The following is a 107,220-nucleotide window of genomic DNA, read 5'->3' as shown; positions in this document are numbered from 1 at the left end:
TACCTGCCTGGCGGATTTCATCATGGTTCGGGATAAAGAAATCCCATCAGAAACCGGATATATGGCTGCACCTACCCGTTTTATTACTGAACTGAAGAAAGCATTGCATTCCGGGAGCGTCCATATACGCTGCCTCAGCCCGACCCGAAGCCTGCAGGGATAAGTCGAAGGTACCACGCAGTGGCGATGTTGCTGGCCGGAGCCCGGGGGTACAGGGGGCGGCGGCGACTGGCCGCCCCCTGTGCGCTCCCTGCGCCATGCCAGGCATAACGCAGAAGACATATCGGGAGCGCAATCTGCCCGGAAATAACAGAGAACACAGGTTTTTCCAGGGTCGACACTGTTGCAAACCGATCACAGTATCTACCCCATTGCGCCGTTATTTTGTCGGGTGGCGCTTCACTTACCCGACCAGGCTGACGCCCCGACAGTAAAAAGGGACAGCCGCTGGCTGTCCCTATTATTATCCCGATTACCGCGATTATAGCAGTTCAGGGTATTTGGTCATTTTCAGCGCCAGCTCGACGCCACGCACTTCCGCCATCCCCTTGAGACGGCCAATCGCCGAATAGCCTGGGTTGGTTTTCTTGCGCAGATCGTCGAGCATCTGATGACCATGATCCGGACGGAACGGGATCGGACGCAGATCGCCAGCCTGTTTACGCCGCTGCTCTTCACGCAGAATCGCATCCACCACCGCCACCATATTGACGTCGCCGCTAAGGTGCGCCGCCTCGTGGAAGGTTTTCGGGTTCGCTTCACGGCAGGTGGAGCGCAGATGGGTGAAATGGATGCGATCGCCAAAGGTTTCCACCATCTTCACCAGATCGTTATCAGCGCGGACGCCATACGACCCGGTACACATGGTGAAGCCATTATTGATGCTGTCCACCGTCTCTTTCAGCCACTGCATATCTTCGATGGTCGACACGATACGCGGCAGGCCGAGGATCGGCCGCGGCGGATCGTCCGGATGCACTGCCAGACGGATCCCCACCTCTTCGCATACCGGCACGATGGCGCGCAGGAAATAGGCCATATTGTCGCGCAGCTGCACTTTATCGATGTGGTCATATTCCGCCAGACGCGCGCGGAACTGGTCGAGGGTGTAACCCTCTTCCGCCCCCGGCAGGCCGGCGATGATATTGCGGGTCAGTTTCTCAATATCCGCTTCGCTCATCGCCTTGAACCAGGCTTCGGCCTGGCGCTGCTCTTCTTCGCTGTAATCCGCTTCCGCGCCCGGGCGTTTAAGGATATGTAGTTCAAAGGCGGCGAAGGCTATTTGATCGAAACGCAGCGCCCGGGAGCCGTCCGGCAGCTCATATTCCAGATCGGTGCGCGTCCAGTCGAGGATCGGCATAAAGTTGTAGCACACGGTATCGATGCCGCAGGCCGCGAGGTTGCGGATGCTCTGCTGATAGTTGGCAATCCAGGTCGCATACTGCCCGCTATGGGTTTTAATATCCTCGTGGACCGGAATGCTTTCGACGACCGACCAGGTCAGCCCTTTTGCCGCTAACAGCGCCTGACGCGCTTTAATCTCGTCTACCGGCCAGACCTGACCGTTTGCAATATGGTGCAGCGCAGTCACGACGCCGGTCGCCCCTGCCTGCCGTACATCATCAAGCGATACCGGATCGTTCGGCCCATACCACCGCCAGGTTTGTTCCATCGCTATGCCCTCACAAAAGTTGTTATACCAATAATGGCGACACTCATGACGACTACCATACATGTTTCTGCTCAGGCTGCAAACAGTGCCGGCGCATTGATTGATCCAGCTCACAGTCAGCGGATAATTTCGGCTTACCAATTTAATTTCCTGTCATATAACTTTAGACTGACATTGTTAATAAGCAGTTAAACAGGTGTGTGAAGAATGACAACAATTGCAACCGCTACGCTACCGGAAAGCGTGCAACGTCCTCAGTACGATCGCAGCCAGCTCCGCTCGCGTATTGTCCATTTCGGCTTTGGCGCGTTTCATCGCGCGCACCAGGCGCTGCTGACCGATCGCGTGCTGAATAACGTCGGTGGCGACTGGGGGATCTGTGAAATCAGTCTGTTCAGTGGCGATACGCTGATGAGCCAGCTTCGCGAACAGGACCACCTGTTTACCGTGCTGGAAAAAGGCGCCGACGGTAATCAGCCCATTATTATCGGCGCGGTGCACGAATGTCTGAACGCCAGGCTCGATTCACTGGCGGCAATTATCGAAAAATTTTGCGAGCCGCAGGTGGCAATTGTCTCGCTGACCATCACGGAAAAAGGTTATTGCATCGATCCGGCGACCGGCAAGCTGGATCCAACGCATCCGCGCATCATTCACGATCTGGAGAATCCGACGCTGCCGCAGTCGGCTCCCGGTATATTAGTTGAAGCGCTGGCCCGCCGCCGGGAACGGGGCCTGCCGCCCTTTACCGTGCTCTCCTGCGATAACATTCCCGACAACGGCCACGTGGTGAAAAATGCCGTCCTCGGCATGGCGGAAAAACGCAGCCCGGCGCTGGCGAACTGGATCGCCGATAACGTCAGCTTCCCGGGCACCATGGTGGATCGCATTGTTCCTGCGGCCACCGCCGAGTCGCTGGCGGAAATCGCCGCCGTGCTGGGGGTCGACGATCCCTGCGCCATCAGCTGCGAACCCTTCATTCAGTGGGTGGTCGAAGACCACTTCGTCGCCGGACGACCGGCCTGGGAGACGGCAGGCGTGCAGATGACCGACGACGTGCTGCCCTGGGAACAAATGAAGCTGCGGATGCTCAACGGCAGTCACTCTTTCCTCGCCTGGCTTGGCTATCTGGCAGGTCATGCGCACGTCAGCGACTGCATGCAGGATGACGTCTTCCGCCGGGCAGCTCGCCAGCTGATGCTTGACGAACAGGCCCCGACGCTGACCATTACCGGCGTCGATCTGGAGGCTTATGCCGACAGCCTGATCGCCCGTTTCAGCAATCCGGCGCTCAAACACCGCACCTGGCAGATCGCCATGGACGGCAGCCAGAAGCTGCCCCAGCGTATGCTCGACGGCATCCGCGTGCATCTTGAGCGCGGTAGCCGCTGGCCGCTGCTGGCCCTCGGCGTTGCCGGCTGGATGCGCTACGTCAGCGGTACTGACGATGCGGGTCAGACGATCGACGTGCGCGATCCGCTGGTCGACAAGATCCAGCAGCGGGTGGCGCAGAGCGATGAGCAACAGCGCGTCGATGCGCTGCTCGGGCTGGAGGAAATATTTGGCCGCGACCTGCCGCACAACGCGCAGTTTGTCGCCGGGATCCGCACCGCCTGGCAGCAGCTGACGACGCACGGTGCCCGCGAGGCCGTGGCCCGCGCGCTGAATTCTTAACAATATTTGCGCTTATGCGGACAGAATCCGCTTCTGTCCGCCTCAGGTCTTCTCTTTTCTCCCTTTTTTCGTCAGGATAGGCGTAACTGTTACAACATTACATTTATCCTGGAGAAAAGAGTGACCAGAACCAATTTGATCACCGGCTTTCTCGGTAGCGGTAAGACGACCTCTATTCTTCATCTGCTGGCACAGAAACCTGCGGATGAAAAATGGGCCGTACTAGTGAATGAGTTTGGTGAAGTCGGGATAGACGGCGCGCTGCTGGCCGACAGCGGCGCCCTGCTCAAAGAGATCCCCGGCGGCTGCATGTGCTGCGTCAACGGCCTGCCGATGCAGGTTGGACTGAATACCCTGCTGCGCCAGGGTAAACCCGATCGTCTGTTGATCGAACCCACCGGCCTTGGCCACCCGAAGCAGATCCTCGATATCCTCACCGCAGCAGTGTATGAACCCTGGATCGATCTGCGCGCCACAGTGTGCATCCTCGATCCCCGCCAGTTGCTGGATGAGAAAGTCGTCAACAATGACAATTTCCGCGATCAGCTGGCGGCGGCGGACATCATTGTGGCCAACAAAAACGATCGGGAAACGCCCGCAAGCGCCCAGGCGTTGGCCGACTGGTGGCTGCGCTGGGGCGGCGATCGTCGTCAGGTGTCGGCGACCCAGGGCAATATCGACCTCGCCCTGCTCGATGAACCGCGCCGCAACACCGCCCCATTGCCGGCGAGTGCGGAGCATGTTCACCACTCTCGCCCGACCAGCGGTCTCGCCGCACTCAGCCTGCCTGAGCACCAGCGCTGGCGCCGCCATCTCAACAGCGGCCAGGGCTATCAGGCCTGCGGCTGGATTTTCGACGCGGAAACGGTCTTCGAGACCATCGGCCTGCTCGAATGGGCACGGCTGGCACCTGTGGCACGCGTCAAAGGTGTGATGCGCATTGCCGAAGGGGCTGTGAGGATCAACCGCCAGGGCGAGGATCTGCATATCGAGACCCTGAGCGTCGCCCCACCCGATAGCCGGATCGAGCTTATCTCGGCGAACGAAGCCGACTGGAACGCGCTCCAGACCTCACTGTTGAGGCTTCGTTTAAGTTACGACGGCTAAGGTTGCCGCCGACTGTTACAGAATCGCAATGGCTATGATGAAAAACCGAATTCCTTTAATCCTGCTGCTTAACATCGCGGGTGTGGCACTATTTTGTTCCTGGTATTTACCAGCCAACCACGGCGCGTGGTCGCCGCTCGACTCTGCGATCTTCCATTTCTTTAACCATGGCGTCAGCGTCAGCCACGCCTATGCCTGGCTGCTGGCGATCATCAACAATCGCGCCTTCGACGCCTGCTCGCTGCTGGCGATGGGTTGCCTGATGCTCAGTTACTGGCTTAAAGCGTCGGCGGCGGGCCGTCGTCAGATTGCCATCATGGGCCTGGTGATGCTGCTGGCGGCGGTGATCATTAACCAGCTGGCGCAGCACCTGATGCCGGTTCAGCGCGCCAGTCCATCGCTGTTTTTCGACGATATCACCCGCGTCAGCGATGTCGTCAATTTCCCCACCAAGGATGCCTCAAAGGACAGCTTCCCTGGCGATCATGGGATGATGTTGCTGATCTTCGCGAGCTTTATGTGGCGCTATTTCGGCCGTCGTGCGCTGGCCGTGGCGCTGGTGATATTTGTGGTCTTTGCTTTCCCGCGCGTCATGATTGGCGCTCACTGGTTCAGCGATATTGCCGTGGGCTCCCTGACCGCCGTCCTGATTGGCGCGCCGTGGGTATTGATGACACCGCTGAGCGATAAATTGATCGCCCTTTTCGATCGCTCCCTGCCCGGCGGAATATCGACCAAATAATGCCGTGCTCGCCGCCTGGCGTCATTATCTATAAGGGGACCTTTTGGGTCCCCTTTTTCAATTGTGCTTTTTTTCAACATGATGTTCATCTTCTTGTCACATTAATCCCGTGACAAATGAAGGAATTGTCTGTTTTTTACCCGATACTGGCGCTATTTTGTCCTTTCCCGATGATTCACTTTTTGTCACCAAAATACTTATAAGAAATCGCGCAAAACCGCTCGCCATGCGGCGTTTGATAGGGTAATCTCGTTCACGTTTTGCCTTTTCCGCAACATTAATTCAGAGCATGAATAAATTTGTGCGTGACTGCACAAATTTAAGCTTAAGGAATTGTCTCATTGCGGATGGGTATTTAGGCTCTAACACGTTTGGCATTTTTTATAACGACATTGTCGTTAAGGACAACAAGGGAAAATAAACAGCATGGTCAAATCTCAGCCGATTTTGAGATACATCTTGCGGGTAGCCCCCGCGATTGCAGTAGCGGTTCTGCTTTCCGCGTGTAGTTCAACAAGTACCGCCAGAAATATGCATTCTGAGACGCATGCTGTGGGTAGTGGCGATTTATCATCACTGCAAGCCTCTCAGGATGAATTTGAAACGATGGTCCGTAACCTGGACGTGAAGTCCCGTTTGATGGATCAGTATGCCAGCTGGAAAGGCGTGCGTTACCGCCTCGGTGGCAGCACTCGCAAAGGTATCGACTGCTCGGCGTTCGTGCAGCGCACCTTCCGCGAACAATTTGGTCTGGAACTGCCGCGTTCAACCTCTGAACAGCAGGAAACCGGAAAATCGATTTCCCGTACCCAGCTGCGTACTGGCGATCTGGTTCTGTTCCGCGCCGGCTCTACGGGCCGCCACGTCGGGATCTATCTCGGCAACAACCAGTTCGTTCACGCCTCCACCAGCAGCGGGGTGACCATCTCCAGCATGGATGAACCGTACTGGAAAAAGCGCTACAACGAAGCGCGTCGAGTTCTGAGCCGCTCGTAAACTGTCCTCTACCGCCGCCGGTTATCCCTTGGCTGGAGGCGGGATAAAAAAACACTGCCCCGGCAGTGTTTTTTTTTGCCACCTGATTCTGAACGACGCAAAATAAGCTATGTCTTTTAAGTGGGAATGAGAAAAACGACGACTGACAACCCGTTGATGCGATTCAATAACACGGAAAGACTATAGCTATGCTTACTCGCTACTTTTCGCCCCAGCGTAAAATCTGGTTAACCAGCCTCTGCGTGGGGGTTATCGTCGCGCTGCTGGCCGGCTGCATTCAGTTCATGGTGATCTACCATAACCGGGCAGAGCGTTTCGACGCCATTATCAACAACGTTAACACTTACCTGAAAAGCTATTTTTACGATCTCCGTCAGACCATTGACGGCCTGCAGCCGCTGGTGGATCAGCCCTGCGAAAACATCGACTCCGGGCTCACCTCCCATGCCGCCTTCAGCCCTAACGTTCGCGCGTTTCTGCTGGTCAAAAACGGCGTCGTCTTTTGCTCCTCGGCGACAGGGGCCATGAATACGCCCCTCAGTCAGCTTATCCCGGCGATCGATATTCACAAACCCGTTGATATGGCGATTTTGCCGGGCACGCCGATGATGCCGAAAAGCGCAGCGCTGGCGTTATGGGTCAGCAAACCCGATGATGCAAACAGCGGCATTTTCGTATCGATTAACGCTAACCTCACGCCCTATATCCTCTATTCCGCACGACAAAATGATTTCAGCGGTATAGCGCTGGCCATCGGCCATACCGCCATCTCCACCTTCAGTAACCGGCTGGTGGATCCGCAAACGCTGGACAACGCACCGATCCGCCAGGTACAGATCGACGGTTTACCGCTGAAGGTCTACCTGTATGCCAACAGCTGGCTGGCGGAAAATACACAGTTTGCCCTGTTGCTCGGGGTAGTGTGCGGCCTGCTGGCGGGGTTGCTCTGTTATTACGTGCTGACGATCAAATCCGATCCGCGAAAATCGATACTGCTGGGGATCAAAAATAACCAGTTCTACGTCGTCTATCAGCCGGTCGTGAATGCCCAGACCCTGCGCATCAGCGGCGTGGAAGTGCTCATGCGCTGGCGCCATCCGGTGGTGGGTGAAATCCCGCCCGACGTCTTTATTAACCTGGCGGAAACCCAGCAGATGATCGTGCCGCTGACCCATCACCTGCTGGCGCTGATCGCCAGCGACGGTCAAGTGCTTAAACGGATCCTGCCCCGCGGCGTCAAGCTGGGGCTCAATATTTCCCCTGCCCATCTGCAGGCTGACAGCTTCCGCGACGATATGCTGCGCTTTGCCGCCGCGCTGCCCGCCGACCATTTTCACGTGGTGCTGGAGGTGACTGAGCGGGCCATGATTGATAAAGAAAAATCGATCGCTAACTTCGCCTGGCTCCACCAGCAGGGTTTTGAAATCGCAATTGATGACTTTGGTACCGGGCATAGCGCGCTGATTTATCTCGAACGCTATAACTTCGATTATCTGAAGATCGATCGCGGCTTTGTGCAGGCGATTGGCACCGAAACTGTGACCTCGCCGGTGCTGGATGCGGTACTGACCCTCAGCCGCCGGCTGAAATTAATGACCGTCGCTGAAGGAGTGGAGACCCAGGAACAGGCGGAATGGCTTCGTGCCCAGGGCGTCAATTTCCTGCAGGGGTACTGGATAAGCCGTCCGCTATCGCTGGAGGCGCTGGTCGCCGCGCATGATGAACCTGCGAATTATTTCACAACGCGCTAAGTCTCACATATGATGCGGGAACAGAGGTCGGCTATGGGGGCCGACCATGACAAGGTATTCTGCCGCCTATGTATGCGCGCCTCTTTTTAATTCTGCTTGCTCTGTTTAGCCTTAGCGCTAAGGCGCAAACTATAAAAGAAAGCGTCGCCTTTGCGATTATCGGTGAACCCAAATACGCCGCCAGCTTCAGCCATTTTGATTATGCCAATCCAGAGGCGCCAAAAGGCGGCACCCTCACCCTGGCGGCGATCGGCACCTTTGACAACTTCAACCGCTACGCACTGCGCGGCAATCCCGCCGTGCGCACTGAGGCGCTCTACGATACCCTGTTCACTACCTCGGATGATGAGCCCGGCAGCTACTACCCGCTGATTGCCGAGCGGGCGCGCTATGCTGAGGATTATTCATGGATGGAGATCGCTCTCAACCCGCGCGCCCGCTTCCATGACGGCACGCCAATCACCGCCCGGGACGTCGCGTTTACCTTCAACAAGTTTATGACTGAAGGGGTGCCGCAGTTCCGCCTGTTTTATAAAGGCACCACCGTTAAGGCCATCGCCCCGTTGACCGTACGAATCGACCTCGGGCAGCCCGGCAAAGAGAACATGCTGAGCCTGCTGAGCCTGCCGGTGATGCCTGAGGCATTCTGGCGCCAGCACAAACTCAGCGACCCGCTGTCAAAGCCGCCGCTGGCCAGCGGGCCATACCGCATCAGCGCCTGGCGAATGGGGCAATACATCACCTATTCACGGGTCGCCGACTACTGGGCAGCCGATCTGCCGGTCAACCGGGGTCGCTGGAATTTCGATACGCTGCGCTATGACTATTATCTCGACGACAATGTCGCTTTCGAAGCCTTTAAAGCGGGAGCCGTCGATCGCCGGGAAGAGACGGTCGCCAAAAACTGGGCCACCCGCTACGTCGGTCGCAACTTCAGCCGCGGCTACATTATTAAAGATGAGCATACTAATACCTCGGCGCAGGATACCCAGTGGTTGGCTTTCAATATTCAGCGTCCGGTATTCGCCGATCGCCGGGTACGGGAAGCGATTACTCTGGCGTTCGATTTTGAATGGATGAACAAGGCGCTGTTTTATAGCGCCTATCAGCGCGCCAACAGCTATTTCCAGAACACCGAATATGCCGCCCGCAGCCTGCCCGACGCGGCCGAGCTGGCCCTGCTGACGCCGATGAAAAACGAACTGCCCCACGAGGTCTTCAGCCAGGTTTACCAGCCGCCGGTCTCCCGCGGCGATGGCTTCGACCGCGACAACTTACTCAAAGCCGACGCCCTGCTCAATGCGGCGGGTTGGACGGTAAAAAATCAGCGCCGGATCAACGCCGCCACCGGCAAGCCGCTGCGCTTTGAGCTGCTGATGCCAGCCGGAGGCAATGACCGCTGGGTGCTGCCGTTTCAGCACAACCTGCAGCGCCTGGGGATCGTCATGGATATTCGTCAGGTTGATAACTCGCAGTACAGCAACCGCCGCCGTAGCCGCGATTACGACATGATGCCGAGCCTGTGGCGTGCCATGCCCTGGCCCGGCACCGACCTGCAAATCTCCTGGGCGTCAGACTATATTCACTCCAGCTATAACGCGCCGGGGGTGCAAAGCCCGGTGGTGGATAAGCTGATTGCACAGATCCTGCAGTGGCAGGGCAATAAGCAGAAACTGATCCCCCTCGGTCGGGCGCTGGACCGTGTGCTCACCTGGAATAACTACATGCTGCCGATGTGGTATATGGCGCAGGACCGCACCGCGTGGTGGAATAAATTCTCATTCCCCGAGACCCGCCCCATTTATTCGTCAGGCCTCGATACCTGGTGGTACGACGTGAACAAAGCGGCCACCCTCCCCGCGGACAGACGTTAAGGACATCCCATGGGCAGCTACCTGATCCGCCGTTTGCTGTTAGTGATCCCCACCCTGTGGGCCATCATCACCATTAACTTTTTTATAGTGCAAATCGCGCCCGGCGGCCCGGTCGACCAGGCCATCGCCGCCATCGAATTTGGTCAGCACGGCGGGATGCCGGGTGCCGGCGACGGCGGGATGGGCGCCAGCCATGCCCGCACCGGCGCAGGGAACATCAGCGAGGGGCACTATCGCGGGGGGCGGGGCCTTGATCCGGAAGTCATCGCCGAGATCACCCACCGCTACGGCTTTGACAAGCCGCTGCACGAGCGTTACCTGAAGATGCTGGGCGATTATCTGCGCTTTGATTTTGGCGACAGCCTGTTTCGCAGCGCCTCAGTACTGCAGCTGATTAAAGACAGCCTGCCGGTCTCGGTGAGCCTCGGACTGTGGAGTACGCTGATTATCTACCTGGTTTCCATTCCGCTGGGTATTCGCAAAGCGGTCAGCAACGGCAGCCGCTTTGATATCTGGAGCAGTACGCTGATTATTATTGGCTATGCGATCCCCGCCTTTCTGTTCGCCATCCTGCTGATCGTGATTTTTGCCGGCGGCAGCTATTTCGACCTCTTCCCGCTGCGCGGTTTGGTCTCACCGAACTTCGACACCCTTCCCTGGTATCAGAAAATCCTCGACTACCTGTGGCACATCACCCTGCCGGTGCTGGCGACGGTGATCGGCGGCTTTGCCGCCCTGACCATGCTGACCAAAAACAGCTTCCTCGACGAGATCCGCAAACAGTATGTGGTCACCGCCCGCGCCAAAGGCGTCGGTGAGAAACAGATCCTCTGGGGACATGTGTTCCGCAACGCCATGCTGCTGGTGATCGCCGGCTTCCCGGCCACCTTTATCAGTATGTTCTTTACCGGTTCGCTGCTGATCGAAGTGATGTTCTCGCTGAACGGCCTGGGTCTGCTGGGCTATGAAGCGACGGTCTCCCGCGACTATCCGGTGATGTTCGGCACGCTCTATATTTTCACTCTGATTGGCCTGCTGCTGAATATCGTCAGCGATATCAGCTATACGCTGGTCGACCCGCGCATTGATTTTGAGGGCCGCTAATGTCTTTCTTCAGTCCCGTTAATCAGGCCCGCTGGGCGCGCTTTCGTCACAACCGTCGCGGCTACTGGTCGCTGTGGCTGTTTTTAATTCTCTTCTTCTGCAGCCTCGGCGCCGAGCTGCTGGCCAACGATCGCCCGCTGCTGGTGCAGTACCGGGGCCAGCTGTATGTTCCGGTGTTAAAAAACTACACCGAGCAAACCTTTGGCGGCGCATTTGCCACCGCCGCCGACTATCAGGATCCCTGGCTGCAGCACCAGCTGTCCACCCACGGCTGGGCGCTATGGCCGCCGGTGCGCTTCGGCGCCACGACGATTAATTTTGCCAGCACCGTCCCCTTTCCGTCACCGCCCTCGGCCAGCAACTGGCTTGGCACCGACGCCAACGGCGGCGATGTGCTGGCGCGGATCCTCTATGGGACGCGCATCTCTGTGCTCTTTGGCCTGCTACTGACGTTGTTCTCCAGCGTGCTGGGGGTGCTGGCCGGGGCGATACAGGGTTACTATGGCGGCAAAATCGACCTCTGGGGCCAGCGCTTTATCGAGGTCTGGTCAGGGATGCCGACCCTGTTTCTGATCATCCTGCTCTCCAGCGTCGTGCAGCCTGGCTTCTGGTGGCTGCTGGCAATCACCGTCCTTTTTGGCTGGATGACGCTGGTGGGCGTGGTGCGCGCTGAATTTCTTCGCACCCGCAACTACGACTACATCCGGGCAGCGCAGGCGCTAGGGGTCAGCGACCGGCAGATCATCCTGCGGCATATGTTGCCTAACGCAATGGTGGCGACCCTCACCTTCCTGCCTTTTATCCTGTGCAGCTCCATTACCACCCTGACGTCGCTGGATTTTCTCGGCTTCGGTCTGCCGCTCGGCTCCCCCTCTCTCGGGGAGCTGCTGCTGCAGGGAAAAAACAACCTGCAGGCGCCCTGGCTGGGCATTGCCGCGTTTCTCTCCGTCGCCGTACTGCTGACGCTGCTGATTTTTATTGGTGAAGCGGTTCGCGACGCCTTTGACCCAAGTAAGGCGGTGTAATATGACCCACCCGCTGTTAGCTATCGACAATCTCTCTATTGCCTTTCGCCAGCAGGGCGAGACGCAGACCGTGGTACATAATCTGTCGCTCGAGGTGGCGGTCGGTGAGACGCTGGCGCTGGTGGGAGAATCCGGTTCCGGAAAAAGCATCTCCGCGCTGTCAGTGCTGCGGCTGCTCCCCACCCCGCCGGCCAGCTACCCCAGCGGCGATATCCGCTTTCATGGTCAGTCGCTGCTGCATGCGAATGAGGCCACGCTGCGCGGTGTGCGCGGCAACCGAATCGCGATGATCTTTCAGGAGCCGATGGTGTCGCTCAACCCCCTGCATACCCTGGAAAAACAGCTCTATGAGGTGCTGTCGTTACACCGGGGAATGCGCAAAGAGGCGGCGCGCGGGGAGATCCTCGACTGCCTGGAGCGCGTTGGGATCCGTCAGGCACCGCGGCGGCTGGCGGACTATCCGCATCAGCTCTCCGGCGGCGAGCGCCAGCGGGTGATGATCGCCATGGCGCTGCTGACGCGCCCGGAGTTGCTGATCGCCGATGAGCCGACCACCGCCCTCGACGTGTCAGTGCAGGCACAAATCCTGCAGCTGCTGCGCGAACTGAAGCGGGAGCTGAACATGGGGTTGCTGTTTATCACCCATAACCTGAGCATTGTCCGTCAGCTGGCTGACCGGGTGGCGGTGATGCAGAACGGCCGCTGTGTGGAACAAAATCACTGTCGGGCGCTGTTCAGCGCACCAGCGCATCCGTACACCCAACGTCTGTTGGATAGCGAACCAGACGGTGAGCCGGTGCCGCTGGCCGTCGATGCCCCGGTGCTGCTGCAGGCGGACGATTTAAACGTGGCGTTTCCTGTTCGCAAAGGGATCCTGCGCCGGGTGGTCGATCACCATCGGGTGGTCAACAGCCTCAGTTTTCGGCTGCGCGCCGGCGAGACGCTGGGGCTGGTGGGCGAATCGGGATCGGGAAAAAGCACCACCGGTCTGGCGCTGCTGCGCCTGATCTCATCCGAGGGCAGGATAACCTTTGCCGGCCAGCCGATTCAGGGGCGTAACCGTCGACAGCTGCTGCCGTTGCGCCGACAAATGCAGGTGGTTTTTCAGGATCCGAACTCGTCGCTCAATCCGCGCCTGACGGCGCAGCAGATTATTGAAGAAGGATTGCGCGTCCACCAGCCGACGCTGACGGCAGCGGAACGCGAACAGGCGGTGATCCTCGCCATGCAGGAGGTCGGCCTCGATCCGGCCAGCCGCCAGCGCTACCCGGCGGCGTTCTCCGGTGGCCAGCGGCAGCGTATCGCCATCGCCAGAGCGTTGATCGTCAAGCCGCAGCTGATCGTCCTCGACGAGCCGACCTCATCGCTGGACAAAACCGTTCAGGCGCAGATCCTGAATCTGCTGAAAGCATTACAGCAAAAGCATCAGCTGGCCTATATTTTTATCAGTCATGATTTACGCGTGGTGCGGGCGCTGTGTCATCAGGTGATGGTGCTGCGTCAGGGAGAGGTGGTTGAACAGGGCGAGTGCAAGTCCGTCTTCAGCGCACCCCGACACGAGTATACCCGCCAGCTGCTGGCGCTGAGCTGACGGTCAGAAGGGGTTGTTGCCGGAGAAGGGCTCGGCGATGGCCACGCCAAAATTTTTCAGACGACAGGTGGCGGCGAATTCATCCTGCAGGTTAACGAACAGGCACGGTTCGCCTTCGCACTCAAGGACTGAACAGTCGACTTCGATGTCGCTTAACGCCTGGCTGAGCTTATGCATAACCGGCCAGGCTTTCTCACCGTCCGGACTCAGCAACTTCAGGGCAACGAGACTGTTCTCGTTCTGCGCGCCGTTTTGCGGAATCGGTTCAACTCTGGAACCCGCAAAACCGGCCAGCCAGCGATAGCTCTGCGGCAGACGGTGTACGATAGAGAGTTGTTGTGTATTCACGTGGTTTCCCCGGAAGCAAAAAGCTTCACAATAAATTTACATCAATATTAACACACTGTTGACAAATAGTCCTGCCTTGACGCAGAAAACGTTTACAGCCGCGGCGGGACAGGGTTAAGCACTTATAATCCAGCGCTTTATTTTTTTACCCGGCGAGCCGATTGGCGCTATATGTACCCGTTTCTGTGATCCAAAACAACTTTTTTATCGCAACAATGCGACTTTTTACACTAATTGATTTTACATAAAGGAAACAAATCGCAGAACCCTGAAGCTCATTCTGGTTGACATGTATCAAGAAAGGGGCGATTTCGCCCCTGAAAATGTGACCTAGTGTGCGATTTTTCGCCGACGGGAAGCGTAAAGCGAGAAGAAAATAGAACAGGTTGCGCAGAAGGCAATAGAGATCAGCATCGGCCAGGCGGTGGTAAACGTTGCCATAGACAGCAGCGCGCCGATGATCGCCCCAATACCAAAACGAAACGTTCCGGCCAGCGACGAAGCAGTGCCCGCCATATGCGGAAACTCATCGAGGATCACCGCCATAGCGTTAGACGACACCATCGATACGCAGCCGACAAAGGCCGCCACGCCGATCACCAGTGACCAGAAGCCAACATCGAGCAGCGCGCAAACCACCATCCAGACCGCCATGGCAAACTGGATCCACAGCCCGGCACGGAACATCCGCAACGCCCCCACCCGCCGCACAAACCGGCTGTTGAACATGGTCATCAGGAACAGAAAAACAATGTTCAGCGCAAAATAGTAGCCAAAGTGCTGAGGCGCGACGTGGTTAATATTGATATAGACGAATGGCCCGGCGCTGAGGAAAGAGAACATGCCCGCGAAGCTAAAACCGCTCGCCAGCATATAACTCAGCACCCGCTTGTGGCGAAACAGGGTGGCAAAATTACCCAGCGTAGTGCGCAGATGGAACGGCAGACGCCTGTCAGCTGGTAGCGTCTCGCGGATAAACAGGCCAATCATCAGCGAGGCCAGCAGGGCCACCAGCGCGAGGATCCAGAAGATGGCATGCCAGCTAAACCAGACCAGCACCGCCCCGCCGACCATCGGCGCCACCAGCGGCGCAATGGTCGTCACCAGCATGACAAACGACATCATCCGTGAAAACTCATCTTTCGGATAGATATCGCGCATCAGGGCGTTGATCACCACGCTGGCCGCCGCGGCCGCCAGACCGTGGAAGAAACGCATGACAATGAGCATATCGATGGTCTGCGACAGGGCGCAGGCCACCGCCGCCGCGGCGAACACCAGCGTCCCGCCGAGGATCACCGGTTTGCGACCAAGGCTGTCTGCCATCGGCCCGTACAGCAACTGACCCAGCGCAAAGCCCAGGATATAGGTGCTGAGCGTCATCTGCGCGCTGCCGTCCGGGACGTTGTACTGGGCGGCGATCACCGGCAGCGCCGGAAGATACATATCGATCGACAGCGGCATCAACATGGCCAGCAGGCCGAGAATAAACACAATTCCCACAGAAGAATTCTGCTTCACCGTCACGTTTTACTCCGTGCTTGCGGGGCGCCCACGCTGGCGATTTCCGCTTCCGTCAGCGGACGATATTCACCCGGCGCCAGCGCGTCATCCAGCAGGATGTCGCCGATGCGTTCCCGATGCAGGCCAACCACATGGTTGCCCACGGCGGCGAACATACGTTTCACCTGATGGTAGCGCCCTTCGCTAATGGTCAGACGCACTTCGGTCGGGGTGATGACTTCAAGCACCGCCGGTTTAGTGAGATCTTTTTCGTTATGTAACTGGACGCCTTTGGCAAACAGCTCTGCGGTCCCTTCCGCCAGCGGGCTTTCCAGCTCCACCAGATAGGTTTTTTCACAGTGGTGGCGTGGCGAGGTAATGCGGTGCGACCACTGGCCGTCATCGGTCATCAGCACCAGTCCGGTGGTGTCGATATCCAGGCGCCCGGCGGCGTGCAGCTTGTGCGCCACCGGCTCATCGAGGAAATAAAGGATCGTCGGATGATCGGGATCGTCGGTGGAACAGACGTAACCCTGCGGCTTGTTGAGCATGAAGTAACGTGGGCCGTGCTGCTGGGTCAGCGTGTTACCGTCATACTCCACCTCGTGCTCCGGCTGGAGCTTAAAAGAGGTATCTTTCACAATGTCGCCGTCCACGGTAACGCGGCTACCGCGGATTTCACGCCCGGCAATAGCCCGGCTGACGCCAAGCTGCTGAGCGATAAACTTATCAAGTCGCATGAGTTTTTTTTAGCCTGTAATAATGCTGGAGCGGGCAACTCGCCCGAAAAAGAAGAATTTCACTGGCTAGTATAACGGGCTCTTAACACCACTCAAGGGAAAAGATTCGTGGCATACTATTCGCGAGTTAATTAGCCCCGTGAATTCATGACTTTTACATTACGCCCCTATCAACAAGAAGCTGTCGACGCCACCCTCGCCTGGTTTCGTCGCCATACCGAGCCGGCGGCCATTGTCCTGCCCACCGGCGCGGGCAAAAGCCTGGTGATCGCCGAGCTCGCCCGGCTGGCCCGCGGCCGCGTGCTGGTGCTGGCCCACGTCAAAGAGCTGGTGGCGCAGAACCATGCGAAATACTGCGCCCTTGGCCTCGAGGCGGATATCTTTGCCGCCGGTCTGCAGCGTAAAGAGAGCCATGGCAAAGTGGTGTTCGGCAGCGTGCAGTCGGTGGCGCGTAATCTCGACCAGTTTCACAGTGAATTCTCGCTGCTCATCGTCGATGAATGCCACCGCATCAGCGATGACGACGACAGCCAGTATCAGCAAATCATTAGTCACCTGCGGCAGGTGAATCCTCAGCTCCGGCTGCTCGGCCTGACGGCCACCCCGTTCCGCCTCGGCAAGGGCTGGATCTATCAGTTTCACTATCACGGCATGGTTCGCGGCGACGAGAAAGCGCTGTTTCGCGACTGCATCTATGAGCTGCCGCTGCGCTATATGATTAAGCACGGCTACCTGACGCCACCGGAACGCCTTGATATGCCGGTGGTGCAGTACGATTTCAGCCGTCTGCAGGCGCAAAGCAACGGCCTGTTCAGCGAAGCCGATCTTAACCACGAGCTGAAAAAACAGCAGCGCATTACGCCGCATATCGTCAGCCAGATCGTGGAGTTCGCCGAAAGCCGTAAAGGGGTGATGATCTTTGCCGCCACCGTGGAACACGCCCGGGAAGTGACTGGCCTGCTGCCGGTGGCGCAAGCGGCGCTGATCACCGGGGAAACGCCTGGACCAGAGCGGGATCGCATCATCGAGGCGTTTAAAGCGCAGGAGTATCGCTATCTGGTGAACGTCGCGGTGCTGACCACCGGCTTCGACGCCCCGCACGTTGACCTGATCGCCATCCTCCGCCCCACCGAGTCGGTGAGTCTTTACCAACAGATCGTTGGCCGCGGCCTGCGCCTGGCGCCGGGCAAAACCGACTGCCTGATCCTCGACTACGCCGGCAACCCGCATGATCTGTACGCCCCGGAAGTGGGGACGCCGAAGGGGAAAAGCGACAACGTTCCGGTGCAGGTCTTCTGCCCGGCCTGCGGCTTCGCCAACACCTTCTGGGGCAAAACCACCGCCGACGGCACCTTGATTGAACACTTTGGCCGCCGCTGCCAGGGCTGGTTTGAAGATGATGACGGCCACCGCGAACAGTGCGACTTCCGCTTTCGCTTCAAAAACTGCCCGCAGTGCAACGCGGAAAACGATATCGCTGCCCGCCGCTGCCGCGAGTGCGACACGATTTTGGTCGACCCGGACGATATGCTGAAGGCGGCGCTAAAGCTAAAGGACGCGCTGGTGCTGCGCTGCAGCGGCATGGCTATGCAGCACGGTAGCGACGAGAAAGGCCCGTGGCTGAAAATCACCTACTATGATGAGGACGGCGCCGACGTGAGTGAGCGCTTCCGTCTGCAAACGCCCGCCCAGCGTACCGCCTTTGAGCAGTTGTTTATCCGCCCGCATACCCGTACGCCGGGCGTGCCGTTACGCTGGATAACCCCGGCGGATATCATTGCCCAGCAGGCGCTGCTGCGCCATCCTGACTTTGTCGTCGCCCGAATGAAGGGGCAATACTGGCAGGTGCGGGAAAAAGTGTTCGATTATCAGGGCCGTTTCCGTCGCGCCAATGAGCTGCGTTAATCCGCCAAAAACTGAGGTTTTGATTGCCGCTGTGCCGATTGGCGGCTATAATGCCGCCCGCTTTTGCATTCGCAAAGCAGATAATCTGCCTGCAGCTGGGTCGCCTGTTGCAGGCTTTATATATAGAGAGACATCAATGTTTACTATCAACGCAGAAGTACGTAAAGAGCAGGGTAAGGGTGCGAGCCGCCGCCTGCGCGCAGCTAACAAGTTCCCGGCAATCATCTACGGTGGCGAAGCTGCTCCGGTTGCTATCGAACTGGATCACGACAAACTGTGGAACATGCAGGATAAAGCTGAATTTTACGGCGAAGTTGTGACCCTCGTTATCGATGGCAAAGAAGAGAAAGTGAAAGTTCAGGCTGTTCAGCGTCACGCGTTCAAGCCGAAACTGACCCACATCGACTTCGTTCGCGCGTAATCGCCGATAGCAAGTTGTATGGCAAACGCCCCGGAGTCTTTGGCTCCGGGGCGTTTTGTTATCTGCACCGCCCACGGCCTTAGCCGGCGAGGAGCGTGTCAGCATTTAGTGCCAGATGCTGCAACAGCATTATCGTTTTAGCATCCATGATCTCGCCATCGCGAATAGCCTGCAGCGCCCGCGCCAGCGGCCACTCCAGCACTTCAATATCCTCACCTTCTGCCGCCAGCCCGCCGCCGTCGCCCCGACGATCATCAGCCTGATATTCCGCGATAAAAAAGTAGAGCTTCTCAGTAACAGAGCCTGGGCTCATAAAGACAGTGAAGACGGGTTCGATACGCGTCACGCGAAAGCCGGTCTCCTCTTCCGCTTCGGCAACGATCCGCGCTTCCGGCGAGGCGTTATCCAGCAGCCCGGCGGCAGCCTCAATCAGATACCCATCGTGGCCGTGGGTAAACACCGGAAAACGGAACTGACGGGTCAGGACCACCGTCCGCTTCTCACGGTTATAGAGTAAAATGACCGCGCCGTTGCCGCGGTCATAGGCTTCCCGGCTCTGCTCCTGCCAGCGGCCGTCCCGGCGCAGCAGTTCAAAAGTATATTTTTTCAGGATGTACCAGTTGTCAGAGAGCAGCGTCTCGCGAACGTGGCGGACGTGCGGTGCGTGAGTTTGCATGTTATTTCCCCTTTGAGGTGACAGACGGCACCATAACATGCATAATCGTGCACAAACAAGATCAGCCGTGAAGGAAAATCGATGCTCGCCAGTCAGAGAAAACAACAGATCCTCCAGATCCTCACTGAGGAAAAACAGGTCATGTCCGGGGAACTGAGTCAGCGATTTAACGTCTCCGAGGACTCCATTCGCCGCGATCTGCGCGAGCTGGCGGCGGACGGGAAACTACAGCGGGTCCATGGCGGCGCACTGCCGGTTTCTGCCGCCATTGCGCCTATTGAAACGCGCAAAAGCGTGCAGATCGCCTCCAAGCAGGCGGTAGCGCGCGCCGCTGCCGCGCTGATCCAACCAGGACAGGTGGTGATTGTCGATGGTGGCACCACCACCGCAGCGATGATCGGCTTTTTACCTGCGGAGCTGAGCTGTACGGTGGTCACCCACAGCCCCGGTATTGCCGTGGCGCTAGTCGACCACCCGCGAATCGAGGTGATCCTGCTCGGGGGCAAAGTGTTTAAACATTCAGTCGTCGCTGTGGGCGCCGAGACGCTGGCGGGTATGGCGCGGATCAATGCCGATCTGTTCTTTATGGGGGTGACCGGCATCCACCCGCGGGCAGGTTTCACTACCGGTGATTATGAAGAAGCGGGCATCAAACGCGCACTGGCGGCCAGAGCGGCGGAAACCGTGGTGATGGCGTCCCGGGAGAAGCTCAACGCCGCGTCAGCCTTTGCCATCGGCGAACTGAGCCTCGCCAGTATGCTTATCGTCGATGGTGAACCCGACGCCGCACTGCGCCAGCAGCTGGTGCAGTGCGGCGTGGAGATCATCCCCGTTCAGCGATAGCGCGTGGGACTTAATTACCGCCGGACGTCCGGCGCTGCAGCTGGTCGCGCAGATTCGGCGGGGTACCCTTAATGGTCAGGGTATCGGTGGCGGGATCCCAGAACACGCGCTCGCCTAACAGCATGGCGTCGAAGTTAATGGTCAATCCGCCGCCGCTGCCGGCAAACTTGGTCAGCTGGCGTAAGGTGCTGCGATCCGCCGGGAAGCTCTCTTCCAGCTCATAGCCCTGCTCGGCAGTGAACTCCTGGAAGCTCCTCTCACTGACGCCGGCGAGCTCTTTGGACAGCGACTCCAGCTCAATCTCTTCCCCGGCCTGCAGCTGTTCATTGCAGTAAGCGTAGACCTGCTGACGCACATTCTGTCGCTCGGATTTATCAAGCTGGGCATCGGCGGCAAAGTCGTCCACCGCCTGCAGCAGGCCGCGATTCTGCGCTTTGGCGTTAAGCCCTTCGCTGGCGCCGAGGAAATCCATAAAGAAGTCGGCCACTTTGCGCCCTACCCGCCCTTTCAGGAAGGTCAGATAGCGGGTCGATTCCGGGTTGGTTTCCCACTCGGTCAAATCGATGCGCGCGACGATATCAGCATGGTTAATATCCAGATAATGGGTCGAGCGGATATCCAGCTCTTCGTTGACGCGCATACTGCTCAGGTTATTGAGCACCGCCACCAGCAGATACTCGACCGCCAGGTAACGATACTGGCAGAACAGGACAATGCCCCCTTCTGCGAACGGGTATTTCGCCAGTTCATCGCGCAGACGACCGGTCGCCGCGCGGCTGAACGCCAGAAACTCTTCTTCCCCCTGACGCTGCAGACGCAGCGCCTGCGCCAGTTCACTCTCTTCATTGAACAGGCCATAGGCTTTGCTTTTGGCGCTATAGACCCGGTGCAGTTCAGCCATCATCTCGACGACCGTCGCGTTCGGCTCCAGCAGTGACTCGCGCAGCACCAGCTCCAGATTTTGTTCATCACGTTTGATTAACTGATGCAGGGCAATCTGGTCGATATCCAGACTCATGTTAAACTCTCCTTTTAGACCGGGCGGTATTCAACCACCGCCGGGTTGCCGACGCAACTGGCGCCACACATTTCGACGTTGTTACCGACGATCGGTGCGCTTTTGCGCCGCGGCGAAAAAATGCGGAAAAAAAGCTGCTGCTACGGTAATATGTTGCCCTTTCACGAACAAACAGATTTTGAGTTTATGCCGCAAATTTCCCGCTATAGCGATCAACAGGTCGAACAGTTGCTCAGTGAGCTGACGAACGTCCTGGAATCACACAAAGCCCCGGTTGACCTTTCACTGATGGTGTTAGGCAATATGGTGACCAACCTGATCAACAGTAGCGTCGCGCCGGCGCAGCGTCAGGCCATCGCCCGTTCTTTCGCGCAGGCTTTGCAGTCTTCCATTAACGACGATCCGGCGCATTAAGGATAACAGCAACAGTATATGGTGACTCTACGTCAGCCCTACCGAGAAAAAGTCTCCCAGATGGTTAGCTGGGGGCACTGGTTCGCCCTGTTCAACATGTTGTTGGCCATGGTGCTCGGCAGCCGCTATCTTTTTGTCGCCGACTGGCCGACGACGCTTGCCGGACGACTTTTTTCGTACGTCAGTCTCGTCGGACACTTCAGCTTCCTGGTGTTTACCAGCTATGTGCTGATCCTCTTCCCGTTGACCTTTATCGTGGTCTCGCAGCGCCTGATGCGCTTCCTGTCGGTGATCCTTGCCACCGCCGGGATGACGTTGCTGCTGATAGATAGCGAGGTTTTCACCCGCTTCCATCTTCACTTAAACCCGGTCGTCTGGGAGCTGGTCATTAACCCTGACCAGAATGAGATGGCGCGCGACTGGCAGCTGATGTTTATCAGCGTCCCGGTCATCTTTTTGATTGAAATGCTCTTCGCCACCTGGAGCTGGCAGAAACTGCGCAGCCTGACGCGTCGCCGCCATTACGCCCGCCCGGTCGCCTGGTTCTTCTTTCTGTCGTTCGTCAGCAGCCACCTGGTCTATATCTGGGCGGATGCCAATTTCTATCGCCCGATCACAATGCAGCGGGCGAATCTGCCGCTCTCCTATCCGATGACCGCCCGCCGTTTCCTCGAGAAACATGGCCTGCTCGACGCCCAGGATTATCAGCGTCGCCTGGTGGAACAAGGGGCGCCGGAGGCGGTATCGGTCCAGTATCCGCTCAGCAACCTGCGTTACCGTGACCTCGGCGCGGGTTACAACGTGCTGCTGATCACCGTCGACAATCTGAACTACTCGCGGTTTGAAAAGACCATGCCGGCGCTGGCGGCGTTCGCCAAAGAGAACGTCAATTTTACCCAGCATATGAGCTCGGGTAATACCGCCGACAGCGGCCTGTTTGGCCTGTTCTACGGTATTTCACCAGGCTATATGGACGGTGTCCTCTCGGCGCGTATTCCCGCCGCGTTGATCACCGCCCTCAACCAGCAGGGCTACCAGCTGGGCCTGTTCTCCTCCGATGGGTTTAGCAGCCCGCTCTATCGTCAGGCGCTGCTCTCCGACTTCTCGCTACCGAGCGCGAAGACCCAGAGCGACGAGCAGACGGCCAATCAATGGATCGGCTGGCTGGACCGTTACGCGCAGGATGAGAATCGCTGGTTCTCGTGGATCTCGCTCAACGGTACGACCCTCGACGACACGCAGCAACAGGGCTTTGTCCGCCGTTACAGCAAGGCGGCAGGTGACGTCGACGCCCAGATTGATCGGGTGCTGACCGCGCTACGCGCAGCCGGCAAGCTCGACAACACGGTGGTGATTATCACCGCTGGCCACGGCAAGCCGCTTAACGTCAAACACGACCCGTTCGACTGGTCGCGCGAGCAGCTGCAGGTACCGCTGGTTATTCACTGGCCAGGCACGCCGGCCCAGGAAATTGCCACGCTGACCGATAACAAAGATGTGATGACCACGCTGATGCAGCGTCTGCTCCACGTTTCGACGCCAGCCAATGAGTACTCGCAGGGTGAAGATCTGTTCAGCGCCGTACGGCGTCGTAACTGGGTCACCGCGGCCAACGGCGATACGCTGGCCATTACCACCCCGACTATCACCGTGGTCCTCAACCATAACGGCACCTATACCACCTGGAGCCGCGACGGCGAGAAAATTAAAGATCAGAAACCGCAGCTCAGCCTGTTGCTGCAGGTCCTGACTGACGAAAAACGCTTTATCGCTAACTGATTGATTAATTATGAATCAATCGCGCGCGACCCGCTTGCATTCGCTCGGGGAACGGGTAATATTGTTCCCCACGCGTCGGCACGTAGCGCAGCCTGGTAGCGCACCGTCATGGGGTGTCGGGGGTCGGAGGTTCAAATCCTCTCGTGCCGACCAAATCATTCACCGGTAAGTGTTGTTAACGACCGGTAACCCTACAGAAACCCGCATTCTCTCTGAGTTTGCGGGTTTTTTGTTGCCTGTTTTCCGTCGATTTGATTGAAGCCAGTGGCAAACTGGAAGCATTAAAGCGGGTTATTCAGCTTATCAACGAGGTGATGGATTACGCGGTAAATGATGGTCTGATACTTTCTAACCCCGCTGCTAAGATCCGTAAAGTATTCCAGGCACCTGTCAAAAAGAATATGCCTACCATCAGGCCTGAAGCACTTCCCGATCTGATGAAAACTCTTTCTGTTGCCAGCATCGAGTTACAGACCCGGCTACTGAATGAATGGCAATTGCTGACCGTAACTCGCCCAGCAGAGTCCGCGTCTGCCCGTTGGTCTGAAATAGACCCTAACACAAGCACATGGACAATACCTGCTGGTCGAATGAAGATGCGTCGCGAGCATACCATCCCCCCTCCCCTCGCAAGTGTTAGCGATTTTGGATGCTATGCGACTATCAGCGACCACCGCGAATACATTTTTCCATCCGCCAATGACCACAAACAGTCGATGAACAGCCAGACTGCCAATGCAACCTTACGCTGTATGAGCTACAAAGGCATTCTTGTTTCTCATGGCTTGCAAGCCATATTCAGTACAGCAGCAACTGAAGCCGTGTTTACGCCAGATGTAATCGAGGCAGCCCTCGCGCATATAGACACGAACGAAGTACGTCTGGACTGACCCAATCCCGGAATAACTGCCCTTACAATTACAACCGCACGAGCGATAGTGCACTCATTTACACTCGGCACGCAACATGTCAGGACGTATATAGCCTGTTAGCCATCTTCCCAAATAATGCCGCAACATGGACAAGGATAAGGACAATGGAATAATAAATGACATTGCCAAATACGCGGAAGCCTTCCAGAAACTAACAAACCCGTAGTTATCAGCAGTTCCATGCCCTTATCAGACGCAGCGTGAATCCATTACGATAACTTTCATATTTTTTAAGCACTTACTTTAACTTTTTCACGTATACATAAATACACGATGAATAAGGGTACAGACAGCGGCATGCAAAACAACCACACAATAATGAACATACCAAACACACCACTGTTCACGCCAATGTGACGTTCCCAAAAGTGTTTGGTCATTATCTTAAGGGCTAGTTTCTCCGAAGAATAATATGAGAATGGGTACAGGAAGGTGCTTAAAACAAGATATGCAACCACAAATGGCATATAAGGAGCATAGGGAGGAAAAATATGCCCGTTATTCATATCGCGCACTATAAAATAGATCAGATAGCCATAACCACACCATCCCCATAAGCAGTGCCTTAAATAATATTTCAAGGTCATCATCTATGATTCCTTCATAGCTATACCATTAAATCTATCATATCATGACCAGTGAGTATCCGTTCCTTCTACGTTTTACAACACTGACCTGCTCCCCGTGGATTAATACACGACGATATTAGCGATCCGGCTGGGCTACCGCTCTCATGCGGCCTTAAGCCGCACCTCTAAGTGCATCACCGGAAAAGCGCCGGGGTGCTGCACGGCCTGTCGCGGGAAGAAGGGTTTTAGCGCTGTCCCAGTTCACGGGTACGCCTGACCGCCGCCAGTACGCTGCGCTGAAGGCCTGCGGCAAAATCACTGTTGTTCAGCTCATACAGAGCGTGGATCCCGACTCCCGTCGGTGAATTATTGATATCCAGAAGCTGACGCGGATGCTTCTGGCTTTGGCGCAGCATCTCGACCGCGCCGAGCAGGTTCTCCAGCACCACCTCCGTCGCCTGAGGCCGCGACAGCCCCGCCAGTACGCCGGCATCAGTAAGCGACTCAATAAAGTAGTAAATATAGTTCGGCCCCGCGACGCCAAAACCGGTAAAAACATCGATCAACCGCTCTGGCAAATACAGCACTTTGCCAAAACCGCGCAGAAACGGCTCAATCTCAGCCGCGCTGGCGTGGGCGTTTAAGCTCACGCCGCTATAGCCAAATCCGGTATCGGTCAGAGTATTGGGGATCGTCCTGGCAATCGGCGTTGCCTCACCAAACAGGGAGGCCAGCGTTTCCAGGGTCACTCCCGCGATCAGAGAAACCACCGTCGTCGAGCCGTTTAGCTGGGCGCGCACGCGGCTCGCCACCGCCGCCAGATCGTCCTGCGGACGGATCCCCAGCACCAGTAAAGAGGCCTCGCTTAAGCCACCGTCGCCCGACAACCGATAGCGGGAGTGCAGAGCCTCGATTCGCGCGCTGTCGATATCCTCCAGCGAGATCGCGTCCGCCCGCAGCGTACCGTTGCTTAATGACGCGCGAATAATCGCCTCCGTCATCTGTCCGGCACCAATAAAATGGACCTTTGCCATAAATCTTACTCCTTACTCAAAACGATATTCGCCGTTACCAACACCGAAGCGCCGGCTTTGTCGCGCGGGGGCGGCAACGCGAATCCCCGTTCCGTCAGTGGGATAAACCCGTCCGTCAACGTCGCCGTCAACCGTGGTGAGCTTTTGCCTGCTCAGTGCCTGAATCGCCGCTTCTGGCTGATTAATAAACTGGTTGCGTGGCCCCCACTTAAGGTTGCCATTCCGCCTCATGCGACTCTGACTGATAAAAACGCAGCCGACAGGCGGCATCACCGCGAGCCAGCGCGGTCTGCACCTCTAAACGCAGCCCCGGAAACGCGTCGGTTAACGCATGATCCCCTTCCATGCAGATATCGCATAGCGTCTCAATTTCGCTGGCGCCCCGCCCCTGCTGCCGCCAGCAGTTAACGTAAGGACAGTAGTGAAACAGGACGATAAATTCAGCCCGGCTGGCGCTAACGGGCTCCATCTCATAAACCTGAGATTCCAGCCCGCGGGTAAACAGCCCGGCAAACTCCTGCAAATCCTGGCGATCGCGCATTTGCGCGCGCAGCTTATGCCCGATATCGCGGCCATAGTGGCGTATGGCTTCACGCGCAAAATCATCCTCGATATGACGTTGTCGGCTTTCGTCCAACAGGTAACCGATGGTAGCCGCGCGTTTTTCAGTAATGGCGCGCAGCGCCAGGGTCACCTCATCGTTTAAGGTGGCGGCGTTATGCGCCGGTTCCGAGCTTATTTGCGTCATGCGTTTATTCCCAGTCGGTATTCACTTTGACGTCGCTGGCGCCCGGCAGGGCATACACATCTTCGGCGTACCATTTCCGTGAGAGCTCAGCGAGCGTGCCGTCCTTTTTCAGGGCAACCAACTGCGCATCAATCGCTTTGATCAACTGCGGGTCGGTATTTTTTTTATACAAATAGACGTTAGGAAACAGGCCGACGGAATCCGAAGCTTTCAGATTGAGATTTAGCGCCTTATTTAATGCCAGCAGCGCGCCAATGGGATAAATCGCCGCATCGTATTCCCCGGAAGCGACCGCTTTAAAGATATCGGCGGCGGACTGCTCGCCGTTGGGCTGCAGGTTAATTTGTTGGCCTGGATGTTTTTTGTTGTAGTTTTCAATCACCGTATAACGGGCGTCGGAGGTGTGAATCGGCACCAGCTTTTTCTTACCGCTGGCGAGATCGCCGAGTTGATGAATATCGTTCTCATCGTTACGTACAATCAGGCGTAAATCGCTGATCCCGGTCGGCTCGCCGGAGTGGTCATATTTTTCCGCTCGCTCTTTGGTGAGATAAAAGTGATCCGCCGCAAGGGTATACGCGCCGGTCGACAGGCCGACGATCATCGCGTCGCGCGAGACCGCATTAAAATGAAACGTATAGTCGGTTAACCGCTGGTCCAGCACCTTTAACAGATCGCCATCGTAGCCGGTAATATTGTTGTTATCGTCCACAAAGCTAAAGGGAAAACCGTTAGCGTTAACGACAACCTCAACCGTCTTCGCGTGCGGACTTTTTTCAACCGCCTGCGCGGCGTTAACTCCCATTGCCAACGCCAGCGCACTCACCAGTAAAATTTTATTTTTCAAAATACCTTCCCCAAAATGATAACCGTGGAACACTCTTTTTTACGTTTCCTTGCCAGCGGGCGCGCAGAAACCGTTCTACACTGCGCAATGCTCTGGCAATTGCCAGGCACAGCACGATATAAATCACCAACACGACGCAATAGGCTTCGACAAAATGAAACCCGCGCGCGGCGGCGATATTGGCTTTCGCCATCAGATCAATAACGGTGATGGTGTAAACCAGCGAGGTGTCTTTAATCAGATCGATCAGCACGCTGGTGAAGTTCGGCAGTGCGGATACTGCCGCCTGCGGAAAAATAATGCGTCGGAACTGCGTGAACCCGCTTAGCCCAATTGACCATGCGGCCTCACGCTGCCCCTTATCAACCGCGTTCCAGCCTGCGCGAAAGGTTTCGGCGAAATACGCGCTGAAAATCAGCGATAGCGCGGTGACCGCCGCTACCAGTGGCGAGAGTTTATAGTGGTACATATTGTCCTGCGGGCCGCCAAACAGCCCGGCGGCTATCCACGGCCAGACGTAAAAAAAGAAATACAGCATCACCAGTACCGGGACCGAACGGCTAAAGGAGAGAAATACCTTCGCCCCCCATTGAACCCCGGGAACCTGACGAATAATCACCCACGCCAGCGCTGCGCCCAGCAGAGTGGAAAAGAGTAAGGACAATAACGTTATCACCAGGGTGACCGGCAGCGCGCTTAAAATAAACGTAAAATTGTCCCGAATGAACGCCAGGCTAAACATGTTAATCTATCACTCCAGCAGGAACTGATACTTCTTTTCAATACGAGTGGTAAAATAGAGAATAATACTATTCAGCACCCAGTAAACGATAATAACACTAATAAATGCCGCAACCTGTTTAGACCCATAGCTATTTTGCGAAATCTTTTGTGCCCGGCCAAAAATATCTACAATACCAATAATATTGACCAGTGAGGTCATCTTCACGAGGTTAATTAAAAGATTACCAAAAACGGGAATAGCAATAATGAGCCCCTGGGGAAAAATAATCCGCAGCATTCCCTTATGCCAGGGAATATTCAAGCTGATAATGGCCTCTTTCTGGCCAATATCCACCGCACGCCACGCCGAGCGCATCATTTCGGCAAAATAGGGGCTGATGCTGACCGAAATAGACAACACCGCAAAGGTGGTATCGCTAATCCATAGCGGCGGCAGCGCCAGCGCAGTCAAAATTAATTTTCCGCCGAAGAAAAACAGCAGGATCAGCAGCGCCAGGGGGGCGCCACGCAGAATGTCGGTATACCCGTTTGCCACCGCGCTGAGCGGCTTAAAGCGACTAAACTGCAGCAGCACAATCAGCAGCGCGATCGTCAAACCAAGCAGCAGCGAGGCCAGCGTTATCCCGAGGGTCACGGGTAAGTTTTCCAGCAGTTTCGGCAATATTCCGGCGATATCCTGCCAGTTAAAGAGCGGGTTATTGTTCATCATGAGCCTCAGGCATGATAGTGCAGTTGCGCCAGAAACGCCCGGGTTCGCCCCTGCTGTGCTGCGCCAAATATCTGTTCCGCCGGGCCCTGCTCAACGATTTCGCCGTTTTCCATAAATACCACCCGGGAAGCGACCTGGCGGGCGAACGCCATTTCATGGGTCACGATAATCATCGTCTGACCCGCAGCGGCAATCGTCTGAATAAGCTCCAGCACTTCACCAACTTTTTCCGGATCCAGCGCGGAAGTCGGCTCATCCAGCAGCAGAACGGCGGGGTTAATTGCCAGCGCCCGCGCAATCCCGATACGCTGCTTTTGGCCGCCGGAGAGACTGTGCGGATAGCTGTCTTTTTTATGCAATAACCCCACCTGCTTTAAGAGTTGTTCAGCAATATCCTGCGCCTCCTGACGCGGGCGCTTTTGAGCGTAAATCAGGCCTTCGGTAATATTCTGCAGTGCGGTCAGATTATGAAAGAGATTCCACGATTGAAAAACCATGGCGGTTTTTGCCCGTAGCTTTTCAATCTCCTTTTTGCCCGCTTTTGCGCAATCCAGCGCCACATCATCTATTCTTATTTGCCCGCTATCGGCAGGCTCCAGGAAATTAAGCGTACGTAATAGCGTAGTTTTCCCTGAGCCGCTGGGGCCAATAATGCAAATAATCTCGCCGGAATGAATACTGAGCGAGACCTCTTTTAGCACTCTTTCACCGGAGAAGCTTTTACTGATCTTATTAATAGTTATCATAATGAAATATTCGTGGATAATTTTTATTTGCCGCACGCCGGCGCTTATTGCTGCCTAAAAACTATATTGCTGCAGTTCAGATGATAGCAAACAAGAAAATCATCTATCGAAAGTTAAAAAATAACTTTTTATATATTTGTTATGACAATGAGGCTGAATTGTAATTTAACTTTCTTAACAAAACTGGATGGCGATACTTGACAATAATTATTCAAATTTACTGAACAATGAGAGCAAATTGTTTCGATTTTAATCATCCGACCGTCAGCCTATCATTTATCACATCGGGGCAACAACGCTCCAACACTGACAAAACACTTCAGGAATACGACCATGAAATCCATCAAAACTTTCGTTGCAGTTGCCGCACTCTCTATGATCTCTTTCGGTACTTTTGCTCAGAGCATCAGCGCCAGCGCTTCCACCCTGGACCGTGCAGAAGCCAAAATTGCCGCGCAGGCCGCAGAGCAAGGCGCGTCTTACAAAATCACCAGCGCTCAATTCAATAACCGCGTACATATGACCGCTGAGCTGACGAAATAAAATCGCCATATTGCCGGGCCGCCGGAAGAAACAGGCGACAGCGACAACACGATGAAATAAGGAACAGAACATGAAAAATATCGGCGTAGTCACCGCACTGCTGTTGGCCGCTACACTTTCGTCCGGCGTGATAGCCGCAGAGAAGAGCCAGACGCATCCGGAGGCGGGTTCAAATATCGATACATCGATGCATCAGAATCATATTGATGTCAGCCATGCCTTTGATAAAGAGAGCCTGACCGCAGGCAATCTTCAGTAAGTCACAGCACAAGGCGCGCGTGGAAATATCCGCTGCGCGCTTTTTTTCTGCCCGTTTACCCACGGATTATCCGCCATAACCTCCGCTTTTGCCGTATCGCTATACTGCGCTTCTACACCTCGTCGCTTCCTGAATGAACGTTTTGCAGATGATACTGCTTTCATCATGCGTACCGGACAGGCATTGAAAGCAGCCGTAGTAACTTTTACTGAACAGCTTCAGCAGGGCCTTTAGCAACTTTTCCGCCTCAGATATAGAGTACGACTATCCTGATGGTAAATTACGTCGTAGCATCTATCATTCGACTGTATGACTCATAAGCAGGAGCGGATGACATGAGAGTTAATGGACTTACCAAAGGATTTTTCATCCTTATCGTCTTTATTGTAACCCTGGCCTTTTTTGATGTTCTCTCACCCTATTATTCCGCCATCCTCTGGGCCGCGATCCTTGCGGTGATTTTTAATCCGGTCAAAAACAAGATTCGTACCCGCCTCGGCGAGCGCAATGGCCTCGCGGCGCTGCTGACCATCGTCATTATCTGCCTTATCGTTTTTACGCCGCTGGCGATCATCCTCTCGTCGCTGGCCTACGAGCTGAACGTGGTGTACAGCAAACTTCAGCATAACGACACTCAGTTCCCGACGGTGGTCGCCAGTCTGTTTGCTCACCTCCCCGACTGGGCCAGAAGTTTCCTTGCCGAGCACAACCTCGATAGCGCGCAGCAGATCCAGCAGCAGCTCTCCGATGTTGCGCTGAAAAGCGGCCAGTATCTGGCCGGCAGCGCGTTTCTGATTGGTAAAGGCACCTTTGGCTTTACCGTCAGCTTCGGCATTATGCTGTACCTGCTGTTTTTCCTGCTGAAGGATGGGCCTTACCTGGTGCTGTTGACCCTCGAATCCCTGCCGTTATCGAGCTACGTGAAGCAGCACCTGTTCGCTAAATTCGCCGCGGTCGCCCGCGCCACGGTAAAAGGCACTGTGGCTGTTGCGCTGGCGCAGGGGGCGCTGGGCGGCTTTGCCTTCTGGGTTGCCGGTCTGGACGGCAGTATTCTGTGGGGAGCGCTGATGGCGTTCCTGTCGCTTATCCCGGCGGTAGGCTCGGCCATTATCTGGGTGCCGGCGGCGATTTACCTCTTCGCCACCGGGCAGCTGTGGCAGGGCGCCTTTATCGTCGGCTTCTTTGTGATTGTGATTGGCCTGGTGGATAACATTCTGCGTCCGCTGCTGGTGGGCAAGGATACCAAAATGCCGGACTACCTGATCCTTATCGCCACTCTGGGCGGCATGGAGATCTACGGTATCAACGGATTCGTTATCGGGCCGCTGATTGCCGCCTTGTTTATCGCTTGCTGGAACCTGCTGTCGGGACGAGAGCATGCCGGCAACACTGATGAATTAGATGAAGAATTCATTGAGGAAGCGAAAAATAGCCGCAACGAATAGCTTCATCGGCCGACGTCGGGCGCAAGGTGCGCGATGGAATCACGCCAGTACATAACACCATTCATTTTGAAAAAATTAGTAAATAAAACTTAACATTCAGCAAAGCAATGATAGGCTGTATCAGTCAGGAACGAAAATAAAGGATGATCAACCGTGAAAAAAATCACTACGCTAGCTGTTTCTCTGCTGACCGCCGCCTGCATGTCCGCTGGCGCCCTGGCCGCAGACCAGCCGCTGGAAAAAGTCGCGCCGTTCCCGAAAGCGGAAAAAGGCATGAAGCGTCAGGTTATTCAGCTGCCGCAGCAGCAGGATGAGTCAGCGCTGAAGGTTGAGCTGATAATCGGCCAGACGCTGGAAGTTGACTGCAACCACCATCGTTTAGGCGGGAAGCTGGAAAGCAAAACCCTGGAAGGCTGGGGCTATGACTACTATGTCTTTGATAAGCTGAGCGGCCCGGTCTCCACCATGATGGCCTGCCCGGACGGCAAGAAAGAGAAGAAATTTGTCACTGCCGGCCTCGGCGATGATGCCATGCTGCGCTACAACAGCAAATTGCCGATCGTCGTGTACGCGCCGACCAATGTCGATGTGAAATATCGCATCTGGCGCGCCGACGAAACCATCGGTAACGCCGTCGTCCGCTAAGGCGAATCGTCAAACCGACAAAAAAAACGGCAGCCCGCAGGCTGCCGTTTTTGTCAGCGCGTTTGTCAGAGCGCGATATCCGCCATCGGCTTACCACCGCTCAGCGGCTTCAGCTCCGCCTGCGGGGCTTCATCCGCCGCCGCGGCCGGCTCATATTTCAGCTCCAGCACTTCACTGGTCCACGCCAGCGCTTTCTCAATCTCCGCCGGGTTGCCATCAAGGCGAATACCGTAGGTCGGGATGATGGCCTTCAGCCTGGCCTGCCATTCCGGCGAATTGACTTTATCTTTAAACACTTTTTCCATCAGCTGCAGCATGATAGGCGCCGCCGTGGAGGCCCCAGGCGACGCGCCGAGCAGCGCCGCGACGGTGCCTTCGTCATCGCTGACCACTTCGGTGCCGAGGCGCAGTACCCCGCCCTTCTTCGCATCGCGCTTGATAATCTGCACGCGCTGACCGGCCTGCCACAACCGCCAGTCCTCTTTCCGCGCTTCCGGATAGTATTCGCACAGCGCGGCCAGACGATCTTTATCTTTCTGCATCACCTGGCTAATCAGATATTTCACCAGATCGAAGTTGTCCAGACCGACATTGAGCATCGGCAGAATATTCGAGGTATTCGTCGAGGCCAGCAGATCCCACAATGAACCGTTCTTCAGGAAGCGGGTCGAGAAGGTGGCGAACGGCCCGAACAGCACCACGCGTTTACCGTCGATAATACGGGTATCGATGTGCGGCACCGACATCGGCGGCGCGCCCACTTCGGCCTGGCCGTAAACCTTCGCCAGATGGTGGTTCACCACCTCCGGATTTTCGCAGACCAGGAACTGGCCGCCGACCGGGAAGCCCGCATACTCTTTGGCCTGTGGAATGCCGGTTTCCTGCAGCAGCGTCAGCGCCGCGCCGCCGGCGCCGATAAAGATGAATTTCGCTTTAATGACCCGCTTCTGACGACGGTTGTCGGCATCCGCGAGAGTGACCGTCCAGCTCTTGTCGGCGTTGCGTTTGAAACGACGTACCACGGTACCCAGCTGCAGGGAGAAATTATCATGCTTTTGCAGGCCGGCGATCAGCTGGCGGGTAATTTCGCCATAGTTGACGTCAGTTCCCACTTCAGTACGGGTGGCGGCCACCTTTTGCTGCGGATCGCGGCCTTCCATCACCAGCGGTGCCCAGGCTTTGATCTGCTGATGGTCTTCAGAATAGCGAATACCGCGGAACAGTTCGCTCTGCTGCAGCGCCGCATAGCGCGCGCGCAGGAAGTTGACGTTATCTTCGCCCCACACAAAGCTCATGTGCGGCACGCTGTTAATGAAAGATTTTGGTTTGTTCAGGACGCCGCGCGTCACCTGATGCGCCCAGAACTGACGCGAGATATGGAAGGCTTCGTTGATGTCGACCGCTTTGTCGATATTAATGCCGTTGGCGGTCTGCGGCGTGTAGTTCAGCTCCATCAGCGCCGCGTGGCCGGTACCCGCATTGTTCCACCCGTTTGAGCTCTCTTCTGCCACGCTGGACATTTGCTCAACCATGGTAATAGACCAGTCTGGCTCAAGCTCCTGCAGCCAGGTTCCCAGTGTGGCGCTCATAATGCCGCCGCCAATCAACAATACATCCGTCTCTTGCTCATGGCGGGTGTTGGTCCGAGTGCTGTTGGGACCAACCGCCTGTGAGCGTGGTACGGCCATCTTTTTATTCATCGGATTTGAGCCTTACTTTACTCGCTGTTTTTATTTAGCGCAGGTGATACGATTCTCACCACTCACGTTACCACCTAAGCTAAAAAATTTAAATATTGTTTAAATTTTAAGTTCTGTTTTGAGATCCGTTATAAAAATGTTTAATAAATGTATACATAAAATCACTTTTCATACTGGTAGCCTTGCGGATTCCGCGCTATCATCCTCGGTTTTGTGACAGACCGCACGGAAGCCGGGCCTGACACCGCTCCTCCTTTTTTTATAACCTGCGAACTTTTTTTATGCCGCCTGTTCCTGACTCCTCCGCTTCCGGCACTTTGCGTCCGATCCTCCGCTCCCCGTCGCTGCTGACGCGCGAAGTGCTGGCCGGCGTGCTTACCGCCCTGGCGTTAATCCCTGAAGTTATTTCGTTTTCGGTCATTGCCGGCGTTGACCCACAGGTCAGCCTGGTTGCCTCGGTGGTGCTTTGTCTGGCGATGTCGGTGCTCGGCGGGCGCCCGGCAATGGTGACGGCTGCTGCCGGGTCGGTGGCGCTGGTCATTGGCCCGATGGTGCATCAGTACGGCGTGGGCTACATTCTGCCGGCTGTCATTCTGGCGGGTATGATTCAAATTTTGTTTGGTCTGTGCGGCATGGCGCGCCTGATGCGTTTTATTCCCCCGGCGGTGATGACCGGATTCGTCAATGCCCTCGGGATCCTGATTTTCTTTGCTCAGGTACCGCACTTCTGGAGTCGCCAGCCGCTGATCGTCGGCCTGTTCGTCCTGACGCTGCTTATCGTCCTGTGGGCGCCGCGCTTCATTAAGGCCATCCCGGCGCCACTGATCGCCATTGTCGCGCTCACTCTCTATACCGTCACCACCGGCCAGCAGTTGCCCACCGTCGGCGATGAAGGCTCGATGAGCGGCGGCCTGCCGGGATTCACTGCCCTGATCGTCCCCCTGAACCTGGCGACACTGCAGATTATCTGGCCGTGCGCCCTCAGTATCGCCTTTGTCGGTCTGATGGAGTCCCTGCTGACGGCTAAGCTGGTGGACGATCTCACCCATACTCCGTCGAACAAATCGCGGGAAAGCGCCGGGCTGGGTATCGCCAATATCCTTGCCGGTTGTTATGGCGGTATCGCCGGCTGCGCGATGATCGGCCAGACCATCGTTAACGTGGAGATGGGCAAAGCCCGCAGCCGCCTCTCAACGGTAATCGCCGGTCTGGTGCTGCTCCTGCTGGTAACGGCGCTCAGCCAAGTGATGGCGCAGATCCCGATGGCGGTGCTGGCTGGGGTGATGGTGATTGTGGCGGTGAAAACCTTTAGCTGGCACAGCATTCGCCCGAGCGAACTGGCGCGTAATCCGTGGCCGGAAACGCTGGTGATGCTGGTGACCGTCGCCGCAACGGTGGGAACCAGCAATCTGGCGATCGGCGTGCTGGCGGGGATCGTCGCCATGGCGCTCATCCCCCGCCGCCTGCGCACAACGGCGCACGCTACATCAGAAACAGCGTCGCCAGACCAAGGAAAATAAAGAAGCCGCCGGTGTCGGTGATAGCAGTGATCATCACGCTGGAGCCGACCGCCGGGTCGCGCCCCAGCTTCACCATAACCATCGGGATTATCACGCCCATCATCGCCGCCATCAGCAGGTTGAGCATCATGGCCAGCGTCATCACCCCACCGAGCTGCGGATCGTCATACAGCCACCAGGTAATAGCCCCCATAATCCCGCCCCATACCAGGCCGTTAATCAGGGCGACCCCCATTTCACGCAGGATCAGGAAGGTAAAGCTGCCGGGCTGGATCTGCTGCAGCGCCATCGCCCGGACGATCATGGTGATCGTCTGATTGCCGGTATTGCCGCCGATCCCGGCGACGATCGGCATCAGCGAGGCCAGCGCCACCAGCTGTGAAATGGTGTGTTCGAAGCCATCGATGACCCTGGACGCGATAAATGCCGTACACAGGTTGACCGCCAGCCACGCCCAGCGGGTTTTAACCGCTTTACTGACCGGGGCGAAGACATCCTCTTCATCGCTCAGGCCCCCCATCCGGCGCAGATCGTTATCGGTTTCTTCATAAACCACATCGACGATCTCATCGATGGTCAGTCGCCCGATCAGCTTGCCGTCGGCATCAATGACGGCGGCGCTGAGTAAGTCATCACGTTCGAAGGTGCGCGCCACCTTCTCGGCCTCTTCGTGCGGCTGAAAGGTGACCGGATCGCCCTCCATCACCTCCCCTACCCGCTTCTGCGCATCGTTGAGCAGAATGGTCTGCAGCTCCAGCTCGCCGAGCAGCAGCTTGTTACGGGTGGTGACGAACAGCTTATCGGTGTTTTCCGGCATTTTACCCAGACGCCGCAGATAGCGCTGCACCGCCGCCAGCGTGGCCTCCGGTCGCACCGTAATGACCTCAAACTCCATGATCGCCCCGACGCTGTTGTCGGCGTAGCGCATAATCTGGCGAATACGGGCGCGCTTCTCGGCCGGCAGGGTCGCCAGCAGCCGTCCGGTCAGGTTGCGCGGCAGATGCTGCAGCAGGTAAACCTGTTCATCGATATCCAGCGGCTGCATCGCCTGCAGCAGCTCGGGGTCGCTCATCTTGTCGATGAGGTCGCCCCAGACGTTTTCTGAGGCTTCCAGCAGCACTTCGCCACGTTTATCGTCAGGCACCAGGCACCACAGCGCGGTGCGAGCGTCATAGGGGAGCGCTTCCAGCGCATCGGCGAGATCCGGCGGCGGCAGATGCGAGACCAGGATCTCGACTTCCGCCAGGTCATCGGCCAGCGTGCCTTCATCGTAACGTTCGGCCAGCGTCAGTTTGCCCAGCAGCGCGGAGGTCACCGCTTTATCGGTGCTCAAGAGCCAAATCAGACGGGCGCGCTCTTCGTCACGCAAGCGGGCGCTTTTTTTATGCAAAACGGACATCGATCGGGCAATCCTTTTGAGAATAGTGAGCCGGCCTGTGGGCCGGAAGCCTTAAGCATAGCGCGGGGAGGGGGAAATAATAACTGTCAGCAATGTAGTCGCTGAAAATTTCAGCGGCGCGGCGCCCGGGGTTTCCCCCGGGCTCGCGGCGAGCATCAGGCCGTACGGGCCACCGCATCGCGGGAAGCCTGCGCCCGCTCCTCCCCGGTGAGTTCGGACAGCTGGCCGGCACGCATCTCCAGCAGGCGGTCGGCGTGCTGGAAGTAGTGATCGTCATGGCTGATGGCGAACACAGTTTTCCCCATCTGCTGCATCAGCGGCAGCAACACCTGGTAGAACTCACGGCGGAAATGCGGGTCCTGATCCGCCGCCCATTCATCCAGCAGAATGATGTCCCGGGACTCGGCCAGCGCCAGCAGGAGCGCCACGCGCTTCTTCTGCCCTTTCGACAGCCGGAGGTCGGCGATTTTCCCGTTCTCCAGCTGCAGCTTGTGGGCCATTTGCAAACGCTCCAGCCACGTTGCCACCAGCGCCGGATCGGCCTCCTCGCCCTGCGGCCCGAGCAGACGGTCAAACAGCCAGACATCGGTAAACACCGCGGAGAACAGTTTGCGGTACTCCTCAGGCCTCTCCGCCGCCAGCGGCTGGCCGTCCACGAGGATCTGACCGGAAACCGGCTGATACAGGCCGGTCAGGAGCATCGCCAAAGTTGACTTGCCGCTGCCGTTGCCGCCGATCAGAAACACCAGCTCGCCGCGTTTCAGCGTCAGGTTAAGCGGCCCTACCGCAAAGCGCTGGTCCGGATAATGGAAAGTGACATCGCGCAATTCCAGCGTCTGCCAGTCAGGATGCGCCTGCGGCCGGGGAAATTCGGCTTGATATGGGGCGAGAGAGAACTGGCGCAGCTTGTTAAACGCTACCTGGGCGCTGAGCAAGGTGGGCAGCGCGCCGACGGCGGAGAGCAGCGGCGTGCGCAGAAACAGCAGCGTCAGGGAATAGGTCGCTGCCACGGCGGTATCGGCCCAGCCGAGGCTGTTGGCCATCCAGAACACCAGCCCGATGGCGCCAAGCATCATAATATTCGACCAGTTAACCGCGCTGAGATGGAAGGTATCGGCGCGAACGATATGGTGACGATACTCCCGGGCGTCCGGGAGGTAGAGCTGATTAAACACATACTCCGCGCGCTCGCGGTTGAGGGTCAGCTCTTTGCGCCCCTCCAGCACCGTCTGGTAGTCGTGATACAGTTTATCTTCCGTTTCGCGCAGGCTGGCCATATGTTTGTACACCCTCGACACCAGCACAAAACCGCCCCAGATGCTGAGCGCCATCCACAACGCCGTCACCAGCATCATTTTTCCTGACAGCCAGGCCAGATAGCCGGCAGAGCCGAAGGTCAGAATGATCCCCTGCACCAGCTCCGGCAGGCGCACAAAGGCGATGGTGATGTTACGGATATCGCTGGTCAGCCCGGCAAGCAGCGACGCGCTGCCGATCTTCTCCACCTGTTCAATCTGAGTATCGAGGATGCGTTTAACAAATTCGCCGCGCAGACGATAAACAAAATGGTGGCCGAGGGTGGTCAGCGCCAGCTGGGAGCCCAGCGTCACCGCCATCAGCAGCCCCAGCAGGCCAAGAAACTCCGGCAGGACCCGCAGCGAGGTATCGACAGCGGTAATCAGGCGCAGGTTAATGAAGGCGATTAAGCCGATACCCAGCGCGGCGCTGAGCAGACTGAGGGCAATCACGCCGAGAAACGGCCAGCGATACTGACGCCAGACGAGAGAGAGAAGTTCCATAACAGGCTATCCGGAAAAGCAAAACAGCCAGCAGTTTAAACGGCTCGCCGATGACATCAAGAATAATTCTTATTTTAATACTGGCGACTGCCCGCCTGCCGAAAAGTGAGGTTGTAACGACAGTCGCCCGTTTCAGGGTGATGACCCGCTTTCAGCGGCTGAATACCATGATAAAACAGGCGCGACTCGCCGCCCCAGACCACCACATCGCCATGCTCCAGCAGCAGCCGCTGTAGCGGGTCGCTGCGTTGCAACCCGCCAAACTGAAAGATGGCCGGCAGACCCAGCGAGACCGAAACAATCGGCGCCCGCAGATCCTGTTCATCTTTATCCTGATGCAACGACAGTTTTGCGCCCGGCTGATAGCGGTTAATCAGACAGGCGTCGGGGGAAAAGCCCGGATAGCCGCCGGCGGCGGCTGCCGCCAGCGCCAGTTCGCGGCATACGGCAGGCATCGGCGGCCAGGTTTGATCGGTTAACGGGTCGACCGGGGCGTACAGGTAGCCGTGGCGATCGGTGGTCCAGCCCAGCGCACCGCAGTTGGTCATGGCGACCGACATGGTGTATCCGCCCGGCGTGACCATCTGGCGAAATGGCGACTGGCGGGCGACATCGGCAATCGCCTGCAGCAGTGCCGGGGCGCGCTCGCGGGCGAAGCGTCGGAGCACCACCGCACCGGGTGCCAGCGGCTCCTGCCACGGTGGCGTATCGCTAAACAGATCGAGCATTATTCCTCCTCGTGTTGGGCCTCGCGCGCCAGCAGCTGCGCTTTCCGCGCCGTTCCCCAGCGATAACCGGACAGCTCGCCGCCCTCCCGTACCACCCGATGGCAGGGAACGATCACCGCCAGCGAATTCGCCGCGCAGGCGCCAGCCACCGCTCTTGCTGCTCGTGGCAGACCAATATACTCTGCCACCTGGCGGTAGCTGCGGGTCTCGCCCGCCGGGATCTGCCGCAGCGCCTGCCAGACCTGCAGCTGAAACGCAGTGCCCTGCAGATCCAGCGGCAGCGACACCGGCCGCCGGCTGTCGTCGAGGTGAGCGAAAATCTCCGCCATCTGACGACGGAACTCAGGGTCTCCCTGACGCAGCTCGGCGTTGGGAAAGCGCTGGCGCAGGTCGTCGAGCAATGCCGTATCGTTATCGCCCGGCAGAACCGCGCAGACGCCGCGCTCACTTTGCGCCACCAGACAGCGACCCAGCGCGCAGTCGCCCGTCGTCCAGGTCACCACGGTGGCAGCGCCGCCACGGCGAAACTGGCTCGCCGTCATGCCTAATGCCGCATCGGCCTGACGATAATAGCTGCTGCTGTCGGGAAAACCGGCCGCCAGCGCGGCGCGGGTCACCGTATTCCCCTGCTCCAGCGCTTCCCGCAGGCGTCGGGCACGCCACGCCTGTTGCCACGCTTTGGGGGTCATACCGGTGACGGATTTAAACAAACGGTGGAAATGAAAAGGACTGACCGCCAGCTCACGAGCCAGCGCCTCAAGGGTCAGGGGCGCGTCCTGCTCCAGCAACCGGCAAGCTTGCGCCACTTTGTCGACCCTTTGCTGCTGGGGATCGTCTTTATCCGGCTGGCAGCGTTTGCAGGGGCGGAACCCCGCCGCCACGGCGGAGGCGACGTCGGCAAAAAAACGCACATTTTCCCGCCGCGCACGACGCGAGCGGCAGGAAGGGCGGCAGCAGATGCCGGTGGTCAGTACCGCGAAGACAAACTGACCATCGGCCCGGGTATCACGTTCGCAAACCGCCTGCCAGCGGCGGTCATCGGTATCGGCAACTATCGGTTTCATGACGAGGCTCCTGCTGTAAGTGTATCCTCAGTCTGCGGCGACGCCCGCAGCAAAAAACCCGCAATCTTGCTTTTTAATTTTTCTCGCCGACGAGGAAGGTGCGGAACTGTGGCGACATCCAGGTTTTAAACCCCTCGCCCTCTTTGACGATCATATAGACCGCCAGCCCCTGCTCGCGCACCACCTGCTGCGCTTTTTCAGGCCCGAGCACCATCAGTCCGGTATCCCAGCCATCCGCCTCCAGCGCCGTTGGCGCAATGACGGTGACGGAGACCAGCTTATGGCTTATCGGCTGCCCGGTCTGCGGATCAATGACGTGCGAGATACGTTTGCCGTCGAGTTCATAGTAATTACGATAGCTGCCGGAGGTGCTGATGCCGTGACCATTGATGTCGACAATCGCCTGGACGGCGTTTTCCCGGTCGGTCGGTTTCTGGATCGCCACCCGCCAGGGCTTGCCTTCGCCGTTCATCCCGCGGCTCACCAGCGCCCCGCCCACCGACACCAGATAGCGGGAGATCCCCTCCTGCTCCATCAATCGCGCGAGGTGATCGGCAGCATAGCCCTCTCCCACCGTGGAGAGATCGACAAACAGGTCGGGGATATCTTTTTGCAGGAACTGCCTGCCGCTCTGATTGATAACCTGCAGATGCTGCAGGCCGGTGCGCGCCTTCGCCGCGGTAATCGCCTGCGCATCCGGAGTGGTGACCGGCTGTTTATCCGGGCCAAAGCCCCACAGATTGACCAGCGGCCCCACGGTAATATCCATCGCGCCGTGCGTTTTGGCGCCAATCCGCAGCGACAGCGTCACGATGTCCGCCATCGCTTCGCTCACTGGCCAGGGCCGGGTATCCGCCGCGTGGTTGAAACGCATCAGCGCCGAGTCGTTTTTCCAGGTCGACAGCAGGCGATCGTCGGCGTCCAGCTGGGCCTGAACTTTATCGCGCAACGCCTGAGCCTTTGCCTCATCCACGCCAATGACGCTGACCCGCCAGAAGGTGCCCATCGTTTTGCCATCCAGCACGGTGGCCGTCGAGGTGGAGGTCGCAGGGGTGGTGGCTGAATCGCAGCCAGAGAGCAATACGCAGACGCCCAGCAGTGCGGCGCGAAAGAAAGTCATGTCCATTAATCGAGGCTCCTCTTACCAGGGCGACAAGAGTATACCAGCGAGGTTAAACCAGACATAAAAAAAGGCGCCAGAGGCGCCTTTTTCTTGTGCAGCTTGCGACTTAGAACTGGTAAACCAGGCCCAGTGCAACCACGTCGTCGGTAGAAACACCGGCGTTGCGGGTGAAGCTGTTGTCGTCCAGCAGGTTGATTTTGTAGTCAACATAGGTGGACATGTTTTTGTTGAAGTAGTAGGTCGCGCCAACATCAACATATTTCAGGAGGTCCTGGTCGCCGTAGCCTTCCAGATCCTTACCTTTAGACTGCAGGTAAGCAACGGACGGACGCAGACCGAAGTCGAACTGGTACTGAGCAACCACTTCGAAGTTCTGTGCTTTGTTAGCAAAGCCCAGGGAACCGGCGCGGGTCGCGTTGTAGGTCTGGGTGTACTGAGTCGCCAGGTAAACGTTGTTCGCGTCGTATTTCAGACCACCGGTGTAGGTTTCAGCGTTGTCGCCGTTACCCAGAACCAGGTTGTTCTGATCGTCGGTACGTTTAGAGTGAGAGAACGCGAAACCAGCGCTGATGCCATCAAAGATGTCATAAGTTACAGAAGTACCGTAGCCGTCGCCGTTCTGTTTCTGCGCGCCACGACCGTTGTTGGTCGCGCCTTCGCCGCTGACGCTGCCGTTTTTACCCTGGTACTGCAGAGCAAAGTTCAGGCCGTCAACCAGACCGAAGAAGTCAGAGTTACGGTAGGTTGCCACGCCGTTAGCACGGGACTGCAGGAAGTTGTCAGAACCGTAGGTGTCGCCGCCGAATTCCGGCAGAACGTCGGTCCAGGACGTTACGTCGTATACCACGCCGTAGTTACGACCGTAGTCGAAAGAGCCCGCGTCGCCAAATTTCAGACCGGCGAATGCCAGACGAGTCCATGCCTGATCGCTGGAGCTTTCAGTGTTGTTCGCCTGAACGTTGTATTCCCACTGGCCGTAACCGGTCAGTTGGTCGTTGATCTGAGTTTCGCCTTTAACGCCTACACGCATGTAGGTCTGGTCGCCGTCTACGCTCTTGTCGTCAGAGAAGTAGTGCAGGCCATCGATTTTACCGTACAGGTCTAATTTGTTGCCATCTTTGTTATAAATTTCAGCCGCATTTGCTGCGCCTGCTACCAGCAGAGCCGGTACCAGGAGGGACAGTACTTTAACTTTCATGTTATTAACCCTCTGTTTGTTATATGCCTTTTATTATGCCACTGCTTACTGATTACCCTTCTAATCAGTCGGCTATTTCATTGTGCTGCAAAATGCAGAATAATCCAACAAGAATATGATACTAAAACTTCTAAGATGTTTCAAAATGCCCACAAGATGTTTCAATTTGTAAATTTGGCGGAACTTTTTGCACCGCAAAATGGTCTGGGAAATACGCACTAATAATCAAAAAAAATATTTAACCATTTACAATCAATCACATACATAGAAATAACCCTATAGCACTGAATGGTAAAACAAAACTATCATTGGTGACTAAAATAACAGTCGCTATCATCATTAACTTTATTTATTACCGTCATTCAGTTCTGAATGTCTGTTTACCCCTATTTCAACCGGATGCCTCGCATCCGGTTTTTTTTACCCTTCTTTACACAACTTTAATTTATCTGTGCTACAGCCAAAGATTCCCTAACGACTATTAATCAATCAATTAGCTTGTTAGTTGTTCTTATTCAGCCAATGTCTTGTTATTTCGTGCGATTCTTATCCCCCCATTTTGTCAATATCGCTACTGGTCAGCGTTGATGGCGCGGTTTCATTTGCGCTTCGATTCTAAGATAATTCCTGGAGGGTATCGCGCCGCTGGCACCATTCTGTAGTATGGATTTACGCCATTAGCCTTTATACTGCCTGCAGCATCTGCTTTGTTGCCAGTTACTCTGGCGCTACATCCTGTTTACAAACAATGATGAGTCGTTCAGCCACAAGATGACCCCGAAAAAATTCTCCCTGATCCCCGGCAACATCAGCCGCTTCTTCATTTTGATGGTTATTGTCCTGCTGGCGACGATGGGGGTGATGATTCAAAGTGCCGTCAATGCCTGGCTGAAAGAGAAGAGCTATCAGGTGGTTGATGTCTCCCACGCCTTGCACCAGCGCATTGACACCTGGCGCTATGCTACCTGGCAGATTTACGACAATATCGCCGCGACCTCGGCTAACGCTTCGAGCGGTGGCTTGCAGGAGACGCGTTTAAAACAGGACGTCTACTACCTTGAGAAGCCCCGGCGTAAAACCGAAGCGCTGATTTTTGGCTCCCATGACAGCTCGACCCTCGAGATGACGCAGAAAATGTCCGATTATCTCGATATTTTGTGGGGCGCGGAGACCATCCCATGGTCGATGTACTATCTCAATGGTCTGGACAATAGCCTGATTCTGGTCTCAACCCTGCCGTTGAAGGACCTCTCCTCAAGCTTTAAAGAGTCAACGATCAGTAGCGTGGTGGAATCCCGACGCGCGGAGATGCTGCTGCAGGCCAATACCCTTGATGAGCGCGAGACCTTCTCACCGCTGCGCCATCTCGCCTGGCAGAACGCGCACTACTTTACGTTACGCACCACCTTCAACCAGCCCGGACACCTGGCCACCGTGGTCGCTTTCGACCTGCCGATTAACGATCTGATCCCGCCGGGCATGGCGTTGGACAGCTTCCGTATTGAGCCAGACCCGTCGCAAAACCTTGCCACCAATCCTGACAAAGAGACCACCGACCATATCGGGATCACTTTTAACGGCATGCAGATCGACATCGCCACTGATATCAGCACGACCGGTATGCAGTTACTCTGGACGGTACCGCTGAGCAGCATGCTGCTGGCCGCCCTGCAGAATATTCTTCTGCCGCTGCTGCTCAACATCGGCCTGCTGGCGCTGGCGCTGTTTGGTTTTACCACCTTTCGTCACTTTAAAGGACGCAGCAGTCCGTCTGGCGCCGGGCTCCCTTCCGCCGCCAACAGCGAACTGCGTCTGCTGCGCGCTATTAATGAAGAGATTGTTTCTTTGCTGCCGCTGGGGCTGCTGGTCCACGATCAGGAAGCCAACCGAACCCTTATCAGCAACCCTATTGCCGACCACCTGCTCCCGCATCTGAATCTGCAGAACATCACCAACATGGCGGACCAGCATCAGGGGGTGATTCAGGCCACCGTCAACAACGAGCAGTATGAAATCCGCCAGTATCGCAGCCAGGTCGCGCCGCGCACGCAGATCCTGATTATCCGTGACCAGGACCGTGAAGTGCTGGTCAATAAAAAGCTCAAACAGGCCCAGCGCTTGTATGAGAAAAACCAGCAGGGCCGGGCGGCCTTTATGCAGCACATTGGCAGCGCCCTGAAGCAGCCCGCGCTGAACCTGGCGGCAGAGGCGGCGGCGCTCGACAGCGCAGAGAACCGGACGCTGGCGCAGCATGCCGATGAGCTGGTCAAACTGATCGATGACATTCAGCTTGCTAATCTGCTGGAAAGCGACACCTGGAAAACCAGCCAGGCGCTGTTCTCGGTTCAGGAACTGATCGATGACGTTGTACCGGAAGTTCTGCCGGCGATGAAGCGCAAGGGTCTGCAGCTGCTGATCAATAACGCGCTCCCTGCCGGTGAGCAGCGCTACGGTGACCGTGAAGCCCTGCGACGCACACTGGTGCTGTTAATCCAGTATTCCATCACCACCACGCCTATCGGCAAGATCACCCTCGACGTTTGCCAGGACGAGTCGGCCAGCGATCGTTTGACCTTCCGCATTCTGGATACTGGCAACGGCGTCTCGGCGAACGAGATCGATAATTTGCACTTCCCGTATCTCAACGCGACCCAGAGCGATCTGTACGGCAAAGCAAACGCCCTCACCTTCTGGCTGTGCGACCGCATGACGCGCAAACTGGGTGGGCAGTTGACCATCAAAGCGCGGGAGTCGCTGGGGACTCGCTATACCCTGCATCTGAAAATGCCGGCCAGCGAAGAGGCGCCAGAGGCGGGCGAACATCTGCTGGATGACGTTATCGTCCTGCTGGATGTGACCTCCAGTGAAGTGCGGCGGATTGTCACCCGCCAGCTGGAGAGCTGGGGGGCGTCCTGCATCACGCCGGACGATCGGGCGACAAGTCAAGCGTTCGATCTGTATTTAACGGATAATCCGTCTAATCTTACTGCTTCGGGCTTGCTTTTAAGCGATGATGAGGTCGGGATACGCAAGATCGGCCCGGGACAACTGCGGGTCAACTTTAATATTAGCACGGCGATGCAGGAGGCTATCCTGCAGCTTATTGAGCAGCAGCTGGCGGAGGAGGCGGTTCAGCCCGCCACCTCAGGAAACGAGAGTAACGCCGAACTCCATGCCAGCGGCTATTACGCACTGTTTGCCGATACGGTACCGGATGATGTTCAGAGATTGTATACTGAAATCGAAGCGGGTGATTTTGCTGCTCTGGCGCAAACCGCCCACCGCCTCAAAGGGGCATTTGCTATGCTTAATCTGATACCCGGCAAGCAGTTATGTGAAACGCTTGAGCATCTGATTCGCGAAAAGGATGCGCAAGGCATAGAAAAATATATCAGCGACATTGACGCTTACGTCAAGAGCTTGCTGTAGAAGGTAGCCTTATACATGAACACTATGAACGTAATTATTGCCGATGACCATCCGATCGTACTGTTCGGTATTCGTAAGTCACTTGAGCAAATTGAGTGGGTGAACGTCGTTGGCGAGTTTGAAGACTCCACGGCCCTTATCAACAATCTTCCGAAGCTGGACGCCCATGTGCTGATCACCGATCTGTCCATGCCCGGTGATAAATACGGCGACGGGATCACGCTGATTAAATACATCAAGCGCCACTTCCCGGATCTGTCGATCATTGTTCTGACCATGAACAACAACCCGGCGATCCTCAGCGCGGTGCTGGATCTGGATATCGAAGGGATCGTCCTCAAGCAGGGTGCGCCAACCGACCTGCCAAAAGCGCTGGCCGCGCTGCAGAAAGGGAAGAAATTCACACCGGAAAGCGTCTCTCGTCTGCTGGAAAAAATCAGCGCCAGCGGCTATGGCGATAAACGCCTGTCGCCGAAAGAGAGCGAAGTGCTGCGTCTGTTCGCTGAAGGCTTCCTGGTGACCGAGATCGCCAAAAAGCTCAACCGCAGCATCAAAACCATCAGTAGCCAGAAGAAGTCGGCGATGATGAAGCTGGGCGTGGAAAACGACATTGCGCTGCTGAACTACCTCTCCTCCGTCTCGCTGAGCTCGACGGATAAAGAGTAATCCCTTTGCTTTCTCCGTCTCGCCCCGGCGAGACGGAGCTCCCCGTTATTCCCGCCCGTTACGTACCCGCGCCGCATACACCGTCAGCGTTTGCTTCAGCACGTCAAGCGTCACCGGCTTGGACAGACAGCTGTCCATCCCCGATTCCAGACAGCGCTGCTTCTCTTCCGCCAGGGCATTGGCGGTGACGCCGATCACCGGCAGCGTCAGGCCAAGCTGACGAATGCGCTGCGTCAGACGATAACCATCCATATTGGGCATGTTGACGTCGCTGAGCACGATATCGATATGCTGTTTGCTAAGTACGTTGAGCGCGTCGACCCCGTCGTTAGCGGTCACGCACTGATAGCCGAGCGATCCCAGTTGATCCGCCAGCAGACGGCGGTTAATCGGGTGATCGTCGACCACGAGGATCATCATGTCGTCGTTATTACCGATCTGCGCGTCCGGCGCCATCAGCGCCCGGCTATTCTCCGCGCTGTCGAGGGCGACGTGGAAAATACGCCCCAGCAGCGGCAGCAGTTCATGCGGCGTCGTCACGCTGTGCAGCCACTCACCGGCGGCTCGCTCCTGCGGGATGCCGATATGGCGGCGGCAGAAGATAACCATCGCACTTCCCCGCCAACCCGCCTGCGCTTCATCGTCAGTCAGCAAGACATCGTCGGCATCCGGCGTTTCTCCGGCATGGCGGCGTACCGTCAGGCCGTGATAGCTGAGCAGCGACGTGACGAACATCGCCAGCGAGGTATTATGGATTGCCAGCCAGCAGGTCTTGCCAGCGAAACCGTCCGCCGTCACCTGCGGTGTATTCTGCACGCCATACAGCGGGATACGGATGGTAAAGCGGCTGCCCATCCCCGGCTCCGTTTCCACGGCGATATCGCCATCCATCATGCTGATCAGCTTTTCACAGATCGCCAGGCCAAGGCCGGTGCCCTGGAAGTTTCGCTGCACGCCGGTCCCCACCTGGAAGAAGGGGTCGAACAGGCGCAACACCTCTTTCGCCGGGATCCCCTCCCCGGTATCGCGGACGCTAATCTGCAGATAATCCCCCGCACACTGGACGTGCAGGATAATACAGCCGGTGTCGGTGAACTTGATCGCATTGCTCAGCAGGTTAGAGATCACCTGCTGCAGGCGCATCGGGTCGCCGGACATCTGCTCCGGGACATCCGGCTCGATAAAGCAGTACAGACCCAGCTGCTTGCGTACCACCAGCGGCAGATAGTTGGCAGAAATATGGTTCATCACTTCGCGTGGGGAAAACTCCCGCGGCTCGATCTTCAACTGCTCAGACTCGATTTTCGAGAAATCGAGAATATCGCTGATGATTTTCAGCAGCAGGCTGGAAGAGTTGTTCATCGCCGTCACCAGGCGATCAACGCCCTTCGGCAGGGCCTTCGTCTGCAGTAGATCGAGGTTACCGATGATGCCGTATAGCGGGGTACGCAGCTCATGGCTGACGGTCGCGAGGAACATCGATTTCGACTGGCTGGCCTGTTCAGCCGCCTGGGCCATCTCCTGCAGCGACTCCTCCATTTTCACGCGGGCGGAAACGTCCACCAGCACACAGATGGCGACGTTTTCATTGCGATAACGCGAATGGACAAAGCTAATCTGCAGGTTGGTATGGTTACTGGTCAGCACATCGACAAAGTTGACCTGCTGGCCGCAGATAATCTGCGTCAGCCGCTGGCGATCCTCATGGGTCAGCATGTTCAGGTAGTTGTGCGCCAGCTCGTTACTGAGAATATTGGTCCCGTCGACGGTGCGCAGAATACAGATCCCCACCGGGGCGGAGGCCACGATTTTGCGGTTGAACTGTTCATGCTCTTCCAGTCGCTGAGCATCATTTTCCGCCGGGATAAAAATGCGCCGCTCATACATTCGCGCCAGCGCAAACAGCATTGCCCCGGTCAGGATATTGAGAATGATGGCGTTGATGATGAGCATGCGGATCCGCTCCAGCACCTGGTCCACCGAAACGGAATAGACGATGCTTAAGGAGGACGGCGCCAGGCTTTTTTTCAGCACCAGCTCGCGAAAGCCTGCGCTGTAGCCAAACCACATCCGCTCCTGCATCCACTTCGCTTCGCTCTGGATTTTGCCTTCCGCGCCGGCCAACGAGATCAGCGGCTGGCCGTTATCGTCAAAAATCGTCACGCTCATCGGCAAACTGCCCGGCGTGAAGAAGCTTTCCATACGGATGGTCTGCTCCACGCCGAGCATCGCTTGCAGACGGTTGGCCATATAGACTGGGGTCAGGGCATAAAAGTAGCCCACGCCGGGACGCACGCCCTGGCTTATCCAGAACAGGTTGTTGCCGCGCTCGTTTTGCGGCGCGTTGCGATATTGCTCAATGCGCTGATGCAGGACTTTCAGCGCCTGATCGCGCTCAATCGGCACATCCCGCAGGCCAAAGTTGGCCATGCAGAGGTTATCGCTGCCAATGAGAAAGATGCGGTTAAGGTCGTAGGCAGCGGTAAAATTATCCCGCCAGTAGCGCATAAACCACGCCAGCGATTGCAGCGAATTACGCCAGGTGGTGCTCATCGCGCTGCAATCGGAATCAGGGTACAGGGGTTCAAAGTTGGGCACTGCTATATCGCTATTTTGCCCTTGCGCTACCGCATCCCCTGCCGACAGGCGGTTACCGGCGACGTACTTCAGCTCTTTAATCACATCCGCCGTACGCTGAATATAGCGCTGGGCCTGATCAGCATTGAGATTGAGCTCCTGATGGATCTCGGCTTCCCGCTCGTGCAGGGCATTAACGATATAGAACACAGAGACAAACGCAATGAGCAGCCACAGCAATACCGCCAGCGCTCTGAACAGATAACGTGAAACCTTCAGGGTTGTATGAAACGAGGCAAGATATTTCAATGTGGCGATGCTCGGCCGTCAGGGACTCAACAGAATGGGGTTAAAGTAGCGGTAAACCAGCTTTGCCGCAATGTTAATGCAAAAAGGGCCGGGAGAATACCCGGCCCTTTCAGAACATTTACCGCGGACGATTACTCTTCGTCTTCGGCGATGTCGTCATCGGTATCCGCTTCCGGGGCGATATCGTCATCGCCTTCCGCTACGCTACCGTCGATGGCATCCAGTTCTTCGTCGTCCACCGGCTCTGCCACGCGCTGCAGACCCACCACGTTTTCATCTTCCGCGGTGCGGATGAGGATCACGCCCTGGGTGTTACGGCCCACGATGCTCACCTCGGAAACGCGGGTACGAACCAGCGTCCCGGCGTCGGTGATCATCATGATCTGATCGCAGTCATCCACCTGCACGGCGCCCACCACGGAACCGTTACGCTCGGTGACTTTGATCGAGATAACGCCCTGAGTGGCACGCGATTTGGTCGGATACTCCGCCGCTGCGGTACGTTTACCGTAACCGTTTTGCGTCACCGTCAGGATCGCGCCTTCGCCGCGCGGAATAATCAGCGAGACGACGCTGTCATTTTCCGCCAGCTTGATGCCGCGTACGCCGGTGGCGGTACGGCCCATGGCGCGAACGGCGTCTTCTTTGAAGCGCACAACCTTACCGGCCGCGGAGAACAGCATCACTTCATCCTGACCGGAGGTCAGATCGACGCCGATCAGCTCATCGCCTTCGTTCAGATTGACCGCGATGATACCGGCGGAACGCGGACGGCTGAACTCGGTCAGCGCGGTTTTCTTCACGGTACCGCTGGCGGTCGCCATAAAGACGTTGACGCCCTCTTCGTACTCGCGGACCGGCAGGATGGCGGTGATACGCTCATCGGCTTCCAGCGGCAGCAGGTTGACGATCGGACGACCGCGCGCGCCGCGGCTGGCTTCCGGCAGCTGATAGACCTTCATCCAGTACAGACGGCCGCGGCTCGAGAAGCAGAGGATGGTGTCATGGGTGTTGGCCACCAGCAGGCGGTCAATGAAGTCTTCTTCTTTAATGCGTGCTGCTGACTTGCCTTTGCCGCCACGACGCTGTGCTTCGTAGTCGGTCAGCGGCTGATACTTCACATAGCCCTGATGCGACAGGGTGACCACCACGTCTTCCTGGTTGATCAGATCTTCGATGTTAATATCAGCGCTGTTGGCAGTGATTTCGGTACGACGTTCGTCGCCGAACTGGTCGCGGATCAGCTCCAGCTCTTCGCGAATCACTTCCATCAGACGGTCGGCGCTGCCGAGAATGTGCAGCAGTTCCGCGATCTGCTCCAGCAGCTCTTTATATTCGTCGAGCAGTTTTTCATGCTCAAGGCCGGTCAGTTTCTGCAGACGCAGATCCAGAATCGCCTGAGCCTGCTGCTCGGTCAGGTAGTATTTACCATCGCGCACGCCGAACTCTGGCTCCAGCCATTCCGGACGCGCGGCGTCATCACCGGCGCGCTCCAGCATCGCCGCAACGTTACCGAGATCCCACGCCTGGGCAACCAGCGCCACTTTCGCTTCTGCCGGGGTCGGCGCGCGACGGATCAGTTCGATAATCGGGTCGATGTTGGCCAGCGCAACGGCCAACGCTTCGAGGATATGCGCCCGGTCGCGTGCTTTGCGCAGTTCGAAAATCGTACGGCGGGTCACCACTTCGCGGCGGTGACGTACAAACGCGGCGATGATGTCCTTCAGGTTCATGATCTTCGGCTGACCATGGTGCAGCGCAACCATGTTGATGCCGAAGGAGACCTGCAGCTGGGTCTGGGAATAGAGGTTGTTGAGCACCACTTCCCCTACCGCATCGCGCTTTACTTCAATCACGATGCGCATCCCGTCTTTATCAGACTCGTCACGCAGCGCGCTGATGCCTTCCACGCGTTTTTCTTTGACCAGCTCGGCGATTTTCTCAATCAGGCGCGCTTTGTTCACCTGATACGGAATTTCGTGCACGATGATGGTTTCGCGGCCGGATTTCGCGTCCACTTCCACTTCCGCGCGCGCGCGGATGTACACTTTACCGCGACCGGTGCGGTAGGCCTCTTCAATGCCACGACGGCCATTGATAATGGCGGCGGTCGGGAAATCAGGGCCTGGAATATGCGCCATCAGCCCTTCAATGCTGATGTCTTCATCGTCAACATACGCCAGACAGCCGTTAATCACTTCCGTCAGGTTATGCGGCGGTATGTTGGTGGCCATCCCTACCGCGATCCCGGAGGCACCGTTCACCAGCAGGTTAGGAATTTTGGTCGGCATGACGTCCGGAATACGCTCCGTACCGTCATAGTTGTCGACGAAATCGACCGTCTCTTTTTCAAGATCGGCCATCAGCTCATGAGCGATTTTCGCCAGACGAATTTCGGTATAACGCATCGCCGCGGCGGAGTCGCCGTCGATGGAACCAAAGTTACCCTGGCCGTCCACCAGCATGTAGCGCAGCGAGAACGGCTGTGCCATACGGACGATGGTGTCATATACCGCGGAGTCGCCGTGCGGGTGGTATTTACCGATTACGTCACCAACGACACGGGCTGATTTTTTATAGGCTTTGTTCCAGTCATTGCCCAATACGTTCATGGCGTAAAGTACGCGACGGTGTACCGGCTTCAGGCCATCTCGGACATCCGGCAGCGCACGGCCAACAATGACCGACATCGCGTAATCCAGATAAGAGTTCTTAAGCTCTTCCTCAATGTTGACCGGTGTAATTTCTCTCGCAAGGTCGCTCATCTAACCGCTATCCCTCTACTGTTTCCCGGATTCAAAGGTCGCAAATTATAACACAGCCGCGCTAATAGAGGTAAAGCAATACGGTTTATTCATGGCGCGCTGCTGATATACTCGCAGGTCTGAACAGAAAAGGAGTAAAAGCGCCCATGAATGCCGAAAAAACGTCGGTAGCCCCTAACGTCGATCATGCTGAAATCGCCAAATTCGAAGCCGTCGCCTCGCGCTGGTGGGATCTGGAGGGCGAGTTCAAACCGCTCCACCGCATCAACCCGCTGCGGCTGGGCTATATCGCCGAACGCTCCGGCGGCCTGTTCGGTAAAAAAGTCCTCGATGTCGGCTGCGGCGGCGGCATTCTCGCCGAGAGCATGGCGCGCGAAGGTGCAACGGTCACCGGACTGGACATGGGTGCCGAACCGCTGCAGGTCGCGAAGCTGCACGCCCTGGAGAGCGGTATTCAGGTGGACTATGTTCAGGAAACGGTTGAGGAACATGCCGCGAAGCATCCGCAGCAGTATGACGTCGTGACCTGCATGGAGATGCTGGAGCACGTCCCCGATCCACAGTCGGTGGTGCACGCCTGCGCGCGGCTGGTGAAGCCCGGCGGCCAGGTCTTCTTCTCCACCATCAACCGCAATGGCAAGGCCTGGCTGATGGCGGTGGTGGGCGCGGAATACGTCATGAAGATGGTGCCCAAGGGCACTCATGATGTGAAAAAGTTTATCAAACCGGCCGAACTGCTGAGCTGGGTAGATCAGACTACTCTGAAAGAGCAGCATATCATCGGTCTGCATTACAATCCGCTGACCAACACCTTCAAGTTAGCGCCGGGAGTTGATGTTAACTATATGTTGCACACCACCGCCAAACAGGACTGAGGTCAGCACCTGCGCTTATGATGATTGCGCGGCATCAAGCCGCGTGATTATTTCTTCCGATGAAGAAATCAGCACTCGATCAAATTTTCATTTTTTTTTCTGTTTTATTGACTTCTTCTCCAGGCCTTATGCGACGTGGACTTGAGGATTATTACCCTTCCGCAACCTCAATTTAACGTCAAAATCAACCCTTGTACTCAAAAGATTCCTTACTAAAATAACTCACCATATAGCGTTCTTTTTATCGACAACCCCCTACATATAGTATTTATCCACAGAGTTAGTCACAACGGCCTTCTGTGGATAAACGGGGGATATTTTCTTTCACGGACAGGTAAAATCCACATGAATCAGAGTCTGCTGGTGACAAAGCGCGACGGGACCACCGAGCGCATCAATCTCGACAAAATCCATCGCGTACTGGATTGGGCGGCAGAAGGACTGAATAACGTTTCGATCTCCCAGGTAGAACTGCGCTCCCATATCCAGTTCTATGACGGCATCAAAACCGCGGACATCCACGAAACCATTATTAAAGCCGCCGCGGACCTGATCTCCCGCGACGCGCCGGATTACCAGTACCTCGCCGCGCGTCTGGCGATTTTCCATTTGCGTAAAAAAGCCTTCGGCCAGTTTGAGCCGCCGGCGCTCTACGATCACGTGGTGAAGATGGTCGAGAAGGGTAAATACGATCATCATCTGCTGGAAGACTACACGGAAGAAGAGTTCCAGCAGATGGACGGTTTCCTCGATCACTGGCGCGATATGAACTTCTCTTACGCGGCCGTTAAGCAGCTGGAAGGCAAGTACCTGGTACAAAACCGCGTTACCGGCGAAATTTACGAGAGCGCGCAGTTCCTCTACATTCTGGTCGCCGCTTGCCTGTTCTCTAACTATCCGCGTGAGACCCGTCTGGACTATATCAAGCGTTTCTATGACGCGGTGTCCACCTTTAAAATCTCGCTGCCGACGCCGATCATGTCCGGCGTGCGTACCCCAACCCGTCAGTTCAGCTCCTGCGTGCTGATCGAGTGCGGCGACAGCCTGGATTCGATCAACGCCACCTCCAGCGCGATTGTGAAATACGTTTCCCAGCGCGCCGGTATCGGTATCAACGCCGGCCGCATTCGCGCGCTGGGCAGCCCGATCCGCGGCGGCGAAGCCTTCCACACCGGCTGTATCCCGTTCTACAAACACTTCCAGACCGCGGTGAAATCCTGCTCGCAGGGCGGCGTTCGCGGCGGCGCGGCGACCCTCTTCTACCCAATGTGGCATCTGGAAGTGGAAAGCCTGCTGGTGCTGAAAAACAACCGCGGTACCGATGCCAACCGCGTTCGTCACATGGACTACGGGGTGCAGATCAACAAGCTGATGTACACCCGTCTGCTGAAGGGCGGCGACATTACCTTGTTCAGCCCTTCCGATGTCCCGGGCCTGTATGACGCCTTCTTCGCCGATCAGGACGAGTTCGAGCGCCTGTACACCCAGTACGAGCAGGACGACAGCATTCGCAAGCAACGTATTAAAGCCGTTGAGCTGTTCTCGCTGATGATGCAGGAGCGCGCCTCTACCGGTCGTATCTACATCCAGAACGTCGACCACTGTAACACCCACAGCCCGTTCGATCCGGTGGTCGCCCCGGTGCGTCAGTCTAACCTGTGCCTGGAAATTGCCCTGCCGACCAAACCGCTGGAAGACGTCAACGACGAAAACGGCGAAATCGCGCTGTGCACCCTGTCGGCCTTCAACCTCGGCGCTATCGACAGCCTCGACGAGCTGGAAGAGCTGGCGGTACTGGCGGTGCGTGCCCTGGATGCGCTGCTCGACTATCAGGATTACCCGATCCCGGCCGCCAAACGCGGCGCGATGGGCCGCCGTACGCTGGGCATCGGCGTGATCAACTTCGCTTACTATCTGGCGAAGCATGGCAAACGCTACTCCGACGGCAGCGCCAACAACCTGACCCACAAAACGTTCGAAGCGATTCAGTACTACCTGCTGAAGGCCTCCAACGAACTGGCTATCGAGCAAGGCGCCTGCCCGTGGTTCAATGAAACCACCTACGCGCAGGGCATCCTGCCGATCGATACCTATAAGAAAGACCTGGATGCGATCGTCAGCGAATCCCTGCATTTCGACTGGGAGCAACTGCGCGAATCCATTAAAACCCACGGTCTGCGTAACTCCACGCTCTCCGCGCTGATGCCGTCCGAGACCTCGTCGCAGATCTCCAACGCCACCAACGGCATTGAGCCGCCGCGCGGCCACGTCAGTATCAAAGCGTCCAAGGACGGTATCCTGCGCCAGGTGGTGCCGGATTACGAAAACCTGCAGAACGCCTACGAGCTGCTGTGGGAAATGCCGAACAACGACGGTTATCTGCAGCTGGTCGGTATCATGCAGAAGTTTATCGACCAGTCGATCTCTGCCAACACCAACTACGATCCGACGCGCTTCCCTTCCGGAAAAGTGCCGATGCAGCAGTTGCTCAAAGACCTGCTCAACGCCTATAAATTCGGCGTCAAAACGCTGTACTATCACAACACCCGTGATGGCGCAGAAGATGCTCAGGATGACCTGGCACCGTCTATCCAGGACGATGGCTGCGAAAGCGGCGCTTGTAAGATCTAAGTTATTTTTGCCGGGTGGCGCGATGCTTACCCGGCCTACGATTTTGTAGGCCCGGCCAACGCAGTGCCGCCGGGCAATACATTTCAACAGGACTCACTTCAATGGCATACACCACTTTTTCACAGACGAAAAACAATCAGCTGCTTGAGCCGATGTTTTTTGGCCAGCCGGTTAACGTGGCCCGCTACGATCAGCAAAAATATGACATCTTTGAAAAGCTGATTGAAAAGCAGCTCTCCTTCTTCTGGCGCCCGGAAGAAGTCGATGTTTCCCGCGATCGCATCGACTACCAGGCGCTGCCGGAACATGAAAAACATATTTTCATCAGCAACCTGAAGTACCAGACGCTGCTCGACTCCATCCAGGGCCGCAGCCCGAACGTCGCGCTGCTGCCGCTGATCTCCATCCCGGAGCTGGAAACCTGGGTGGAAACCTGGGCCTTTTCCGAGACCATCCACTCGCGCTCCTACACTCATATCATCCGCAACATCGTCAACGATCCGGCGACCGTGTTCGACGATATCGTGACCAATGAGCAGATCCAGAAGCGTGCGGAAGGTATCTCTCACTATTACGATTCGCTGATCGAAATGACCAGCTACTGGCACCTGCTGGGTGAAGGCACCCACACCGTCAACGGTAAAACCGTGACCGTGAATCTGCGCGAGCTGAAAAAGAAACTGTATCTGTGCCTGATGAGCGTCAACGCGCTGGAAGCGATCCGCTTCTACGTCAGCTTCGCCTGCTCCTTCGCCTTTGCCGAGCGCAAGCTGATGGAAGGCAACGCCAAAATTATCCGCCTGATCGCTCGCGATGAAGCGCTGCACCTGACCGGCACCCAGCATATGCTGAACCTGCTGCGCTCCGGCAGCGACGATCCGGAAATGGCGGAAATCGCCGAAGAGTGCAAACAGGAGTGCTATGACCTGTTCGTGCTGGCGGCGCAGCAGGAGAAAGAGTGGGCGGACTATCTGTTCCGCGACGGCTCGATGATCGGCCTGAACAAAGATATTCTCTGCCAGTACGTCGAGTACATCACCAATATCCGCATGCAGGCGGTGGGCCTCGATCTGCCGTTCCAGACCCGCTCCAACCCGATCCCGTGGATCAATACCTGGCTGGTTTCCGACAACGTTCAGGTCGCGCCGCAGGAAGTGGAAGTCAGCTCTTATCTCGTCGGCCAGATCGATTCTGAAGTCGACGCTGACGATCTGAGCAACTTCCAGCTGTAATGAAGCGGATTTTCCTGAAAATCTCTGACACTCGCCTTGAGTGTCAGGATGAACACCCTTCCCTGTTGGCCGCGCTTGAATCGCATAACATCGACGTGGAGTATCAGTGCCGCGAAGGCTATTGCGGTTCCTGCCGCACGCGTCTGGTCTCCGGCCAGGTTGACTGGCTGACCGAGCCGCTGGCGTTTATCCAGCCGGGAGAGATTTTGCCCTGCTGCTGCCGGGCAAAAGGCGATATTGAGATCGAGATGTAAGTGTTGTCGATGTGTGCGGCCTGATGCCCTCACCCCGGCCCTCTCCCACAGGGAGAGGGGGAAAACATAAAAAAGGGCCTTACGGCCCTTTTGTTTTATTTCGCGTCCAGGAACTGCACCGCTTTATCCGGGAAATCGGTAAACAAGCCGTCGACGCCCGCCTGGTGATACAGCACGTCATAGAGCTGATTAACGTTAGTGGCGTACTCCGGCAACTGATCCGCACGCACGGTATAGGGATGCACCTGCAGATGGCTGGCGTGCGCCTCTTTTACCATCGCCGTCAGCTTCACCGCGCCCGGCTTCGAGCCTTCCGCTACCAGCATATGGTAATCCGGGCCAATACCGTCGGCGTACTGCGCGATCTGCGCCATCGCCCCCGGCTTGAACATCCAGTCATAGCTGTAGTTCACCCATTTACCATCGGCCTGTTTCTGCTGCGTTTCATTCCAGTCGGTATAGGCGATGAGCTGCACCAGATTGAGATCCATGCCCATCTTCGGTTCCAGCTCATTTTTGATGCGTTTGAGCTCATTAGCGTCAAAGCACTGCAGATAAACCTTATCCTGCTTGCTGGTGTAGCCATATTCCTTCAGCACTTTCAGCGTGCTGGCGGCAATATCTTTCCCTTCCTGATGGTGGAACCACGGCGCTTTGATTTCCGGGTAGATACCGATATTTTTACCCGTCGAATGGTTCAGCCCCTGGACAAACTCAATCTCTTCTTCAAAGGTATGAATGCGGAAATCAGATTTGCCCATCGGGAAACGGCCAGGATAGGTTTGCACGTTTTTACCATCTTTCGGCTCAAAACCTTCGGTAAACTTCAGCGACTTAATCTCGGCCAGGGTAAAGTCAATAGCGTAAAAACGACCATCTTTACGCGCCCGCTGCGGGAAGCGCTGAGCGACGTCAGTCACCCGATCGAGATAGTGGTCATGCAACACCACCAGCCGGTCGTCTTTGGTCATCACCAGGTCTTGCTCAAGGTAATCCGCTCCCTGGGCGTAGGCCATCGCCTTCGCCGGCAGGGTATGTTCCGGCAGATAGCCGCTGGCCCCGCGGTGCGCAATGACCATTTTCTCTGCTGCGACGACACTGGAGCACAGCGCCGAACCGGCGAGGATCATGCCGCTCATTAGCGCGGTTAATTTCATGTTCATCATCGCTCCTTAAGCTTGTTTCAGCTGTTGGTGATGGCGACGTTCACCGAGCATCACGATAACCAGCAGGATAACCGCCAGCACGCTGCCGCCGATCATCACCATAAAGCCGCCGTCCCAGCCAAAGAAGTCGACGGTATAGCCGACGATAGCGCTCGCCGCCACGGAACCGCCGAGATAACCGAACAGACCGGTGAAGCCCGCAGCGGTGCCGGCAGCTTTTTTCGGCGCCAGTTCCAGCGCATGCAGACCGATCAGCATCACCGGGCCGTAAATCAGGAAGCCAATGACGATCATACAGGCCATATCGACGCCCGGATTCCCCGGCGGGTTGAGCCAGTAAACAACGGTGGCGATGGTCACCAGGGTCATAAAGAACACGCCGGTGGCGCCGCGGTTGCCTTTAAACACTTTGTCCGACATCCAGCCGCACAGCAGCGTGCCCGGGATCCCAGCGTATTCATAGAGAAAGTAGGCCCAGGAGGATTTATCCAGCGCGAAGTGCTTCACCTCTTTCAGGTAGGTTGGCGACCAGTCCAGAATGCCGTAGCGCAGCAGATAAACGAAGACGTTAGCCACCGCGATGTACCACAGCAGCTTGTTCGGCAGAATGTACTGCATAAAGATCTGCTTCGCCGTCAGCTCTTCTTCGTGCTTTTCGCTATAGTCATCCGGATAGTCGTTTTTATACTCTTCAATCGGCGGCAGACCGCAGGACTGCGGGGTATCGCGCATCATCGCAAAGGCAAAAATCGCCAGCAGGATCGCGCCGAACGCCGGCATATACAGCGCCGCGTGCCAGTCGTTAAACCACGCCATCCCCAGCAGGAACAGCAGCGGCGGAATACCGCCGCCGACGTTATGCGCGCAGTTCCACACCGAGACAATTCCGCCGCGCTCTTTCTGCGACCACCAGTGCACCATGGTACGACCACACGGCGGCCAACCCATCCCCTGGAACCAGCCGCACAGGAACAGCAGCACGAACATGATCATGATGCTGGAGGTGGCCCACGGGACAAAGCCCATCACCAGCATCACCAGCGCGGCGAGGATCAAGCCGGCTGGCAGGAAAATGCGCGGATTCGAACGGTCAGAGACCGAGCCCATGATGAATTTCGAAAATCCGTAGGCGATGGAGATGCCGGAAAGGGCGAAACCAAGGTCGCCACGGGAGAAGCCCTGCTCAATCAGATAAGGCATCGCCAGGGCAAAGTTCTTACGAACCAGATAGTAAGCGGCATAACCAAAAAAGATGCCAATGAAAATCTGCCAGCGTAATCGACGATACAGCGGGTCGATCTCCGCTGCTGGCAAACGCGCTTTATGCGCGGCGGGTTTAAAAATACTTAACATATCAGCCTCCGTGGCCCTTGCTGTTTTCTACTGACGTCACGACAAAATCCCAGATTAATCACCCACTTCAAATATGGTCGCGATGGTAGGCAATACGTAGAGTTGATACTGTGAAATATCGCACAATTTGTTACAGAAATATGACAAAACGTTCCATTGTGAGCACAAAATCACATAATACGCTCAAATAACGCGCGAATATGCTCGAAATCAAACAATAACATTACCGATTGTGGCTAAATGGCGTTAAACGAAAGCAGAGGAGCTGAAGATGACGGGACGCCTTGATAGCGAGGTCATTATCATCGGCGGCGGGGCAACCGGCGCCGGCATTGCCCGCGACTGCGCCCGACGCGGATTACGGACGCTATTAATTGAGCGCCATGATATCGCCACCGGGGCCACTGGCCGTAATCATGGGCTGCTGCACAGCGGCGCTCGCTATGCGGTGACCGACAACGAATCTGCCCGCGAATGCATCAGCGAGAACCGTATCCTGCGCCGCATCGCCCGCCACTGTATCGAACCGTCCGGCGGTCTGTTTATTACCCTGCCTGAAGATGACCTCGCGTATCAGCAGACTTTTATCAGCTCCTGCCAGCAGGCCGGCATTGAAGCTACCCCGCTCTCCCCGCAGGAAGCGCTGCGCCGGGAGCCCGCCGTCAACCCGACGCTGCTGGGCGCGGTGCAGGTCCCGGACGGCACCATCGACCCGTTTCGCCTCACGGCGGCCAATATGCTCGACGCCCGCGAACACGGCGCGCAGATCCTCACCGGCTGCGAAGTGACCGGCCTGCTGCGCCAGGGAGATCGCGTCTGCGGCGTCCAGGTATATGACCGTCAACTTCACCAGGCGCGTACCCTACACGCCGGGGTGGTGGTCAATGCCGCCGGGATCTGGGGACAGCGCATTGCGGAATATGCCGACCTGCGCATTACCATGTTCCCGGCGAAGGGATCGCTGTTGATCCTCGACCACCGGATTAACAACCTGGTGATCAACCGCTGCCGTAAGCCGGCCGACGCCGATATTCTGGTGCCCGGGGATACCATCTCGCTGATCGGTACCACCTCAATGCCTGTTCCTTATGACGACATTGACGACAACCGGGTAACGACGGCGGAAGTCGATACCCTGCTGCGCGAAGGCGAAAAGCTGGCGCCGGTCATGGGCCGCACCCGGATCCTCCGCGCCTACTCCGGCGTCCGCCCGCTGGTGGCCAGCGATAACGATCCCAGCGGGCGCAGCGTCAGCCGCGGCATCGTCCTGCTCGACCATGCCCAGCGTGACGGTATGGAAGGCTTCATTACCATCACCGGCGGCAAGCTGATGACCTATCGCCTGATGGCCGAGTGGGCCAGCGACGCCGTCTGTCGTAAGCTGGGAAACACCACCCCCTGTACCACGGCCGAGACCCCGCTGCCCGGTTCACAGGAGCCAACGGAAAGTACCCTGCAAAAAATTATCTCCCTCCCCACCCCGCTGCGCGGCTCGGCCGTCTACCGTCACGGCGATCGCACTCCGGCCTGGCTTGGCGACAGCCGCCAGCACCGTAGCCTGGTCTGCGAATGCGAAGCCGTTACCGCTGGCGAAGTGAAATACGCGGTGGAAAACCTGGCGGTCAACACCCTGCTCGACCTGCGCCGCCGCACCCGGATTGGCATGGGGACCTGCCAGGGGGAACTCTGCGCCTGCCGCGCTGCGGGACTGCTGCAGCGCTTTAACGTCACGACTCCCGCGCAGTCATTAACCCAGCTCTCGGCATTTCTCAATGAACGCTGGAAGGGCGTTCAGCCCATCGCCTGGGGCGACGCGCTGCGCGAAAGCGAATTCACCCGCTGGGTCTATCTCGGCCTGTGCGGACTGCCACAGGAGCACCAGGATGAAGTTTGATTGCGCAATTGTCGGCGGCGGGCTCGCCGGCCTGCTGTGCGGGCTGGCGCTGAATCAGTACGGCCTGCGCAGCGTCATCATCAGCCGCGGGCAGAGCGCGCTGCATTTTTCCTCCGCGTCGTTAGACCTGCTCTCGGTGCTGCCCAACGGCGATAACGTTACTGACGTCGCACAAGGTCTGCAGCAACTCGCTGAACAGCTTCCTGAACACCCTTATTCCCGGCTCGGCGCCGAGGCGGTACTCGAATACGCGACACAGACCGAAGCGCTGCTGGCCGCCTGTGGCGCGGTGATGCAGGGCAATGCGCGCCAGCCGCATCAACGAGTGACGCCGCTGGGAACGCTGCGTCCGGCATGGCTGTCGCCCCTGGAGGTTCCGCTGGCGCCACTGCCGCAGCAAGGCGTCTGCCTGGTGGGGATCAGCGGCTTTGCCGATTTTCAGCCGCATCTCGCCGCCGCCGCGCTCGGTCAACACGGAGTTACCGCCGTGGCGGCGGAAATCGAACTACCGCTGCTGGATGTGCTGCGTGACAACCCCACCGAGTTTCGCGCCGCTAACATCGCCCGCGTGCTGGATGATGAGAATCTATGGCCGGCCCTGCATGCGGCGCTGCTGCCGCTGGCGCAGCAGCATGACCTGCTGATCATGCCCGCCTGTTTTGGCCTCGCCGACGATCGCCTGTACCGCTGGCTGCAGACGCGTCTGCCCTGCCCGCTGCGTCTGCTGCCGACCCTGCCGCCTTCGGTTCCCGGAATGCGTTTGCATTCTCAGCTGCAACGCCAGTTCATTCGCAGCGGCGGCACCTGGCTTGCTGGCGACGAAGTGGTGAAAATCAGCCATCGACAGGGCGCCGTCGAGGCCGTCTGGACGCGAAATCACGGCGATATTGCGCTGCGTCCGCGTTTCACCGTGCTGGCCAGCGGCAGCTTTTTCAGCAACGGTCTTGTCGCCACTCGCGATAGCGTGCGCGAGCCGATCCTCGGCCTCGATCTGCAGCAGACCCTGCCACGGGAAAGCTGGTACCAGCGCGATTTCTTCGCCTCACAACCGTGGCAGCGCTTCGGCGTGAAAACCGATGCCCTGCTGCGCCCCCTGCTGGGCGGGCAGCCGTTCCATAATCTGTTTGCCATCGGCTCATTGCTCGGCGGGTTCGATGCCATTCAGCTCGGCTGTGGCGGCGGTGTTTGCGCCGTCACCGCGCTGCACGCCGCCAGACAGATCCACGCCCTTGCCGGAGGCCGGCCATGAACGATACCCGTTTTGAAAGCTGCATTAAGTGCACGGTCTGTACCACCACCTGCCCGGTAAGTCGGGTCAATCCACGCTATCCAGGCCCGAAACAGGCGGGGCCGGACGGCGAACGCCTGCGTCTGAAGGATGGTGCGCTGTACGACGAGGCGCTGAAGTACTGCATTAACTGCAAGCGCTGCGAGGTTGCCTGCCCGTCGGATGTGAAAATTGGCGATATCATTCAGCGCGCCCGGGCACAGTACGGCCAGCAAAAGCCGACCCTGCGCGACGCCATCCTCAGTCATACCGACCTGATGGGCACCCTTTCCACTCCCTTTGCCCCCCTGGTCAACGCCACGACCGGTTTAAAACCGGTGCGCCGCCTGCTCGACGCGGCGCTTAAAATCGACCATCGGCGTACGCTGCCGAAATATGGCTTCGGCACCTTCCGCCGCGCTTACCGCCAGCTCGCGGCCAGACAGGCGCAGTACCGCGAGCAGGTGGCCTTCTTTCATGGCTGCTACGTCAACTATAACCACCCGCAGCTGGGTAAGGATCTGATCCGCGTCGTCAACGCGCTGGGTACCGGCGTGCAGTTGTTATCGAAGGAAAAATGCTGCGGCGTGCCGCTGATCGCCAACGGCTTTTTTGACAAGGCGCGTAAACAGGCGCAGAGCAACGTCGCCGCGATGCGGGAAAACACGCTGCCGATCATTGCCACCTCCTCGACCTGCACCTTTACGCTACGTGATGAATACCCCCATCTCCTCGATGTCGACAACAGCGATCTCCGCGATCGGGTGGAGCTGGCCACCCGCTGGATCTGGAAACAGCTGGATGCCGGCAAGACGCTACCGCTGCGCCGGCTGCCGCTCAAGGTGGTCTATCACACCCCGTGTCATATGGAGAAAATGGGCTGGTCGCTGTATACCCTTGAGCTGCTGCGGCTGATCCCCGACCTGCAGCTGGAGGTGCTGGATTCACAGTGCTGCGGCATCGCGGGCACCTACGGGTTTAAAACTGAGAATTATGCGGTATCCCAGGCTATCGGCGCCCCACTGTTCAAACAGATTGAGGAGAGCGGGGCCGACATCGTCGTGACCGACTGCGAGACCTGCAAATGGCAGATTGAGATGTCCACCAGCAAACGCTGCGAGCATCCGCTGACGGTACTGGCGCAGGCGCTCGCCTGAGCCCAGCGCCAGCCTCCGCCATCAATAGCTAATAGCTCGCTTTCTCCTGCGGCTGGGCGCTGACAGCTTTAAACATCGCCAGCCGGCGGTCCAACGCCTGGGTATACAGCATGGTATCCACCCCGACGGCGACGAAGTTGGCCCCCCAGACAAGACATTTTTCCGCCATCGCCGGGTCGACCGCCAGAAATCCGGCCGCTTTCCCCGCCGCGCGAATGCGCCGGATGCTCTGCTCGATCACCCGCTGCACGTCAGGATGGCTGGCATCGTCCGGGTGACCCAGCGAGGCGGAGAGATCCGCCGGACCAATAAACACCCCGTCAATGCCGTCTACCTCGAGAATCGCGTCCAGATTCTCCAGCGCGGTTCGGCTCTCAACCTGAATCAGCAGACAGAGTTCGTCATTCGCCTCCGCCATATAATTCTCCACCCTTCCCCAGCGCGCCGCTCTCGCCACGCCGGCGCCAACACCGCGGCTACCGGTGGGCGGATAACGGGTCGCCGAGACCACTTCCCGCGCCTGCTCGGCGGTATCGACCATCGGCACCAGCAACGTTCTGGCGCCAATATCCAGCACCTGTTTTATCAGGCTGCGGTTGCCCTCGACCGGACGAATGACCGGCTGGCTGGCGTAGGGGGCGATAGCCTGGAGCTGATGATAAAGGTCCTGAATAGTGTTCGGCGCATGCTCGCCGTCGATCAGCAACCAGTCGTATCCCGAGGTCGCGGCGATCTCGGCCATGTAGGAGGAGGTCGAGCTCAGCCACAGGCCGATTTGCGTCTCGCCGCGCAAGAGTCCCCGTTTAAAGGGGTTAGATAACAGTGCGTTCATCGCGATTCCTTAAATTAATGCTGTACTCTGCCGCGCTGGGGGACCGCGCGGGTGAGGCTTAATGAGAAGATGATGATCACCCCGACGATGGCGACGCCGGCCAGGGTTAACAGTCCGGCGGCGCTGCTGGCGAACAGGGTTTCGGCCTGCACGCGCACGATCGGCGCCAGAAAGCCGCCGATAGCGCCAAAGAGGTTAACGAAGCCAATCCCGGCGGCCAGCGCCGTGCCGGACAGCAGTTGCGTCGGCATCGTCCAGAAGACCGGCTGCACGGCAATCACCCCAACCGCCGCCACGCACAGCGCGATGATAGCCAGCACCGGCGCCACCAGTCCGGAAACCGCAATCCCGACCGCCGCCGCCAACAGCGTCAGCGCGGCAATATTGCGCCGCTCGCCGGTGCGATCGGAGTAGCGAGGAATAAGCCAGGTGCCAAACAGCGCCGCCACCCACGGGATAGCCGTCACCACCGAGGCAACGAAGCCGACTTTGGTGCCCAGCAGCGCGGCGACCTGGGTGGGCAGGAAGAAAATCAGGCCATAGACCGCCACCTGAATGGTCAGATAAATCAGCGCCAGCTGCCAGACCCGCCCGTTACGTAATGCATCGGACAGGCGCGAGGCAATCTTTTTCTCCTCCTCACGCGCCAGCTCGCCGATCAGCGCCTGTTTCTCCTCCATGCTCAGGAAGCGGGCATGCTGCGGCGAATCGTCCAGCCAGAAGAAGGTGAACGCTCCCGCGGCGACGGCGAGCAGGCCTTCAATCACAAACATCCAGAACCAGCCGGGATGGCCCATAAACCCATGCATCTCCAGCAGCGCACCGGATAAAGGCGATCCCAGCGTCAGGGCCAGCGGCGCCCCCATATAAAACAGCCCCATAATGCTGGCGCGGTTTTGCTGGGGAAACCACTGCGAAGTGAGGTAGATCATCCCGGGAAAGAAGCCCGCCTCCGCCGCGCCAAGCAGGGTACGCACCAGAAGAAACTTCGCTTCAGTGTCCGCCCAGGCCATCGCCGCCGACAGCACGCCCCACAGCAGCGTGGTGCAGCCGATCCATTTTCTGGCGCCAAATTTGCGCATCAGCAAATTGGCCGGCACCCCGAGAAAGGCATAAACCACAAAGAAAATCCCTGCCCCCAGCGCGTAGGCTTCGTTACTGAGTCCGGTATCGAGCTGGTACGTCTCCTTGGCAAAACCAATATTGGAACGGTCAAGAAACGCCAGCACGTACAGCGCCAGCATAAAGGGGATTAAGCGGGCGCGGTTTTTCTTCACCACGCTCTCCAGCAGAGTGTTACTCATCATAATATCCTCAGGCGCGGGCCGCCCGGCGGCCCGACGCAATCAGTGTTGATAAGGACGCTTCAGGTTGCAGTCGCGATTGAGCTCGACGCCAAAGCCGGGTTTATCCAGGACCGATTTATGAATGCGCCCTCTCTCCGGCACCGGCTCGCCGAGCAGGATCGGATCGAACTGCGGACGCAGCGTGGCGCAGTCCGGGCTGGTCATCAGAAACTCGCTGAACGGCGTGTTGGTGAAGGTGATCACCGCATGATGGGAGTAAACCGACGAGCCGTGGGGCACCACCAGCTGCCCGCGCGCTTTGGCGATGGCCGCGATCTCCACCAGGGTGGTTAAGCCACCGCACCAGCCGACGTCGGGCTGCATAATATCGATGCCGGTTTCCGACAGAGTGCGGAAGGACTGCAGCGTGCCGTGGTGCTCGCCGCTGGTCACCATCATCCCGGCGGGCGCCTGGCGCTTCAGCTCGCGATAGCCTTCATACTGCTGCGGCGGCAGGCACTCCTCGATCCACTTGAGGTTGTAAGGGGCGCAGGCATGGGCAAGTTTGGTGGCATAGTTAACGTCCTGGCTCATCCAGCAGTCCAGCATTAACCAGAAATCCGGGCCGCATTTTTCGCGCATATCCGCCACCATGGCGACGTCTTTGCGGATCCCGGCGTCGCCATCGTGCGGCCCCCAGTGGGTAGGCATTTTACCGCCGATAAAGCCCATCTCCTGCGCCAGGTCCGGACGCGCGCCGGTGGCATAGAACTGGATTTCGTCGCGCACTGCCCCGCCCAGCAGTTTGTAGACCGGCAAGCCGACCACTTTCCCGAACAGATCCCACAGCGCCAGGTCGACACAGGAGATGGTGTTCATCACCAGGCCGCCGGATCCCGCGTAGTAAAGGGTGGCGTTAAGCATCTGGTCATGGATCAGCTTGATATCGCTGACGCATTTGCCTTCGATAAAGCGGTTGAGATGTTTTTCCACGATAAAGCAGCCCATCTCCCCGGCCGTCGACACCGCAAAGCCGGTCTGCCCGTTCTCGGCTTCCACTTCCACAATCAGCGTGCCCAGCACGTTGATGCCAAACGACTGGCGGGACTGCTCATACTGTTTATATTTGCTCATCGGGGTGGCGATATGATCGTCAATCCAGTGGTTAGCTCCCTGGTCGTGGTAATCGCCACCACCGGCGCCCAGCTCTGCCGTCGCGCCGCCGATGAACCAGGCACGGACGTGTTTAATTTTCGGTAGGGTCATGATGTTCTCCTTATGATGAGGCGAGTTGTTCGAAGGGGCTTTTCCACCCCAGCAGACGGGAAATATCTTTCGCGCAGGCAATCGCCTTACCGGCCAGATAATCGCGATTGTCTTCATTGATTTGCAGACGGGTGCCCACCACCGAGATGGCGGCGGTCAGGTCGTTATTGGCGTTAAACACCGGGGCAGCCACGCAGCGCACATCCGGATAGTCCTCGCCATTATCAAAGCTCCAGCCTCGGGCGCGAATGCGCCCCAGCTCCTCCCGCAGCTGTTGAGCATCGGTGATGGTCGTTGGCGTGGCCCGCTCCCACTGCAGGTCGTCGATAATCGACGCCTGAACGCTGGCGGGCTGCCAGGCCAGCAAACATTTGCCGATCCCGGAGCGGTAAAGCGACAGGCTCTTACCTTCGTGCGAACGCACGCTAATGGTGGCGGGGGACTCAATTTTCAGAATGTAGTAGGCATTACCCTGATCGATGATGCCCAGATGGCAAAGCAGGCCGCACTCGTCCATCAGCCGGGTGAGGCGCGGACGCGCCAGCTCGCGCAGGTCCATTTTGCTCAGCGCCTGCCCGGCCAGCTCCACCAGCTTGGTCCACAGGCAGTAGTTATCCTGATTATCCATACTGATGAAGCGCTGTTTTTTCAGCTCGCCCAGCAGCAGATAAACCGTGCTTTTCGGGATCCCCAGTTCGGCAATGATGGTGGCTGCGCTGCAGGGGCCAATGCGGCTGATTAAATTGAGGATCTCAATCGCGCGGGTTAGCGCCGGGACTTTCGTTGATTCCAACATACTGGACTCCAATCCTGAATACTGGAATCAGTGTTGCGATTGTGCGGGCGGTAAAGTGTGAGCGGCATCGCGGGGCAATCGTTTTCCCGTATGCTGGACGATGTAGTGCAGAATATTGCGACCTAACGCACAGATTTTTTTCAGGAGAGTACAACAGGCTGGACAACCGGCGCCCGGGAGAAGCCCGCGCGCCGGGGGAAACGACTTACAGCGAGAGGGAATCCACCACGTTAATCCAGCCATGTTCGCTGGCCAGCGGTTGACCATTCAGCCAGCGACGCAGCATGTTTAATGCCATCATGGCGCAGACTTCCTGGCGTACCGCCAGGCTGTGGCGGGTGACGCTGAACTTTACCCGCAGCGCGAAGGTACCGTCAGGGGTGGCCAGGGCCACATTGAGATGATCGTTCTCCTGGCCGCTCACCGCCAGGGCCAGACCGGCAAAATGGTTTATGCGCCGCTCGGCTGCCCAACGAGCCGCCTGCGCCAGCGTCTCCTCCTGCGCCGGGACCACTTCGCTGGCCAGCAGCGGCGCGCCGGCGCGGGACAGCTGCAGCGCCAGCAGGCCGCCGGTAAACTGCTCGCTGAGCGTCAGGCTCAGCTGTCGCTCCTGCAGGCAGCGCGCAATCTGCGCCGGTAACCCTTCCGTGCCTTCGTAAATCAGACTGTCGCCAGCCACCTTGCGGACTTCCGGCCACAGGGCCAGCATGGCGTCGCGCTGGTTGGCCGGTCCGGTTAGCTTGAGTTCAATAATCGGCATCGACGAACGGTAACCCATCACCACGCCAGGCGGTAACGTCAGCGGATTGAGGCTTTGCGCCAGCTCGCTCTCCGAGCGGCCAAAGGTGGTCAAACGCAGGCATACCGGTGGATCGGGTAGCGTAAAGCGCTGACGCAGACGCGGTAAAATCTCCTGCTCGACCATCACCTTAAATTCAGAAGGTACACCGGGGGTGAAAAACATCAGGCAGCGGTTGAGCTCAACGGCAAAGCCACAGGCCGTGCCGACCGGGTTATTGATCATCTCGGCGCTGGCGGGGATTTCCGCCTGCTTGCGGTTACTTTCCGCCATCGGCCGCCCGCGTTCGGCAAAGAAGCGGGTTATCGTCTCCAGCCACTCCGGATGCAAAATAAGCCCTTCGCCTTTCGCGGTAGCCGCGGCCAGCGCGCTCAGGTCGTCGCTGGTCGGCCCGAGGCCGCCGTTGACGATCAGCACATCGGCTTGTTCGCTGCGTTCGCGCAGAATCGCCACCAGCGCATCGAGATCGTCGCCGACGGTATTGCGGCGCGTTAACGGTAACCCCTGATTAAAAAAGAAATCCGCCAGCCATGCTGCATTGGTATCAACGATTTGACCATGCAACACTTCATCGCCAGTGGACAGCATTTCCACATTCAACATTGCTCACTCCTTGCCTGCCAGATGGCAAATACTATAACGCAAAGCGGGATGCTGACGAGGAGGAAAATCTGGCGCGGCAAGAGGATACCGCGCCGGAGGAGATTAGAAGCTGGCGCTGGCGCCGATGTACGGGCCGTCGGCGATGGTGTTATCGCGGTTGCCATCTTTGCCCGCCAGGTTCAGATAGCGATAGCCTGCCTGGATGCTGAGCGGACGCATGATGGTCCAGCTGGCGCCGACGTTAGCTTCCTGATAGCTGTCAATGCCGCTGGAGAGGGAATCCGGAGAGTAGTAGTAGTCGCCGTACAGGCGGAAGCTGTCGCCGATTTTCCACTGCAGGCCTCCGCCGACCGCTGCCGCATAGCCTTCATCGCCCTGTTTCGGATTGGTGTAAACGCCTTTGCCGCCCACGGTCGCGAGGAACGGCCCCAGCGGAATATTGAGTCCCAGGCCTAAACCCGCGGCGTCGCCGTCGTTATCGCTGTGCAGCCAGTTACCGGAGATGGCAAGGCCGGTAGACTCCGTGCCAAACCCGACGCCAAGATTGGTGTAATGCTCGCCTGCTTCACCGGTAACGCTAATCGCATGGGCCGCGGAAGAAACCAGCATGACGCCAGCCAGCGTCATAAAAATGCTTTTTTTCATTATTTACTCTATCCAGAAAATTAAAATCAAAGAAGTCCCGAAAAAACCTGAAAATTCTACTGCGCACCTGTCAGGAATCAATGACCTGGCGAAATGATTTTTCACAAGAGTGTAACCAGTTGCGTTTTTTTACGGCATAGGGCGTTGCCAGAATGACGAACCGCCCATTCAGCGCCATGAATATTCATGCTTATTATGATTAACACTGATACATTGACGAAAACAGGGAACTGACGCCGCACGATCGGCGCGGCGCGGCGAGGTTGAAAAGGAAATAATTAATGCTGCAGCAGAGCCAGGCGCTCAGGTGCCAGACCGGTCAGTTTCGCCACCAGGGGCAGGTCAAGCCCGTTAGCCAGCATCGCCCGGGCGATACGCTCCGCGGTCTGCTGCTCACCTTGCTCGATACCCTGCTGTAGGCCTTGTTCGAGACCTTGCTTTAACCCTTGCTGATGGCCGCGATCTTCCAGAAACTGGGCAATATTCATGAGCGTCTCCTTATGCGGCCGCCGGGGTACGCTTTGCGCAAGATGGCGCAAAAAAGCGACCGGATCGGCGGCATTTCCTGCCTGTAACAGATAGTGCAGCAGCGTCTTTAGCTGCCTGCGGCTAGTGTATCCCAGTGCTAACAAGCTGACCAGTTGCTCGTGCAGGTCCATCATGTCACGCTGGCGAATATGCTTTTGCAGTAGCTCCAGCATCGCGACTCGCCGGTGGCGCATGATTTCATTGTCCGGAGTGGTCGTGATGTCAATTACGTGAAAATCCTTGCTATAAATCTGTCGCGCAACGTCCGGATCGGCAAAGCCTGCCAGCCAGCACATCGGGTAAGGCCAGGGCGAAACGCTGCCATGATAAAACAGCAGAGGGATAACCAACGGCAGCTGCGTATGCCCCTTATCCAGATGGCGCTGCATCGCGGCGATAGCATAGCGCATCAGGCGAAACGCCATGTGGCGGTCCGCTGAACTTTGATGCTCAATCAGCAGATAGATATATCCCTCACCCACCTGGGTGTGTAGCGAATAGAGGATATCGGAATGACTCGCCCGTAGCTCATCGTCAATAAAGCTCCCTGACTCCAGTTGCAGCGTATTCAGGTTGCATAACGCGCGCAGCGGTGCGGGGAGATGTATGTCAAGGAAGTCCTTTGCCGTCGCCCGGTGCGACAACAGGTGTTTAAATACGGCGTCATGCGGGGAATGGGGCGCCCTTTCCATGGCGAAACTCCATGCGATTATTTTCACCTAACTTAACACCCAACAGGGCCAGGGCCGCATTTCGCTTGCGGTTTACCGAGGCGGCTCGCAAACTATTTCATCGGCATACCGCCCCATCCCTCTGAAGGAGAAAAACCATGCGCCAAAGGACGATTGTTTGCCCGCTTATCCAGAATGAAGGCCATTATCTGCTCTGCAAAATGGCCGCCGACCGCGGGGTTTTTCCCGGGCAATGGGCCTTATCCGGCGGCGGCGTGGAGCCAGGAGAACGTATTGAAGAGGCGCTGCGGCGGGAAATTCGCGAAGAGCTCGGCGAAAAACTCATCCTTACCCATATCGCGCCGTGGAGCTTCCGCGATGATACCCGCGTCAAAACTTACCCGGATGGTCGGCAGGAAACGATATATATGATCTACCTGATCTTCGACTGCGTCAGCGCCAATCGCGACGTGACGATCAACGAGGAGTTTGACGAATACGCCTGGGTCAAAGCCGAAGATCTCAAAAACTACGATCTTAATGCCGCCACCCGCGTTACTCTCAGCCAGAAAGGGCTACTTTAAGTCCACGACATACCGCATTCAACCCACCCAGCGTTTTGCCGCGGAATAAGTGCGGGTGGCTACGATACCGTTGTATACGTCTGCTGTCTGGCCCACTCGCGCAGCGCCTGGCGGGAAATCTTAATCCCACCGTTCTTTAACGTGTCCGGCAGCCGTAGCCAACGCACTGGCTGCTGGAAGCGCGCTAACCGCTCAGCGCTCCATGCCGCCAGCACGCTCAACTCGCAGCTGTCATCGCATTCCACCACCGCGACCGGGCGTTGACCGTATTCGACATCATCCAGCGGTACAATGAACGCCTGTTGTACCTGCGGATGGACAAGTAGCACGCGCTCGACCTCTTCCGGTTGAATACCTTCGCCGCCGCTAAAAAAAAGATTATCCATTCGCCCAACAACCGTCAGCCGACCATTGTGTAACTCCCCGCGATCGCGCGTCGCAAACCAGCCTTCATCATTGGTTAATGGCAATAGCTGACCGTCGCGCCAGTAACCCGCCGCCATACTCGACGCCCGCAGCCAGATCTCGCCGGCGACGATTTTCACCTCCCGCCCCGGCAGCGCTTCGCCCACATCCGCCTCGCCGTCGGCCTCTTTGGCACAGACCGTGGAAGCGAATTCGGTGAGGCCGTAGCCGCAGAAACTGCGTATTCCCTGCGCGAGGGCACGCTCAGTCAATTCGACCGGGATCGCTGCGCCGCCGAGCAGCACCGCCTTGAGGGAGACCGCAGCATTATCATTCAGCAAGCGCCACAGTTGAGTCGGCACCAGCGAAGCATGGGTACAGCCCTGCAGCATCTGCGCCAGCGGTTGCTTGTCGCGCACCGTCATTCGCGCGCCGGCCAGCAGCCAGCGCCAGATGATCCCCTGCCCGGAGACATGAAACAACGGCAGCGACAGCAGCCAGTCGTCTTCTGCGGCAAACGGCATCAGCGCCAGCACGCCAGCGGCGCTGGCCAGATGGGCGTTGGCGCTATGTACCGCCGCTTTCGGCAGGCCGGTTGAACCGGAGGTCAACGTCATCGACACCAACCGATCGCCATGCCAGCAAACGGCACAGGCGCCTTCTGCCACCTGCAGAGTTAACGCCGGTAAATTCCCCGGCAGCGTTTCACCGTTAAGCACCAGTTGATGCTGGACGGTTAACGCAGGCAGCAGTTCCTGCAGCAACACCTCTGGCAGCTGCGGATTCAGCGGCAGCACCCGCGCCCCGCACTGCAGCAATGCCAGCCAGGCGAGTAGCGTCTCTGGCTGGTTGTAGGCCCGAAGCGCCACGCCCTGACCTTCCATAACGCCCTGTGCGGCAAAGCCGGCCGCCAGCGCGTCAATCCGCGCGCATAGCTCACGCCAGGTCAACGCCTGGTCATTCAGGCGTAGCGCCTGCGACTCGCCGCGTAACTGACGCCAGTGGCGCCACGGCCAGTCGGAAAACATCACAGCAGTTGCTCCAGCTCATCAGCATTGAATATTGGCAGCGTACTCTCCGGCCACGCCCGCACCAGCTGCGCGCCCATCAGCGCCAGCGTATCGAGTCCGGGGATGGTCTGCGGCGTCAGCCAGGCGGCAACCCGCGCCAGCTGGGTTAACCCGAGGCTGGACTCGATTGACGAGCTAATCACCGCGCTCAGCCCCAGGGCGTGTGCCGCGGCGACCTGTTGCTGAACCTTTTGCACACTGCCGGTCAGCGTCGGTTTGATCACCACCGCGCGCACGCCGGGCTCCGCGACAAAGCGGAAATCCGCCTCGCGCAGGCTTTCATCCCAGGCGATAGCGATCCCCGTCTCGCGGCTAAAGGCCCGCGAGTCCTCCCGCGTTTTGCAGGGTTCCTCAAGAAACGCAATGCGTTGGCGATACGCGGGATTGACGTATTTGGCGAACTGCTGCGCTTTAAGCGGCGTCCACGCCCGGTTGGCATCCAGCCGCAGCTGGAGATCGGGGATGGCTTCCAGTAGCAGATTAACCACCATACCGTCGCGTACCGCCTCCCACAGCCCCACTTTCACCTTAGCGACTTTCTCGCCGGGCATCGCCGCCAGTTTGGCGAACAGCTCATCCGGATCGCCGGAACAGAGCGGCGCCGCGCGATAATCCGCTGCCTGCGGTAGTTCGCCGTAAAGCTCCGCCTGCGCGCAGCTAATACCAAACGCGACAGAAGGCAGTGTGGGAAGCGGCGGTTCCGCGCCGTCGCGCCAGGCCTGCGCCCACGCCAGCAGCGCCGTTTGCGCGTCTTCCAGCGTCTCGTCACTGAATCCCGGCAGGGGAGAAATTTCCCCCCAGCCCTCCCGTTCATCCTCCTGCAGGCGGATGAACAGCCCGTCGCGGGTTTTTAACCGCCGTTCGCGCAGAACCACGCCCGCGTCCATTGGTATCTGCCAGCGGTAAACCTGCGAAACGCGCATTATGGATTCCGTTTAAATTTGCTGAAGTCCGGCTGACGTTTCTGGTTGAAGGCGTTGCGCCCTTCCTGCCCTTCTTCCGTCATGTAGAACAGCATGGTGGCGTTGCCCGCCAGCTCCTGCAGACCGGCCTGGCCGTCGCAGTCGGCGTTCAGCGCCGCTTTCAGGCAGCGCAGCGCCATTGGGCTGTTTTGCAGCATTTCACGACACCAGCGCACGGTCTCTTTTTCCAGCTCCGCCAGCGGGACTACGGTATTCACCAGCCCCATGTCCAGCGCCTGCTGAGCGTCATACTGACGGCACAGGAACCAGATTTCGCGCGCTTTTTTCTGCCCGACGATACGCGCCATATAAGAAGCGCCCCAGCCGCCATCAAAAGAGCCGACTTTTGGCCCGGTCTGGCCGAAGATGGCATTGTCCGCCGCGATGGTCAGATCGCACATCATGTGCAGCACGTGGCCGCCGCCGATAGAGTAGCCGGCGACCATTGCCACCACCGGTTTCGGGCAGGTGCGGATCTGGCGCTGGAAATCGAGCACGTTGAGATGGTGAACGCCGGAGTCGTCCTGATAGCCACCGTAGTCGCCGCGGACTTTCTGGTCGCCGCCGGCGCAGAAGGCTTTCTCGCCTTCACCGGTCAGCACGATGACCCCGATATTGTCGTCATAGCGGGCATCCGCCAGCGCCTGAATCATCTCTTTGACGGTCAGCGGGCGGAAGGCATTGCGCACCTGTGGGCGGTTGATAGTGATTTTGGCAATCCCGTCAGTCGATTTTTGATAACGAATATCGGTATAGCCTTCTGAGCAATCGTGCCATTCAACGGGGGCGTAAAGCATTGCTTCATCAAGAGAGATCATAGAATGTCCTTCAGTTAACTTGCCAGAATCTGCGCCAGACAGGCAATCACCGCGGCGGGGTTGTCCCGGTGCGCGTTGTGTCCGGCATGGTGAATGATATGGGTATCGGCAGCGAGCGCTTGCGCGATGGCGCGAAACTTCGCGTCGCGTTCGCCGCAGAGGTAGTGAAAAGGAAAATCGCGAGCCTGCAGAGGCGCGCGCAGATCGGCCTGCCCGGCAAGGGAGGTTGCCTGCAGCATCGCCGCCAGCGTAGCGCCGTTATTGCGGCGACGTAGGGCGACCAGTGACGCGCGCTGCGCCGCATTCAGCGAAGCGAAAACCGGCTGCTGATACCAGTCGGCGAAGACCTGCGCTAACGGTTCGCGGCGAAAACGTTCTGCCCAGGCGCTGTCATTGCTGCGTCGCGCCAGCCGCGCCTCTTCATCCTGCAGGCCCGGGTGTCCGCCCTCGACAATCAGCCCGCGCAGTCCCGCACGCGGCTGGCAGGCGAAGTTCATCGCTACGCGGCCGCCCAGCGAGTAACCAATCAGCCAGTAGCTAAGGATGTTGTAACTATTAAGCGTACCCTGCAGCAGGGTATTGACCCCGGCAAAGTCCTGTACCGCGATATCCGCGGAGCCACCGTGGCCCGGCAGATCGAGATACAGCCGCGGCCAGGCGGGAAAAGCGTCGCCCACTTCACGCCACTCGTCGCGGTCGCCGGAAAACCCGTGCAGGAACACCAGCCAGGGATAGCCCGGCTGCCCGCCCTCAACCACTGCGTTTAGCGTCACAGGCGGCTTACCTGCGCCAGCAGCTGCTGGAGAGTCTGCGTGCCGTCGGTCTCGTTAACCACCAGCTCAATCACCGTCGCCCCCGCCCTGCGCCAGGCGCCGGCTAGCGCTTCATCCAGCGACTGCCAGTCATCAGGACAATGATAGGCCAGGCCGAACATCGCCGCCGCATGGCTGAAATCAACATCCTGCGGCATTAAGTAGAACTGGCGACGCTCGTCCTCCGGCGTCGGTAGCATGGAGAAAATCTGTCCGCCGTTGTTATTCACCACGATCAGCACCAGCGGCGCCGACGCCTGGCGCAGCAGGGCCAGCGAGTTGAGATCGTATAAGGCCGACAGATCGCCGACGATCGCCAGCGTCGGCCGCGCACTGGCGCGCTGCACGCCGGCGGCGGTGGCGATTAAACCATCAATCCCGCTGGCGCCGCGGTTGCTGTAAACCGGATACCCGGCCGGTAGCTGCGCCAGGGCGTCGATCAGGCGCACCACCAGGCTGTTACCGACAAACAGTTGCCCCTGCTCCGGCAGATAGCGCCGAATACGCTGCGCCAGCTGCGCTTCGCCAAAAGGCTCATTGCTGGCAACCGCCGCCTCCCACGCCTGGCGGGACAGCTCAGGGATCACCGTCGCCCACGGCTGACGTTTTTCCGCCGGATGCAGCTCAAGCCAGCGCTCAACGCTGGCGAGCAGACGGCGGCCGCGGTGCTGCGCCGGGTCGAGGCGGCCTGGCAGATTATCCACCAGCCAGTATTCATCCGGCTCGCAGGTGGCCTGCCACTGGAGGACGCGTTTGCCGGTCAGGCTGCTGCCGAGCTGCACCACGATCTGCGCCTGCGCCAGTTCGCTGACCGCTTTACCGTTGCCCAGCCACAGGTCGGCGCATGGCAGCGGCTGCCCGGTTTGCGACAGGACATCGCCGATCAGCGGCCAGCCCAGGGTTTGCGCCCACTCAGCCACTTTTTTACCTTCAGCCGCGCTCATTCTGCCCGCCACGACGACGCCGCGTTTTTGCCGCCAGAAGAACCAGTCGCGCTGTTTCTCACTCTCCATCTGTAGCGCCTGACGCAACCAGGGTTTATCGCTCTGCCACCAGTTGCCGAGCTGCTGCTGCCACTCCACGCCGGTCTCATCCATATCGCCATACAGCGGTTCGGCGAACGGGCAGTTGATATGCACCCCGCCGGCGTGCAGCTCGCCCAGCGCCTGGTCGATGGTCGAGACCAGCCAGCGGGCAGGAATATCCTGCGAGGGACGTGGCAAGGAGATCGTTTGCGAAGGGTGAGAAGCAAACATCCCCGGCTGGCGGATCGCCTGATTGGCGCCGCAGTCGATCAGCTCCGGCGGGCGATCGGCGGTCAACAGGATCAGCTTTTCACCGGTCAGCCCCGCCTCAATCAGCGCCGGATAGAGGTTCGCGGTGGCGGTCCCGGAGGTGACTATCACCGCCACCGGCTGCCGGCTGGCCTTCGCCAGGCCGAGCGCCAGATGGCCGAGACCACGTTCATCGAAATGGGTGTGATGAATAAAAGCGCGGTTTTCCGCCGCCGCCAGGGTTAAGGGTGTCGAGCGCGAGCCCGGCGCGATGCAGATATGCTGCACGCCGTGACGCGTTAAAGCTTCCAGGATCACCGCCGCCCAGCGTCGGTTAAATGCGCTTACTGACATGAAATTGTCCGGTATCAAATATTGATGCTAAGTATAGATAAGGCAAAGTGACGACGTTTTGATATGCATCGTCATTCCCGCCTTATGGACACAGCAGCGAGCGCAGCCCGGCCGCTTTGTTGTCAATCTCCTGCCACTCCTGCTGCGCATCGGAGCCGCTGACAATCCCCGCTCCGGCATACAACCGCAGGGTGTCGTGGTCCACTTTTGCCGAACGTAGCGCCACGCAAAACTCGCTTTGCGCCAGCGACAGATAGCCGGCGGACCCGGCGTACCATTCGCGGGCAAAGGGTTCATGGCGCTGAATGAACGCCAGCGCCGCCCGACGCGGCAGGCCGGCCACCGCGGCGGTGGGCTGTAGCTGCAGCAGACAGCGGCTATCGTCAGGCTCCGCCAGCTCGGTCCAGATACAGCGTCTGAGATGCTGTACCTTACGCAGCCTCACCACCTGCGGCGGCAGGACGTCCAGCGTCGAGGCCTCACTCTGCAGGCGCTGGCAGATATCCTCCACCACCAGCATGTTTTCCCGCTGGTTTTTGTCGTCTTTCATCAACCAGTCGGCCAGCTGCTGCGCCTTCGCGTCTTCCTGATGGTTCGCGACGGTCCCCGCCAGCGCTTCGGTGCGCAGCAGCGCGCCGCGCCGGCGCCACAGCCGTTCCGGCGTGGAACCGAAAAATGCTTGCCGGGCATTGAACGCCATCAGGAAATGAAAACAGTTAAGATTGCTGCGGCGGCTGGCCGCCATGATGCTCACGGCGTCCAGCGGGGCGGCAAACTGCAGGTCGGTTGCCCGCGCCAGCACCACTTTATCCATCTCACCGGCACTAATCGCTCGGGTCGCTCGCGTGATCATTGCCTGCCACTGAGGATAGTCGGATGAGTGGCGCTCGCTCAGCAGCGGCGGTATGGCGCCGGGTGTCGCCTGGGCGGTGGTCAGGCTGGCGAGAAAATCGCACGCCGTCGCGGCATCGTCGCGCAGAGAGATATCACTGTGCAGTACCAACCGCAGCATGGCCCTACCGCCGCACCGACGCCACTCCAGACGCGGCAGCACCAGGCTACCCTGCTGCGGTTCAAACGCATTCAGGCCGCAGATGCGCAGATCCTGCTGCCCGGTCTGGCGTAAAAAGCGGTTGGCCGCGTCGAGCGAGGGAAAGGTTTTTACCGCCCCCAGCGTCGCCAGCTCTTCATCGCCATTGCGCTGCTGCCAGTAAAACTGCGGCCACTGCGTCTGCTGGCCACACCACAGCAGCGGATCGAAGGCATCATTCAGCGGAAAGGTAATATCGATAATTCGCGTGCCGGGCGAGTCTGGCAAAGACTCACCCAGGCCGTCTTGCAAACGGGCCAGCGCAGTGGAAACAGACAGCACGCAAACCTCCACGGTAGTAAAACCCCACATTATAAGGGGTTCGACGGCGGAATAGCAGTACCCATGACGAGGGAGCGGATTTTATATTACCCGCCCGCCAGGCCAGAATCGTATTCGGACGCAGGAATTAAGGGGTCAGACAGCGCGGTTTTCTCGCGCCATTCCGATGTGGGGGATGCCATCCTCATCATAGACCTCGGTCACTGGCGTAAAACCGAAGTACGCGTAAAAAGATTGCAGGTGTGCCTGTGCCCCGAGGTAAATTGCCTTTTGTGGCCAGTGCTGCTGACAGCTGGCCAGCGCCTGCTCCATCAGCTGATAGCCGAGCTTCTCACCGCGGGCGGCCGGGCTGACGATGACCCGGCCAATCACCACCGGCGCAAACTCCTCTTCGCTTTTGAGGATCCGCGCGTAGGCCAGCAGTTCGCCATCGCGCCAGCCGAGCAGATGGCGATTTTCACCGACCAAATCATCGCCGTCGACATCCTGATAGGCGCACTGCTGCTCCACGACAAAGACTTCACTGCGCAATTTCAGCAGCGCATACAGCTGGGGAATGGAGAGTTCACTATGGTGGAGATCCTGCCAGGTCATCATCTGTAGCTCCTTATTGATATACTGATACTTTGCGACTCGCCCTGAGGACACTGGACGATGGAATTAACTTTTTTAGGAACATCCGCCGGGGTGCCGACCCGTACGCGTAATATGACGTCGATAATACTGAATTTGCAACAACCCACCAGCGCTGAAATGTGGTTGTTTGACTGCGGTGAAGGGACCCAGCATCAGTTTCTTCGCACGCCCTATCACCCCGGAAAACTGAATAAAATTTTCATCACTCATCTGCACGGCGACCACCTGTTCGGCCTGCCCGGCCTGTTGTGCAGCCGCTCGATGCAGGGGAACTCTCTGCCCCTCACCCTCTACGGGCCAAAAGGGCTCAAAGAGTTTGTTGAGACCGCGCTGCGTCTGAGCGGTTCGTGGACCGATTATCCGCTCACCATCATCGAAGTCGGCCCCGGACTGGTGTTCGACGAAGAGGGCTATCGGGTGACCGCATTCCCGCTAAGCCATCCGGTGGAGTGCTACGGCTATCGCATTGAGCAGCATGACAAGCCTGGCACGCTCGACGCCGCCCAGCTGATTGCCGATGGCGTGCGCCCGGGGCCGCTGTTCCATCAACTCAAGCTTGGTCAGCGCGTTGAGCTGGAGGATGGTCGGGTCATTGATGGCAGCCGCTATCTGGGGCCGTCGACGCGGGGTAAAACACTGGCGATTTTTGGCGATACCGCCCCCTGCCCTGAGGCGCTGGAGATGGCTCGCGGGGCGGATGTGATGGTCCACGAAACCACCCTTGAGCAGGCGATGGCGGAGAAAGCCAATAGCCGCGGCCACTCCTCAAGCCAGCAGACCGCGGCACTTGCCAAAGAAGCGGGGGTCGGCACGCTAATCGCCACCCACTTTAGCTCGCGCTACGATGCCGAAGGCTGCCTGCGTATGCTGGCGGAATGCCGGGAGATTTTCGCTAATACGCTACTGGCGGAAGACTTTATGGTCTATAAGGTGGAATAAAACTCGGGCATAAAAAAACCGCCATCTCGGCGGTTTTTTGGTTTGTCACCCAACTTACATCAGCGGCGTCGCCAGCTGCACGATGCTAATCAGCGGCTGCGGCCAGATACCGAGCACCAGCACCAGCAGGGCAGAGATCAGCACCACAATACCGCCAGCGCTGTACTGCCAGTTCGACGGCGCATCGCGGTTCAGTTGCTCCGGTGCGCTCAGGTACAGACTCACCGCCACGCGCAGGTAGTAGTAGAGACCAATCGCCGAGCCGACAACCACCGCGGCAACCAGCCACCACAGGTGCGCATGCACACCGACAGCCAGCACGTAGAACTTACCGATAAAGCCGAGGGTCATCGGGATACCGGCGAGGGAAAGCATCATCACCGTCATGACCGCGGACAGAATCGGACGGTGCCAGAACAGACCGCGGTAGGAGAACAGCGAATCCGCATCCGGGCCGCGGTACGGGCTGGACATCAGGCTGACCACGCCGAACGCGCCGAGGCTGCTGAACAGGTAACCGGCCAGGTAAACGCCCACGGCTTCCATCGACATTTCGCCGCTCTGCAGGGCGATCAGCGCCACCAGCAGATAACCGAGGTGGGAGATGGAAGAGTAACCAAGCAGACGCTTAATGTTAGTCTGGCTCAGCGCCATCAGGTTACCGAAGATGATAGAGGCGAAGGCGATAAGCCCCAGCACCACGCGTACCGCTTCGCTGTTGCCCACCGGCATGTACAGGAACAGACGCATCACCACGCCGAAGATAGCAATCTTGCTGGCGGTCGCCAGGAAGGTGGATACCGGCGCAGGCGCGCCCTGGTAAACGTCCGGCGTCCACAGGTGGAACGGCACCAGCGACAGTTTAAAGCCAAGACCGACAATCATCAGACCGAGGCCCGCCAGCAGCAGCGGCTCGTGCAGCGTATTGTCCGCCAGGCTTTTACCCAGTGCGAGGAAGGACAGGTTGCCGGAATTCGCGTACACCAGCGCCATACCGAACAGCAGGAAAGACGAGGCTGCCGCGGAGAGGATGGTGTATTTGATGCTCGCTTCCAGCGAACGTTTCTGGCGGAAGGCGTAGCCGACCAGGCCGAACAACGGCAGCGAAATCAATTCGATACCGAGGAACAGCGCCGCCAGATGATTCGCACCGGCCAGCAGAATGCCGCCCAGCGCGGCGATCAGCACCAGCAGGTAGAACTCTTCTTTGTTGTCCTTGTAACCCTCAAGCCACGGGTAGGCGAAAGTACAGGTCGCGAGGCTCGCCAGCAGCACCAGCCCGGTGTAGAGCATGGCGTAGCCGTCAACGCGGATCATCGGTGTGACGTCCATCGCCCCATTCTGGCCGACGAACCAGAGCGAGACCAGCGCAGCGTTAAGCCCGAGAACCGACAGCGTGGCATTGAGAAAATGATTGCGTCGCCACGCAATGGAGAGCATCACAACCACCACCGTCAAGCCGACGATCAGCAGCGGTAGCAGTGCGATCAGTTGTTGTGGAGTTATTGTCATGGCGAATTACGGCCTTGTAGTAGAAACAGAATTAACAAACCACTGCTGAATGTTGCTCATCGCAGCATGCGAGGTGTCGAGGATCGGCTGCGGGAAGAAGCCCAACAGCACCAGCAGCACCACCAGCAGCAGGATGATAGACAATTCACGCAGGGACATCCCCGGCAGTTCTTTCGCCGCGATTTCGCTTTTCGCTTTACCGAAGTAAGCGCGATGCAGCATCGACAGCGAGTAAACGGAAGCGAATACCAGACCAAAGGTCGAGATAACCGTGATCACCGGCACCACTTTATAGCTGCCGAACAGGATCATAAATTCGCCGACAAAGTTACCGGTGCCCGGCATCCCCAGGGTGGCGACGGCGAAGAACATTGACATTGCCGGCAGCCATTTAATTTTGCTCCACAAACCGCCCATCTGACGCATATCGCGGGTGTGCAGACGTTCGTACAGCTGGCCGCACAGAATAAACAGACCCGCCGCGGACAGACCGTGAGCGATCATCTGAATCACCGCCCCCTGATAAGCCAGCTGGCTACCGGTGTAGATAGCAATCAGCACGAAGCCCATGTGGGAAACGGAGGTATAAGCGATCAGACGTTTGATATCGGTCTGGGCGAAGGCCATCCACGCGCCGTAGAAGATACCGATCACGCCCAGCCACATGGCGATGGGCGCAAATTCGGCGGAGGCGTTCGGGAACAGCGGCAGCGCAAAGCGCAGCAGACCGTAGGCCGCGGTTTTCAGCAAGATGCCCGCGAGGTCGACGGAACCGGCGGTCGGCGCCTGGGAGTGGGCGTCCGGCAGCCAGCCGTGCAGCGGTACCACCGGCATTTTCACCGCGAAGGCGATGAAGAAGCCCAGCATCAGCAGGTATTCCACGCCGTGGGACATCGGCGTTTTCAGCAGATCTTCATAGTTGAAGGTCCACACGCCGGTGGCGTTGAAGTGGACGAAGGCCAGCGCCAGAATGGCGATCAGCATCACCAGACCGCTCGCCTGGGTATAGATGAAGAATTTGGTGGCCGCCGTGATACGCGTTTTACCGTCAGAGGCTTTGTGGCCCCACAGCGCGATCAGGAAGTACATCGGCACCAACATCATTTCCCAGAAGAAGAAGAACAGGAACATATCGATGGCGAGGAATACGCCGATGACGCCGCCCAGGATCCACATCAGGTTGAGGTGGAAGAAGCCCTGGTACTTTTCGATTTCGCGCCAGGAACAGAGCACCGCCAACACGCCGAGCAGGCCGGTCAGCACCACCATCAGCAGCGACAGACCGTCAATCGCCAGATGGATACTAATGCCGAAGCGTGGGATCCACGGCAGCACGAATTCCGACTGCCATTGCGGAATACCCGCGGATTGCGTCAGAGAATAGCCGCCCTGCATCCACAGCTGCAGGCCAAGCACCAGCGTCAGTCCCATGGTAATCAGCGCAATCCAGCGCGGCATTTTCACGCCAAAGCGTTCAGTCTGCCAGCACAGGAAGCCGCCGATGAAGGGGATTAATATTAGCCAGGGTAATAACATGGCGATTTTTATTCCTTGTTAAAGTCCCGTTCAGGACCGATTTTCAACGAATTCGACTACATTCACGTTTGAGTGCGGTTTGTTGTGTCGGGTGGCGCTTCGCTTACCCGACCTACGGTTTCGTAGGCCCGGTAAGCGAAGCGCCACCGGGCAAAACCGCGCGCTCAAATCAACGCAGTACCATCAGCAGAGCCAGCACCACCACCGCGCCAATGCTCATTGAAGCCACATACCAGCGCAGATAGCCGTTCTCGCTCACCAGCAGACCTTTGCCTGCGAAACGGGACAGAATCGCTGGGATATTCATCAACGAGTTCAGCGGATCGCTCTTCAGCAGCCAGGCAATCCCTAAGAAAGGTTTCACGAACACCTTGTCGTATAACCAGTCGAAACCCCAGGCATGGAACCACCAGGTACCGAAGAAGCGGCCAGGCGCGCTGTTGGCGATGGAGGTCACCAGCGTACGTTTGCCCAGCCACAGCCATGCGGCGATCAGGATGCCGGCAATCGCGATAATCCCGGAGGCAATTTCCAGCGTCATGACACTACCGTGCGCAAGCTCAGTGGTCTGCGGCAATACGCCCTCCAGCGGCGGCACAATCAGCGCGCCAACAAAGGTAGACAGCACCAGCAGCACGATCAGCGGCAGATGATGGGTAATCCCCTTCCCTGCGTGCGCGTGAATTTGCTCTTTACCGTGGAACACGATGAAAATCATACGGAAGGTGTACAGCGAGGTCATAAAGGCGCCGACCAGCCCCGCCACCATCAGATTGATATGGCCGTTGGCCATCGCGCCTGCCAGAATCTCATCCTTACTGAAGAAGCCTGCGGTGATAAGCGGCAGAGCGGACAGCGCCGCGCCCCCCACCAGGAAGCAGACATACACCAGCGGAATAGATTTGCGCAGGCCGCCCATCTTGAAGATGTTCTGTTCGTGATGGCAGGCCAGAATGACCGAGCCAGACGACAGGAACAGCAGCGCTTTAAAGAACGCGTGGGTCATCAGGTGGAAAATCGCCGCATCCCATGCCTGTACGCCCAGCGCGAGGAACATGTAGCCAATCTGACTCATGGTCGAGTAAGCCAGCACACGTTTGATGTCGGTCTGCACCAGCGCGGCGAAGCCCGCCAGCACCAGCGTTACCGCACCAACGATACCCACCAGATGCAGCACTTCCGGCGTCATCAGGAACAGGCCGTGGGTACGGGCAATCAGGTACACGCCCGCGGTCACCATGGTGGCGGCGTGGATCAGCGCGGAGACCGGCGTCGGGCCAGCCATCGCATCGGCAAGCCACGTTTGCAGCGGCAGCTGAGCGGATTTACCGACCGCGCCACCGAGCAGCATCAGCGTCGCCCACTGCAGCGTGGTGCTGCCGTTAGCGAAGTGCTGCGGCGCCAGCTCTACCATTTCACGGAAGTTCAGGGTGCCCAGTTCGTTATAAAGAATGAACAGCGCGAAGGCGAGGAACACATCGCCGACGCGGGTGACCACGAACGCTTTCATCGCTGCGGCATTGTTCTTCGGATCGGTGTAGTAGAAACCGATCAGCAGGTAAGAACAGAGGCCCACACCTTCCCAGCCGAGGTACATCAACAGCAGGTTATCGGCCAGTACCAGAACGACCATGCTGGCGATAAACAGGTTGGTGTAGGCGAAAAAGCGAGAGTAGCCCTCTTCGCCGCGCATGTACCAGGAGGCGAACATGTGGATCAGGAAGCCGACGCCGGTAACCACGGAAAGCATGGTCAAGGACAGGCCATCCAGCACCAGGTTGAAGCCGATGTTAAAATCACCGACCGACATCCAGTTCCACAGCGGTACGCTGACCGCTTGTTTGCCGTTAGCGAAAAAGTCGACGCCGACGTACGCGGTGACCAGCGCCGCCAGGCCTACCGACCCCATGCCAACGGTGGCGGAAAGGTTTTCCGACCAGCGTCCGCGGGAGAAGGCCAGCAGCACAAAGCCAATCAATGGCAAAAGAATGGTTAAGGCAAGCATGTTCATCCACGCAACTCACTTACTGAATCGATGTTCAGGTTCTGGCGGCGACGATGGAGCTGCAGCAGCAGCGCCAGGCCGATACTCGCTTCCGCAGCCGCGAGGCTGATGGCGAGGATATACATTATCTGACCATCTGCCTGGCCCCAGTAGCTACCCGCTACCACAAAAGCCAGCGCGGCGGCGTTAATCATGATTTCCAGGCTAATCAACATAAACAGCAGATTGCGGCGGATCACCAGCCCCGTCAGACCAAGCACAAACAGGATGGCCGCGAGGATCAGTCCATGTGTTAAGGGGATCATGCGTGTTCCTCCGTTTTTCTTTTGTCGCTGTCGTTCACGCGGTTGCTCAGCACCTCGCCGGCACGCTCTTCGCGGCCGATGTGGAAGGCGACCACCAGGCCCGCCAGCAGCAGCATGGAGGCCAGCTCCACCGCCAGGACGTACGGCCCAAACAGCGCAATACCCACTTCTTTGGCGTTGATCGCCGCGCCGTCGATACCCTGGTCGTTAATACCCAGGATGGCGTAAACGATAACCACCAGCAGCACTGCGGAAAGGATGGCCGGGCCAATCCAGATCCCCGGCTGCAGCCATTTGCGTTCCTGTTCGATCTCGCTGCCGCCCAGGTTGAGCATCATCACCACAAAGACGAACAGCACCATAATGGCCCCGGCGTAGACGATGATTTCCAGCGCACCAGCAAAGTAAGCGCCCAGCGAAAAGAACACCCCGGCAATCGCCAGCAGCGAAATAATCAGGTACAGCAGCGCATGCACCGGATTGGTGTGGGTGACGACCCGCAAGGTTGCGAGGATGGCTATCAGGCCACAGATATAAAAAGCGAATTCCATTGCCCTCTCCTTACGGTAACAGGCTCTTGACGTCGATTGGCTTAGCTTCGTTTTCCGCTTCACCTTTATCTTTGCCGTCGATTGCCATACCCGCCATCCGGTAGAAGTTATATTCCGGGTATTTGCCCGGACCGGAAATCAGCAGATCCTCTTTTTCGTACACCAGATCCTGACGCTTGTATTCACCCAGCTCGAAGTCCGGGGTCAACTGGATCGCCGTGGTCGGGCACGCTTCTTCGCACAGGCCGCAGAAAATGCAGCGTGAGAAGTTGATGCGGAAGAACTCAGGGTACCAGCGGCCGTCTTTGGTCTCTGCTTTCTGCAGCGAGATACAGCCCACCGGGCAGGCTACCGCACACAGGTTACAGGCAACGCAGCGCTCTGCACCGTCCGGATCGCGGGTGAGCACGATGCGTCCGCGATAGCGCGGCGGCAGATAGACCGGCTCTTCCGGATACATCCGGGTTTCACGTTTGGCGAAGGCATGCAGGCCAATCATCCAGATACTACGGACCTGGGTGCCGAACCCCACCAATAATTCTTTTAAGGTCATGTTCAATTCACCCCTTATTGCGCCTGCCAGAGAATGACAGCCGCCGTTACCAACAAGTTGACCAGCGTTAACGGCAGGCATACCTTCCAGCCAAAGGACATTACCTGGTCATAGCGCGGACGCGGTAATGATGCGCGGATCAAAATGAACATCATCATGAAGAACGCGGTTTTCAGCGCGAACCAGATGAAAGGAGGTAACCACGGGCCATTCCAGCCGCCGAAGAACAGCGTGACGATCAGCGCTGAAACGGTGACGATACCGATGTATTCACCCACGAAGAACAGACCGAATTTCATGCCGGAATATTCAATGTGGTAACCATCAGCCAGTTCCTGCTCCGCTTCCGGCTGATCGAACGGGTGACGGTGACACACCGCCACGCCAGCGATGGCGAAAGTCACGAAGCCGAAGAACTGCGGGATGACGTTCCACAGATGCGCCTGGTTGTTGACGATATCGGTCATATTGAATGACCCCGCCTGCGCCACCACGCCCATCAGGGACAGACCGAGAAACACTTCGTAGCTCAGGGTCTGCGCGGAAGCACGCATTGCCCCCAGCAGCGAGTATTTGTTGTTGCTCGACCAGCCGGCGAACAGCACCGCATAGACCGCCAGGCCTGCCATCATCAGGAAGAACAGGATGCCGATGTTCAGGTCAGCCACCACCCACGTCGGGCTGACCGGCACGATAGCAAAGGCCAGCAGCAGCGAGGTAAAGGCTATAACCGGCGCCAGAGTAAAGATCACGCGATCGGAGAAGCGCGGGATCCAGTCCTCTTTGAAGAACATCTTGATCATGTCGGCGACCAGCTGCAGCGAACCGCCCCAGCCGACGCGGTTAGGTCCGTAGCGGTTCTGGAACAGACCGAGCAGACGACGCTCGCCGAAGCTCATGAACGCGCCACAGGTGACGACCACCAGCAGAATGACCACGGCCTTCAGGATGCTTAACAGAATGTCGATAAGATCCGGCGTTAACCAGCTCATGCTTTCGCCTCCTGCAGTGAATCAATACGCGATCCGGTCAGCACCGGCGCAATGCCAGGCATCCCCATCGGTAAGCCAACCTGTCCTGCGGTCAGCCCTTCAGAGATAACCAGCGGCAGACGCAGGGTCTGGCCTTCCACGCTAAAGGAGAGCGTTGCCCCCGCGTTAACGCCCAGCTTCGCGGCATCCACCGGGTTCAGCTTAATGTACGGCTCAGGCATTCGGCTCTCGAACACCGGCGCGCGCTGAGACAGCTCATCGCTGCCAAACAGATGGTAGTACGGCGCGATACGCCATTTGCCCTCTTCCGCCTGGAAGCTGGCCGGCACCGCGGTGAAGTACTCCAGCCCGTTGGCGGACGCTTCAAACAGTCGAACGCCCGGATCGCCGTGGCGCAGTTTCCCGCCCACTTCATCCTGGAACTTGTTCCATGCCTGCGGGGAGTTCCAGCCCGGCGCCCAGGCGAACGGGATCTGCGAACGCGGTGCGGACGGCTGGTTGTTCCCTTCCATTGAGAAGGCGAACATCGTGTCTTTATCCTGCGGCTGACGCGGCTCATGCACGCTGATGTTGGCGCGCATCGCCGTACGGCCGCTGTAGCGGTGCGGTTCACGCGCCAGCTTCTGGCCGCGAATGCGGAAGGTCGCATCCGGCGCGGCATCTTTAATGCCTGCCAGCTGCGGCAGTGCGGTAATCGCCGCATCGATGACATGGTCCAGCTGCGTCCAGTCAACCTGACGGTTGTTGACGGTGCTGTGCAGCGAATGCAGCCAGCGCCAGCTCTCCAGCATCACGGTTTTCGCGTCGTAGTAAGCCGGGTCGTAGACCTGGAAGAAACGCTGAGCGCGGCCTTCGTTGTTCACCACGGTCCCGTCGCTTTCCGCAAAGCTTGCAGCAGAGAGCACCAGGTGCGCTTTGTCCATAATCGCGGTGCGCTGATGGTCAACCACCATCACCAGCGGGGCTTTCGCCAGCGCAGCGTCAACGCGCGCGGCGGAAGCATGACGGTGAAGGTCGTTTTCCAGCACGATAACCGCGTCGGCGGCGCCGCTTTCCAGTTCGTCCAGCGCCTCTTCAAGCGAGCCGCCGCCGATCATGCCCAGACCGACGCTGTTCACCGCGCGGGCGACCATGGTCACGCCGACGTCGGCGCCGCGGCCTTTCAGGGCTTTTGCGACGTTAGCGGCGGCCTGGATGATCTCCATGCTGCCGGCGTTGGTTCCGGAAATAATCAGTGGTTTTTTCGCCCCGGCCAGCGCCTGGACAATCACGTCAACCTTACCCTTCAGGTCCTGGCTCAGGCCATCAACTGCCGGCGCGCTGTCGTCCAGCGCATGGGCGATAGCGAAGCCCAGACGCGCCTGATCTTCCACCGGCGCGCGGTAGGTCCACGCGGCAATGTCATCCAGGCGGGTGTCATCGATGTTGGTGACGAATAATGGGTGCTTGGCGCGCTGCCCGATGTTGAGGATCGCGGCGATCTGCCAGTCGGCTACTTTCTGCGCCGCTGCCATTTCGCGTGCTTTCCCTTTCACCGCCTGGCGGACTGCCAGGGCCACGCGCGCGCCGGTCTGGGTAATGTCTTCGCCCAGCACCAGTACCGCATCGTAGGATTCGATATCGCGCAGGCTTGGGGTATGGATCCCGCCTTCACGCAGCACTTTCAGCATCATCTGCAGGCGCGCTTGTTCGCCTTTGGCGATGCCGGTATAGAAGTTGTCGGCGCCCACCAGCTCGCGCAGCGCGAAGTTGCTTTCGATGCTGGCGCGCGGGGAGCCGATACCGATCACTTTCTTCGACTGGCGCAGAATATCCGCCGCCCCCTGCATCGCCTGCTCGGCGTTGAGGGCAATCAGATCGTCGCCGCGGCGCTGAACCGGCTGACGCGGACGGTCTTTCAGGTTCACGTAGCCATAGCCGAAACGACCGCGGTCGCAGAGGAAGTAGCGGTTCACGGTACCGTTATAGCGGTTTTCAATACGACGCAGTTCACCATAGCGTTCGCCCGGGCTAATGTTGCAGCCGATGGAACACTGCTGGCAGATGCTCGGCGCAAACTGCATGTCCCACTTACGGTTATAGCGCTCGGAGTGCGTTTTGTCGGTGAAGACGCCGGTCGGGCAGACTTCCACCAGGTTGCCGGAGAACTCGCTTTCCAGGGTGCCATCTTCCGGGCGGCCGAAGTAGACGTTGTCATGCGCGCCATAGACGCCCAGATCGGTGCCGTCGGCATAATCTTTGTAGTAGCGCACGCAGCGGTAACAGGCGATGCAGCGGTTCATTTCGTGCGAAATAAACGGCCCCAGATCCTGGTTGCGGTGGGTACGCTTGGTGAAACGATAGCGGCGGAAGCTATGGCCGGTCATCACCGTCATATCCTGCAGGTGGCAGTTGCCCCCTTCTTCACAGACCGGGCAGTCGTGCGGGTGGTTAGTCATCAACCACTCCACCACGCTTTCGCGGAACTGCTTCGCTTCGCCGTCGTCAATAGAAATAAAGGTGCCGTCGGATGCCGGAGTCATACAGGACATCACCAGGCGACCACGCGTGTCTTCCGCGTTCTGATATTGCTTCACCGCACACTGGCGGCAAGCACCAACGCTCCCTAGCGCCGGGTGCCAGCAAAAGTAGGGAATATCAAGACCAAGAGAGAGACAAGCCTCTAGCAGGTTGTCCGCCCCGTTGACCTCGTATTCTTTGCCGTCTACATGAATCGTAGCCATTTGCGTGCTTCCAAAAATAAAAAACCTTTAGATTACCAGCGCGTCTTAAGCAGGTTCGGCTGAATACCGTTAATTGCATGGGTATTGCTAAACTGCTGCTTAATGCCAGCCTCGAATTCTTCGCGGAAATACTTGATCGCGCTCTGCAGCGGTTCGACCGCACCCGGCGCGTGTGCGCAGAAGGTTTTACCCGGGCCCAGGAATCGACAGAGTTGCTCAAGCGTTTCGATATCGCCAGGCTGGCCTTCGCCGCGCTCCAGGGCGCGCAGGATCTTCACGCTCCACGGCAGTCCATCACGGCACGGCGTACACCAGCCGCAGGACTCGCGGGCAAAGAACTCTTCAAGGTTGCGCACCAGCGAGACCATGTTGATCTCGTGGTCAACGGCCATCGCCAGCGAGGTGCCCAGACGGCTGCCCGCTTTACCAATGCTTTCGAACTCCATCGGCAGATCGAGGTGCGCTTCGGTCAGGAAGTCGGTCCCTGCCCCACCCGGCTGCCAGGCTTTAAACTTCAGGCCATCGCGCATGCCGCCGGCGTAATCTTCGAGGATCTCACGCGCGGTAGTGCCGAACGGCAGCTCCCAGACGCCCGGATTCTTCACCCGGCCGGAGAAGCCCATCAGCTTGGTGCCAGCATCTTTGCTGGTGGAAATGTTCTGGTACCACTCGACGCCGTTGGCGAGGATCGCCGGCACGTTGCACAGGGTTTCCACGTTGTTGACGCAGGTCGGCTTGCCCCACACGCCGGAGCTCGCCGGGAACGGCGGCTTGGAGCGCGGGTTAGCACGGCGACCTTCCAGGGAGTTGATCAGCGCCGTCTCTTCACCGCAGATATAGCGCCCTGCCCCGGTGTGCACGAACAGTTCGAAGTCAAACCCGGTGCCAAGGATGTTTTTCCCCAACAGGCCCGCTTCGGTGGCTTCGGCAATCGCGCGACGCAGATGCTGTGCCGCTTCGATATATTCGCCGCGCAGGAAGATGTAGCCGCGGTACGCTTTCAGCGCAAACGCGGAGATCAGCATGCCTTCCACCAGCAGGTGCGGCAGTTGCTCCATCAGCAGACGGTCTTTATAGGTGCCCGGCTCCATTTCATCGGCGTTACACAGCAGGTAACGGATGTTCATGGATTCGTCTTTCGGCATCAGGCTCCACTTCAGACCCGTGGAGAAGCCCGCACCGCCGCGCCCTTTCAGGCCAGCGTCTTTTACCGCATTAACGATTTCATCCGGCGCCATCCCGGTCAGGGCTTTACGTGCCCCTTCGTAACCGTTTTTGCTGCGATACTCGTCCAGCCATACCGGCTGCTTGTCGTCGCGCAGACGCCAGGTGAGCGGATGCGTTTCCGCAGTACGAATTACGGTTTTCATTTGTACTGCTCCAGCAGGTCAGGAATTGCCTCCGGCGTCAGATGACTGTGAGTGTCCTCATCAATCATCATGGTCGGTCCCTTGTCGCAGTTGCCCAGGCAGCAGGTCGGCAGCAGCGTGAAGCGGCCATCGAAGGTGGTCTGCCCTGGCTTGATATTGAGCTTCTTCTCAATCGCAGCCTGAATACCCTGATAGCCGGTAATGTGGCACACCACGCTATCGCAGTAGCGGATCACGTGCCGGCCAACCGGCTGGCGGAAAATCTGGCTGTAAAATGTTGCCACGCCTTCGACGTCGCTGGCCGGGATCCCCAGCACATCGGCGATCGCATAGATCGCGCCATCCGGCACCCAGCCGCGCTGTTTTTGGACAATTTTCAGCGCTTCGATGGACGCCGCACGCGGGTCTTCGTAGTGGTGCTTCTCGTGCTCAATAGCCTCACGCTCAGCCGCACTCAGCTCAAAAGCCTCGGTTTGTGGTTGTTGATTCTCGTGCATAATTAGCGGTCCACGTCTGACATAACAAAATCGATACTACCCAGATAAACGATCAGGTCGGATACCAGGCTGCCGCGGATCGCCGACGGGATCTGCTGCAGATGCGCAAAGCTCGGCGTACGCACGCGGGTACGGTAGCTCATGGTGCTGCCGTCGCTGGTCAGGTAGTAACTGTTAATCCCTTTGGTCGCCTCAATCATCTGGAAGGATTCATTGGCCGGCATCACCGGGCCCCACGATACCTGCAGGAAGTGGGTGATCAGGGTTTCGATATGCTGCAGCGTGCGCTCTTTCGGCGGCGGCGTGGTCAGCGGATGATCCGCTTTGAACGGGCCTTCCGGCATGTTATCGAGGCACTGCTGAAGAATGCGCAGGCTCTGGCGCAGCTCTTCGACTTTCAGCATCACACGGGTGTAGCAGTCAGAAACGCCACCGCCGGTCGGGACTTCGAAGTCGAAGTTTTCGTAACCAGAATAAGGACGCCATTTACGCACGTCGAAGCCGATACCGGTGGCGCGCAGGCCTGCGCCGGTGGTGCCCCACTCCAGCGCCTCTTTGGCGGTGTAAGCGGCAACGCCTTTGGAACGGCCAATCAGAATGGTATTGCGCAGCGCGGCTTTCTCGTAAGAATCCAGACGCTTCGGCATCCACTCGAGGAATTCCCGCAGCAGGCGATCCCAGCCGCGCGGAAGATCGTGGGCAACGCCGCCGATGCGGAACCACGCCGGGTGCATACGGAAACCGGTGATCGCTTCCACCAGATCGTAGATTTTCTGCCGGTCGGTAAAGGCGAAGAAGACTGGCGTCATCGCGCCGACGTCCTGAATAAAGGTCGAGATATACAGCAGGTGGCTGTTGATGCGGAACAGTTCGGACAACATCACGCGGATCACGTTGACGCGATCCGGCACGGTGATCCCGGCCAGTTTTTCCACCGCCAGCACGTACGGCATCTCGTTGACGCAACCGCCGAGATATTCGATACGGTCGGTATACGGGATGTAGCTGTGCCAGGACTGGCGTTCGCCCATCTTCTCCGCACCGCGATGGTGATAACCGATGTCCGGCACGCAGTCGACGATCTCTTCGCCATCCAGCTGCAGAATAATACGGAATGCACCGTGGGCAGACGGGTGGTTCGGACCGAGGTTGAGGAACATGAAGTCCTCGTTGTCGGTGCTGCGCTTCATGCCCCACTCTTCCGGTTTGAAGGTCAACGCTTCCATCTCCAGATCCTGCTTGGCTTTGGTCAGCTCAAACGGATCGAATTCGGTAGCGCGCGCCGGATAGTCTTTACGCAGCGGGTGGCCTTCCCAGGTCGGCGGCATCATGATGCGGCGCAGATTCGGGTGGCCATCGAAGGTCATGCCAAACATTTCCCAGGTTTCACGCTCATACCAGTTGGCGTTGGGGAACAGTTTGGTGAAAGTCGGCAGATGCAGATCGTTTTCAGACAGCGCCACCTTGAGCATGATGTCGCGGTTGCGGTCGATAGAAATCAGATGATAGAAAACGGAAAAATCCGCGGCGGGCAGGCCATCGCGGTGCGTGCGCAGACGTTCGTCCATGCCGTGCAGGTCAAACAGCATCACGTAAGGCTTCGGCAATTTCTTCAGGAAATCACCCACCTCAAGCAGTTGCTCACGCTTCACCCACACCACTGGTACGCCGGTGCGGGTTGGCTGAACGGTAAAGGCATCCGGCCCAAAGCGGTTGCGCAGTTCGCCGATCACCGGGTCATCGAGGTGATCGCGGGTTTGCCAGGCTGGTGCGGCGTCATGCGCGGTTAAATCGGTCATATTGTTCACCATTGCAAAAGGTCCGTGGTGACTGCCGGGCGAGACTTCGCGTTGTTGTAGATTGATTTGCGAAGTGGTACTCCCGCCCGCAGGCGCAAATTAAATCTCGTCCGGCGTCCGCAGATTGGTCACTGCAATACGTTCGCCGCGTTTACGCTCGCGTTCCGACTGCATATTGGCGCGATAAACGCCCTGATCGCCAACCACCCATGAGAGCGGACGACGTTCTTTACCAATGGACTCCTGCAGCAGCATCAGCGCCTGCATATAGGCCTCCGGACGCGGCGGGCAGCCCGGGATGTACACATCGACCGGAATGAATTTATCCACGCCCTGGACGACAGAATAGATGTCGTACATGCCGCCGGAGTTAGCGCAGGCGCCCATGGAGATCACCCACTTCGGCTCCAGCATCTGATCGTAGAGACGCTGAATAACCGGCGCCATTTTGGTAAAGCAGGTTCCAGCGACCACCATCAGGTCCGCCTGACGCGGAGAGGCGCGCAGAACTTCTGCCCCAAAACGCGCAACGTCATGCACCGCAGTGAATGACGTCACCATTTCCACATAACAGCAAGAAAGGCCGAAGTTATACGGCCAAATTGAGTTCTTACGGCCCCAGTTCACCATGTCATGCAGCGCGTGCTCGAGTTTCCCCATATACACGCTTTTGTTGACTTCCTGCTCCAGGGGGTCGGTGACGATCTCCTGTTTCTGCAGGGGGTAACGGTCGTTCTCACCGTTAGGATCTATGCGGGTGAGCGTATAATCCATCTTATTGCCTCGCTTTTACTGCATATGACGGTTAGTGGGACTGTCTGTTTCCGGATTAACCAGCGTGCGACGGGAACGCGCAGGCGTCCAGTCCAGTGCGCCGATGCGAACGAGATAAACCAGACCAGCCAGTAGCACTAAAATGAAAATTGCGGCTTCCACAAAGCCGACCCAGCCGCTCTCGCGGATAGAAGTCGACCATGCGTAGAGATACAGGGCTTCCACGTCGAAGATAACGAAGAACATGGCAACCAGATAAAACTTCGCAGAAAGACGTAAGCGGGCCGAACCAACGGAGTCGATCCCCGATTCAAACGGCGTGTTTTTGCTACGCGCGCGCGCGCGACCGCCAAGGTACCAGCCGCCGACGAGCATGAGGCAGCACAGGCCGATAGCGATGATGAGAAATATAGCGAATGCCCAATGATGAGCGATGACTTCAGTGGATGTTGACATACGCATTGCTTAACCAAAAAAGTGTAGCGCCAAAACCCTCTGCTCTTACTGGCAGATGAACGCCACAGCGTTTCACGGGAGGAGTAAAAAAAACCGTGCAAAAAAGCGTCCCTGGTTGATATGAGAAGCCCAGATGCCGTGGCTTTTTACCCCTTTCTTTAACCTTTTGTCAACTTTAACAAAAGTTTTCATAACATTAATTTACATTGGAATCTTTTCATTAACATTAAATGCCCTTTTATGCGAAATAACCTTGCATACTGTTCTGTTTTAGTGTTGTTGAATCGTGTCCGTTTCCGTCGTAAATCAAAAATCCCTTCTATTTTGACAGGATTTAGCCTCGATTCCTCCCCCCAAAGAGGGGTATTTTCTTGATCTGTGACACGGTTTTGTTAATTACCCCAGGAAATCGGCAACAATCCGTCCGGTTTTTTAACATTAGCAGGAAGTGTTGAAAGTGCAGGGAAAAGTCGACAAGGTGAGCGCTCGGTCACGCCAATACGCTGATTTTTCAGGAAAGAAATAAAAAAAACATTCAAAACATCAATAATAGTGCAAAAAAAAGAGCCACCAGGCGGGAAACCCTCCCCTGAGGCTCTTTTTGCCCACTTACATTCTGTTACCAGTTTTTGTGATCTTTGTTAGCAAAATTGCCCTCACAAAATGAAGGTGTTATCTCCCTCTTCCGGGGTAAGTGCCGGCCCCGTTCGCCAGGGGTCGCTCTCCTGACTCAGCGACTGAAAAATCACCTGCGGCAGCTCGCTCGCTGTCTGTGGATTGCAACTGACCACATACCGGGTATCCGGCAGGCCCGGCAATCCATCGCTGATGCCAGCCACGCGCAAATCGGGGCTCATCATTTCGACGGGTCGCGCGGTGACGCCCAGCCCGGCTTTAACCGCCGCTTTCACCCCGGAGAGAGACGAAGCGCCATGGGCCAGATGCCACGAGACGCGGGCAGCCTCCAGCGCGGCAATAATATCCTGGCGGAATGGACCTGGCTCTTCGAGCAGGATCAGGGGAATAGACTCCCCCTTCGCCAGCACATATTCCGCCGCACAGTACCAGAGGGTCGGTGACGTTCTCAGGGTGAAAGAGGTAAAGCCGGGAGTCTGATGGGTGGTCAACGCCAGATCAATCAGCCCCTCGGCCAGCATCGTCATAATTGCGGCATGAGGATGGACTTTGATCTCCAGCGTCATTCTGGGATAGAAGCAGCCGATGCGGTTTAACAAAAACGGCAGGATGGTATCAGCCGTTTCTTCCGAGGCACCGATGGTCAGTCCCCCCTGCAGGCTGCCATACATTAACGACATGCAGGCTTCATCGTTAAAGCGCAGGATTTTGCGAGCATACCCCAGCAGCTGGATCCCCTGCTCAGTGAGCAGTTTATTACGCCCGTGACGGGCGAAAAGCTCTTTGCCAACCAGTTGCTCGAGGCGTTGCATTTGCTGGCTGACCGCGGACTGGGTACGACACACTGCGGCAGCGGCAGCGGCGAAGGTGTTCAAATCAGCGACTGCCACAAAGGTGCGCAGCAGATCGAGATCAAGGTTGAGTATCGGACGTGTTGTATTAATCATATTTCTTCACTTACAGGTGGCTAACGCTGACCTGCCTTGTTGATGCTTTACGCCAGGTTTCCGGCTATTCCCTGAGCCTCGTGCTCACCGTCAGATGGCGGATAAACAACTGGACGAACGTTATTACATGCTAAAGTACTCGTCTGGGCAAATGCGCAGAACCACGGAGTAATATATTGTTCGTATTTCTCATTGTTATTTATTACCACGGCCAGTCAGGCGTCATACGTCGCGCCGGAAAAGCGGCCAGTGGCGGTGAGAAAGCCTCTCTTCCACCGCACGTTTACGCAGGGAAGGATGAACAATAAAATTCTGTAATAACAATATATTAAGTATCAATCCAACCGGAGTGCTTACCGGCTATCACTGATATTAACGGCGATATTCTAACCGATTCCCGTCCTTTTTATAAGCCTAAATAAGGATTAACTCAGATAATTTTAAATTTTTTTCAACATTTTATATAAATTAACAAACTTCAGATTATTACCTGTCAAAAATAATAATAATGCACTCGCATGCTGTCTTTTATTGATATTATTTAACATCCAAATTACAAATGAGCCGATATTGCATTAAGGATAGCGGTTTTTAGCCCACCAACATTCTTCGTTCGCCCCTCCCCCTCACAAACAAACCAGATAAATGATGGCAAAAACGACATATTGCCTACATATACGACCAAAAAAACAACCATAAACAGGTATAACATACAATCTAAAACCGTAAGCGGCAGATAAATCAATTACGCTTAAAATCCTGCGTTAGCAAAATCTTCTCCTGCAAAGCCTTCAAAACAGCGGGGATGCGGAGTACATTGTTCCGTGCTGACTTCCACGGCAGGGAGTGGCGATAACAGCTAAAAGGTCAAGATTCATGTCCCCCATCGAAAAATCCAGCAAGTTAGAGAACGTCTGTTACGACATCCGTGGCCCGGTTCTGAAAGAAGCGAAACGTCTTGAGGAAGAAGGCAATAAAGTTCTGAAACTGAACATCGGCAACCCGGCGCCATTCGGCTTCGAGGCCCCTGACGAGATCCTCGTCGACGTCATCCGCAATCTGCCTACTGCCCAGGGTTACTGCGATTCGAAAGGGTTGTACTCGGCGCGCAAAGCCATCATGCAGCATTACCAGGCCCGGGGAATGCGTGATGTCACGGTAGAAGATATTTACATCGGCAACGGCGTGTCCGAACTGATTGTGCAGGCGATGCAGGCGCTGTTAAACAGCGGCGATGAGATGCTGGTTCCCGCGCCGGACTACCCGCTGTGGACGGCGGCGGTGTCGCTTTCCAGTGGCAAAGCGGTCCACTATCTGTGTGACGAATCCGCTGACTGGTTCCCGGATCTTGACGATATCCGCGCAAAAATCACGCCGCGCACCCGCGGAATCGTGATCATTAACCCCAACAACCCCACCGGCGCGGTCTATTCCAAAGAACTGCTGCAGGAGATCGTCGAGATCGCCCGGCAGCATAACCTGATTATTTTCGCCGATGAGATCTACGATAAGATCCTCTACGACGAAGCCCAGCATCACTCGATTGCTGCTCTGGCGCCGGATCTGCTGACCGTGACCTTCAACGGACTGTCGAAAACCTACCGTGTTGCCGGCTTCCGTCAGGGGTGGATGGTGCTGAATGGCCCGAAAAAACACGCGAAGGGCTATATCGAAGGCCTGGAGATGCTGGCGTCGATGCGTCTGTGCGCCAACGTGCCGGCACAACATGCTATCCAGACGGCGCTGGGCGGCTACCAGAGTATCAGCGAATTCATCATTCCCGGCGGGCGCCTGTATGAACAACGCAACCGCGCCTGGGAGCTGATCAACGATATTCCGGGTGTCTCCTGCATGAAGCCAAAAGGCGCGTTGTATATGTTCCCGAAAATCGATGCCAAACGCTTCAATATTCACGACGACCAGAAAATGGTGCTCGACTTCCTGTTGCAGGAGAAAGTCCTGCTGGTGCAGGGTACCGCGTTCAACTGGCCGTGGCCGGATCATGTGCGCATTGTGACGCTGCCTCGTGAAGACGACCTGGAGATGGCGATCTCCCGCTTTGGCCGCTTCCTCTCCGGCTACCACCAGCTTTAATCGCTACGCCGCCGGCATTTGCATCCGGCGGCGATCCCTGCGCACAATGGAACCCGATGTTGTCACTGATTAAGGGTTCCTATGAGTCAGAGTCATTTCTTTGCCCACCTCTCCCGCCTGAAACTGATTAACCGCTGGCCGCTGATGCGCAACGTGCGCACCGAAAATGTCTCCGAACACAGTCTGCAGGTGGCGATGGTCGCCCATGCGCTGGCGGCAATTAAAAACCGCAAATTTGGCGGCCAGGTCAACGCCGAACGTATCGCCCTGCTGGCGATGTACCATGACGCCTCCGAAGTATTAACTGGCGACCTCCCTACCCCGGTGAAATATTTCAATTCCCAGATTGCCCAGGAATATAAGGCGATTGAGAAAATTGCTCAGCAAAAGCTGGTGGATATGGTCCCTGACGAGCTGCGCGATATTTTCGAGCCGCTGATTGATGAGCATCACTACAGTGAGGAAGAGCAGTCGATCGTTAAACAGGCTGACGCCCTCTGCGCTTACCTGAAGTGCCTCGAAGAGCTGTCTGCGGGTAACAACGAATTTCTGCTGGCCAAAGGCCGTCTGGAAAAGACGCTGGCGTCGCGGCGAAGCGCAGAGATGGATTACTTTATGCAGGTGTTTGTCCCGAGCTTCCAGCTGTCGCTGGATGAAATAAGTCAGGATTCGCCACTGTAATTTTTCAGGCCGGGCAGCGGTTGCGCCCTACCCGGCCTGACACCCTTAAAACGGAAACAGTACCGGGATCAGCAGCACGCAGACCACCATCACCAGTACGGTGAAGGGCACGCCAATCTTCACAAAGTCGCTGAAGGAATACTTACCCGGGCCAAGCACCAGGGTGTTGACCGGCGAGGAAACCGGAGTCATAAACGCCGCCGAAGCCGCCATCGCCACCACCATGGCAAAAGGATAGGGCGACACCCCCATCGACTTCGCCGCTGCCAGGGCTATGGGCGCCATCAGGACCGCGGTCGCGGTATTAGAGATGAACAGGCCTATCGCCGCGCACATTACAAACAGGCAGCCGAGCATCAGATAAGGCCCCTCGCTTCCGGCGACGTCCATCAGTCCCTTGACCACCAGATCTACCCCGCCGGTTTTCTGCAACGCCAGGGCAAACGGCATCATCCCGACAATCAAAATAATGCTTGGCCAGTGGATCGCCTTATAGGCGCTTTCGGCGTTGATGCAGCGGAATTTGCCCATCAGCAGGCAGGCGATGATCGCGGCAATCGGGTTGGGAATTTCATCAGTGAGCATCAGGGCTACCATCAACACCAGACAGAAAATCGCGTGCGGAGCCTGGCTGTGTGCCGGCGAAGCGTCATCCACTTCAACCGGCATATTGAGCACCACGAAATCCCGCCCACGCTTCGCCAGCAGGGCAATTTGCCGCCAGTTGCCGACCACCAGCAGGATATCGCCGAGCTGCAGCGGCTCATCGACCACGGAACCATCCATCGCCTCGCCATCGCGCTTCATGCCGACGATATTGAGACCAAACCGAGTGCGGAACGCTATCTCACGCACCGTTTTCCCAATCATCTCCGAATCCGGGATCAGCGACACCTCCGCCATGCCCACATCCAGCGCCTGATCGGCAAAATACTCGCCGCGCAGCACCATCGGCTCGAGCATCTGCTCACCACAGAACTGGCGTAAGTCGACATCGGAGGCGGACATATCGATCAGCAGGACGTCGCGGGCGCGGAATTCCGATACCCCGTTGACGTTAACAATCACCCGACGGAACCGCCGCCAGCGTTCGACGCCGATGACGTTGGCACAGTACCGCTCACGCAGTTTTAAATCATCAAGACGCTGGCCGATCATCGGCGAACCAGGACGGATCGCCAGCCGGCGGGCGCGACCAGTGAGGTGATATTCACGGATCAGATCGCGGAAGGTGCTTCTTTTTCGCCCATCGCGCGCGGATTCGCCATTCTCTGTCTTCAGCATAAAGCGCACCGCCAGCATATAGACGATGCCCAGGATCAGCACCACCAGGCCAATCGGCGTGACGCTGAAAAAGCTGAAGCCGTGCAGCCCTTCGCGCAGCAGTTCACTGTTGACCACCAGATTGGGGGGCGTTGCGACCAGAGTCATCATCCCGCTGATAAGTCCGGCAAAGCTCAGCGGCATCATCAGCCGCGAGGGAGAGGTATTCATCCGCGCCGACACGCTGAGCACCACCGGAATGAAAATGGCGACCACCCCGGTTGAACTCATAAACGCACCCAGCCCGGCGACGGTGAGCATCAGGTAAACCAGCATCTTGGTTTCGCTGTTGCCCGCCACGCTCACCAGCCACGCCCCCATCTTGGTGGCCACCCCGGTACGCACCAGGCCATCACCGATAATAAACAGGGCGGCAATCAGGATCACGTTAGGATCGCTGAACCCGGAAAAGGCTTCATTCAGCGTCAGCGTGCCGCTGAGGACGAAGGCGACAATGACCATCAGGGCGATAGCATCCATGCGCACCTTGCCGGTAGCAAACAGCACAACCGCGATAGCCAGAAGGGATAAAACCCAAATCAATTCACCGTTCACAACGTTTCCTTGTCACAAGTGGGAGTCGACATAGTGGCATAAAAAAGCCCCGGCAACGCGGGGCGAAATCATACGTTTACGCTTTAAGACGCACATTAACATAGCCGTCCGTCTGACGTTCGACCACCAGATCGTCCAGGCTGCTCAGCACGAGGTCGGCTTCATCCAGTCGAGGGGCATCGGCAGGCACGTTGACCGCGATGGTGCGACACCCCGCCGCCAGGCCGGAGAGCAGCCCCGCCGGCGCATCTTCTACCACCGCGCACTGATCGGCCGGTAGTCCCAGCCGCTCGGCGCCCAGCAGATAGGCGTCCGGCGCCGGTTTTCCGTGTTTTACCTGCTCAGCGGTGATGAAGACCTCCGGCATTGGCAGGCCTGCCGCGCGATGACGCGCGTGGGCAACCGGCACCGAGCCGGAAGTGACAATCGCCCATGGGATCCCAGCCTCATTGAGGGTACTCAGCAGGGTTAACGCCCCCGGCAGAGCGACAATGCCCTCGATATCAGTGGCTTCAATCTGCTCGAGGAAGCGGAATTCGGCCTGGATATCCTCCTCGCTACGACCCGGCATAAAATGGCGAATAGAGGTAATGGCCTGCTTGCCGTGAATAAAACTGAGAATTTCATTATGGTCAATGGCGAAACGATCGCCCCACTTACACCATGAACGCTCCACCACCGGCAAGGAATCCACCAGCGTCCCGTCTAAATCGAACAGGAAACCTTTACACTGCACGGGCACCTCCCTCAGGCATTGATAATTTGGTTAATTTCATTACTGCTCAGGTGATACTGGCGCGGACAGGCGTGCCAGACGCTCAGCATCCGCTGATATTTCTCCCACATCGGGGTCTGCGAGTTAAAGCCATGAGTGCCAGCGTCAAAATGGCTGTAGCGGCCTTCAATATTGACCATAAAGCGTACATAGCCGAGAAAACGCGCTTCGGTGGCGGCATCAAATCCGAGGAAGGTAACCCGACGCTCGTCGATACCCGCCGCGTCTTTCAGGTTGGTCCAGGAGACGTGTAGCGCGTGGTACATCTCCATGATATCGATAACGGTACGGCAGGTTTCTTCCGTCAGCTGGCCAAACTCGCGGTCCAGTTCGCGCATCTGCAGCCCATACCCACGCTCAATGATGGTTTGCAGACGACGGTAGCGTTCCGCATTGTCCGGGTCGAGCATCGTCATCATTTTGTACTGATTGGATAAAATCAGACGCTGCGCATTGGTCATTTCCATGTTGTGACTCCTGTAGCACGGTAGGGCGTGAAATAAAGAAGGCGCATAAATCATGCGCCTTCTTTTATATGCGTTTTCCGTAGTGAATTACAAATCATCAAGGAAAGTTTTATCCAGTTGTTTGAAGGCGCGCTTAAGCGTGTCAGCCAGCGCCTGATAATCGGGCTTGCCTTCGACCGGCGCCAGCGCCTGTCCCGCCTCCTGCAGTTTGCCGCGCACTTCGTAAAACCAGTTGAGAATGGAGGGCGGCAGCGGCGTCACCGAACGCTTACCCAACCACCATAGTCCCTGCATCGGCAGGCTCAGGGCAAACAGCGCGGTGGCGACGGCGGGACCCAGCTGGCCGCCCAGGGCTATCTGCCAGCACAGCGTAAAAATGGCGATCGGCGGCATGATACGGATAGCATAGCGGGTGGCACGAATAATGCGGTTTTCGATAAACACCGGCGCGAGGCGCTTGTCGAGAGGCCAGGTCTTTGCGTAATGCTGCCCGCGGTTGAACAAGCTAAAGAAGCTAACGGGGCGTTTCTCAGGGGTCGACATGGCTTTACCTCAACTTTACATATAAAACTTAAAAAATTCGTGCAAAACACCAACTATGCATGACATCGTTCAAAAGATTTTGGCAAAGGGTGCCGCAATCAGGTATCCTGTGCCCGCCTGAAAGGGCGGATAGACTCTTTTGCCAGGCTAGTCAAATTATCGCATATTCTGCCATTGGCTGAAAATTATGCAAAATGGCATAAAATCAAATGTACTTCTCTCATCGTGCCCGAAAACAGAACAAGGCATGATGTTAATCATAAATGTCGAGGTCATCCTGCGCTACGCTAATGACACACTGACGTTTTTTTAGCCACGTATCATAAAAAGGTACTTCCATGTCGAGTAAGTTAGTACTGGTTCTGAACTGCGGTAGCTCCTCTCTGAAATTTGCTATCCTTGATGCCGTTAACGGCGACGAATATCTGTCCGGTTTAGCGGAATGCTTCCACCTGCCGGAAGCCCGTATCAAATGGAAAATTGACGGCGGCAAGCAAGAAGCTGAATTAGGCGCCGGTGCCGCGCACAGTGAAGCACTGAACTTTATCGTTAACACTATTCTGGCACAAAAACCAGAACTGTCTGCTCAGCTGACCGCAATCGGCCACCGTATCGTACACGGCGGTGAAAAATACACCAGCTCCGTGGTGATCGACGAGTCTGTGATTCAGGGTATTAAAGACGCTGCGTCCTTCGCACCGCTGCATAACCCGGCACACCTGATCGGCATCGCTGAAGCGCTGAAATCCTTCCCGCACCTGAAAGACAAAAACGTGGCAGTATTCGATACGGCATTCCACCAGACCATGCCGGAAGAATCCTACCTCTACGCCCTGCCGTACAGCCTGTATAAAGATCACGGCGTTCGTCGTTACGGCGCGCACGGCACCAGCCATTTCTATGTCACTCAGGAAGCCGCTAAGATCCTGAACAAGCCAGTGGAAGAACTGAACATCATCACCTGCCACCTCGGCAACGGTGGTTCTGTTTCCGCTATCCGTAACGGTAAATGCGTTGATACCTCCATGGGTCTGACGCCGCTGGAAGGTCTGGTGATGGGTACTCGCTCAGGCGACATCGACCCGGCTATCATCTTCCATCTGCACGACACCCTGGGCATGAGCGTTGACGCGATCAACAAAATGCTGACCAAAGAGTCCGGCCTGCTGGGCCTGACCGAAGTCACCAGCGACTGCCGCTACGTGGAAGACAACTACCAGGAAAAAGCGGATGCTAAGCGTGCAATGGACGTTTACTGCCACCGTCTGGCGAAATACATCGGCTCCTACACCGCGCTGATGGACGGCCGTCTCGACGCCGTTATCTTCACCGGTGGTATCGGTGAAAACGCCGCGATGGTGCGTGAACTGTCGCTGGGCAAACTGGGCGTACTGGGCTTCGAAGTTGACCACGAACGTAACCTGGCTGCCCGTTTCGGCAAGTCTGGTTTCATCAACAAAGAAGGCACCCGTCCTGCCGTAGTTATCCCGACCAACGAAGAACTGGTCATCGCGCAAGACGCCAGCCGTCTGACCGCTTAATTCCACACCGCCAGCCATAACCTTCAATAATTCGAGCTGCAGGAAGGCGGCGACGCAGCAAATCCCCGGTCACGTACACAGCGTACGCGACCGGGGTGAGCAAGTAGAGCCAACGCGCATGCAACTTGAAGTATGACGGGTAGCTGGTGGTGCTGTTTTGTATCCCGCCTGATACTGGCGGTAACGAAAGAGGATATACCGTGTCCCGTACTATCATGTTAATTCCTACCGGTACCAGCGTAGGCCTGACCAGCGTCAGCCTCGGTGTGATCCGTGCTATGGAACGCAAAGGCGTTCGTCTGAGCGTCTTTAAACCTATCGCTCAGCCGCGTTCCGGTGGCGATGCACCAGACCAGACCACCACCATCGTTCGTGCCAGCTCCTCCACCACCACCGCCGCTGAACCGCTGAAGATGAGCCACGTTGAATCTCTGCTCTCCAGCAATCAGAAAGATGTGCTGATGGAAGAGATCATCGCCAACTATCACGCAAACACCCAGGACGCGGAAGTGGTACTGGTGGAAGGTCTGGTGCCGACCCGTAAGCATCAGTTCGCCCAGGCGCTGAACTTTGAAATCGCCAAAACGCTGAACGCGGAGATCGTCTTCGTGATGTCGCAGGGCACCGATACGCCAGAACAGCTGAACGAGCGTATTGAACTGACCCGCAACAGCTTTGGCGGCGCGAAAAATACCAGCATTACCGGCGTTATCGTTAACAAACTGAATGCACCGGTCGACGAGCAGGGCCGTACCCGTCCTGACCTGTCCGAAATCTTCGACGACTCGTCGAAAGCGAAAGTCGTGAAGATCGATCCGGCTCAGCTGCAGAAAGGCAGCTCTCTGCCGGTGCTGGGCGCGGTGCCGTGGAGCTTTGATCTGATCGCCACCCGCGCGATCGACATGGCGCATCACCTGAATGCCACCATCATCAACGAAGGCGACATCAACACCCGTCGCGTGAAATCCGTGACCTTCTGTGCGCGCAGCATCCCGCACATGCTGGAGCACTTCCGCGCAGGCTCGCTGCTGGTCACCTCGGCAGACCGTCCTGACGTGCTGGTCGCTGCCTGCCTGGCCGCGATGAACGGCGTGGAAATCGGCGCCATCCTGCTGACCGGCGGCTATGAAATGGACGCGCGCATCAGCAAGCTGTGCGAACGTGCCTTCGCCACCGGCCTGCCGGTGTTTATGGTCAATACCAATACCTGGCAGACCTCCCTGAGCCTGCAGAGCTTCAACCTCGAAGTACCGGTTGACGATCACGAGCGCATCGAGAAAGTTCAGGAATACGTGGCCAACTACATCAACGCCGACTGGATCGAATCGCTGACCGCGACCTCCGAGCGCAGCCGTCGTCTCTCCCCGCCAGCCTTCCGCTACCAGCTGACCGAGCTGGCGCGCAAAGCCGGCAAACGCGTTGT

General features: G+C 57.5%; 91 protein-coding genes and 1 tRNA gene (1 of these 92 cut by a window edge). 36 read left to right on the top strand and 56 right to left on the bottom strand.

What is annotated here, in order from left to right:
• Positions 1-481: 481 nt before the first annotated feature.
• A complete protein-coding gene (gene uxuA, locus CWM57_RS16690) occupies positions 482-1,672 on the bottom strand; it encodes a mannonate dehydratase (RefSeq protein ID WP_074388032.1) in 1,191 nt (396 codons plus the stop codon).
• A 207-nt stretch (positions 1,673-1,879) separates the two neighbouring features.
• Between uxuA and CWM57_RS16685 the strand changes: the two genes are divergently transcribed.
• The 9 genes from CWM57_RS16685 to yejF all read left to right on the top strand — a co-directional run bounded on the left by CWM57_RS16685 (position 1,880) and on the right by yejF (position 13,536).
• Positions 1,880-3,346, top strand: a complete 1,467-nt coding sequence (locus tag CWM57_RS16685; protein WP_074388031.1) for a mannitol dehydrogenase family protein — start codon at positions 1,880-1,882, stop codon at positions 3,344-3,346.
• A 120-nt stretch (positions 3,347-3,466) separates the two neighbouring features.
• Positions 3,467-4,453: a CobW family GTP-binding protein gene (locus CWM57_RS16680; protein ID WP_100631144.1), complete on the top strand. Its 987-nt coding sequence runs from the start codon at positions 3,467-3,469 to the stop codon at positions 4,451-4,453.
• A gap of 28 nt (positions 4,454-4,481) precedes the next feature.
• The gene (locus tag CWM57_RS16675; RefSeq protein ID WP_165784214.1) at positions 4,482-5,195 is read left to right on the top strand and encodes a phosphatase PAP2 family protein; all 714 of its coding nucleotides are present in this window, start codon (positions 4,482-4,484) and stop codon (positions 5,193-5,195) included.
• A gap of 426 nt (positions 5,196-5,621) precedes the next feature.
• Entirely contained in the window at positions 5,622-6,191 is a 570-nt protein-coding gene (mepS, locus tag CWM57_RS16670) for a bifunctional murein DD-endopeptidase/murein LD-carboxypeptidase (RefSeq protein ID WP_004201653.1), read from the top strand.
• Between the two features lie 188 nt (positions 6,192-6,379).
• Complete coding sequence (locus tag CWM57_RS16665; RefSeq protein WP_100631143.1) at positions 6,380-7,942, top strand: cyclic di-GMP phosphodiesterase; 1,563 nt, start codon at positions 6,380-6,382, stop codon at positions 7,940-7,942.
• Positions 7,943-8,010: 68 nt separating this feature from the next.
• A complete protein-coding gene (locus CWM57_RS16660) occupies positions 8,011-9,816 on the top strand; it encodes an extracellular solute-binding protein (RefSeq protein WP_100676105.1) in 1,806 nt (601 codons plus the stop codon).
• A 9-nt stretch (positions 9,817-9,825) separates the two neighbouring features.
• The gene (locus tag CWM57_RS16655) at positions 9,826-10,920 is read left to right on the top strand and encodes a microcin C ABC transporter permease YejB (RefSeq protein WP_008804006.1); all 1,095 of its coding nucleotides are present in this window, start codon (positions 9,826-9,828) and stop codon (positions 10,918-10,920) included.
• Positions 10,920-11,945, top strand: coding sequence for a microcin C ABC transporter permease (locus CWM57_RS16650; protein ID WP_012967542.1), 1,026 nt, complete (start codon positions 10,920-10,922; stop codon positions 11,943-11,945). Before CWM57_RS16655 ends, CWM57_RS16650 begins: the two co-directional genes overlap by 1 nt.
• A 1-nt stretch (position 11,946) precedes the next feature.
• Entirely contained in the window at positions 11,947-13,536 is a 1,590-nt protein-coding gene (yejF, locus tag CWM57_RS16645) for a microcin C ABC transporter ATP-binding protein YejF (protein ID WP_100631139.1), read from the top strand.
• A gap of 3 nt (positions 13,537-13,539) precedes the next feature.
• Here the strand turns inward: yejF and CWM57_RS16640 are convergent, their stop codons facing one another.
• From CWM57_RS16640 to rsuA, 3 genes are all read right to left on the bottom strand, one after another.
• On the bottom strand, positions 13,540-13,884 hold the full coding sequence (locus tag CWM57_RS16640; RefSeq protein ID WP_002912974.1) for a YejG family protein: 345 nt from the start codon (positions 13,882-13,884) through the stop codon (positions 13,540-13,542).
• A 330-nt stretch (positions 13,885-14,214) separates the two neighbouring features.
• The gene (locus CWM57_RS16635; protein ID WP_074388024.1) at positions 14,215-15,411 is read right to left on the bottom strand and encodes a Bcr/CflA family multidrug efflux MFS transporter; all 1,197 of its coding nucleotides are present in this window, start codon (positions 15,409-15,411) and stop codon (positions 14,215-14,217) included.
• On the bottom strand, positions 15,408-16,127 hold the full coding sequence (gene rsuA / locus CWM57_RS16630; protein WP_061153842.1) for a 16S rRNA pseudouridine(516) synthase RsuA: 720 nt from the start codon (positions 16,125-16,127) through the stop codon (positions 15,408-15,410). The genes CWM57_RS16635 and rsuA overlap by 4 nt, the downstream gene beginning before the upstream one ends.
• Positions 16,128-16,274: 147 nt before the next feature.
• On the opposite strand from rsuA, the gene CWM57_RS16625 reads away from it, so the two are divergent.
• Together CWM57_RS16625 and rplY are read left to right on the top strand one after the other, a co-directional pair.
• A complete protein-coding gene (locus tag CWM57_RS16625) occupies positions 16,275-18,032 on the top strand; it encodes a DEAD/DEAH box helicase (protein ID WP_074388023.1) in 1,758 nt (585 codons plus the stop codon).
• A gap of 136 nt (positions 18,033-18,168) precedes the next feature.
• Positions 18,169-18,453: a 50S ribosomal protein L25 gene (gene rplY / locus CWM57_RS16620; RefSeq protein WP_008804000.1), complete on the top strand. Its 285-nt coding sequence runs from the start codon at positions 18,169-18,171 to the stop codon at positions 18,451-18,453.
• 79 nt (positions 18,454-18,532) lie between these two features.
• On the opposite strand, the gene CWM57_RS16615 is transcribed toward rplY, so the two are convergent.
• Positions 18,533-19,129: an NUDIX domain-containing protein gene (locus tag CWM57_RS16615; protein WP_074388022.1), complete on the bottom strand. Its 597-nt coding sequence runs from the start codon at positions 19,127-19,129 to the stop codon at positions 18,533-18,535.
• Positions 19,130-19,210: 81 nt separating this feature from the next.
• Between CWM57_RS16615 and CWM57_RS16610 the strand changes: the two genes are divergently transcribed.
• Positions 19,211-19,972 carry a DeoR/GlpR family DNA-binding transcription regulator gene (locus tag CWM57_RS16610; protein WP_074388021.1) on the top strand — a complete coding sequence of 254 codons (762 nt, stop codon included), beginning with the start codon at positions 19,211-19,213 and terminating at the stop codon, positions 19,970-19,972.
• Positions 19,973-19,982: 10 nt separating this feature from the next.
• Here CWM57_RS16610 and yejK read toward each other — a convergent pair whose 3' ends face one another.
• A complete protein-coding gene (yejK, locus tag CWM57_RS16605) occupies positions 19,983-20,990 on the bottom strand; it encodes a nucleoid-associated protein YejK (protein WP_074388020.1) in 1,008 nt (335 codons plus the stop codon).
• Between the two features lie 186 nt (positions 20,991-21,176).
• On the opposite strand from yejK, the gene CWM57_RS16595 reads away from it, so the two are divergent.
• The 4 genes from CWM57_RS16595 to CWM57_RS16580 all read left to right on the top strand — a co-directional run bounded on the left by CWM57_RS16595 (position 21,177) and on the right by CWM57_RS16580 (position 24,073).
• The gene (locus CWM57_RS16595; RefSeq protein WP_004195346.1) at positions 21,177-21,404 is read left to right on the top strand and encodes a YejL family protein; all 228 of its coding nucleotides are present in this window, start codon (positions 21,177-21,179) and stop codon (positions 21,402-21,404) included.
• Positions 21,405-21,422: 18 nt separating this feature from the next.
• On the top strand, positions 21,423-23,183 hold the full coding sequence (gene yejM, locus CWM57_RS16590; protein ID WP_061153836.1) for an LPS biosynthesis-modulating metalloenzyme YejM: 1,761 nt from the start codon (positions 21,423-21,425) through the stop codon (positions 23,181-23,183).
• 76 nt (positions 23,184-23,259) lie between these two features.
• A tRNA-Pro gene (locus tag CWM57_RS16585) sits at positions 23,260-23,336 on the top strand.
• Between the two features lie 98 nt (positions 23,337-23,434).
• Positions 23,435-24,073, top strand: coding sequence for a tyrosine-type recombinase/integrase (locus tag CWM57_RS16580; RefSeq protein WP_407045615.1), 639 nt, complete (start codon positions 23,435-23,437; stop codon positions 24,071-24,073).
• Between the two features lie 272 nt (positions 24,074-24,345).
• Here the strand turns inward: CWM57_RS16580 and CWM57_RS16575 are convergent, their stop codons facing one another.
• From CWM57_RS16575 to CWM57_RS16545, 7 genes are all read right to left on the bottom strand, one after another.
• Positions 24,346-24,705: a colicin E1 family microcin immunity protein gene (locus tag CWM57_RS16575; protein WP_100676103.1), complete on the bottom strand. Its 360-nt coding sequence runs from the start codon at positions 24,703-24,705 to the stop codon at positions 24,346-24,348.
• A gap of 224 nt (positions 24,706-24,929) precedes the next feature.
• A complete protein-coding gene (locus CWM57_RS16570; RefSeq protein ID WP_100676102.1) occupies positions 24,930-25,718 on the bottom strand; it encodes a pyrroline-5-carboxylate reductase family protein in 789 nt (262 codons plus the stop codon).
• Positions 25,719-25,926: 208 nt separating this feature from the next.
• Positions 25,927-26,466 carry an L-2-amino-thiazoline-4-carboxylic acid hydrolase gene (locus CWM57_RS16565; protein WP_100676101.1) on the bottom strand — a complete coding sequence of 180 codons (540 nt, stop codon included), beginning with the start codon at positions 26,464-26,466 and terminating at the stop codon, positions 25,927-25,929.
• A gap of 4 nt (positions 26,467-26,470) precedes the next feature.
• Entirely contained in the window at positions 26,471-27,313 is an 843-nt protein-coding gene (locus CWM57_RS16560; protein WP_100676100.1) for a transporter substrate-binding domain-containing protein, read from the bottom strand.
• A complete protein-coding gene (locus CWM57_RS16555) occupies positions 27,303-28,055 on the bottom strand; it encodes an amino acid ABC transporter permease (protein ID WP_012541007.1) in 753 nt (250 codons plus the stop codon). The genes CWM57_RS16560 and CWM57_RS16555 overlap by 11 nt, the downstream gene beginning before the upstream one ends.
• Before the next feature lie 9 nt (positions 28,056-28,064).
• Positions 28,065-28,763 carry an ABC transporter permease subunit gene (locus tag CWM57_RS16550; RefSeq protein WP_061156331.1) on the bottom strand — a complete coding sequence of 233 codons (699 nt, stop codon included), beginning with the start codon at positions 28,761-28,763 and terminating at the stop codon, positions 28,065-28,067.
• 8 nt (positions 28,764-28,771) lie between these two features.
• Positions 28,772-29,512 (bottom strand): amino acid ABC transporter ATP-binding protein, encoded by a 741-nt coding sequence (locus CWM57_RS16545; protein ID WP_008803988.1) that lies wholly within the window; start codon positions 29,510-29,512, stop codon positions 28,772-28,774.
• A gap of 333 nt (positions 29,513-29,845) precedes the next feature.
• On the opposite strand from CWM57_RS16545, the gene CWM57_RS16540 reads away from it, so the two are divergent.
• From CWM57_RS16540 to eco, 4 genes are all read left to right on the top strand, one after another.
• Complete coding sequence (locus CWM57_RS16540) at positions 29,846-30,055, top strand: YdgH/BhsA/McbA-like domain containing protein (RefSeq protein ID WP_004102265.1); 210 nt, start codon at positions 29,846-29,848, stop codon at positions 30,053-30,055.
• A gap of 70 nt (positions 30,056-30,125) precedes the next feature.
• Positions 30,126-30,314 (top strand): hypothetical protein, encoded by a 189-nt coding sequence (locus tag CWM57_RS16535; RefSeq protein WP_074387972.1) that lies wholly within the window; start codon positions 30,126-30,128, stop codon positions 30,312-30,314.
• Between the two features lie 335 nt (positions 30,315-30,649).
• Complete coding sequence (locus tag CWM57_RS16530) at positions 30,650-31,759, top strand: AI-2E family transporter (protein ID WP_100676099.1); 1,110 nt, start codon at positions 30,650-30,652, stop codon at positions 31,757-31,759.
• A 153-nt stretch (positions 31,760-31,912) separates the two neighbouring features.
• Positions 31,913-32,404, top strand: coding sequence for a serine protease inhibitor ecotin (gene eco, locus CWM57_RS16525; RefSeq protein ID WP_032733375.1), 492 nt, complete (start codon positions 31,913-31,915; stop codon positions 32,402-32,404).
• A gap of 65 nt (positions 32,405-32,469) precedes the next feature.
• Here eco and mqo read toward each other — a convergent pair whose 3' ends face one another.
• Positions 32,470-34,104, bottom strand: a complete 1,635-nt coding sequence (gene mqo / locus CWM57_RS16520; protein WP_032733376.1) for a malate dehydrogenase (quinone) — start codon at positions 34,102-34,104, stop codon at positions 32,470-32,472.
• Between the two features lie 359 nt (positions 34,105-34,463).
• On the opposite strand from mqo, the gene CWM57_RS16515 reads away from it, so the two are divergent.
• On the top strand, positions 34,464-35,624 hold the full coding sequence (locus CWM57_RS16515; protein ID WP_100676107.1) for a SulP family inorganic anion transporter: 1,161 nt from the start codon (positions 34,464-34,466) through the stop codon (positions 35,622-35,624).
• Here CWM57_RS16515 and mgtE read toward each other — a convergent pair.
• The 6 genes from mgtE to CWM57_RS16485 form a co-directional block, all read right to left on the bottom strand.
• The gene (gene mgtE / locus CWM57_RS16510; protein ID WP_061153827.1) at positions 35,587-37,023 is read right to left on the bottom strand and encodes a magnesium transporter; all 1,437 of its coding nucleotides are present in this window, start codon (positions 37,021-37,023) and stop codon (positions 35,587-35,589) included. The two genes, CWM57_RS16515 and mgtE, sit on opposite strands and share 38 nt — an antisense overlap.
• A 155-nt stretch (positions 37,024-37,178) precedes the next feature.
• The gene (locus CWM57_RS16505) at positions 37,179-38,822 is read right to left on the bottom strand and encodes a multidrug ABC transporter permease/ATP-binding protein (RefSeq protein WP_100676098.1); all 1,644 of its coding nucleotides are present in this window, start codon (positions 38,820-38,822) and stop codon (positions 37,179-37,181) included.
• A gap of 74 nt (positions 38,823-38,896) precedes the next feature.
• Entirely contained in the window at positions 38,897-39,550 is a 654-nt protein-coding gene (alkB, locus tag CWM57_RS16500; protein WP_100676097.1) for a DNA oxidative demethylase AlkB, read from the bottom strand.
• Positions 39,550-40,614 (bottom strand): bifunctional DNA-binding transcriptional regulator/O6-methylguanine-DNA methyltransferase Ada, encoded by a 1,065-nt coding sequence (gene ada, locus CWM57_RS16495; RefSeq protein WP_100676096.1) that lies wholly within the window; start codon positions 40,612-40,614, stop codon positions 39,550-39,552. The genes alkB and ada overlap by 1 nt, the downstream gene beginning before the upstream one ends.
• Before the next feature lie 73 nt (positions 40,615-40,687).
• Positions 40,688-41,740 carry an FAD:protein FMN transferase ApbE gene (apbE, locus tag CWM57_RS16490; protein ID WP_100676095.1) on the bottom strand — a complete coding sequence of 351 codons (1,053 nt, stop codon included), beginning with the start codon at positions 41,738-41,740 and terminating at the stop codon, positions 40,688-40,690.
• A 103-nt stretch (positions 41,741-41,843) separates the two neighbouring features.
• Positions 41,844-42,935 carry a porin OmpC gene (locus tag CWM57_RS16485; RefSeq protein WP_061153822.1) on the bottom strand — a complete coding sequence of 364 codons (1,092 nt, stop codon included), beginning with the start codon at positions 42,933-42,935 and terminating at the stop codon, positions 41,844-41,846.
• Between the two features lie 771 nt (positions 42,936-43,706).
• Here CWM57_RS16485 and rcsD point away from each other — a divergent pair.
• Together rcsD and rcsB are read left to right on the top strand one after the other, a co-directional pair.
• Positions 43,707-46,364, top strand: coding sequence for a phosphotransferase RcsD (gene rcsD / locus CWM57_RS16480; RefSeq protein ID WP_100676094.1), 2,658 nt, complete (start codon positions 43,707-43,709; stop codon positions 46,362-46,364).
• A 15-nt stretch (positions 46,365-46,379) separates the two neighbouring features.
• Positions 46,380-47,030, top strand: coding sequence for a response regulator transcription factor RcsB (gene rcsB / locus CWM57_RS16475; RefSeq protein ID WP_004201684.1), 651 nt, complete (start codon positions 46,380-46,382; stop codon positions 47,028-47,030).
• A 45-nt stretch (positions 47,031-47,075) separates the two neighbouring features.
• Here the strand turns inward: rcsB and rcsC are convergent, their stop codons facing one another.
• Positions 47,076-49,916, bottom strand: coding sequence for a two-component system sensor histidine kinase RcsC (gene rcsC, locus CWM57_RS16470; RefSeq protein ID WP_100676093.1), 2,841 nt, complete (start codon positions 49,914-49,916; stop codon positions 47,076-47,078).
• Positions 49,917-50,047: 131 nt separating this feature from the next.
• Positions 50,048-52,681: a DNA topoisomerase (ATP-hydrolyzing) subunit A gene (gene gyrA, locus CWM57_RS16465; protein WP_012967527.1), complete on the bottom strand. Its 2,634-nt coding sequence runs from the start codon at positions 52,679-52,681 to the stop codon at positions 50,048-50,050.
• 146 nt (positions 52,682-52,827) lie between these two features.
• On the opposite strand from gyrA, the gene ubiG reads away from it, so the two are divergent.
• The 4 genes from ubiG (at position 52,828) to yfaE (ending at position 57,673) form a co-directional block, all read left to right on the top strand.
• Positions 52,828-53,556 (top strand): bifunctional 2-polyprenyl-6-hydroxyphenol methylase/3-demethylubiquinol 3-O-methyltransferase UbiG, encoded by a 729-nt coding sequence (gene ubiG, locus CWM57_RS16460; RefSeq protein WP_008803973.1) that lies wholly within the window; start codon positions 52,828-52,830, stop codon positions 53,554-53,556.
• 345 nt (positions 53,557-53,901) lie between these two features.
• Positions 53,902-56,187: a class 1a ribonucleoside-diphosphate reductase subunit alpha gene (nrdA, locus tag CWM57_RS16450; protein WP_061153818.1), complete on the top strand. Its 2,286-nt coding sequence runs from the start codon at positions 53,902-53,904 to the stop codon at positions 56,185-56,187.
• A gap of 101 nt (positions 56,188-56,288) precedes the next feature.
• A complete protein-coding gene (gene nrdB / locus CWM57_RS16445; RefSeq protein ID WP_015365618.1) occupies positions 56,289-57,419 on the top strand; it encodes a class Ia ribonucleoside-diphosphate reductase subunit beta in 1,131 nt (376 codons plus the stop codon).
• The gene (gene yfaE / locus CWM57_RS16440) at positions 57,419-57,673 is read left to right on the top strand and encodes a class I ribonucleotide reductase maintenance protein YfaE (RefSeq protein ID WP_002913017.1); all 255 of its coding nucleotides are present in this window, start codon (positions 57,419-57,421) and stop codon (positions 57,671-57,673) included. The genes nrdB and yfaE overlap by 1 nt, the downstream gene beginning before the upstream one ends.
• 95 nt (positions 57,674-57,768) lie before the next feature.
• On the opposite strand, the gene glpQ is transcribed toward yfaE, so the two are convergent.
• Together glpQ and glpT are read right to left on the bottom strand one after the other, a co-directional pair.
• A complete protein-coding gene (gene glpQ / locus CWM57_RS16435) occupies positions 57,769-58,836 on the bottom strand; it encodes a glycerophosphodiester phosphodiesterase (protein ID WP_100631089.1) in 1,068 nt (355 codons plus the stop codon).
• Between the two features lie 9 nt (positions 58,837-58,845).
• Positions 58,846-60,192: a glycerol-3-phosphate transporter gene (glpT, locus tag CWM57_RS16430; RefSeq protein WP_100631088.1), complete on the bottom strand. Its 1,347-nt coding sequence runs from the start codon at positions 60,190-60,192 to the stop codon at positions 58,846-58,848.
• Between the two features lie 271 nt (positions 60,193-60,463).
• Here glpT and glpA point away from each other — a divergent pair, with 271 nt between their 5' ends.
• The 3 genes from glpA to glpC are packed head-to-tail and all read left to right on the top strand — an operon-like array spanning position 60,464 to position 64,510.
• Positions 60,464-62,086 carry an anaerobic glycerol-3-phosphate dehydrogenase subunit A gene (gene glpA / locus CWM57_RS16425; protein ID WP_100631087.1) on the top strand — a complete coding sequence of 541 codons (1,623 nt, stop codon included), beginning with the start codon at positions 60,464-60,466 and terminating at the stop codon, positions 62,084-62,086.
• Complete coding sequence (glpB, locus tag CWM57_RS16420) at positions 62,076-63,335, top strand: glycerol-3-phosphate dehydrogenase subunit GlpB (protein WP_100676092.1); 1,260 nt, start codon at positions 62,076-62,078, stop codon at positions 63,333-63,335. The genes glpA and glpB overlap by 11 nt, the downstream gene beginning before the upstream one ends.
• Positions 63,332-64,510, top strand: coding sequence for an anaerobic glycerol-3-phosphate dehydrogenase subunit GlpC (gene glpC, locus CWM57_RS16415; protein WP_100631085.1), 1,179 nt, complete (start codon positions 63,332-63,334; stop codon positions 64,508-64,510). Before glpB ends, glpC begins: the two co-directional genes overlap by 4 nt.
• Before the next feature lie 28 nt (positions 64,511-64,538).
• Here the strand turns inward: glpC and yfaU are convergent, their stop codons facing one another.
• From yfaU to CWM57_RS16380, 7 genes are all read right to left on the bottom strand, one after another.
• Complete coding sequence (yfaU, locus tag CWM57_RS16410; protein ID WP_074387959.1) at positions 64,539-65,342, bottom strand: 2-keto-3-deoxy-L-rhamnonate aldolase; 804 nt, start codon at positions 65,340-65,342, stop codon at positions 64,539-64,541.
• Positions 65,343-65,356: 14 nt separating this feature from the next.
• Positions 65,357-66,646, bottom strand: coding sequence for an MFS transporter (locus tag CWM57_RS16405; protein ID WP_100676091.1), 1,290 nt, complete (start codon positions 66,644-66,646; stop codon positions 65,357-65,359).
• A gap of 42 nt (positions 66,647-66,688) precedes the next feature.
• A complete protein-coding gene (gene rhmD / locus CWM57_RS16400) occupies positions 66,689-67,894 on the bottom strand; it encodes an L-rhamnonate dehydratase (RefSeq protein ID WP_074387957.1) in 1,206 nt (401 codons plus the stop codon).
• Between the two features lie 10 nt (positions 67,895-67,904).
• The gene (locus CWM57_RS16395; protein ID WP_008803963.1) at positions 67,905-68,690 is read right to left on the bottom strand and encodes an IclR family transcriptional regulator; all 786 of its coding nucleotides are present in this window, start codon (positions 68,688-68,690) and stop codon (positions 67,905-67,907) included.
• 205 nt (positions 68,691-68,895) lie between these two features.
• Entirely contained in the window at positions 68,896-70,092 is a 1,197-nt protein-coding gene (locus CWM57_RS16390) for a nicotinamide mononucleotide deamidase-related protein YfaY (protein WP_100676090.1), read from the bottom strand.
• Positions 70,093-70,194: 102 nt separating this feature from the next.
• Positions 70,195-70,737 (bottom strand): YfaZ family outer membrane protein, encoded by a 543-nt coding sequence (locus CWM57_RS16385; RefSeq protein ID WP_074387954.1) that lies wholly within the window; start codon positions 70,735-70,737, stop codon positions 70,195-70,197.
• Positions 70,738-71,015: 278 nt separating this feature from the next.
• Positions 71,016-71,957 (bottom strand): Rpn family recombination-promoting nuclease/putative transposase, encoded by a 942-nt coding sequence (locus CWM57_RS16380; RefSeq protein ID WP_074387953.1) that lies wholly within the window; start codon positions 71,955-71,957, stop codon positions 71,016-71,018.
• 137 nt (positions 71,958-72,094) lie between these two features.
• Between CWM57_RS16380 and nudI the strand changes: the two genes are divergently transcribed.
• Positions 72,095-72,520 carry a nucleoside triphosphatase NudI gene (nudI, locus tag CWM57_RS16375; RefSeq protein ID WP_074387952.1) on the top strand — a complete coding sequence of 142 codons (426 nt, stop codon included), beginning with the start codon at positions 72,095-72,097 and terminating at the stop codon, positions 72,518-72,520.
• Positions 72,521-72,579: 59 nt separating this feature from the next.
• Here nudI and menE read toward each other — a convergent pair whose 3' ends face one another.
• The 7 genes from menE to CWM57_RS16340 form a co-directional block, all read right to left on the bottom strand.
• On the bottom strand, positions 72,580-73,956 hold the full coding sequence (menE, locus tag CWM57_RS16370) for an o-succinylbenzoate--CoA ligase (RefSeq protein WP_100676089.1): 1,377 nt from the start codon (positions 73,954-73,956) through the stop codon (positions 72,580-72,582).
• The gene (gene menC, locus CWM57_RS16365) at positions 73,953-74,918 is read right to left on the bottom strand and encodes an o-succinylbenzoate synthase (RefSeq protein WP_100631081.1); all 966 of its coding nucleotides are present in this window, start codon (positions 74,916-74,918) and stop codon (positions 73,953-73,955) included. Before menC ends, menE begins: the two co-directional genes overlap by 4 nt.
• Positions 74,918-75,775 carry a 1,4-dihydroxy-2-naphthoyl-CoA synthase gene (menB, locus tag CWM57_RS16360; protein ID WP_032733386.1) on the bottom strand — a complete coding sequence of 286 codons (858 nt, stop codon included), beginning with the start codon at positions 75,773-75,775 and terminating at the stop codon, positions 74,918-74,920. The genes menC and menB overlap by 1 nt, the downstream gene beginning before the upstream one ends.
• A gap of 14 nt (positions 75,776-75,789) precedes the next feature.
• Positions 75,790-76,548 carry a 2-succinyl-6-hydroxy-2,4-cyclohexadiene-1-carboxylate synthase gene (menH, locus tag CWM57_RS16355; RefSeq protein ID WP_100676088.1) on the bottom strand — a complete coding sequence of 253 codons (759 nt, stop codon included), beginning with the start codon at positions 76,546-76,548 and terminating at the stop codon, positions 75,790-75,792.
• Entirely contained in the window at positions 76,545-78,215 is a 1,671-nt protein-coding gene (menD, locus tag CWM57_RS16350; protein WP_100676087.1) for a 2-succinyl-5-enolpyruvyl-6-hydroxy-3-cyclohexene-1-carboxylic-acid synthase, read from the bottom strand. Before menD ends, menH begins: the two co-directional genes overlap by 4 nt.
• Positions 78,216-78,297: 82 nt before the next feature.
• The gene (menF, locus tag CWM57_RS16345; protein WP_074387947.1) at positions 78,298-79,587 is read right to left on the bottom strand and encodes an isochorismate synthase MenF; all 1,290 of its coding nucleotides are present in this window, start codon (positions 79,585-79,587) and stop codon (positions 78,298-78,300) included.
• A gap of 135 nt (positions 79,588-79,722) precedes the next feature.
• Positions 79,723-80,184: a GNAT family N-acetyltransferase gene (locus CWM57_RS16340; RefSeq protein WP_074387946.1), complete on the bottom strand. Its 462-nt coding sequence runs from the start codon at positions 80,182-80,184 to the stop codon at positions 79,723-79,725.
• A gap of 57 nt (positions 80,185-80,241) precedes the next feature.
• Between CWM57_RS16340 and rnz the strand changes: the two genes are divergently transcribed.
• Positions 80,242-81,162, top strand: coding sequence for a ribonuclease Z (gene rnz / locus CWM57_RS16335; protein ID WP_074387945.1), 921 nt, complete (start codon positions 80,242-80,244; stop codon positions 81,160-81,162).
• A gap of 54 nt (positions 81,163-81,216) precedes the next feature.
• On the opposite strand, the gene nuoN is transcribed toward rnz, so the two are convergent.
• The 14 genes from nuoN to CWM57_RS16255 form a co-directional block, all read right to left on the bottom strand.
• Entirely contained in the window at positions 81,217-82,674 is a 1,458-nt protein-coding gene (gene nuoN / locus CWM57_RS16330; RefSeq protein ID WP_008803951.1) for an NADH-quinone oxidoreductase subunit NuoN, read from the bottom strand.
• A 6-nt stretch (positions 82,675-82,680) separates the two neighbouring features.
• Positions 82,681-84,210, bottom strand: coding sequence for an NADH-quinone oxidoreductase subunit M (nuoM, locus tag CWM57_RS16325; RefSeq protein ID WP_061153795.1), 1,530 nt, complete (start codon positions 84,208-84,210; stop codon positions 82,681-82,683).
• A 169-nt stretch (positions 84,211-84,379) separates the two neighbouring features.
• Positions 84,380-86,221, bottom strand: coding sequence for an NADH-quinone oxidoreductase subunit L (nuoL, locus tag CWM57_RS16320; RefSeq protein ID WP_008803949.1), 1,842 nt, complete (start codon positions 86,219-86,221; stop codon positions 84,380-84,382).
• Complete coding sequence (nuoK, locus tag CWM57_RS16315; RefSeq protein ID WP_002913148.1) at positions 86,218-86,520, bottom strand: NADH-quinone oxidoreductase subunit NuoK; 303 nt, start codon at positions 86,518-86,520, stop codon at positions 86,218-86,220. The genes nuoL and nuoK overlap by 4 nt, the downstream gene beginning before the upstream one ends.
• Positions 86,517-87,071, bottom strand: a complete 555-nt coding sequence (nuoJ, locus tag CWM57_RS16310; protein ID WP_004201743.1) for an NADH-quinone oxidoreductase subunit J — start codon at positions 87,069-87,071, stop codon at positions 86,517-86,519. Before nuoJ ends, nuoK begins: the two co-directional genes overlap by 4 nt.
• 10 nt (positions 87,072-87,081) lie before the next feature.
• Positions 87,082-87,624: an NADH-quinone oxidoreductase subunit NuoI gene (gene nuoI, locus CWM57_RS16305; protein ID WP_008803948.1), complete on the bottom strand. Its 543-nt coding sequence runs from the start codon at positions 87,622-87,624 to the stop codon at positions 87,082-87,084.
• A 14-nt stretch (positions 87,625-87,638) separates the two neighbouring features.
• Positions 87,639-88,616 (bottom strand): NADH-quinone oxidoreductase subunit NuoH, encoded by a 978-nt coding sequence (nuoH, locus tag CWM57_RS16300; RefSeq protein ID WP_002913156.1) that lies wholly within the window; start codon positions 88,614-88,616, stop codon positions 87,639-87,641.
• Positions 88,613-91,339 (bottom strand): NADH-quinone oxidoreductase subunit NuoG, encoded by a 2,727-nt coding sequence (nuoG, locus tag CWM57_RS16295; protein WP_100631075.1) that lies wholly within the window; start codon positions 91,337-91,339, stop codon positions 88,613-88,615. Before nuoG ends, nuoH begins: the two co-directional genes overlap by 4 nt.
• A 32-nt stretch (positions 91,340-91,371) precedes the next feature.
• Complete coding sequence (nuoF, locus tag CWM57_RS16290; protein ID WP_061153791.1) at positions 91,372-92,709, bottom strand: NADH-quinone oxidoreductase subunit NuoF; 1,338 nt, start codon at positions 92,707-92,709, stop codon at positions 91,372-91,374.
• Positions 92,706-93,206, bottom strand: a complete 501-nt coding sequence (gene nuoE / locus CWM57_RS16285) for an NADH-quinone oxidoreductase subunit NuoE (protein WP_002913160.1) — start codon at positions 93,204-93,206, stop codon at positions 92,706-92,708. The genes nuoF and nuoE overlap by 4 nt, the downstream gene beginning before the upstream one ends.
• Positions 93,207-93,208: 2 nt before the next feature.
• Entirely contained in the window at positions 93,209-95,017 is a 1,809-nt protein-coding gene (gene nuoC / locus CWM57_RS16280) for an NADH-quinone oxidoreductase subunit C/D (protein ID WP_074387942.1), read from the bottom strand.
• Positions 95,018-95,104: 87 nt separating this feature from the next.
• Entirely contained in the window at positions 95,105-95,779 is a 675-nt protein-coding gene (gene nuoB, locus CWM57_RS16275) for an NADH-quinone oxidoreductase subunit NuoB (RefSeq protein ID WP_002913178.1), read from the bottom strand.
• A 15-nt stretch (positions 95,780-95,794) separates the two neighbouring features.
• Positions 95,795-96,241, bottom strand: coding sequence for an NADH-quinone oxidoreductase subunit NuoA (gene nuoA, locus CWM57_RS16270; protein WP_002913181.1), 447 nt, complete (start codon positions 96,239-96,241; stop codon positions 95,795-95,797).
• Between the two features lie 650 nt (positions 96,242-96,891).
• Complete coding sequence (locus CWM57_RS16255) at positions 96,892-97,818, bottom strand: LysR family transcriptional regulator (RefSeq protein WP_100676086.1); 927 nt, start codon at positions 97,816-97,818, stop codon at positions 96,892-96,894.
• 876 nt (positions 97,819-98,694) lie between these two features.
• Here CWM57_RS16255 and alaA point away from each other — a divergent pair.
• Both alaA and yfbR read left to right on the top strand, forming a co-directional pair.
• Complete coding sequence (gene alaA / locus CWM57_RS16250; RefSeq protein ID WP_008803944.1) at positions 98,695-99,912, top strand: alanine transaminase AlaA; 1,218 nt, start codon at positions 98,695-98,697, stop codon at positions 99,910-99,912.
• Between the two features lie 81 nt (positions 99,913-99,993).
• Positions 99,994-100,593, top strand: a complete 600-nt coding sequence (yfbR, locus tag CWM57_RS16245; protein ID WP_002913188.1) for a 5'-deoxynucleotidase — start codon at positions 99,994-99,996, stop codon at positions 100,591-100,593.
• A gap of 45 nt (positions 100,594-100,638) precedes the next feature.
• On the opposite strand, the gene CWM57_RS16240 is transcribed toward yfbR, so the two are convergent.
• The 4 genes from CWM57_RS16240 to yfbV form a co-directional block, all read right to left on the bottom strand.
• Positions 100,639-102,471, bottom strand: coding sequence for an SLC13 family permease (locus CWM57_RS16240; RefSeq protein WP_008803943.1), 1,833 nt, complete (start codon positions 102,469-102,471; stop codon positions 100,639-100,641).
• 76 nt (positions 102,472-102,547) lie between these two features.
• Complete coding sequence (locus tag CWM57_RS16235) at positions 102,548-103,207, bottom strand: sugar phosphatase (RefSeq protein ID WP_044613747.1); 660 nt, start codon at positions 103,205-103,207, stop codon at positions 102,548-102,550.
• Positions 103,208-103,218: 11 nt separating this feature from the next.
• Complete coding sequence (locus CWM57_RS16230) at positions 103,219-103,713, bottom strand: YfbU family protein (protein ID WP_012540982.1); 495 nt, start codon at positions 103,711-103,713, stop codon at positions 103,219-103,221.
• Positions 103,714-103,800: 87 nt separating this feature from the next.
• Positions 103,801-104,256 (bottom strand): terminus macrodomain insulation protein YfbV, encoded by a 456-nt coding sequence (gene yfbV, locus CWM57_RS16225; RefSeq protein ID WP_002913194.1) that lies wholly within the window; start codon positions 104,254-104,256, stop codon positions 103,801-103,803.
• 338 nt (positions 104,257-104,594) lie between these two features.
• Between yfbV and ackA the strand changes: the two genes are divergently transcribed.
• Both ackA and pta read left to right on the top strand, forming a co-directional pair.
• Positions 104,595-105,797: an acetate kinase gene (gene ackA, locus CWM57_RS16220; RefSeq protein ID WP_061153787.1), complete on the top strand. Its 1,203-nt coding sequence runs from the start codon at positions 104,595-104,597 to the stop codon at positions 105,795-105,797.
• A 200-nt stretch (positions 105,798-105,997) separates the two neighbouring features.
• Positions 105,998-107,220, top strand: the 5' portion of a protein-coding gene (gene pta / locus CWM57_RS16215; RefSeq protein ID WP_061153786.1) for a phosphate acetyltransferase. It continues 925 nt past the right edge of the window; the window shows 1,223 of its 2,148 coding nt (coding positions 1-1,223); the start codon lies at positions 105,998-106,000; the stop codon falls past the right edge of the window.

Source organism: Klebsiella sp. G-Nf4, from assembly GCF_002810615.1.
GTDB classification, from domain to species: domain Bacteria; phylum Pseudomonadota; class Gammaproteobacteria; order Enterobacterales; family Enterobacteriaceae; genus Klebsiella; species Klebsiella variicola.
The sequence above is the reverse complement of the archived record's forward strand: the minus strand, read 5'-3'. Positions and strand labels throughout refer to the sequence as shown.

Coding starts and splice junctions, on each gene's coding strand:
- yejF (WP_100631139.1), top strand. CDS start 11,947: ATGACCCACCCGCTGTTAGCTATCGACAATCTCTCTATTGCCTTTCGC.
- rhmD (WP_074387957.1), bottom strand. CDS start 67,894: ATGACCCTACCGAAAATTAAACACGTCCGTGCCTGGTTCATCGGCGGC.
- alkB (WP_100676097.1), bottom strand. CDS start 39,550: ATGCTCGATCTGTTTAGCGATACGCCACCGTGGCAGGAGCCGCTGGCA.
- yfbV (WP_002913194.1), bottom strand. CDS start 104,256: ATGTCGACCCCTGAGAAACGCCCCGTTAGCTTCTTTAGCTTGTTCAAC.
- glpQ (WP_100631089.1), bottom strand. CDS start 58,836: ATGAACATGAAATTAACCGCGCTAATGAGCGGCATGATCCTCGCCGGT.
- nuoA (WP_002913181.1), bottom strand. CDS start 96,241: ATGCGTATGTCAACATCCACTGAAGTCATCGCTCATCATTGGGCATTC.
- CWM57_RS16660 (WP_100676105.1), top strand. CDS start 8,011: ATGTATGCGCGCCTCTTTTTAATTCTGCTTGCTCTGTTTAGCCTTAGC.
- CWM57_RS16655 (WP_008804006.1), top strand. CDS start 9,826: ATGGGCAGCTACCTGATCCGCCGTTTGCTGTTAGTGATCCCCACCCTG.
- CWM57_RS16395 (WP_008803963.1), bottom strand. CDS start 68,690: ATGTTGGAATCAACGAAAGTCCCGGCGCTAACCCGCGCGATTGAGATC.
- yejK (WP_074388020.1), bottom strand. CDS start 20,990: ATGAGTCTGGATATCGACCAGATTGCCCTGCATCAGTTAATCAAACGT.
- rnz (WP_074387945.1), top strand. CDS start 80,242: ATGGAATTAACTTTTTTAGGAACATCCGCCGGGGTGCCGACCCGTACG.
- glpC (WP_100631085.1), top strand. CDS start 63,332: ATGAACGATACCCGTTTTGAAAGCTGCATTAAGTGCACGGTCTGTACC.
- rplY (WP_008804000.1), top strand. CDS start 18,169: ATGTTTACTATCAACGCAGAAGTACGTAAAGAGCAGGGTAAGGGTGCG.
- CWM57_RS16570 (WP_100676102.1), bottom strand. CDS start 25,718: ATGGCAAAGGTCCATTTTATTGGTGCCGGACAGATGACGGAGGCGATT.
- gyrA (WP_012967527.1), bottom strand. CDS start 52,681: ATGAGCGACCTTGCGAGAGAAATTACACCGGTCAACATTGAGGAAGAG.
- CWM57_RS16540 (WP_004102265.1), top strand. CDS start 29,846: ATGAAATCCATCAAAACTTTCGTTGCAGTTGCCGCACTCTCTATGATC.
- nuoH (WP_002913156.1), bottom strand. CDS start 88,616: ATGAGCTGGTTAACGCCGGATCTTATCGACATTCTGTTAAGCATCCTG.
- mgtE (WP_061153827.1), bottom strand. CDS start 37,023: ATGTCCGTTTTGCATAAAAAAAGCGCCCGCTTGCGTGACGAAGAGCGC.
- CWM57_RS16665 (WP_100631143.1), top strand. CDS start 6,380: ATGCTTACTCGCTACTTTTCGCCCCAGCGTAAAATCTGGTTAACCAGC.
- CWM57_RS16575 (WP_100676103.1), bottom strand. CDS start 24,705: ATGATGACCTTGAAATATTATTTAAGGCACTGCTTATGGGGATGGTGT.
- uxuA (WP_074388032.1), bottom strand. CDS start 1,672: ATGGAACAAACCTGGCGGTGGTATGGGCCGAACGATCCGGTATCGCTT.
- CWM57_RS16380 (WP_074387953.1), bottom strand. CDS start 71,957: ATGGAAAGGGCGCCCCATTCCCCGCATGACGCCGTATTTAAACACCTG.
- apbE (WP_100676095.1), bottom strand. CDS start 41,740: ATGGACATGACTTTCTTTCGCGCCGCACTGCTGGGCGTCTGCGTATTG.
- CWM57_RS16550 (WP_061156331.1), bottom strand. CDS start 28,763: ATGAACAATAACCCGCTCTTTAACTGGCAGGATATCGCCGGAATATTG.
- CWM57_RS16390 (WP_100676090.1), bottom strand. CDS start 70,092: ATGTTGAATGTGGAAATGCTGTCCACTGGCGATGAAGTGTTGCATGGT.
- nudI (WP_074387952.1), top strand. CDS start 72,095: ATGCGCCAAAGGACGATTGTTTGCCCGCTTATCCAGAATGAAGGCCAT.
- yejM (WP_061153836.1), top strand. CDS start 21,423: ATGGTGACTCTACGTCAGCCCTACCGAGAAAAAGTCTCCCAGATGGTT.
- CWM57_RS16340 (WP_074387946.1), bottom strand. CDS start 80,184: ATGATGACCTGGCAGGATCTCCACCATAGTGAACTCTCCATTCCCCAG.
- yfbR (WP_002913188.1), top strand. CDS start 99,994: ATGAGTCAGAGTCATTTCTTTGCCCACCTCTCCCGCCTGAAACTGATT.
- CWM57_RS16230 (WP_012540982.1), bottom strand. CDS start 103,713: ATGGAAATGACCAATGCGCAGCGTCTGATTTTATCCAATCAGTACAAA.
- glpB (WP_100676092.1), top strand. CDS start 62,076: ATGAAGTTTGATTGCGCAATTGTCGGCGGCGGGCTCGCCGGCCTGCTG.
- CWM57_RS16385 (WP_074387954.1), bottom strand. CDS start 70,737: ATGAAAAAAAGCATTTTTATGACGCTGGCTGGCGTCATGCTGGTTTCT.
- CWM57_RS16485 (WP_061153822.1), bottom strand. CDS start 42,935: ATGAAAGTTAAAGTACTGTCCCTCCTGGTACCGGCTCTGCTGGTAGCA.
- ada (WP_100676096.1), bottom strand. CDS start 40,614: ATGAAACCGATAGTTGCCGATACCGATGACCGCCGCTGGCAGGCGGTT.
- nuoM (WP_061153795.1), bottom strand. CDS start 84,210: ATGTTATTACCCTGGCTAATATTAATCCCCTTCATCGGCGGCTTCCTG.
- nuoB (WP_002913178.1), bottom strand. CDS start 95,779: ATGGATTATACGCTCACCCGCATAGATCCTAACGGTGAGAACGACCGT.
- nuoJ (WP_004201743.1), bottom strand. CDS start 87,071: ATGGAATTCGCTTTTTATATCTGTGGCCTGATAGCCATCCTCGCAACC.
- nuoE (WP_002913160.1), bottom strand. CDS start 93,206: ATGCACGAGAATCAACAACCACAAACCGAGGCTTTTGAGCTGAGTGCG.
- nuoK (WP_002913148.1), bottom strand. CDS start 86,520: ATGATCCCCTTAACACATGGACTGATCCTCGCGGCCATCCTGTTTGTG.
- CWM57_RS16615 (WP_074388022.1), bottom strand. CDS start 19,129: ATGCAAACTCACGCACCGCACGTCCGCCACGTTCGCGAGACGCTGCTC.
- menD (WP_100676087.1), bottom strand. CDS start 78,215: ATGTCAGTAAGCGCATTTAACCGACGCTGGGCGGCGGTGATCCTGGAA.
- ackA (WP_061153787.1), top strand. CDS start 104,595: ATGTCGAGTAAGTTAGTACTGGTTCTGAACTGCGGTAGCTCCTCTCTG.
- alaA (WP_008803944.1), top strand. CDS start 98,695: ATGTCCCCCATCGAAAAATCCAGCAAGTTAGAGAACGTCTGTTACGAC.
- glpA (WP_100631087.1), top strand. CDS start 60,464: ATGACGGGACGCCTTGATAGCGAGGTCATTATCATCGGCGGCGGGGCA.
- yfaE (WP_002913017.1), top strand. CDS start 57,419: ATGAAGCGGATTTTCCTGAAAATCTCTGACACTCGCCTTGAGTGTCAG.
- nuoL (WP_008803949.1), bottom strand. CDS start 86,221: ATGAACATGCTTGCCTTAACCATTCTTTTGCCATTGATTGGCTTTGTG.
- CWM57_RS16405 (WP_100676091.1), bottom strand. CDS start 66,646: ATGAGTAACACTCTGCTGGAGAGCGTGGTGAAGAAAAACCGCGCCCGC.
- menC (WP_100631081.1), bottom strand. CDS start 74,918: ATGCGCGTTTCGCAGGTTTACCGCTGGCAGATACCAATGGACGCGGGC.
- CWM57_RS16505 (WP_100676098.1), bottom strand. CDS start 38,822: ATGGAACTTCTCTCTCTCGTCTGGCGTCAGTATCGCTGGCCGTTTCTC.
- nuoN (WP_008803951.1), bottom strand. CDS start 82,674: ATGACAATAACTCCACAACAACTGATCGCACTGCTACCGCTGCTGATC.
- CWM57_RS16530 (WP_100676099.1), top strand. CDS start 30,650: ATGAGAGTTAATGGACTTACCAAAGGATTTTTCATCCTTATCGTCTTT.
- CWM57_RS16685 (WP_074388031.1), top strand. CDS start 1,880: ATGACAACAATTGCAACCGCTACGCTACCGGAAAGCGTGCAACGTCCT.
- glpT (WP_100631088.1), bottom strand. CDS start 60,192: ATGTTAAGTATTTTTAAACCCGCCGCGCATAAAGCGCGTTTGCCAGCA.
- CWM57_RS16625 (WP_074388023.1), top strand. CDS start 16,275: ATGACTTTTACATTACGCCCCTATCAACAAGAAGCTGTCGACGCCACC.
- CWM57_RS16255 (WP_100676086.1), bottom strand. CDS start 97,818: ATGATTAATACAACACGTCCGATACTCAACCTTGATCTCGATCTGCTG.
- CWM57_RS16545 (WP_008803988.1), bottom strand. CDS start 29,512: ATGATAACTATTAATAAGATCAGTAAAAGCTTCTCCGGTGAAAGAGTG.
- rsuA (WP_061153842.1), bottom strand. CDS start 16,127: ATGCGACTTGATAAGTTTATCGCTCAGCAGCTTGGCGTCAGCCGGGCT.
- CWM57_RS16610 (WP_074388021.1), top strand. CDS start 19,211: ATGCTCGCCAGTCAGAGAAAACAACAGATCCTCCAGATCCTCACTGAG.
- rcsB (WP_004201684.1), top strand. CDS start 46,380: ATGAACACTATGAACGTAATTATTGCCGATGACCATCCGATCGTACTG.
- yfaU (WP_074387959.1), bottom strand. CDS start 65,342: ATGAACGCACTGTTATCTAACCCCTTTAAACGGGGACTCTTGCGCGGC.
- mqo (WP_032733376.1), bottom strand. CDS start 34,104: ATGAATAAAAAGATGGCCGTACCACGCTCACAGGCGGTTGGTCCCAAC.
- nrdA (WP_061153818.1), top strand. CDS start 53,902: ATGAATCAGAGTCTGCTGGTGACAAAGCGCGACGGGACCACCGAGCGC.
- CWM57_RS16535 (WP_074387972.1), top strand. CDS start 30,126: ATGAAAAATATCGGCGTAGTCACCGCACTGCTGTTGGCCGCTACACTT.
- CWM57_RS16595 (WP_004195346.1), top strand. CDS start 21,177: ATGCCGCAAATTTCCCGCTATAGCGATCAACAGGTCGAACAGTTGCTC.
- CWM57_RS16565 (WP_100676101.1), bottom strand. CDS start 26,466: ATGACGCAAATAAGCTCGGAACCGGCGCATAACGCCGCCACCTTAAAC.
- nrdB (WP_015365618.1), top strand. CDS start 56,289: ATGGCATACACCACTTTTTCACAGACGAAAAACAATCAGCTGCTTGAG.
- CWM57_RS16675 (WP_165784214.1), top strand. CDS start 4,482: ATGGCTATGATGAAAAACCGAATTCCTTTAATCCTGCTGCTTAACATC.
- mepS (WP_004201653.1), top strand. CDS start 5,622: ATGGTCAAATCTCAGCCGATTTTGAGATACATCTTGCGGGTAGCCCCC.
- rcsD (WP_100676094.1), top strand. CDS start 43,707: ATGACCCCGAAAAAATTCTCCCTGATCCCCGGCAACATCAGCCGCTTC.
- menB (WP_032733386.1), bottom strand. CDS start 75,775: ATGATCTCTCTTGATGAAGCAATGCTTTACGCCCCCGTTGAATGGCAC.
- ubiG (WP_008803973.1), top strand. CDS start 52,828: ATGAATGCCGAAAAAACGTCGGTAGCCCCTAACGTCGATCATGCTGAA.
- nuoF (WP_061153791.1), bottom strand. CDS start 92,709: ATGAAAACCGTAATTCGTACTGCGGAAACGCATCCGCTCACCTGGCGT.
- CWM57_RS16555 (WP_012541007.1), bottom strand. CDS start 28,055: ATGTTTAGCCTGGCGTTCATTCGGGACAATTTTACGTTTATTTTAAGC.
- nuoI (WP_008803948.1), bottom strand. CDS start 87,624: ATGACCTTAAAAGAATTATTGGTGGGGTTCGGCACCCAGGTCCGTAGT.
- CWM57_RS16650 (WP_012967542.1), top strand. CDS start 10,920: ATGTCTTTCTTCAGTCCCGTTAATCAGGCCCGCTGGGCGCGCTTTCGT.
- nuoG (WP_100631075.1), bottom strand. CDS start 91,339: ATGGCTACGATTCATGTAGACGGCAAAGAATACGAGGTCAACGGGGCG.
- nuoC (WP_074387942.1), bottom strand. CDS start 95,017: ATGGTGAACAATATGACCGATTTAACCGCGCATGACGCCGCACCAGCC.